At 68.7% G+C, this 115,343-nt stretch carries 99 protein-coding genes and 1 pseudogene (1 of these 100 running past the window's edge); 51 read left to right on the top strand and 49 right to left on the bottom strand.

Translation table 11 applies throughout. From position 1 onward, the window contains the following. The 3 genes from ACSVDM_RS12775 to ACSVDM_RS12765 form a co-directional block, all read right to left on the bottom strand. On the bottom strand, positions 1–156 hold the beginning of the coding sequence (locus ACSVDM_RS12775) for a cytochrome P450 (protein ID WP_439264940.1). 1,170 nt of this gene lie to the left of the window's left edge; the window shows 156 of its 1,326 coding nt (coding positions 1–156); it begins with the start codon at positions 154–156; its stop codon lies off the left edge, out of view. Between the two features lie 115 nt (positions 157–271). Beyond that, entirely contained in the window at positions 272–985 is a 714-nt protein-coding gene (locus tag ACSVDM_RS12770) for a TIGR03089 family protein (protein WP_439264938.1), read from the bottom strand. Between the two features lie 3 nt (positions 986–988). Continuing rightward, positions 989–2,404: an LCP family protein gene (locus ACSVDM_RS12765; protein WP_439265105.1), complete on the bottom strand. Its 1,416-nt coding sequence runs from the start codon at positions 2,402–2,404 to the stop codon at positions 989–991. A 192-nt stretch (positions 2,405–2,596) separates the two neighbouring features. Here ACSVDM_RS12765 and rfbD point away from each other — a divergent pair, with 192 nt between their 5' ends. The 3 genes from rfbD to ACSVDM_RS12750 are packed head-to-tail and all read left to right on the top strand — an operon-like array spanning position 2,597 to position 5,477. Further along, positions 2,597–3,454 (top strand): dTDP-4-dehydrorhamnose reductase, encoded by an 858-nt coding sequence (rfbD, locus tag ACSVDM_RS12760; protein ID WP_439264936.1) that lies wholly within the window; start codon positions 2,597–2,599, stop codon positions 3,452–3,454. 11 nt (positions 3,455–3,465) lie between these two features. Then, entirely contained in the window at positions 3,466–4,362 is an 897-nt protein-coding gene (locus ACSVDM_RS12755) for a glycosyltransferase family 2 protein (protein ID WP_067491354.1), read from the top strand. 35 nt (positions 4,363–4,397) lie between these two features. Next, positions 4,398–5,477 carry a sugar phosphate nucleotidyltransferase gene (locus ACSVDM_RS12750; protein WP_067491352.1) on the top strand — a complete coding sequence of 360 codons (1,080 nt, stop codon included), beginning with the start codon at positions 4,398–4,400 and terminating at the stop codon, positions 5,475–5,477. Positions 5,478–5,483: 6 nt separating this feature from the next. Here ACSVDM_RS12750 and ACSVDM_RS12745 read toward each other — a convergent pair whose 3' ends face one another. Further along, a complete protein-coding gene (locus ACSVDM_RS12745; RefSeq protein WP_439264933.1) occupies positions 5,484–7,061 on the bottom strand; it encodes a carboxylesterase/lipase family protein in 1,578 nt (525 codons plus the stop codon). Between the two features lie 334 nt (positions 7,062–7,395). Between ACSVDM_RS12745 and ACSVDM_RS12740 the strand changes: the two genes are divergently transcribed. Then, the gene (locus tag ACSVDM_RS12740) at positions 7,396–7,611 is read left to right on the top strand and encodes an FmdB family zinc ribbon protein (protein ID WP_067491348.1); all 216 of its coding nucleotides are present in this window, start codon (positions 7,396–7,398) and stop codon (positions 7,609–7,611) included. Here the strand turns inward: ACSVDM_RS12740 and ACSVDM_RS12735 are convergent, their stop codons facing one another. From ACSVDM_RS12735 to ACSVDM_RS12720, 4 genes are all read right to left on the bottom strand, one after another. After that, a complete protein-coding gene (locus ACSVDM_RS12735; RefSeq protein ID WP_067637493.1) occupies positions 7,612–7,887 on the bottom strand; it encodes a SelT/SelW/SelH family protein in 276 nt (91 codons plus the stop codon). 18 nt (positions 7,888–7,905) lie between these two features. Beyond that, a complete protein-coding gene (locus ACSVDM_RS12730; RefSeq protein WP_439264930.1) occupies positions 7,906–8,295 on the bottom strand; it encodes a YchJ family protein in 390 nt (129 codons plus the stop codon). 47 nt (positions 8,296–8,342) lie between these two features. After that, positions 8,343–8,771, bottom strand: coding sequence for a hypothetical protein (locus tag ACSVDM_RS12725; RefSeq protein ID WP_439264929.1), 429 nt, complete (start codon positions 8,769–8,771; stop codon positions 8,343–8,345). A gap of 184 nt (positions 8,772–8,955) precedes the next feature. After that, positions 8,956–11,433 carry an AAA family ATPase gene (locus tag ACSVDM_RS12720; RefSeq protein ID WP_439265104.1) on the bottom strand — a complete coding sequence of 826 codons (2,478 nt, stop codon included), beginning with the start codon at positions 11,431–11,433 and terminating at the stop codon, positions 8,956–8,958. A gap of 393 nt (positions 11,434–11,826) precedes the next feature. On the opposite strand from ACSVDM_RS12720, the gene ACSVDM_RS12715 reads away from it, so the two are divergent. The 5 genes from ACSVDM_RS12715 (at position 11,827) to ACSVDM_RS12695 (ending at position 22,069) form a co-directional block, all read left to right on the top strand. Then, positions 11,827–14,781, top strand: coding sequence for a DUF5691 domain-containing protein (locus ACSVDM_RS12715; RefSeq protein WP_439264927.1), 2,955 nt, complete (start codon positions 11,827–11,829; stop codon positions 14,779–14,781). Further along, the gene (locus ACSVDM_RS12710) at positions 14,778–15,878 is read left to right on the top strand and encodes an ATP-binding protein (RefSeq protein ID WP_439264925.1); all 1,101 of its coding nucleotides are present in this window, start codon (positions 14,778–14,780) and stop codon (positions 15,876–15,878) included. Before ACSVDM_RS12715 ends, ACSVDM_RS12710 begins: the two co-directional genes overlap by 4 nt. Before the next feature lie 49 nt (positions 15,879–15,927). Then, positions 15,928–18,474 (top strand): DUF5682 family protein, encoded by a 2,547-nt coding sequence (locus ACSVDM_RS12705; protein ID WP_439264923.1) that lies wholly within the window; start codon positions 15,928–15,930, stop codon positions 18,472–18,474. 83 nt (positions 18,475–18,557) lie between these two features. After that, positions 18,558–19,721 carry a VWA domain-containing protein gene (locus ACSVDM_RS12700; protein WP_067491339.1) on the top strand — a complete coding sequence of 388 codons (1,164 nt, stop codon included), beginning with the start codon at positions 18,558–18,560 and terminating at the stop codon, positions 19,719–19,721. A 68-nt stretch (positions 19,722–19,789) separates the two neighbouring features. After that, complete coding sequence (locus ACSVDM_RS12695; protein ID WP_439264921.1) at positions 19,790–22,069, top strand: ADP-ribosylglycohydrolase family protein; 2,280 nt, start codon at positions 19,790–19,792, stop codon at positions 22,067–22,069. 182 nt (positions 22,070–22,251) lie between these two features. Here ACSVDM_RS12695 and ACSVDM_RS12690 read toward each other — a convergent pair whose 3' ends face one another. From ACSVDM_RS12690 to ACSVDM_RS12660, 7 genes are all read right to left on the bottom strand, one after another. Beyond that, positions 22,252–24,783 carry an ABC transporter permease gene (locus tag ACSVDM_RS12690; RefSeq protein WP_439264919.1) on the bottom strand — a complete coding sequence of 844 codons (2,532 nt, stop codon included), beginning with the start codon at positions 24,781–24,783 and terminating at the stop codon, positions 22,252–22,254. Next, positions 24,780–25,556 carry an ABC transporter ATP-binding protein gene (locus ACSVDM_RS12685; RefSeq protein ID WP_243749737.1) on the bottom strand — a complete coding sequence of 259 codons (777 nt, stop codon included), beginning with the start codon at positions 25,554–25,556 and terminating at the stop codon, positions 24,780–24,782. The genes ACSVDM_RS12690 and ACSVDM_RS12685 overlap by 4 nt, the downstream gene beginning before the upstream one ends. Positions 25,557–25,611: 55 nt before the next feature. Then, positions 25,612–26,523 carry a hydroxymethylglutaryl-CoA lyase gene (locus ACSVDM_RS12680; protein WP_439264916.1) on the bottom strand — a complete coding sequence of 304 codons (912 nt, stop codon included), beginning with the start codon at positions 26,521–26,523 and terminating at the stop codon, positions 25,612–25,614. Continuing rightward, positions 26,520–26,690 carry a hypothetical protein gene (locus ACSVDM_RS12675; protein ID WP_439264915.1) on the bottom strand — a complete coding sequence of 57 codons (171 nt, stop codon included), beginning with the start codon at positions 26,688–26,690 and terminating at the stop codon, positions 26,520–26,522. The genes ACSVDM_RS12680 and ACSVDM_RS12675 overlap by 4 nt, the downstream gene beginning before the upstream one ends. After that, the gene (locus ACSVDM_RS12670; RefSeq protein ID WP_356985811.1) at positions 26,687–27,889 is read right to left on the bottom strand and encodes a CaiB/BaiF CoA transferase family protein; all 1,203 of its coding nucleotides are present in this window, start codon (positions 27,887–27,889) and stop codon (positions 26,687–26,689) included. The genes ACSVDM_RS12675 and ACSVDM_RS12670 overlap by 4 nt, the downstream gene beginning before the upstream one ends. A 162-nt stretch (positions 27,890–28,051) precedes the next feature. Continuing rightward, positions 28,052–28,984 (bottom strand): TauD/TfdA dioxygenase family protein, encoded by a 933-nt coding sequence (locus tag ACSVDM_RS12665; RefSeq protein ID WP_439264914.1) that lies wholly within the window; start codon positions 28,982–28,984, stop codon positions 28,052–28,054. 100 nt (positions 28,985–29,084) lie between these two features. Beyond that, positions 29,085–29,855, bottom strand: a complete 771-nt coding sequence (locus ACSVDM_RS12660; protein ID WP_439264912.1) for a deoxyribonuclease IV — start codon at positions 29,853–29,855, stop codon at positions 29,085–29,087. A 117-nt stretch (positions 29,856–29,972) separates the two neighbouring features. Between ACSVDM_RS12660 and ACSVDM_RS12655 the strand changes: the two genes are divergently transcribed. The 3 genes from ACSVDM_RS12655 (at position 29,973) to ACSVDM_RS12645 (ending at position 34,058) form a co-directional block, all read left to right on the top strand. Next, positions 29,973–31,076: a protein kinase domain-containing protein gene (locus ACSVDM_RS12655; RefSeq protein ID WP_439264910.1), complete on the top strand. Its 1,104-nt coding sequence runs from the start codon at positions 29,973–29,975 to the stop codon at positions 31,074–31,076. 118 nt (positions 31,077–31,194) lie between these two features. Then, entirely contained in the window at positions 31,195–32,979 is a 1,785-nt protein-coding gene (locus ACSVDM_RS12650; RefSeq protein ID WP_439264908.1) for a protein kinase domain-containing protein, read from the top strand. Continuing rightward, positions 32,979–34,058: a serine/threonine-protein kinase gene (locus ACSVDM_RS12645; protein WP_439264907.1), complete on the top strand. Its 1,080-nt coding sequence runs from the start codon at positions 32,979–32,981 to the stop codon at positions 34,056–34,058. Before ACSVDM_RS12650 ends, ACSVDM_RS12645 begins: the two co-directional genes overlap by 1 nt. Here the strand turns inward: ACSVDM_RS12645 and ACSVDM_RS12640 are convergent. Together ACSVDM_RS12640 and ACSVDM_RS12635 are read right to left on the bottom strand one after the other, a co-directional pair. Further along, entirely contained in the window at positions 34,048–34,866 is an 819-nt protein-coding gene (locus tag ACSVDM_RS12640; protein WP_439264905.1) for a GNAT family N-acetyltransferase, read from the bottom strand. The genes ACSVDM_RS12645 and ACSVDM_RS12640 overlap by 11 nt on opposite strands. A 53-nt stretch (positions 34,867–34,919) precedes the next feature. Next, entirely contained in the window at positions 34,920–35,207 is a 288-nt protein-coding gene (locus ACSVDM_RS12635; RefSeq protein ID WP_067637588.1) for a hypothetical protein, read from the bottom strand. 255 nt (positions 35,208–35,462) lie between these two features. Here ACSVDM_RS12635 and ACSVDM_RS12630 point away from each other — a divergent pair, with 255 nt between their 5' ends. After that, positions 35,463–36,047, top strand: coding sequence for a hypothetical protein (locus ACSVDM_RS12630; protein ID WP_439264904.1), 585 nt, complete (start codon positions 35,463–35,465; stop codon positions 36,045–36,047). 20 nt (positions 36,048–36,067) lie between these two features. On the opposite strand, the gene ACSVDM_RS12625 is transcribed toward ACSVDM_RS12630, so the two are convergent. Both ACSVDM_RS12625 and ACSVDM_RS12620 read right to left on the bottom strand, forming a co-directional pair. Beyond that, entirely contained in the window at positions 36,068–36,520 is a 453-nt protein-coding gene (locus ACSVDM_RS12625) for a macro domain-containing protein (RefSeq protein ID WP_181701379.1), read from the bottom strand. Next, positions 36,517–37,002 carry a barstar family protein gene (locus tag ACSVDM_RS12620; protein ID WP_439264901.1) on the bottom strand — a complete coding sequence of 162 codons (486 nt, stop codon included), beginning with the start codon at positions 37,000–37,002 and terminating at the stop codon, positions 36,517–36,519. Before ACSVDM_RS12620 ends, ACSVDM_RS12625 begins: the two co-directional genes overlap by 4 nt. A gap of 566 nt (positions 37,003–37,568) precedes the next feature. Here ACSVDM_RS12620 and ACSVDM_RS12615 point away from each other — a divergent pair. From ACSVDM_RS12615 to ACSVDM_RS12605, 3 genes are read left to right on the top strand one after another with little or no spacing between them, the layout of a single operon-like run. Then, complete coding sequence (locus ACSVDM_RS12615) at positions 37,569–38,168, top strand: hypothetical protein (protein ID WP_356985658.1); 600 nt, start codon at positions 37,569–37,571, stop codon at positions 38,166–38,168. Between the two features lie 3 nt (positions 38,169–38,171). Continuing rightward, on the top strand, positions 38,172–44,150 hold the full coding sequence (locus tag ACSVDM_RS12610) for a putative T7SS-secreted protein (protein ID WP_439264900.1): 5,979 nt from the start codon (positions 38,172–38,174) through the stop codon (positions 44,148–44,150). Further along, complete coding sequence (locus ACSVDM_RS12605; RefSeq protein ID WP_439264898.1) at positions 44,147–44,635, top strand: hypothetical protein; 489 nt, start codon at positions 44,147–44,149, stop codon at positions 44,633–44,635. Before ACSVDM_RS12610 ends, ACSVDM_RS12605 begins: the two co-directional genes overlap by 4 nt. 285 nt (positions 44,636–44,920) lie before the next feature. On the opposite strand, the gene ACSVDM_RS12600 is transcribed toward ACSVDM_RS12605, so the two are convergent. From ACSVDM_RS12600 to ACSVDM_RS12590, 3 genes are read right to left on the bottom strand one after another with little or no spacing between them, the layout of a single operon-like run. Then, positions 44,921–45,598, bottom strand: coding sequence for a DUF4291 domain-containing protein (locus ACSVDM_RS12600; protein ID WP_439264897.1), 678 nt, complete (start codon positions 45,596–45,598; stop codon positions 44,921–44,923). 31 nt (positions 45,599–45,629) lie between these two features. Then, the gene (locus ACSVDM_RS12595; protein ID WP_439264895.1) at positions 45,630–46,757 is read right to left on the bottom strand and encodes an acyl-CoA dehydrogenase family protein; all 1,128 of its coding nucleotides are present in this window, start codon (positions 46,755–46,757) and stop codon (positions 45,630–45,632) included. Between the two features lie 9 nt (positions 46,758–46,766). Further along, a complete protein-coding gene (locus ACSVDM_RS12590; protein WP_439264893.1) occupies positions 46,767–47,939 on the bottom strand; it encodes an acyl-CoA dehydrogenase family protein in 1,173 nt (390 codons plus the stop codon). Between the two features lie 149 nt (positions 47,940–48,088). Here ACSVDM_RS12590 and ACSVDM_RS12585 point away from each other — a divergent pair, with 149 nt between their 5' ends. Further along, positions 48,089–48,913 (top strand): hypothetical protein, encoded by an 825-nt coding sequence (locus tag ACSVDM_RS12585; protein ID WP_439264892.1) that lies wholly within the window; start codon positions 48,089–48,091, stop codon positions 48,911–48,913. Between the two features lie 82 nt (positions 48,914–48,995). Here ACSVDM_RS12585 and ACSVDM_RS12580 read toward each other — a convergent pair whose 3' ends face one another. After that, the gene (locus ACSVDM_RS12580; RefSeq protein ID WP_439264891.1) at positions 48,996–49,883 is read right to left on the bottom strand and encodes an SMP-30/gluconolactonase/LRE family protein; all 888 of its coding nucleotides are present in this window, start codon (positions 49,881–49,883) and stop codon (positions 48,996–48,998) included. Positions 49,884–49,986: 103 nt separating this feature from the next. On the opposite strand from ACSVDM_RS12580, the gene ACSVDM_RS12575 reads away from it, so the two are divergent. From ACSVDM_RS12575 to ACSVDM_RS12560, 4 genes are read left to right on the top strand one after another with little or no spacing between them, the layout of a single operon-like run. Beyond that, positions 49,987–50,592 (top strand): alpha/beta hydrolase, encoded by a 606-nt coding sequence (locus ACSVDM_RS12575; protein WP_439264889.1) that lies wholly within the window; start codon positions 49,987–49,989, stop codon positions 50,590–50,592. Between the two features lie 18 nt (positions 50,593–50,610). Beyond that, positions 50,611–51,006, top strand: coding sequence for a hypothetical protein (locus tag ACSVDM_RS12570; RefSeq protein ID WP_067491310.1), 396 nt, complete (start codon positions 50,611–50,613; stop codon positions 51,004–51,006). Next, positions 50,999–52,309, top strand: a complete 1,311-nt coding sequence (locus ACSVDM_RS12565) for a hypothetical protein (RefSeq protein WP_439264887.1) — start codon at positions 50,999–51,001, stop codon at positions 52,307–52,309. Before ACSVDM_RS12570 ends, ACSVDM_RS12565 begins: the two co-directional genes overlap by 8 nt. Next, positions 52,306–53,010 (top strand): ESX secretion-associated protein EspG, encoded by a 705-nt coding sequence (locus ACSVDM_RS12560; protein ID WP_181700990.1) that lies wholly within the window; start codon positions 52,306–52,308, stop codon positions 53,008–53,010. Before ACSVDM_RS12565 ends, ACSVDM_RS12560 begins: the two co-directional genes overlap by 4 nt. 214 nt (positions 53,011–53,224) lie before the next feature. Here the strand turns inward: ACSVDM_RS12560 and ACSVDM_RS12555 are convergent, their stop codons facing one another. Both ACSVDM_RS12555 and ACSVDM_RS12550 read right to left on the bottom strand, forming a co-directional pair. Next, positions 53,225–56,953: an AAA domain-containing protein gene (locus tag ACSVDM_RS12555; RefSeq protein ID WP_439264885.1), complete on the bottom strand. Its 3,729-nt coding sequence runs from the start codon at positions 56,951–56,953 to the stop codon at positions 53,225–53,227. A gap of 81 nt (positions 56,954–57,034) precedes the next feature. Then, positions 57,035–58,837 carry a DEAD/DEAH box helicase gene (locus ACSVDM_RS12550; protein ID WP_067491302.1) on the bottom strand — a complete coding sequence of 601 codons (1,803 nt, stop codon included), beginning with the start codon at positions 58,835–58,837 and terminating at the stop codon, positions 57,035–57,037. A 62-nt stretch (positions 58,838–58,899) separates the two neighbouring features. Between ACSVDM_RS12550 and ACSVDM_RS12545 the strand changes: the two genes are divergently transcribed. Next, positions 58,900–59,757: a carbon-nitrogen hydrolase family protein gene (locus ACSVDM_RS12545; RefSeq protein WP_439264882.1), complete on the top strand. Its 858-nt coding sequence runs from the start codon at positions 58,900–58,902 to the stop codon at positions 59,755–59,757. An 11-nt stretch (positions 59,758–59,768) separates the two neighbouring features. After that, complete coding sequence (locus tag ACSVDM_RS12540; protein WP_067491297.1) at positions 59,769–60,389, top strand: phosphoribosyltransferase; 621 nt, start codon at positions 59,769–59,771, stop codon at positions 60,387–60,389. Here ACSVDM_RS12540 and ACSVDM_RS12535 read toward each other — a convergent pair whose 3' ends face one another. Further along, positions 60,390–61,568: an amino acid deaminase/aldolase gene (locus ACSVDM_RS12535; RefSeq protein WP_439264880.1), complete on the bottom strand. Its 1,179-nt coding sequence runs from the start codon at positions 61,566–61,568 to the stop codon at positions 60,390–60,392. It abuts the gene before it with no gap. Between the two features lie 42 nt (positions 61,569–61,610). Further along, positions 61,611–62,090: a TetR family transcriptional regulator gene (locus tag ACSVDM_RS12530; RefSeq protein WP_225278834.1), complete on the bottom strand. Its 480-nt coding sequence runs from the start codon at positions 62,088–62,090 to the stop codon at positions 61,611–61,613. A gap of 394 nt (positions 62,091–62,484) precedes the next feature. Here ACSVDM_RS12530 and ACSVDM_RS12525 point away from each other — a divergent pair, with 394 nt between their 5' ends. Then, positions 62,485–63,228 (top strand): tyrosine-protein phosphatase, encoded by a 744-nt coding sequence (locus tag ACSVDM_RS12525; RefSeq protein ID WP_439264878.1) that lies wholly within the window; start codon positions 62,485–62,487, stop codon positions 63,226–63,228. Between the two features lies 1 nt (position 63,229). On the opposite strand, the gene ACSVDM_RS12520 is transcribed toward ACSVDM_RS12525, so the two are convergent. After that, the gene (locus tag ACSVDM_RS12520) at positions 63,230–64,468 is read right to left on the bottom strand and encodes a class I adenylate-forming enzyme family protein (RefSeq protein ID WP_439264877.1); all 1,239 of its coding nucleotides are present in this window, start codon (positions 64,466–64,468) and stop codon (positions 63,230–63,232) included. A 155-nt stretch (positions 64,469–64,623) separates the two neighbouring features. Continuing rightward, positions 64,624–65,418, bottom strand: coding sequence for an enoyl-CoA hydratase/isomerase family protein (locus tag ACSVDM_RS12515; RefSeq protein WP_067637613.1), 795 nt, complete (start codon positions 65,416–65,418; stop codon positions 64,624–64,626). Positions 65,419–65,572: 154 nt separating this feature from the next. Here ACSVDM_RS12515 and ACSVDM_RS12510 point away from each other — a divergent pair, with 154 nt between their 5' ends. From ACSVDM_RS12510 to ACSVDM_RS12490, 5 genes are all read left to right on the top strand, one after another. Further along, positions 65,573–66,292, top strand: coding sequence for a hypothetical protein (locus ACSVDM_RS12510; protein ID WP_439264875.1), 720 nt, complete (start codon positions 65,573–65,575; stop codon positions 66,290–66,292). After that, positions 66,289–67,251 (top strand): ATP-binding cassette domain-containing protein, encoded by a 963-nt coding sequence (locus ACSVDM_RS12505; RefSeq protein ID WP_439264873.1) that lies wholly within the window; start codon positions 66,289–66,291, stop codon positions 67,249–67,251. The genes ACSVDM_RS12510 and ACSVDM_RS12505 overlap by 4 nt, the downstream gene beginning before the upstream one ends. A 175-nt stretch (positions 67,252–67,426) precedes the next feature. Continuing rightward, positions 67,427–68,209 (top strand): ABC transporter permease, encoded by a 783-nt coding sequence (locus ACSVDM_RS12500; RefSeq protein WP_439264872.1) that lies wholly within the window; start codon positions 67,427–67,429, stop codon positions 68,207–68,209. 17 nt (positions 68,210–68,226) lie between these two features. Continuing rightward, positions 68,227–71,859 (top strand): ABC transporter ATP-binding protein, encoded by a 3,633-nt coding sequence (locus tag ACSVDM_RS12495; RefSeq protein WP_439264870.1) that lies wholly within the window; start codon positions 68,227–68,229, stop codon positions 71,857–71,859. 105 nt (positions 71,860–71,964) lie between these two features. Continuing rightward, positions 71,965–75,729, top strand: a complete 3,765-nt coding sequence (locus ACSVDM_RS12490; RefSeq protein ID WP_167353254.1) for a multifunctional oxoglutarate decarboxylase/oxoglutarate dehydrogenase thiamine pyrophosphate-binding subunit/dihydrolipoyllysine-residue succinyltransferase subunit — start codon at positions 71,965–71,967, stop codon at positions 75,727–75,729. Between the two features lie 63 nt (positions 75,730–75,792). Here ACSVDM_RS12490 and ACSVDM_RS12485 read toward each other — a convergent pair whose 3' ends face one another. The 3 genes from ACSVDM_RS12485 to ACSVDM_RS12475 all read right to left on the bottom strand — a co-directional run bounded on the left by ACSVDM_RS12485 (position 75,793) and on the right by ACSVDM_RS12475 (position 78,607). Beyond that, complete coding sequence (locus ACSVDM_RS12485) at positions 75,793–76,431, bottom strand: hypothetical protein (protein WP_439264868.1); 639 nt, start codon at positions 76,429–76,431, stop codon at positions 75,793–75,795. Further along, entirely contained in the window at positions 76,428–77,942 is a 1,515-nt protein-coding gene (locus ACSVDM_RS12480) for a protein kinase domain-containing protein (RefSeq protein ID WP_439264866.1), read from the bottom strand. Before ACSVDM_RS12480 ends, ACSVDM_RS12485 begins: the two co-directional genes overlap by 4 nt. A 167-nt stretch (positions 77,943–78,109) precedes the next feature. Further along, complete coding sequence (locus ACSVDM_RS12475; RefSeq protein ID WP_439264864.1) at positions 78,110–78,607, bottom strand: hypothetical protein; 498 nt, start codon at positions 78,605–78,607, stop codon at positions 78,110–78,112. A gap of 165 nt (positions 78,608–78,772) precedes the next feature. Between ACSVDM_RS12475 and ACSVDM_RS12470 the strand changes: the two genes are divergently transcribed. Next, on the top strand, positions 78,773–79,918 hold the full coding sequence (locus ACSVDM_RS12470; RefSeq protein ID WP_439264862.1) for a hypothetical protein: 1,146 nt from the start codon (positions 78,773–78,775) through the stop codon (positions 79,916–79,918). 39 nt (positions 79,919–79,957) lie between these two features. Here the strand turns inward: ACSVDM_RS12470 and ACSVDM_RS12465 are convergent, their stop codons facing one another. Both ACSVDM_RS12465 and ACSVDM_RS12460 read right to left on the bottom strand, forming a co-directional pair. Further along, positions 79,958–80,425, bottom strand: coding sequence for a hypothetical protein (locus tag ACSVDM_RS12465; protein WP_439264860.1), 468 nt, complete (start codon positions 80,423–80,425; stop codon positions 79,958–79,960). Beyond that, on the bottom strand, positions 80,419–81,135 hold the full coding sequence (locus ACSVDM_RS12460; RefSeq protein ID WP_439264858.1) for an SDR family oxidoreductase: 717 nt from the start codon (positions 81,133–81,135) through the stop codon (positions 80,419–80,421). Before ACSVDM_RS12460 ends, ACSVDM_RS12465 begins: the two co-directional genes overlap by 7 nt. A gap of 213 nt (positions 81,136–81,348) precedes the next feature. On the opposite strand from ACSVDM_RS12460, the gene ACSVDM_RS12455 reads away from it, so the two are divergent. Beyond that, the gene (locus ACSVDM_RS12455; protein ID WP_439264856.1) at positions 81,349–82,194 is read left to right on the top strand and encodes a helix-turn-helix transcriptional regulator; all 846 of its coding nucleotides are present in this window, start codon (positions 81,349–81,351) and stop codon (positions 82,192–82,194) included. Positions 82,195–82,331: 137 nt separating this feature from the next. On the opposite strand, the gene ACSVDM_RS12450 is transcribed toward ACSVDM_RS12455, so the two are convergent. Then, entirely contained in the window at positions 82,332–82,943 is a 612-nt protein-coding gene (locus tag ACSVDM_RS12450; RefSeq protein WP_439264854.1) for a hypothetical protein, read from the bottom strand. A 79-nt stretch (positions 82,944–83,022) separates the two neighbouring features. Here ACSVDM_RS12450 and ACSVDM_RS12445 point away from each other — a divergent pair, with 79 nt between their 5' ends. Further along, positions 83,023–83,586: a TetR/AcrR family transcriptional regulator gene (locus tag ACSVDM_RS12445; RefSeq protein WP_439264852.1), complete on the top strand. Its 564-nt coding sequence runs from the start codon at positions 83,023–83,025 to the stop codon at positions 83,584–83,586. A 91-nt stretch (positions 83,587–83,677) separates the two neighbouring features. Here the strand turns inward: ACSVDM_RS12445 and ACSVDM_RS12440 are convergent, their stop codons facing one another. Beyond that, the gene (locus ACSVDM_RS12440) at positions 83,678–84,706 is read right to left on the bottom strand and encodes an NAD(P)/FAD-dependent oxidoreductase (RefSeq protein ID WP_439264850.1); all 1,029 of its coding nucleotides are present in this window, start codon (positions 84,704–84,706) and stop codon (positions 83,678–83,680) included. Between the two features lie 82 nt (positions 84,707–84,788). On the opposite strand from ACSVDM_RS12440, the gene ACSVDM_RS12435 reads away from it, so the two are divergent. Further along, a complete protein-coding gene (locus ACSVDM_RS12435; RefSeq protein ID WP_067491263.1) occupies positions 84,789–85,373 on the top strand; it encodes a helix-turn-helix domain-containing protein in 585 nt (194 codons plus the stop codon). Between the two features lie 3 nt (positions 85,374–85,376). On the opposite strand, the gene ACSVDM_RS12430 is transcribed toward ACSVDM_RS12435, so the two are convergent. Continuing rightward, entirely contained in the window at positions 85,377–86,012 is a 636-nt protein-coding gene (locus ACSVDM_RS12430; protein ID WP_067491261.1) for a TetR/AcrR family transcriptional regulator, read from the bottom strand. 68 nt (positions 86,013–86,080) lie between these two features. On the opposite strand from ACSVDM_RS12430, the gene ACSVDM_RS12425 reads away from it, so the two are divergent. The 4 genes from ACSVDM_RS12425 to ACSVDM_RS12410 all read left to right on the top strand — a co-directional run bounded on the left by ACSVDM_RS12425 (position 86,081) and on the right by ACSVDM_RS12410 (position 91,329). Continuing rightward, positions 86,081–87,634, top strand: a complete 1,554-nt coding sequence (locus ACSVDM_RS12425; RefSeq protein ID WP_439264849.1) for a flavin-containing monooxygenase — start codon at positions 86,081–86,083, stop codon at positions 87,632–87,634. Then, the gene (locus ACSVDM_RS12420) at positions 87,631–88,464 is read left to right on the top strand and encodes an SDR family NAD(P)-dependent oxidoreductase (RefSeq protein ID WP_181696511.1); all 834 of its coding nucleotides are present in this window, start codon (positions 87,631–87,633) and stop codon (positions 88,462–88,464) included. Before ACSVDM_RS12425 ends, ACSVDM_RS12420 begins: the two co-directional genes overlap by 4 nt. Positions 88,465–88,489: 25 nt before the next feature. After that, the gene (locus ACSVDM_RS12415; RefSeq protein WP_067491255.1) at positions 88,490–89,443 is read left to right on the top strand and encodes an alpha/beta hydrolase; all 954 of its coding nucleotides are present in this window, start codon (positions 88,490–88,492) and stop codon (positions 89,441–89,443) included. Positions 89,444–89,535: 92 nt separating this feature from the next. Continuing rightward, positions 89,536–91,329 (top strand): AMP-dependent synthetase/ligase, encoded by a 1,794-nt coding sequence (locus ACSVDM_RS12410; RefSeq protein ID WP_067637644.1) that lies wholly within the window; start codon positions 89,536–89,538, stop codon positions 91,327–91,329. Positions 91,330–91,395: 66 nt separating this feature from the next. Here ACSVDM_RS12410 and ACSVDM_RS12405 read toward each other — a convergent pair whose 3' ends face one another. Further along, entirely contained in the window at positions 91,396–92,106 is a 711-nt protein-coding gene (locus tag ACSVDM_RS12405; RefSeq protein WP_067637646.1) for a cutinase family protein, read from the bottom strand. Between the two features lie 171 nt (positions 92,107–92,277). On the opposite strand from ACSVDM_RS12405, the gene ACSVDM_RS12400 reads away from it, so the two are divergent. Continuing rightward, positions 92,278–92,901 (top strand): Uma2 family endonuclease, encoded by a 624-nt coding sequence (locus ACSVDM_RS12400; RefSeq protein ID WP_181696513.1) that lies wholly within the window; start codon positions 92,278–92,280, stop codon positions 92,899–92,901. On the opposite strand, the gene ACSVDM_RS12395 is transcribed toward ACSVDM_RS12400, so the two are convergent. After that, complete coding sequence (locus ACSVDM_RS12395; RefSeq protein ID WP_439264845.1) at positions 92,840–94,351, bottom strand: DHA2 family efflux MFS transporter permease subunit; 1,512 nt, start codon at positions 94,349–94,351, stop codon at positions 92,840–92,842. The genes ACSVDM_RS12400 and ACSVDM_RS12395 overlap by 62 nt on opposite strands. 182 nt (positions 94,352–94,533) lie before the next feature. Between ACSVDM_RS12395 and ACSVDM_RS12390 the strand changes: the two genes are divergently transcribed. Next, a complete protein-coding gene (locus ACSVDM_RS12390) occupies positions 94,534–95,220 on the top strand; it encodes a DUF4328 domain-containing protein (protein WP_439264843.1) in 687 nt (228 codons plus the stop codon). 11 nt (positions 95,221–95,231) lie between these two features. Here the strand turns inward: ACSVDM_RS12390 and ACSVDM_RS12385 are convergent, their stop codons facing one another. The 3 genes from ACSVDM_RS12385 to ACSVDM_RS12375 form a co-directional block, all read right to left on the bottom strand. Continuing rightward, positions 95,232–95,819 carry a hypothetical protein gene (locus ACSVDM_RS12385; RefSeq protein ID WP_439264841.1) on the bottom strand — a complete coding sequence of 196 codons (588 nt, stop codon included), beginning with the start codon at positions 95,817–95,819 and terminating at the stop codon, positions 95,232–95,234. A gap of 123 nt (positions 95,820–95,942) precedes the next feature. Beyond that, positions 95,943–97,505, bottom strand: coding sequence for an acyl-CoA carboxylase subunit beta (locus ACSVDM_RS12380; RefSeq protein ID WP_439264839.1), 1,563 nt, complete (start codon positions 97,503–97,505; stop codon positions 95,943–95,945). A gap of 89 nt (positions 97,506–97,594) precedes the next feature. Further along, positions 97,595–98,452 carry a glycine betaine ABC transporter substrate-binding protein gene (locus ACSVDM_RS12375; RefSeq protein ID WP_439264837.1) on the bottom strand — a complete coding sequence of 286 codons (858 nt, stop codon included), beginning with the start codon at positions 98,450–98,452 and terminating at the stop codon, positions 97,595–97,597. Positions 98,453–98,645: 193 nt separating this feature from the next. Between ACSVDM_RS12375 and ACSVDM_RS12370 the strand changes: the two genes are divergently transcribed. Then, positions 98,646–99,566, top strand: a complete 921-nt coding sequence (locus ACSVDM_RS12370; protein WP_439264835.1) for an ABC transporter substrate-binding protein — start codon at positions 98,646–98,648, stop codon at positions 99,564–99,566. A gap of 94 nt (positions 99,567–99,660) precedes the next feature. Here the strand turns inward: ACSVDM_RS12370 and ACSVDM_RS12365 are convergent, their stop codons facing one another. The 4 genes from ACSVDM_RS12365 to ACSVDM_RS12350 form a co-directional block, all read right to left on the bottom strand. Continuing rightward, on the bottom strand, positions 99,661–100,881 hold the full coding sequence (locus tag ACSVDM_RS12365) for an NAD(P)-dependent malic enzyme (protein WP_067637664.1): 1,221 nt from the start codon (positions 100,879–100,881) through the stop codon (positions 99,661–99,663). A 427-nt stretch (positions 100,882–101,308) separates the two neighbouring features. After that, complete coding sequence (locus ACSVDM_RS12360) at positions 101,309–102,847, bottom strand: FAD-binding protein (protein ID WP_439264834.1); 1,539 nt, start codon at positions 102,845–102,847, stop codon at positions 101,309–101,311. Between the two features lie 51 nt (positions 102,848–102,898). After that, complete coding sequence (locus tag ACSVDM_RS12355; RefSeq protein ID WP_439264832.1) at positions 102,899–103,165, bottom strand: hypothetical protein; 267 nt, start codon at positions 103,163–103,165, stop codon at positions 102,899–102,901. Then, positions 103,162–104,016 (bottom strand): PHP domain-containing protein, encoded by an 855-nt coding sequence (locus ACSVDM_RS12350; RefSeq protein ID WP_439264830.1) that lies wholly within the window; start codon positions 104,014–104,016, stop codon positions 103,162–103,164. Before ACSVDM_RS12350 ends, ACSVDM_RS12355 begins: the two co-directional genes overlap by 4 nt. A gap of 65 nt (positions 104,017–104,081) precedes the next feature. Between ACSVDM_RS12350 and ACSVDM_RS12345 the strand changes: the two genes are divergently transcribed. After that, on the top strand, positions 104,082–105,161 hold the full coding sequence (locus tag ACSVDM_RS12345) for a magnesium and cobalt transport protein CorA (protein ID WP_439264828.1): 1,080 nt from the start codon (positions 104,082–104,084) through the stop codon (positions 105,159–105,161). On the opposite strand, the gene ACSVDM_RS12340 is transcribed toward ACSVDM_RS12345, so the two are convergent. Genes ACSVDM_RS12340 through ACSVDM_RS12330 form a run of 3 tightly spaced genes read right to left on the bottom strand, consistent with a single transcriptional unit; the run spans position 105,158 to position 107,207 of the window. Next, the gene (locus ACSVDM_RS12340) at positions 105,158–105,739 is read right to left on the bottom strand and encodes a suppressor of fused domain protein (RefSeq protein ID WP_439264826.1); all 582 of its coding nucleotides are present in this window, start codon (positions 105,737–105,739) and stop codon (positions 105,158–105,160) included. The genes ACSVDM_RS12345 and ACSVDM_RS12340 overlap by 4 nt on opposite strands. Before the next feature lie 4 nt (positions 105,740–105,743). Further along, positions 105,744–106,238 carry a general stress protein gene (locus tag ACSVDM_RS12335; RefSeq protein ID WP_067486041.1) on the bottom strand — a complete coding sequence of 165 codons (495 nt, stop codon included), beginning with the start codon at positions 106,236–106,238 and terminating at the stop codon, positions 105,744–105,746. A 12-nt stretch (positions 106,239–106,250) separates the two neighbouring features. Beyond that, on the bottom strand, positions 106,251–107,207 hold the full coding sequence (locus ACSVDM_RS12330) for an HpcH/HpaI aldolase/citrate lyase family protein (protein ID WP_067637676.1): 957 nt from the start codon (positions 107,205–107,207) through the stop codon (positions 106,251–106,253). A 32-nt stretch (positions 107,208–107,239) separates the two neighbouring features. On the opposite strand from ACSVDM_RS12330, the gene ACSVDM_RS12325 reads away from it, so the two are divergent. The 10 genes and pseudogenes from ACSVDM_RS12325 (at position 107,240) to ACSVDM_RS12280 (ending at position 115,144) form a co-directional block, all read left to right on the top strand. After that, positions 107,240–108,553, top strand: coding sequence for a magnesium transporter MgtE N-terminal domain-containing protein (locus ACSVDM_RS12325; RefSeq protein WP_067486039.1), 1,314 nt, complete (start codon positions 107,240–107,242; stop codon positions 108,551–108,553). 46 nt (positions 108,554–108,599) lie between these two features. Next, complete coding sequence (locus ACSVDM_RS12320; RefSeq protein WP_439264823.1) at positions 108,600–109,163, top strand: DUF1003 domain-containing protein; 564 nt, start codon at positions 108,600–108,602, stop codon at positions 109,161–109,163. A gap of 118 nt (positions 109,164–109,281) precedes the next feature. Next, the gene (locus ACSVDM_RS12315; RefSeq protein WP_067486034.1) at positions 109,282–110,667 is read left to right on the top strand and encodes a lytic transglycosylase domain-containing protein; all 1,386 of its coding nucleotides are present in this window, start codon (positions 109,282–109,284) and stop codon (positions 110,665–110,667) included. A gap of 66 nt (positions 110,668–110,733) precedes the next feature. Beyond that, positions 110,734–111,594, top strand: coding sequence for a lytic transglycosylase domain-containing protein (locus ACSVDM_RS12310; RefSeq protein WP_378669321.1), 861 nt, complete (start codon positions 110,734–110,736; stop codon positions 111,592–111,594). A 51-nt stretch (positions 111,595–111,645) separates the two neighbouring features. Beyond that, positions 111,646–112,782: an Mrp/NBP35 family ATP-binding protein gene (locus ACSVDM_RS12305; RefSeq protein WP_439264822.1), complete on the top strand. Its 1,137-nt coding sequence runs from the start codon at positions 111,646–111,648 to the stop codon at positions 112,780–112,782. 50 nt (positions 112,783–112,832) lie between these two features. Then, a complete protein-coding gene (locus ACSVDM_RS12300) occupies positions 112,833–113,153 on the top strand; it encodes a DivIVA domain-containing protein (RefSeq protein WP_067637686.1) in 321 nt (106 codons plus the stop codon). Then, positions 113,150–113,782, top strand: a complete 633-nt coding sequence (locus ACSVDM_RS12295) for a DNA-3-methyladenine glycosylase I (RefSeq protein ID WP_439264821.1) — start codon at positions 113,150–113,152, stop codon at positions 113,780–113,782. The genes ACSVDM_RS12300 and ACSVDM_RS12295 overlap by 4 nt, the downstream gene beginning before the upstream one ends. 82 nt (positions 113,783–113,864) lie before the next feature. Beyond that, entirely contained in the window at positions 113,865–114,032 is a 168-nt protein-coding gene (locus ACSVDM_RS12290; protein ID WP_011211259.1) for a DUF3117 domain-containing protein, read from the top strand. Next, positions 114,029–114,154 (top strand): annotated as a pseudogene (locus ACSVDM_RS12285) (putative RNA methyltransferase); the annotation flags it as partial. The gene ACSVDM_RS12290 and the pseudogene ACSVDM_RS12285, both read left to right, overlap by 4 nt. Before the next feature lie 30 nt (positions 114,155–114,184). After that, a complete protein-coding gene (locus ACSVDM_RS12280) occupies positions 114,185–115,144 on the top strand; it encodes a hypothetical protein (RefSeq protein ID WP_439264819.1) in 960 nt (319 codons plus the stop codon). Positions 115,145–115,343 lie beyond the last annotated feature (199 nt).

Below are 115,343 nucleotides of genomic sequence, written 5' to 3'. Positions count from 1 at the left end.
GCCGCGCAGTTCCTCGATGAGCGGGTAGGGATCGCGCAGCCCCCGCTCGCCGGCGAGCAGGGTGGCGAAGGTGTCGCCGCGCCGCGCACGCCAGCGCAGGAAGGCACGGGGAATCCCGTGCTGCGCCGACCAGCGGATCCAGTACCCGACGTTCATAGCCGCCCCTTTGCGCCGTACTGCCGAAGATGTCTTCCACAGTACGGACGGGGTGTGACAGAAACCACGTTCCTCGGGCGGAGGCCGACCTATACCCAGGTAGGAGACGAGCGGCTCAGCGCCGCACGGTCACCCGCTCGGTCTCGGCGCGGTGCTCGGTGGCGGTCGCGTCGGGATTGACCACCTGCACCAGCGACGCACCGGCGCCGAGAACGGCGAGGTACCCGTCGATCAGCTCGGCCGCGGTGTCCCACGATGCGCTCGACAGCACCCGGTCACCGGCGGAAATACCCTGCAGCGCCGCCGATTTCTTCGCCGCGTCGAGGACCTCCCCCACCGACATACCGTCGAGGGCGGCCCGGAAACCACCGGGCAGGAACTGGTCGCCGTGCACGCGCACCGCGGTGGCGAAATCGGTGACACCGACCGGCAGGTCGCGCACGGGTGTGCCCATGGCGTCCAGCGACAGCACCGCGACCTCGTCGACGCCGTCGGCGTCGTCGAGCCGGTCGGGCGTCACCAGGGCGAGGTCGGCGTCCGGATCGGGGCTGAGCACCACTTCGGTTCCGGCCCACCAGCAGCCGAGCAGCACCGCGGCCGTCTGCCAGTGCGCGGGCAGCAGCACCGCGACCCGCGCGCCGGGGGTGAGCGCGAACTCGTCGCGGATCAGGTTGGCGGTCTTGGCCGCCCAGTTGGCCAACGTCAGCCCGGACAGTTCGATGCGGGCGCCGGTGGCGTCGTCGTACCAGGTGACGCGCGGTCCGGCGGGATCGCGTTCGAGGATCGGGTCGAGGAGGGCGTCGGTCAGTGTCGAATTGGGCTCACGCATTGGTCAATTCACGCATTTCGGTCCGTTCTGGCCTGCGTCGATCGGCGGGGCGGGCGGTACTGGCGTGGCGGTCGCCGAGGATGTTCCGTCGAAATCGAACATGCCTGCCGCGGCCGAGCCGGGACCAGAGTAGTCGCTCGCCAGCACCACGCTCACCGAATCCGCCGACAGCGACGGATCCGCGACCACGGTCAGGCCGCCGAGTTCCTCGGCCACCGCGACGGCCTTGGGATCGGCGCTGTCGGCGGCGAGCACCCGGCTCGAGCTCACACTCCCCCCGGAATAGTTCCCGACCAGACCCTCGCGGAAACCCTTACCCGTCAACGCGGCGGCGACCTTGGCCGCGAGACCCGTCGCACCACCGGCGTTGAACACGCTCACCGTCACCGTCGACGGGTCGACCTTCTGCTTCTCCTCGGCCGGCTTCTCCTCGCCGACCAGCGCGCCCACATAGTCCTGCACGGCCTTCGGTTCCACCCGCACCACGGATTCGCCCTCGGCCGTCATGCTGTTGAGGTCGGCGACAGGAATGGTGTCGAACTCGACCTGGCCACCGGACAGGTCCTTGAGCTGCTGCAGGAAGGCAAGCACGTCCCAGTCGTCGTCGAGGACGACCGTGCGCCCGACGGCTTCGCTGATCTCGCTGAGCTTGCCGGGATCGGCCAGCGTCCTGGCATTGAGCAGCTGACCCACCAGCTGGGCCATGAAGACCTGCTGACGCACGATCCGGTCGATGTCGCCACGCGGCAGATCGTGGCGCTGCCGCACGAAACTCAATGCCTGCGCACCGTCGAGACGCTGATTGCCCGCCGGGAACTGCGCGCCGGACATGTATTCGTCGACAGCATTGTTCAGGCACACCTCCACCCCGCCGACGGCATCGGTGAGCAGCACGAACCCGAGCAGGCTCACCTCGGCGTAGTGGTCGACGGTGACACCGGTGAGATTGGCCACCGACTTGATCAGCGCCTGTCTGCCCGCCTTGGTCGAGTCGCGTTCGGCGTCGGCCTCGGCGTCGCCGTCGGCGAGCATCTTGGCGCGTTCGGTCTCTTTCGTCGCGCCGTAGGCGGAGTTGATCTTGGCCTTGCCCTGACCTGGGATATCGACGTAGGAGTCGCGGGGGATGGAGATGGCGGTGGCGGAGCGGCCGTCGTTGGGGACGCGGACCAGCACGATGGTGTCGGTGTTGGTGCCCACTTCGTCGCCGGCGTGCAGCATGGCGCGTTCGGCGCTGGTGAGCGGGTTGCCGTGGGCATCGGTGCGGCTGTCGACACCCACGAGCAGGATGTCGACGGCGCCGTCGCGGCCGCCGCCGAGACCGAGGCCACCGATGCGTTCGATATTGGCGATCAGATTGTCGACGCTGCGCCAGGCGAACCCGGTGATCGCGAGCACCAGGACCGCCGCGATCGCCACCATCACCTTCGCCGGTCCCGCAGGCGTGGTGGCCGACGGTGATCCTGTCGACTCTCGCACTCGTGCTTCCTCTCGACCTCGCGGCGCCCCGCCCTGCACGCCTCCCCGCAAACCCCACTGTCGTGAACACAGGCTAACCAACAGTTACCACAGTCGGGCCGACCCGCAGGTGTTGCGGCGTGCCAGACTGGCCGCGTGAATGCCGATTTCCCCCCTCGAGCTTCCCTGATCGTAACCGGCGCCGGTGGGCTGCTGGGGCGGGAAATCCTGCGTCTGGCCCCGCACGCGCGCGGCCTCGGCCGGTCGCAGGTCGACATCACCGACCGCGCGGCGGTGGAGGCGATACTCACACCCGGCGCGGTGGTGCTCAACTGCGCGGCCTACACCGCCGTCGACGCCGCCGAAACCGACCGCGACGCCGCGTTCGCCGCCAATGCCACCGGTCCGGCCGTACTCGCCGCCGCCTGTACCGCCACCGGCGCACGGCTGATCCACGTGTCGACCGACTATGTGTTCCCCGGCACCGCGAGCACACCCTACGAACCGGACGACCCCACCGGACCGGCGACGGTCTACGGCCAGTCGAAACTGGCGGGTGAGCGGGCCGTGCTAGACGGCTGCCCCGACGCGCAGGTCGTGCGAACGGCCTGGGTGTACGCCGGTGTCGAGGGGGATTTCGTCGCGACCATGCGCAGGCTAGAGCGCGAACGCGACACCGTCACCGTGGTGAACGACCAGCTCGGGTCGCCGACCAGCGCGATCGACTTGGCCGCCGCCCTGCTCGAGCTCGCCGACCGCCCCGACGCACCCCGGGTGCTGCACGCGACCAACTCCGGCACCGCCACCTGGTTCGACCTGGCCGTCGCCGTTTTCACCGAGCTCGGCGCCGACCCGGCCCGGGTGCTGCCGTGCGATTCGAGCGCGTTCCCCAGACCCGCGCCGCGCCCGCCCTATTCGGTGCTCTCACCCCGCGTTTGGAACGACGCGGGCCTGACCCCGATGCGGCCCTGGCGTTCCGCACTCACCGACACACTTCGCCGGTTGTCCGACTAGGCTGCGCACTCGTGAACGCAGCCGAATCCCCCGCCCCCGCCGGTCTGGCCGTCGTCACGGTGACCTATTCACCGGGCGAGCATCTCGAGCACTTCATCACCACCCTCGCCGACGCGACCAGCGAGAAGCCGCAGGTGATCCTGGCCGACAACGGGTCGACCGACGGCGTGCCCGAGCTGGTGGCCGAGGCCAACGCCCACGTGCGGCTGCTGCGTACCGGCGGCAATATCGGCTACGGCGGCGCCATCAACCGGGCCGTCGCCGAGATCGATCCGTCGATCGAATTCGTGATCCTGGCCAACCCGGACATCCGCTGGGGTGTCGACTCCATCGACAAGCTGCTCGAGGCCGCGCAGCGCTGGCCGCGCGCGGGCGCCTTCGGGCCGATGGTGCGCGAACCCGACGGCAGCGTCTACCCCTCGGCACGGCGGGTGCCGGGCCTGGCGGACGGCGCCGGGCACGCGATCCTCGGCGCGATCTGGCCGAAGAACCCCTGGTCGGTGCGCTACCGGCAGGAGAACGAGGAGCTGTCGGAGCGGGTGGTCGGCTGGCTGTCGGGCTCGTGCCTGCTGGTGCGTCGCGCCGCGTTCGACACCATCGACGGCTTCGACTCGCGCTACTTCATGTACATGGAGGACGTCGACTTCGGTGACCGCATGGGCAAGGCGGGCTGGCACAATGTGTTCGTCCCGGACGCCGAGGTGACCCACGCCAAGGGTCACGCCGCGGGCAAGCACCCGGAACTGATGCTGCCCGCCCACCACGCCAGCGCCTACCGCTTCCAGGCCGACCGGCATCCGCACTGGTGGCAGGCGCCGCTGCGGCTCGCGTTGCGGGCCGGACTTGCGGTTCGCTCCCGGATTGCGGTTCGATCGGCGCTGCGTGAGAAAGCGCGAACCGGCGCCTGAGTAGGGGCCGGTCCACTGTGAACAGGGGAAACTCGATGGCAGGCAATGCAGGCACCGACGCGGTCATCCTCGTCGGCGGACAGGGCACGCGGCTGCGTCCGCTCACCCTCTCGGCGCCCAAGCCGATGCTGCCGACGGCCGGGCTGCCGTTCCTGACCCACCTGCTGGCCCGCATCGCCGAGGCCGGGATCACCCACGTCGTTCTCGGCACCTCCTTCAAGGCGGAGGTGTTCGAGGAGCACTTCGGTGACGGTTCGGAGCTGGGACTCGACCTGGAGTACGTCACCGAGACCGAACCGCTCGGCACCGGCGGCGGCATTCGCAACGTGCTCCCCAAGCTGCGTGCCGACAATGTGATGGTCTTCAACGGCGACGTGCTCGGCGGCACCGACCTCGGCGCGATCCTCGACACCCACGAGTCGACCAACGCCGATGTGACCCTGCACCTGGTCCGGGTGAGCGATCCACGCGCCTTCGGCTGTGTGCCGACCGACGAGGAAGGCCGGGTCACGGCGTTCCTCGAGAAGACCCAGGATCCGCCGACCGACCAGATCAACGCCGGTTGCTACGTGTTCCGCCGTGAGTACATCGAGAAGATCCCGACCGGTCGCCCGGTGTCGGTGGAGCGCGAGGTGTTCCCCGCGCTACTGGCCGAGGGTGCCCGCGTGCAGGGTCACGTCGATGCCTCCTACTGGCGCGATATGGGCACCCCGGAGGACTTCGTTCGCGGTTCGGCCGACCTGGTTCGCGGCATCGCTCCCTCCCCAGCCCTGCCCGGTCAGCGCGGTGAGTCGCTGGTGCACCCGAGTGCGGGGGTGGCGCCGGGCGCACTGCTCATCGGCGGCACCGTGGTCGGGCGTGGCGCCGAGATCGGCGCGGGTGCGCGACTCGACGGCGCGGTGATCTTCGACGGCGCGGTCGTCGAGGCGGGTGCGACCGTGGAGCGGTCGATCGTCGGTTTCGGCGCCCGGATCGGTCCGCGCGCGCTGGTGCGCGACGGCGTGATCGGTGACGGCGCCCAGGTCGGTGCCCGCTGCGAACTGCTGCGCGGGGCGAGGGTGTGGCCGGGCGTGGAGATCCCCGACGGCGGCATCCGCTTCTCCACCGACGTGTGACACTGCTCAGCTGAAGCCGACGGCGTGGTCGCCCCAGGCGGTGTGCAGTTCGGCGTCGGGATTGTCGACGACCCGGTCGATGGTGTCGATGAGCAAAGTGGTCCGGTCGGTGGGCAGATAGCGCGGCCAGTGCTTGGAACCGTCCAGTGCCGCCGGCACGCCGTGTTCGGCGAAGGCCAGCCAGCGGCGCTGCATCCGGCCCGAGACCGCGAGCGAGGCCTTGCGCCCGCCGAGCCAGAAGGTCGGGTCGTGGTTGAGCGTGCCGAAATTGCCGAATACATAGGGCAATTCGGTGGCATGGCCGGCACCGACCCGGGCCGCCTTCAACATCGGTGTCGCGTAGTCGAATCGGTACTTCCAGGTCGGTGAGTGCTGGGCGTGCCCTTCGGCGACCCACGCGGCGGGCATACGGAACGCGGCATCGGTCGACATGGCGAGCGCGCCACGGATCTTGGTGAGATCCGGGTAGGCGGAGGTGATCTCGGCGATCCGTTCCGGCGACATCTCCGGGTGCGAGGCGGCGACGTCCTGCAGCATGGCGTTCACGGCGTCGGGCGTCACCGGCATGATCGGGGATTTGAGCACCCGGAACAGGGAGGCCTCGTCCTTGTTGCTGCCGATCAGCAACGGCACCCGATGGGAAAGGCCCTGCTGGAAACGGTCGATCGGATAGGCGGGCAACAGGTCCCCGTCGACCACCGGGGCGGCGGCCAGCCTGCCCGGTTCCTTGGTCGGCACCTCGTCGAGCAGTACCGCGCCGACCTCCACGAGCTGCTCGATCGGCAGCTCGAGCAACCGATCCGTCTCGCCCGCACCGAGTTCCAGCAGTTCCAGGTACCGCTGGGCGACGACGGCGGCGCGTTCCTGCCCGAAAACCGTGGTGGCGGGCGGGCTCTGGGCGATCGCCTTGTGGAACAACCCGTCGGCGGCCGGTGCGGTGAGCAGCGCGGTGACGCAGCCCGCGCCGGAGGATTCGCCGAAGACCGTCACATTGCCGGGGTCACCGCCGAACGCGGCGATATTGTCGCGGACCCAGGCGAGGGTGGCCAGCTGATCGTGCAGGCCGAGGTTCGGAGTGAACTGGTCGCCGAAGGACGACAGGTCGAGGAAACCGAGGACTCCGAGCCGGTAGTTCACGGTCACGACCACCACGTCGCCCGCTTCGGCCAGTCTGCGCCCGTTGTAGATGGTCTGCGCGGCGGTGCCGAGGCAGTAGGCGCCGCCGTGCAGCCACACCATCACGGGGCGCGGTTCGTCGTCGCTCGGCTGTGGCCGGGGCGACCACACGTTCACCCACAGACAGTCCTCGCCCATCCGCAGATCCGAGTCGACGGGCACCATCGCGCCCATCGCCTGCGGTGCGATCTCACCGAAGACCGCGCAGTCGCGCACGCCCTCCCAGGGCTTCGGCGGCTCGGGCAGGCGGAATCGAGCCGGGCCGGCGGGTGCCTTCGCGTAGGGCACGCTGCGCCACACGGCGACCGGCCCCTCCCAGATTCCGCTGACCGTGCCGTACTCGGTGTGCGCCAGTGGTTCGGCTTCGTGGGTCCACGTGCCTTGGTCGAGATCGGGCTGAATGCTCATCGCACACCTCCTAGCCGGCGCGATCCACGAGTGCCTGTGCATTTGCTCCCGCGGGCCGCAGCACCTGGTGACTCCTTACGAGAGTACGTCGGCAGGCCACTGGCACGCCGCCAACGCACCATTTCCGCAGGTAACGGTTACTCGCCGGTACAGCTTCGGCCTCCTCACGATGTCGTCGGCGGGCGATCTGGGCTGCCGGAGCCGCGTTCGGGCAGCAGGCCTTCGATCGACGTCAGCGCGGTGCGCGGCGAACCGCACCGCACCGGAATTCGATAGCCGAGAGTGTGCTGGCCGACCAGGTGTCGGTGCGGCCGTGGCGACTTACACTTGCCGCATGCCGAACTACAGCTTCCGGTGCCGCTCCTGCGGCGACACGTTCGAGGTGAACCGGCCGATGGCGCAGTCCTCGGATCCGGCGTCCTGCCCGGCGGGCCACGACGACACCGTCAAACTGCTGACGACCTTCGCCACCGTGGGTCGCGGCGCCGCGCCGATGCCTGCGGCACAGCCCGCGGGTGGCGGATGCTGTGGTGGGGGCGGCTGCTGCTGATCAGTCGCGCCGGTCGACGTGCCCGAGGTCGCGCCCGGGTGCGATCCGGTCGCGAACCCGCTGCTTGAGCACCGCGATCTCGGGAAAGCCACCGTCGGCCTTGCGTTCCCACAGCTGATCGCCGTCGAGGGTGATCCGGAAGACGCCGCCCTCCCCCGGCACGAGCGCCACCTCGGCGAGGTCGGTGCCGAAGGTGCTCAGCAGTTCCTGTGCCATCCAGCTCGCGCGCAGCAGCCAGCGGCATTGGGTGCAGTATTCGATCGCGATGCGGGCCACCGGTGCAGTATCCCCGGTTCAGGCGGCGAACACACCGTCGAGGTACACCCAGGCGCCGTCGAGGCGGACGAAGGTGCTCACCTCGTGCATGCTGTCGCGCGTGCCGTCGAACCGGTAGTGGGCGATGAACTCGACGGTGCCGTTGTCGTCGAACGGTCCGCCGCGTTCGGTGCGCACGATCTCGAGGAACAACCAGCGCTGGTCGGGATCGAGTTCGAGGTCCTGCGGGCGGGTGTCCGGGTGCCAGGAGCGCAGCAGGTAGTCGGTGTCGCCGACGACGTAGGCGGTGTAGCGCGAGCGCATGAGGGTTTCGGCGGTCGCCGCCGCGCGCGCACCGGCCAGGATCGGGCCGCAGCAGGCATCGAACGGTTCGCCGCGCCGGCACGGACATGGTTTCGCTTCACCCATGGGGTCATCCTGCCGGGTGCGTGCGGGCGGCCGATCGCCGACCGTGCTCAGCCGAAGGTCTGGTGCGTCAACGGGACAAGTTCCAGGGCCCGCCACAGTTCGGTCGTCTGGTCGCGCCAGCGGCGCAGGTCGGTGACGCTCGGCGCCATCTCGTAGTCGAGGTGGTGGGCCGCGCGCGAGAGCGCCGCCCAGAGCGCACCCACCTGACCCGCGGTTTCGGGACCGGCATAGACCCGAAGGGCGAGCAGTTGGGCGCGCATGGGGCAGCGCATGAGTTCCGGGGCCATCTGGGCCCACAGTTCGTCCACGGCTTGCTCCAAGGCCAACCGCAGGATCCAGGCGACGGCCCGCGACCACACTCCCCCGGCGTCCGAGACCGACCCGTTCAGCAGGTCGTCGGCGGCCGCCAACCGTTCGGCGACGGAAGGGCGCGGGGTGAACTCGGCCCGCCGCGGTCTGCCACGACGGTTCACCACGGCCCGACCCACCTTGCCGCACAACGTCTCCCGGCCGGCCTTGCCGCCCGACTCTCGGCCACCCGGTGCCCGGGGGCGACGCCGCGACCGAGCTGGGGTCGTCCCCGGCGGCGCGCACGATTCAGGTGCATCGCTACACCGACGAGGTGGTCGACTGCGCGGCCGGACCGGACCGGATGCCCGTTCACGACCGCACCATCGCCGGTTCGTGGGCACGCAGCCAGGCGATGAATCGTTCGGTATCGCTGATCAATTCGCGCATCGGACGGTCGATCGGCACGTGGGCGCCCGCGGTCGCGTCACGCAACACCCCGACGAGCCAGCGGCCACCGACGGCGCTGAGGTGCTTGTTCAGGTCGTCCACGCGGGCACGGGGACCCATGATGGCCAAGGTGATCATGGCGCGCGTGGTGTGCGCGTTGCGAACCCGGCGCTCCACTTCGCCGTGCGCGAGCCCGGCGGCGAGCAGCTCGTGGCGTGCTTTCGCCAGCCCGGCGGCCTCGATGGCCGAACGGCAGCAGGTGGCGACGAGTTCGTCGGCGATCGCGGGCGGTAGTTGCGGTGTGCGCAGCAGGGATCGGGCGTCGTCGAGGTAGCGGCGCACCGGGTCGCCGGTCACCCGGACCTCGACGACGGAGCGTTCGCGGCGCTGCACTTCGAGCACGGTGGCGTCGAGCTGCATGCGGCGCACGGCTTCGGCTAGGCGCTCGTCATGGGTGAAGACGACGACCTGCCTGGTGAGGGCGACCTCGGCGAGTACCCGGGCCAGTCCGTCGACCTTGGCCGGGTCCATCGCCTGCACCGGGTCGTCGATCATCACGAACCGGAAAGGACTGTGCGCCACCGTGGCTCGCGGCAGGAACAGCGACAGCCCGAGCGCGTGCAGCTCGCCCTGGCTCATCACGCCGAGCGCGGCGCCGTCCACCTCGTCGACGGTGACATCGAGAAGCACCCGCCGCGCCGTACCCGCGCTGCCCTGCAACCGGATCGCCCCGAGCTCCACATTGCTCTGCTGACGCAGGGTGCTCCACACCCACCGCGCCGTCGCCTCCAGCGGCCGCATCCGTTCGCCACGGATGGTCGTCGTCGCCGACTTGAGCCAGTCCGCGGCTTTGCGCACGATCCGCAACTCGCCCGCATCGGCCGCGACGGCCCTGGCCGGTTCGAGCCAGGCCAGGATACGCGGGACCAGCGGCGACCACACCGCATCCAGGCGTTCGAGTTCGATGCGTGCATCGCGTCGCAGGGCAGCGAGTTCGGTGGCGAGGTCCTGGTAGGTCGTGCGGAGGCGGTGGGCCGACTGCTCGTCGTAGTCGGCGGTCGCGAGCGCGGCCCACTCGTCCCAGCATCGCCGGACCGCGTCGCGGCGCTTGCCGAGTACTTCCGATCGGATCGGCGCTTCGGGCGGCGGCGTGCCGGGTTTCACGGCCCGGTCCGTGAGCTGGATCGCCGGAGCCAATTCCTCGGGCACCGGCGTCGGAAGGGCGCGAGCTGCCGCGAGAGCCGACTCGAATTCCGTTCGGGCGGAGCGTAGAGCGTCGAGATCGGCACTACGCCTGGCTATCTCGGCGTCGGCGGCGATCAGCCAGTCGTCGTCCAGGTCGCCGCGGCCGCAGACCGGGCAGGGGCAGGCGCCCGCGGTGGCGGCGTGTTCGCGTGCGCGGGTGAGCAGTTCGAGGACGCGGAGGTCGGATTCGGCGTCGATCGTCGCGTGGGCGGACAGGTCGGCGGCGGCGCGGGTGAGCCGGTCGGCGACGGCGGTCACCTCCACCGGATCGGGCAGCGACAGGCGCAGGACGGCGCGCAGGCCCTCGGGTCCTTCGGCGCCGAGGACCGAGCCCGCCACCTCTGCCGCGATGGCGTCGAGGTCGGGGTCCGGGTCGCGGAGCAGGTCGGCGACGCGATCGGCGCGATCGTCGGCGACCTGGGCGAGTTCGTCGAGCAGGTCGGCGCGGTCCTGCCGCGAATTCTTCACGGCGCGTTCGAGTTCCAGCTTGCGCAGCCGGATGCTCTCGGCCGCCGCGGCGAGTTGGTCGAGGCCGAGGAGGCGGTGCAGCGCGTCGAACAGGTCGCTCGGTTTGCCGTCGACGAGGGCGCCGAGCTCGCTGTAGGACAGGAACGGGCGATACAGGTCGAGGCGTTGGCGCCTGCTCGCCGGGTCGACGAAGGCGGGCGGCGAATCACCGCGCCGTTCGGTCCACTGCGCCTCGGGTAGCTCGGCGCCGGGCGCCCAGTGCGTCGCGACGGTGACCGCACCGCCACCGGTGAGCAGCTCGACCTCGATCCGGGCGAGATCGGGTTCGTGCAGGTTGCGCCAGCCTTCGCGCCAGGCGCTGGTGCGCCCGTCCCAGCGGCGATTGCCACCGGTCAACGCGAATTCGGCGGCCTCGGCGAAGCTGGATTTCCCGCTGCCGTTGCGGCCGACCACCAGGGTGAGACCGGGTCCGGGATTCAGCCGGAGGGTGGCGGTGGGGCCGATGCCGCGGAAGCCGTGCACGGTGACGGCGCGAAGGAAGACTCCCGTGTCACCGGCATCGGCGGTGTCGGCGGCATCGTCGACCTCGGTGAGCGCCGCGAGCACGCAATCGGCGACCCGGTCCTCCACAGCCGGGTCGGCGGCGAGCTCGCGCGCGACCACCTCGGTGATGCGGTCCGAGCACACTGGCGACACCCCCCCTTCACGCCCCGAGCGCAACTGTGCCCGAAACGCTACCCGATCGCCGGGCGTTCGCCCAGGGGATGCGCTGCGCCCCAGCGAATCTGCCCGCGGGAGTGGAATGGCCATCGTGGCGCCGCGACCGGCCCTCGATGTCCACCCCTCGCCCACCCCGGCGGGCAGCTCGATGAGGTGCTCTCACCCGCGCTACGCTGCGTTGAGCGGCCCGGGCGGTCCGGTCGAGCCGAACAGGTCAGAATGCCAGAGTTCGCCCCACACAGCAAGAGGTGAGGCGCGAATTTTCCACGGCACCAGGGTTTTCCAGGTCCTTCACCGTGAACCGGCGAAGTTGTCGGTGGGCTCGGGTAGATATTTCGGCGACAGAGAACGGGGGAACCGATGACCGACACATCCGCGCTGTGGACCGAGGACCAGGTCCGTGCGCTCGCACCCGATGCGAGCTCGGTGGCTGCCGCGCGCAAGCTGGCGAGTCGCTGGCGCGACACCGGCGCCGGGGAGAACGCGGTGTGGGGGCTGTGCCAGGGCAGCGGGGCCAAGCCCTACCAGACGATCGTCGATCTCTCCGGTCCCGCGTACAAGTGTTCGTGCCCGAGCCGGAAGTTTCCCTGCAAGCACGCCCTGTCGTTGCTGCTGGCGTGGTCGAGCGGCGCGGTGCCGACGCGGGACGCGCCCGCCGACTTCGCTGCCGAGTGGCTCGCGAGCCGGGCCGCCAAGGCCACCGCAGCGCCGAAGGCCAAGTCGGCGCCGTCGGCCGCGGCGGTCGAGCAGCGGCACGGCCGGGTGTCGGCGGGGCTGGCGGAGCTGCAGGTGTGGCTCAACGACCAGGTTCGCACCGGCCTCGCCCAGACCGACCGCTCCTATGCCGCCTACGAGGCCGTGGCGGCGCGCATGGTCGATGCCCAGGCACCCCGGATCGCGGAGGCACTGCGCAGGCTGCCCACAGCGGTGGCCACCACCGAACACTGGCCCGAGCTGCTGCTGCGCGAATACGCCCGGCTGCATCTGCTCGTCCTCGCCCACCGCACCCTCGACGCGTTGCCGGAACCGTTGCAGGCCGGCATCCGCTCCCACATCGGCTACCCGGTGCAGGCCGAGACCGTGCTCGCCGAACCGGCGGTGCGTGACCGTTGGCAGGTGCTCGGCATGCGGGTGAGCGAGGAGGAACGGCTCTACGCGCGACGCACCTGGTTGCGTGGCCGTGCCGGCGGCCGCTGGGCGCTGCTGATCGAACACTCCTTCGGCACACCGAATTTCACCGGCGAGGTGCCCGCACCGGGCAACGAGGTCGACGCGGAACTGCACTACTACCCCGGCCCTGTACCGCTGCGGGTGCAATGGGGTGCCCGCCATGGTGTGCCCGAACCGTTCACCACCGTCCCGGCCGCCGGTACCACGATCGGCGATGTACTCGACGCCTACGCCACCGCGCTGAGCGAGGACCCGCTGGTGCGTTCTGTTCCCGCGCTGCTCACCGATGTGGTTCCTGCGATCGATGAGCACGGTTGGCATCTGGTCGATGCCGAGGGCACCGCGCTGCCCCTGCCCACCGGGGTCCGGCCGTGGCGGTTGGCCGCGGTGTCGGGTGGTCATCCGGTGACGGTGACCGGTCAGTGGTCGGCCGAGGGCTTCGACCCGGTGTCGGTGTTCAGCGCCGGCGAGGTGTACGACCTGGAAACCGAGTTCCCCACCGGTTCCGCCGCGAGTCCCGAACTGGCCGAACTGGTTTCGATCGCCTTGCTCGGCACCGCTCGCCGTGGACTCGACGGCGTGCATCTCGATCCGGCGGTCGCGGGCGCGGTGCCGCAACGTGGTGGGGATACCGCGACCAAACTCCTCGAGACTGCCGCCTTGCAGGATCTGTACCTGCGAGGTGGGCGCCTACCCGGTACGGCGCCGAAACCGGACCCCGCGCTGGATGATCCGCGTCCGCTGCTGCCGCGCCGGTCGGCCGATCGGCTCGGCCGTCTGCTCCGGGAGAAGTCGGCGTTCCTTCCCGAATGGTTCGCCGCCGCCGAGCCGTTCGACTTCCGATTGCCCGATGTGTTGTGTGTGCAGGCCTTGTCGGCGGCCTCGGATCCCGCGCTGCGTGCTCCGCTGCTGCGGTTGGCCGGGCGGCGGGGGCGGTGGCTGGCGGCGCGTAATCCGGCCTGGTCGAAGCTGGTCGACGAGTTTCCCGTCGACCGGGTCTTTTCCGGGGAGAGCGCGGCGGCGCGCCACGAATCGTCGGCCGGGACCGATGATCCAACCGCTGCGGATTCGCCTGTGGTCGACGGCGATTCCGTCGAGGTCGCTGCCTCGCACGATGTGTGGCTGTTCGGCACTCCGGGTGAGCGCAAGGACTGGTTCGCCAACCTGCGCCGGGTCGACCCGGCGCGCGGGCTCGAGGTGCTGACCAGCGCGTGGCCCAAGGAATCGGGGGCGATCAAAGCCGAACTCCTCGGCCTGCTTGGCATCGGTTCGAACGCCGCCGACGAAGACCTCCTGGAACGGGCGCTCGACGACCGGCGCGGCGACGTACGTCGCACGGCCGCCGGTCTGCTCGCCCGGCTCCCCGATTCCGCGTACGGCGCCAGGATGACCGCGCTGCTCACGGCGTGGGTCCGGGTCGGCTCCGACGGCGGGCTCGAAGTGGAGGTCCCCGCCGATGTGGGCGCGCAAGCCCGCCGCGACGGCATCACCGACGGCACCGAACAGCCGAAGCTGCGCTGGGACACCTCCGACGCATCGGTGCAGACCCTGCACCAGGTGATCGCCGCGGCACCGCTGTCGGCATGGACGCGGATTCTTGGCACCACCCCCGAGAACACCGCCGCGACAGCACTCGCACTCACACTGCCTGTGCGCTATGCCAAGGCGATCGTCGACGGCTGGGTCGACGCCACCCTCGCCGCCCGCGACACCGTCTGGGCACGTGAGCTTTTCGCCGGGGCGACCCCGACCGAACAGGCGGTGCTGCGCCGCCGGGAACTGTTCACCCTGCTCGATCCCGCCGACCGTGTCGAGCACGTGCTCGATCTGGACGCGCATCAGCTCACCGAACTGCACGCGATCCTGCCCGGACTCGACCATCCCTGGCCGGACCGGGTCGCCACCCACGTACTGCGACTGCTCGGTGAACGCGCCCGCACCACGGCACGTCACCCGCATTCCGGTGCGGGTGTCTACACCGACCGCGCCCTGCTCACCGCGGCAGGCGTCCACCTCCCCGTCGGCCTCGCCGCCCGCGTCACCGCGCTGGCCGAGGCCACCGACGATCCCGCCTGGCATCAGGCCTTCCGCACCCTCGCCACCGATCTCACCGAACGCGCCACCATGCTCGAGGAGCTGTCATGACGACGACCGAATCCGCAACTACCCTGCTGCGCCCGCACGCCGAGCAGGCCTTCGCCGACGAGCTCACCGCGCTGGCGCGCGTCGACGACCGGCCACGTCCGCCGTCGTGGAAGTTGTCGCCGTGGGCGGTGGTCACCTATGTGCTCGGCGGCACGCTGGCCGACGGCACGGTCATCACACCCAAGTACGTCGGTCCCCGCAGGCTGATGGAGGTGGCCGTGGCGACGCTGGCCACCGATCGCGCGCTGCTGTTGCTCGGTGTGCCCGGTACCGCGAAAACCTGGGTGTCGGAGCATCTTTCGGCGGCCGTCAGTGGTGAGTCGACCCTACTGGTGCAGGGCACCTCGGGGACGGCGGAGGAAGCCATCCGATACGGCTGGAACTACGCGCGGCTGCTCGCCGAGGGGCCGAGCGATGCGGCGCTGGTGGCGTCGCCGGTGATGACGGCCATGCGCACCGGCGCGATCGCCCGGATCGAGGAACTGACCCGCATCCCCTCGGATGTGCAGGACGCGCTCATCACCATCCTGTCCGAGAAGACGCTGCCCGTCCCCGAGCTCGGTGCGGAGGTGCAGGCGGCCAAGGGTTTCAATGTGATCGCCACCGCCAACGACCGCGACCGGGGTGTCAACGATCTGTCCTCGGCGCTGCGCCGCCGCTTCAACACCGTCGTGCTTCCGCTGCCCGCCGACGAGGATTCCGAGGTGGCGATCGTCAGCCGCCGGGTCGAACAGCTCGGTGCGGCACTCGAGTTGCCGACGGTCCCGGCTGCCGCCGAGGAGGTGCGGCGGGTGGTCCGGGTGTTCCGTGAGCTGCGGTCGGGCATCACCGCCGACGGGCGAACCAAGCTGAAGTCGCCGTCGGGCACGCTGTCCACCGCCGAGGCGATCTCGGTGATCACCAACGGTCTCGCCCTCTCCGCCCACTTCGGTGACGGTGTACTTCGCGCCTCCGACATCGCGGGCGCCGTACTCGGTTCGGTCATCAAGGACCCGGTCGCCGATGCGGTGATCTGGACCGAATACCTCGAGGCCGTCGTCCGTGAACGCCCCGACTGGGCCGATTTCTACCGCGCCTGCCGCGACATCGCCGGCTGACACCCGCGCGACGGGGAGGACGGATCACACAGCACACATGGGGTTTTCGATGAGCGAACAAACAGGCGGTACCCGGCCGGATCAGGCGCGGGACGAGCCGGCGGCCGGTGAACCCGTGACGCGGGTGTTCGGTATCCGTCATCACGGGCCGGGGTCGGCGCGGTCGCTGGCGCAGGCACTCGAGGAGTTCCGGCCGGACACGATTCTCATCGAGGGGCCCGCCGACGCCGATCCGCTCGTCGGTTTCGTCGCCGCCGACACGATGAGCCCACCGGTCGCCCTGCTGGCCTACGTCCCGGATTCGCCCGCCCGAGCGGCATTCTGGCCCTTCGCGGTGTTCTCCCCGGAGTGGCAGGCCATGCGCTACGGCGTCGACAACGGTGTCCCGGTCCGCTTCTGCGACCTGCCCGCCACCAATGTCCTCGCCATCGAGGACGACACCCGCGTCGACCGCACCGACCCCCTGGCGGCCCTCGCTTCGGCCGCGGGTTTCGACGACGCCGAACGCTGGTGGGACGCGGTCGTCGAATCCGTGCCCGACACCGCTGCTTTCGACGCCATCACCGAAGCCATGGCGGCCCTGCGCGAAGACGCCCCGACCAGCACGAACTCGGCCGCACCCCAGGCACCGACCCGCTCGGCAGACCCGGATGCACCGGCCGGCACAGCCGAACCAACACCTCCGATCGACTGCGCAGCGGGGACCGATTCGGACGATCACGAGACGCCGACCGGCCGAGATGAACCTGCCACGCCGATCAGCTCGGACCAGCCCGCGACCCGCACCGAAGCGGACGACCTGGCGACATCGACCGATCCGCTGACGTCGTCGGACAGGGAGTCGGTGGAGAGTGCGGGGCTCGAGCACCTGCTGCCCGAAGCGGTGGGGGCCGGGCCGCTGGTGGTCGACGAGCACACCTTGCGGCGCGAGGCGTACATGCGCCAGACGATGCGGCAGGTGCTCAAGGGCGGGGCTCGTCGGGTGGCGGTGGTGTGCGGGGCGTGGCACGCACCCGCACTGGTGGGGCCGCTGGGTCCGGCGGCGCCGGATATGCGTCTGCTGAAGGGGCTTCCGAAGACGAAAGCCGCTCTGACGTGGGTGCCGTGGACGCACTCCCGGTTGGCATCGGGCTCGGGGTACGGGGCCGGGGTCACCTCACCCGGCTGGTATCACCACCTGTTCACCGAGACCGAGCGGCCGGTGGCGCGGTGGTTGACGAAGGTGGCGGGGGTGCTGCGCGCACACGATCTGCCGGTGTCGAGCGCGCACATCATCGAGTCGGTTCGCCTGGCCGACACGCTCGCCGCGTTGCGCGGCAGGCCGCTGGCCGGATTGTCGGAGGTCACCGAGGCCGTGCGGTCGGTGATGTGCGGCGGGGACGAGACCATGCTGCGGCTGGTCGTCGACGAGCTCGTCGTCGGCGAAACGCTCGGTGCGGTGCCGGAGAACACGCCGACCGTCCCGCTGGCCGCCGATCTGCGGGCGCGCATCAAAACCCTTCGGCTCAAGCAGGAAGCCCTCATCCGTACGGTCGACCTCGATCTGCGTAAGGAACGCGATGTCGAACGCTCGCACCTGCTGCACCGGCTGCGGCTGCTCGGCATCGAGTGGGGCACCCCGACCGTCGGTGAGGTGCGCAGCACCGGCACTTTCCGCGAAACTTGGTCGCTGCGTTGGGAACCCGAGTTCGAGGTACGCATCGTGGAAGCCGCCGTGTGGGGCACCACCCTGCGCACGGCGGCGGAAGCCAAGATCCTCGACACCGCGAGCCGCGACGGTGTGTCGGTCACCGAACTCGCCGACGCGCTCGAGACGGCGCTGCTCGCCGACCTCGGCGGCGCCACCGACGGCCTGATCGCCCGCCTGGAGGCGGCAGCCGCCCTCGACCACGACGTCACCCACCTGCTCGGCGCCCTGCCCGGCCTGACCCGCACCCTGCGCTACGGCGACGTGCGCGGCACCGACACCAAGGCGCTCGAGCACGTGGCCGACGGCCTGCTCGTGCGCATCTGCGCCGGTCTTCCGGGTGCGGTGACCGGCTTGGACACCGACGCCGCCGAGGCGCTGCGCCGTCAGATCGATGCCGCCCACACCGCCGTCAGCACCCGCGACGACACCCGCTCGACCACCGAGTGGCTGGCCACCCTGCACCGCATCGCCGATCGCGACGACGTGCACGGCGCCATCGGCGGGCGCGCCGTTCGGCTGCTGTGCGATGCCGAACGCATCGACGACGCCGATTCGGCGCGCCGGCTCTCGGCGGCCTTGTCGGTGGGCAACACCCCCGCGGCCAAGGCCGCCTGGATCGACGGGTTTCTCGGCGGCCGTGGACTCCTGCTCGTCCACGACCGAGACCTGTTGCGCCGCATCGACGACTGGCTGCGCGAGCTCCCCGAAGACCAGTTCGTCGCCACCCTGCCCCTGCTGCGCCGCACCTTCGGTTCCTTCGAATCGGGCGAACGCCGCGCCATCGGCCAGGCCCTGCGCGACACCGGCCCCGCACCGGCCACAACCGCGAACGCCACGGCTGTCGACCCGGCGCGCGGACAGCTGGCTCTGCGCGCCGCCGCGAGCATTCTCGGCGCCGCCGGATGAGCGCCGTCTTCGCCCATCGCGTCTCGAGGCGCGAGTCCTCACCCCGCCCGACGAACTCGGCTCGATCATCAGGAGCGTCAACCATGACCGGTAACGACGAAACTCATGCGCGCCGTTGGCGTCTCGTGCTCGGCTCGGCCGCCGAGGAACAACTCGGCGGACTGGGGTCGGGGGCGGATCAGGCCATGGACCAGGCGCTGAGCGCTTTGTACAACACCGGTGAGGCCGGTACGTCGGCGAAAAGGTCCGGCGGGCTGGGCGGTTCGGCGCCCCGGGTGGCGCGCTGGCTCGGTGACATCCGCACCTACTTTCCCGCCACCGTGGTCGAGGTGATGCAACGCGACGCGGTGCAGCGGCTCAACCTCACCCAGCTGCTGCTGGAACCGGAACTGCTGGAATCGGTCGAACCCGATGTGCACCTGGTCGGTACCTTGCTCGGTCTCAACCGGGTGATGCCCGAGACCACCAAGGCGACCGCCCGCATGGTGGTGGAGAAGGTCGTGCGCGAGATCGAGCGACGCATCGCGGCCAAGACGGTGGCGGCCGTGTCGGGCGCGGTCAACCGGGCCGCGCGCACCCACCGCCCGAAACTGCGCGATATCGACTTCGATCGGACCATCCGCAAGAACCTGGCGAACTACCTGCCCGAACACCGAACCATCGTGCCCGAGCGACTGGTCGGGTACGGCCGCAAGTCGCAGGCGATCCAGCGTGACGTGGTGCTCGCGATCGACCAATCGGGGTCGATGGCGGCCAGCGTGGTCTACGCCTCGGTGTTCGGCGCGGTGCTGGCCTCGATGCGGTCGCTGAAGACCTCGTTGGTGGTGTTCGACACCGAGGTCGTGGATCTCACCGAGCAACTCAGCGACCCGGTCGACGTGCTGTTCGGCACCCAGCTCGGCGGTGGCACCGACATCAATCGCGCCATCGCCTACTCCCAATCGCTCATCACCCGGCCCACCGACAGCCTGTTCGTGCTCATCTCCGACCTCTACGAGGGCGGGGTGCGCGAGGAGATGCTGCGCCGGTGCAATGCGATGAAGGAATCGGGCGTGCAGGTGGTGGTGCTGCTCGCGCTCTCCGACGAAGGCGCGCCTGCCTACGATCACGACAACGCGGCGGCGCTCGCGGCGCTCGGTATCCCGGCTTTCGCCTGTACACCGGACAAATTCCCCGACCTGCTCGCCACCGCGCTCGACCGCGGCGACATCACCCGGTGGGCGCACACCCACGCACCGGCGGTGTGACAACGACTCGGCGAAGGCACGCGACCGATTAGGCTGCCAACGATCGGATTCGGTGAACGGGGTGAGCGATGGTGCGGCGCGGGGCGGTTTTCGCCGGTTTCGTCATCGAACGAGAGCTGGGGCGCGGCGGGATGGGCGCGGTGTACGCGGCGAAGGACCGCAGGCTGCCACGCCTCACCGCGCTCAAGCTCATGCATCGGGAGTTGTTCGCCGACACCGAGATCCGGGCCAGGTTCGAGCGTGAAGCCGATGTGATCGCCCAGCTCGATCACCCGAACATCATCACCGTCTACGACCGTGGCGTCGAGGACGAACGGTGCTGGATCGCCATGCAGTTCGTCGATGGAACGGACGCGGCGGCGGTACCGGCGGCGGAGTTCGGGACCGACCGCATCGCCCAGATCGTCACCCAGACGGCGGGCGCGCTGGACTACGCGCACCGCCGGGGTGTGCTGCACCGTGACGTGAAGCCGGCCAACATCCTGCTCTCACGCACGGCGGGCGTCGGCGCGGGTTTCGACGAACGGGTGGTACTCACCGATTTCGGCATCGCCAAGCTCCTCGACGACACCGGCGGCCTGACCCGCACCGGCCAGTTCACCGCCACCATCGCCTACGCCTCCCCGGAGCAGCTCAGCAGCGAACCACTCGACGGACGCGGCGACCAATACTCCCTGGCCTGCACCGTTTTCCGGCTGCTCACCGGCGCCGGCCCCTATGACGCGCCCAACCCCGCCACCGTCATGCTCGGCCACCTCAACGCCCCACCCCCATCGGCGAGCTCGCGGCGCACCAGCCTCCCCGCCGCTGTCGACGCGGTCCTGGCCAAAGCCCTCGCGAAGAACCCGGCCCACCGCTTCCCCACCTGCACCGCCTTCGCGACCGCGCTCACCGAAGCACTCCGCCGACCTCCGCACACGGGTCAGCAACCGGCAGTGCGGCCGCACACCGGTGACCACCCGCAGACACACCGCCGCAGCGACCCGACCGCCGTCAGCAGGCCCGTTCACCACAGCACCGCCGCTCACCCCGCCACCGGAACGGCCACACCCACCGCAAACCCGACCGCGTCGGCAGGTATCCCGGTGATCCACACCGGCACCGCCGATGGTTCGCCATCGCGATCGCACGTATCCCCTGCCCAGCAAAAACCGCACTCGGACAGCGGCAACGCGCAGCGCACCGGTACCGCTCGGTCGCAGGGCCCGGCGGAATGGCTGAACGCCGTCCACGGCTGCCTGATCGGTGGCGCGATCGGGGACGCACTCGGTGCGCCGATCGAGACCATGTCCCTGCGCAAGATCCGCGACGAGTACGGCTACCTCGGGGTGACCGACGAGGCCGACCAGCTCCGGATCTCCGAGGAGACGCAGCTGACCGCCTTCACCGTGGAGGCCCTCATCCGGGGTTCGGTGCGCGCGCGGGCCAAGGGCATCGGGGGTGCGACGCTCGGTCTGCTGCAGCAGGGGATGCTCGTGTGGTTACGCGGGCAGGTGGGTGAGTTGCCCGAGCAACCGACCGCCCTGCACAGCTCCCTGGCCGGTCATCGCGAGCTGGTCGAACAGCGCGGCGTCGCGAACTCGGTGTACACCTCGCTGCGCGCGGTGGCCGAGCGGCGGGAGCCGACGAACCCGCTGGGCACCCGCGACCGGCCGATCAACAATTCCAAGGGCAGCGGCGCGCTGATGCGGTCGGCTCCGTGCGGATTCGGTTACGCCGCCGACCGTTCCGGTGCCGCCCTCACCGCCATCTTCGAATTGGGCTGCGACACAGCCGCCCTCACCCACGGACACCCCAGTGGCTGGCTGCCCGCAGGCGTGCTGGCTGCGCTGGTCTACCAGATGAGCCGGGGAATCGGCACCAAGACCGCACTCGAGCGGGCACTGGCCGAACTCGCGACCTACCCACACCACGAGGAGACCGCGGCCGCCCTCGACGCGGCGATCACCCTGGCCGCCCGCACCGCACGGCCCGCGCGCGTGCCGAGGCCCGAAGACCTCGAGATTCTGGGCGAGGGCTGGATCGGCCCGGAGGCGCTCGCGATCGCCGTGTACGCGATGCTGGCGGCGGAGACGGTCGGCGGACCCGGACACGTGATCGTCCGCACCGGGCTGCTGCTGTCGGTGAACCACTCCGGCGACAGCGACGCCACCGGCTCGATCGCGGGCAGTCTGCTCGGCGCGCGCTTCGGCCGCGGCGCCCTGCCGCACCGCTGGTCGCGCACGGTCGACGCCCGCCCGGTCCTCGAACGCCTGGCCACCGACTACTGCACCGAGTTCGGCCTCACCCCACCACGAGACGAACACGGCCAGCCCACCCGCGACTGGTCCACCACCTACCCGGCCTGATCGCGGACGACGCGGCACCGGCGTCGGCTCGGTCTGAACGCGCGTCGGGCACAGCAGCTGCAGACCAGCATGCGTCGCCGACCTGCCTGCCACTGAGCCGGTACCCCGCGGCCGGGCGCGCACAGCCACAGCATTCGGGCCTCCGGAAAGTGTCTCCGAAGGCCCGAAAATGCTTGCTGCTCCTACAGATCCGCGATAGCCGCCAGCGGTGGCGTCCGCGCGGCCCGCACACCCGGCCACACCGCCGCCAGCACACCGACCACACCCGAGGCGATCAGCATCGCCACCAGCTGGGACCACGGGATGTCGATCTGATCGATGCCCATATCGCGCAAGGTGCGCAGGAATCCGACGCCGAGGGCAACGCCGAGAAGCAGTCCGACGATGGCGCCGAAGATCGCGATCAACATGGATTCCAGGTAGATCGTGCGGCGTATCTGCGAACGCTGGGTGCCGACGGCGCGGAGCATGCCGATCTCCCGGCGACGTTCCACCACCGACAGCGCGAGGGTGTTGATGATGCCGAGCACGGCGATCACCACCGCCAAGGCGAGCAGTCCGTAGAGGATGGCGAGCAGCGTATTGATCTGCTGCCCCTGTGCGCCCTTGAACTGTTCGTGGTCCTGTACCTGCACCACGGCGAACGGCTCGGTGGCCTTCTCGAGGTTGGCCCGCATGGCGGTGAGATCGGCGCCGGGCACCGCCTTCACCAGCACGATCACGTTGGTGCGCAACTTCTGCGGCATCAACTGCTCGTAGAGGCGTGGGTCGACGACCATCGAACCGAGCAGGGGTGAGTCGACGTAGATGCCGCCGACGGTCAACTCGAGCTTGGCATTGTCGAGGCTGGTGATGGTCACCTTCTCGCCGAGCTCCCAACCACGGTCGGCTGCTTCGGTTTCGCCGACCAGCATGCCCTTCTCCGCGATGGTGCTAGAGCCTTCGCGCATCTCGATGTCCATCACCGGGTCGATCGGCCCGTCGAGCGTGGTCGCCCCGACCCGTTCGTCACCGAGCCGGAACCCGACCGCCCGGATACCGGTGACATCACTGACCTGCGGAACCTGCTGGCGCACCGCGTCGACCGCGCCGATCGCCGCACCGATCATCGGCGGACCGGCCAGCACGTATTCGGCCTTCACACCCTTGTCGATCAGCACGTCCACGCTGGTTTTCGCCGACGCACCGAGGATGCCGATGGCCGAGACCAGCATCAGCCCCAGCGTCAGTGCGAAGGCGGTGGCGGCGGTGCGGCGCGGGTTGCGCACCGCGTTGTTGCGCGCCATCCGGCCCATCGGCCCGAACGGCCGGGTCAGCACACCGAGCACCACCACCACCGGACGCGACAGCGCGGGCGCGGCGAGCAGTACGGCCAGGATCAAGCCGAGCGCACCCACTCCGACGGTGATCGCCGCGCTCTTGCCCGTGCCCTGCGCACCGAGATACACCAGCACACCGCCCGCCACGGCGAGCACCGCACCGATGACGGTACGCACCCGCAACGACTCACCCGCGCTGGCGAATTCGGATCGCATGGCCTCCACCGGCGGCACCTTCGCGGCACGGCGGGCGGGCGCGTAGGCACTGGCCACGGTCACCACCAACCCGACGAGCAGGGCGACGATCGCGGTGCGTGGCAACACCGTCAGCGAACCGGTCGGCAGACCGAGATCGAAGGCATTGAGCAAAGCCGACAACCCGAACGCCAGCGCGATACCCGCCGCCAAGCCGATCGCACTGCCGATCAGCCCGATCACCACGGCCTCGGCGACCACGGACCGGCCCACCTGCTGACGGCTCGCCCCGATCGCGCGCAGCAACGCGAGCTCACGCAACCGCTGCGCGACGATCATCGAGAAGGTGTTGTAGATGATGAACGTGCCGACGATCAGCGCGATCGCACCGAACGCGAGCAGGAAGTAGTTGATGAAGGTGAGCGCCTCGGAGATCTCCTTCTTCATGTCCTCGCGGACCTCGTCGGAGTTCTGCACCTTCAGGTTCGGCAGGCCGGCGGCGAGCCGATCGCGCAGATCGTCGGCCGAAACACCCGGTGCGGCACGGATATCGGCGTAGGCCACGTAGTTGCCGTCGGTGAACAGCTTGCGGCCCTGCGGTTCGGTGAACATCACCGCGACCACCCCGCCGCCCTCGGCGCCCGGCATCTCGTAGATGCCGGTGAGCGTCACCTCGAACGGGTCGCCCTTGGACGGGACGAGCACCTTGGTCTTGTCGCCGACCTTCAACCCGGCCTTCTCGGCACCGCCGGTGTTGAGCGCGATCTCGCCGGTCTGCGACGGCGGCGCACCCGCGACGAACTTCTCCGGTTCCTCGACGGCCTGCTCCGGCGGCAGGTACGACAGACCGAAACTCGGTGCGCCACCGGTCTGGACGGCCTTCTTGCCGTCGGGTTGCAGCAGCACGACCGGGCCGTTCACCGCCGGGGCGACGCGATCGACACCGTCGGCCTTGGCCAGCGCGGCGACGATATTGTTCGGCACGCCGAGCGACTGCTGGTCCTTCGGGCCCACGCGCACGTCGACGCCCTGGGCCTGGCCCGCGAAGATTCCGTCGAAGGTGCGCTGCAGGGTGTCGGTGAACACGAACGACCCGGAGATGAACGCGGTGCCGAGCACCACCGACAACACCGTCAAGGCCAATCGCACCTTGTGCGCGGCGAGATTACGCAAGGCGACCTTGCGCATGGGGCTAGTCATTTGGTCTCCAGCGCCTTCATCCGGTCGAGGATCGAGTCCTGCGTCGGATCGCGCAGCTCGTCGACGATGCGGCCGTCGGCGAGGAACACCACCCGGTCGGCGTAGGCGGCCGCGCGCGGGTCGTGGGTGACGATCACGACGGTCTGGCCGAACTCGTCGACCGAGGCGCGCAGGATCGAGAGCACCTCACCGGAGGAGTGCGAGTCGAGGTTGCCGGTCGGTTCGTCACCGAAGATGATCTCCGGTTTGCCGACCAGGGCGCGGGCACACGCCACGCGCTGCTGCTGACCACCGGACAGTTCACTCGGCCGATGGGTGAGCCGGTCGGCGAGCCCGAGCCGCTTCACCACGGTGTCGAGCCAGTCCTGGTCGGCCTTGCGGCCCGCGATGTCGAGCGGGAGGGTGATGTTCTCCAGCGCGGTGAGCGTGGGAACCAGGTTGAACGCCTGGAAGACGAATCCGATGCGGTCGCGGCGCAGCGCGGTCATCTGTTTGTCGGACAGACCGGTGAGCGCGGTGTCACCGATGCGGACCTCGCCCGCGCTGGCGCTGTCGAGGCCGGCCAGGCAGTGCATGAGGGTCGATTTGCCCGAACCGGACGGTCCCATGATGGCCGTGAACTCACCGCGCGCGAAGTCGGCCGACACCCCGTCGAGGGCCTTGACCTGGGTATCTCCCGAGCCGTACAGCTTCACCAGGTCCTGCGCTGCGGCGGCGATCTCGGTAGCGGCCGCCGACTCGACGGCCTCGGTCCCCATGGGGTGTGAAGTCATGGTGTCCAGTCTGGCGGCCGACCGTCACCGGCGCCATCCGGGATCCCCCCGATACCTACCGGATGACCCACTCGAAAGCGTCGGCTTTCGACCGTGCGCCCTCGGCGGTGCGCGAGCGGTTGGGTTCGCCCAGTTCGCCGAGCAACTCCTCGGTCAGCCCGACCAGCCGCGCCAGCTTCTCGGGGCCGAACCAGGACGGGCGGGTGGCGAACAGGATGTCCTCGGTCGCGGTGTTGCCGCTGGCACCCGGTGCGAACGGGCACCCGCCGAGGCCGCCGAGGGCACCGTCGACCATCCCCGCGCCCGCCTCGATCGCGGCGAGGGTGTTGGCCACACCCATGCCCCAGGTGTCGTGCCCGTGGAAGACGATGCGGCGCGGCGGGGTGGTGTCGCGTACGGCTCCGACCAGCGCGCTCACTTCGCCGGGCGCGGCCTGGCCGAGGGTGTCGGCGAGGACGATGTCGGTGGCGCCTTCGGTGCGTGGGTCGCGGGCGATGGCCAGCACCCGTTCGGGATCGACCGGTCCGTCGAACGGGCAGGTGAAACTGGTGGCCAGGCACAGCTGGATCGAGCCGTTCGCCTGGTGCGCCAGCCAGATGGCGTCGGGCATGGCGGCCACCGAGGTCTCGGTGTCGCGCCCGATATTGGCCTTGTTGTGGGCGTCCGACACCGAGAAGCAGTACTGGAAGTTGCGTGCCCCCGCCTCGGCGGCCTTCTCCACATGCCGTGGTGTGGCCACCCACACCCAGCATTTCGCCAGCTCTTCAGGGGTGAGGGCGGCGATCAGCTCGAGCGAGTTGGCCATCGGCGCGACCAGATCGGGGCGGGCCATCGAACCGATCTCGAGCGCGGGCACACCGGCGGCCAGCAACCGGCGCACCACGTCGATCTTGTACTCCACCGGCAACACCTTGCCGGTGAGCTGCAACCCGTCACGCAGGGTGACATCGCGCAGCAGCGCGGTCATCGCCGGTGCTCCGGTTCCTGCGCGGGCACACACATCACCCCGCCGCACGGCTTGTCACCGACACTGGCCGGAGTCGGGTGCACCGTCGGACGCACATGGCCCGGGCCGCGCGGTTCCCACTTGCTGCGCACCGGCGGGCGGCGCCGACCGTGTACTCGTCTGGTCACGATGCCTCCAGCGCGTCGATCTGATCGTCGGTCATCCCCAGCAGCCCACCGAGCACCTCCCTGGTGTGCTCGCCGAGGTCGGGGCCGACATTGCGGATCGGCAGCGACTCACCCCCGATCACGGGGACGATGCCGGTGAAACCCACCTGTTTGGGTTCGGGCTCGCCCACCTCGACCGGGAACGACTGGATCATGTTTCTTGCTCGATACTGCTCGTCGGCCACGATATCGGCCGCGGTGTAGATGGGACCGCACGGTATGGCCGCGGCGTCGAGCAATTTCAGCGCCTCGTCCCTGGTGTGGCGCACCGTCCATTCGGCGATGGCCGCGTCGAGGCGCTCGCGGTTGCGCCAGCGGCCCGCGTTGTCGGCCAGTTCCGGGTCGACGGCCAGGTCGGGTCGGTCGATGACCTGCATGTATCGCTGGAAGATGGCGTCGCCGTTGCCACCGATGATGATGCTGAAGCCGTCGCTGGTCGGGTAGGCGTTGCTCGGGGCGATGCCTTCCATGCGGCCGCCGACCCGTTCCCGGTTGATGCCGTAGGCCAGATGGTCGGGCACCAGCGACTCCATCACCGACAGGATCGACTCGTTGAGCGCCACGTCGATGATGCGTTCGGCCTGGGGCACCCGGCCGATGCGTTCGCGCTGGAACAGGGCCATGACAGTGCCGAACGCGGCATAGATGCCCGCGATGGAGTCACCGATGGACACCCCGACACGCACCGGCGGCCGATCGGGATCGCCGACGAGTTCACGCAGCCCACCCACGGCCTCGGCCACGGCGGCGAAACCCGGCCGCGACGCCATCGGACCGGTCTGCCCGTAAGCCGAGATCCGGGTGATGACCAGGTTCGGATTCACCTGCTCGAGCACATCGGGCCCGAGTCCCCACTTCTCCAGCATTCCGGGACGGAAGTTCTCGAGCAGCACATCGCAGTGCGCGAGCAGGTCGAGCACGACGTCACGACCCGCCTGGGTGCGCAGGTCGAGCACGATCGACTTCTTGTTGCGGTTCACCGTGCGGTACAGCATGGAGGTGTCGCCGCCGTAGAGCCGCCAATTCCGCAGTTCGTCGCCGGTGCCGGGCCGTTCGACCTTGATGACCTCGGCACCGAAATCACCGAGGATACGACCGGCGGTGGGAGCGGCCACGTAGTTGCCGAGTTCCAGGACACGAACACCGTCCAACGGCCGAATACACTTATCCGCCACCCCGCGACTCTAGCCCATCCGCCTCGCTCATCCGCCTCCCCGCGACTCTGGCCAGACTCAGGTGCGTGGAGACTGGGGGACGCGGCAAGCTTTGGGGCGTGTGGTGAGTTGGCCCGTGCCCGGTGAGTTACCCATGTGCTTGCGTGATCAGGCGAGACTTTCGCTCAGGTTGCTTGGGGTGTCGATGATGGAGTAGTCCTCGGCGTTGCCCTGTAGCGATTTGCTGGTTTGCCCGTCGACACCGACCGGAATGTCGCCGGCCAGGGTGATTCGGGTGAGGCGGCGCGGCTGGTCGTCGTAGTCGTCGATCGCGTAGTGCTGGGTGGCGCGGTTGTCCCAGATGGCGACATCGCCGTCGGCCCAGTTCCAGCGGGTGGTGTTCTCGAGCCGGGTCACCCGGTCCTGGAACAGGCGGAACAGTGCCTGGGATTCGCTGGTCGACAAACCGACGAAGTTCTTCACGAAATGCCCGAGCAGCAGGGCACGCTCCCCGGTCTCCGGGTGCACTCGTACCACCGGATGCTCGGTCTCGAAGTAGGTCGACTGGAACTCGGCCCGGTACTGCTCGGACTTCGGCCGGAGCGGCTCCACATTCTTCGCCGCGTAGTCGTACACATTGGTGTGCACCGCGCGCAGGTTGTCGGCGAGCAGCTTCAGCGACTCGGGCAGCGAGTTGTAGGCGGCCACCGTCGACGCCCAGGTCGTCGAACCGCCGTAGGTGGGCAGATACTCCGCCCGCAGGATCGACGCCTTCGGGATCCGGTCGACGAACGTCACGTCGGTATGCCACGAATTGGCGCGCCCGTTCTCGGAGTCGATGGCCAGGCTCTTCACACCCTGCGACTTCACCGTGGGATGCGGAGTGGTCGGGCTGCCGAGCAGCTGCGCGAACTCGTGCTGACCGTCTTCGGTGAGGTGGTCCTGGCCACGGAAGAAGATCACCTTGTGCTCGTTGAGTGCGCGCCGGATCGTGGCGACGGTCGCCGCGTCCAGCGCACCACCGAGGCGGACACCGTCGACCTGGGCGCCGATGTGGGCGCCGAGCTTGGTCACGGTCAGGGTGGCCTGGTCGACCGTCATGGGGATCACCTCTGTCTGTTGTGAATTCCGGGTAGGCGTCAAGCACACCGCGAACCCACTCGAACAGACAGGTTTTCCCTCCGGCTGATCCGAAACGTCCTCAGCCCAGGGTTTCCCGCAGGTAGGCCAGGTCGTCGGCGACACCGTCGACGGGGGTTTCGAGGATGACGGGGGCGCCCGCGGTGCGGCAGACCTCGGCGAGCAGCTGCGGGTCGATGGTGCCGTCGGCGAAGTTGGCGTGCCGGTCGGCGCCGGAGTCGAATTCGTCGCGCGAGGAGTTCAGGTGCACCAGGTCGATCCGGCCGGTGATGGCCTTGATCCGCTCGACCACGCCGACGAGTTCCTCGCCACCGGCCCAGGCGTGACAGGTGTCGAGACAGAATCCGGCACCGTAGTCGCCGACGGCGTCCCACAGCCGGGCGATCGAGTCGAAGTGCCGTGCCATCGCGTGGTTGCCGCCCGCGGTGTTCTCGATCAGGATCGGCACGGCGAAGCCGCCCTTGTCCTGCTGGCGTTCGAACAGCTTGCGCCAGTTGTCGATTCCGGTCTCGATCTCGGCGTCGGAGCGCACGTGCCCGCCGTGCACGACCAGGCCGAACGCGCCGAGTTCGGCGGCTGCCTTCGCCTGCTGGGCGACCGCGTTGCGCGAGGGCATCCGCAGCCGGTTGTTCAGGCTGGCCACATTGATCTGATAGGACGAGTGCACCACGACGTCGATCGGGCTGGCCAGGATCTCGGCCGCCTTCGGATGCGGCTGCGGTTTGTCCCAGCTCTGCGGATCGACTACGAACATCTGGATGACCTCGGCGCCGAGCTTCTCGCCGAATCCGATCGGATCGCCCTCGTCGCGAACGTGTGCTCCAATGCGCATAGCTGACACCCTAATCCGCGGCACCGACAAGGTCGGAAGATGTTGCGTGTGGGAGGCGGCAGGAGATACATCGGTAGAATTTCGACGGGTGCTCTGCCCTGGAGGGGGTGACTTCGCGTGTTGGTCAAAGGCGACGTGTTCGCCGGCTACACGATCCGGCGTGTGCTCGGCCACGGTGGCATGGGCGTGGTGTATCTGGCCCGGCATCCGCGTTTGCCACGCCTCACCGCGTTGAAGCTGCTCAGCCGCGATCTGTCCGCCGACGAGGAGATCCGCCGCCGGTTCGAACGCGAGGCCGACCTGGTCGCCCAGCTCGAGCACCCGAATATCGTCAACGTCTACGACCGCGGCACCGACGACGACCAGCTGTGGATCTCCATGCAGTTCGTCGCGGGTACCGATGTGGCGACCGCCGATGTGAACGTGCTGACTCCCGGCCGCGCCGTGCAGATCGCCGCCGAGACCGCCACCGCGCTCGACTTCGCGCACGCGAGCGGGGTCCTGCACCGCGACGTGAAACCGGCGAACATCCTGCTCGCCAAACCGCCCATCGGCCGCCCGGAGCGAGTGGTTCTCACCGACTTCGGCATCGCGGCGGTGCGCGACAGCGAGACCACCCTGTCCTCGGCCGGCTCCATCACCGCCACCCTCGCCTACGCCGCGCCCGAACATCTGGCCGGTGGCCCGATGGACCATCGCGCCGACCAGTACTCGCTGGCCTGCACCCTGTTCTGGATGCTCACCGGCTCGGTGCCGTTCCCTGGGCCGAGCCCGGCGGCAGTGATCCAGGCGCACATGAGCACCCCGGTCCCGCCGCTGCGCAGCCGGCGCCCCGACCTGCCGTCGACGTTGGACGCGGTGCTGGCCAGGGCGACCGCCAAGCACCCGGCGGCCAGGTACGCCAGTTGCACCGAGTTCGCCGACGCGGCCAGGGCGGCGCTGTTCGCCGTGCCGGGACCGTGGCATCACCAGCCGCAGTACACCTCGAGCGGTGTGGTGCTGCGCGCGCGGGAAAACCCGCGGCCCTATCCGGCGCCGCGACCGTCGACGCCCGCGCAGCCGTATCCGCACGTCGCGCAGCCGCATACCCAGCGCCCGTCGACGGGTGGGAATCCGATCCCGCCGCGGCGCCCGGCCACCCGGCCGGGAACCATCGACTTCCCCGGTGGCCGTAACCATCCCGGCTACATCGTGCCGCCGCAGCACCGGCGCCCACCGTGATCGTGTGCCCGCTGTTCGCGGGCCCCGTCGGTGTGGTCACCGACTGCTATGGTTTCGATGATTTTCGGTACGCGCGTGCGCTGGTGGGTCCCGGCGCACGGCGGGAAGTGGAGCAGACATGCTGGCCAACGGAGATGTCTTCGCCGGTTATGTCATCGAACGGCAGCTCGGCCGCGGTGGCATGGGTTCGGTCTATCTCGCCAAGCACCCGCGCCTACCGAGGCTCACCGCGCTGAAGCTGCTCAACCGCGAGATGTTCTTCGACCAGGAAGTGCGTGCGCGTTTCGAACGTGAGGCCGACCTGGTCGCGCGCCTGGATCACCCGAACATCGTCACCGTGTACGACCGGGGCCTCGACGACGAGCAGCTCTGGATCTCCATGCAGTACATCGACGGTATCGATGCCGCCTCGGTGGAACCGCAGTCGCTGCCCCCGGCGCGCGCGCTGCAGATCGTGAAGGAGACCGCCGACGCGCTGGACTACGCGCACGGCATGGGGGTGCTGCACCGCGACGTGAAGCCCGCCAACATCCTGCTCGCCCGCTCGGGCGCGGGCCGTGGCGAACGCGTGTATCTCACCGACTTCGGTATCGCCCGACTGCGTGACGACACCGGTCATCTCACCCAGACCGGCACCTTCACCGCCACCCTCGCCTACGCCTCCCCCGAGCAGCTCACCGGCGCCTCCCTCGATCACCGTTCCGACCAGTATTCGCTGGCCTGCACCCTGTTCTGGCTGTTCACCGGTTCCGGCCCGTTCGCGGCGACCAACCCGGCCGCGGTGATCCAGGGTCATCTGCAGCAACCGCCGCCGCCGCTGAGCAGTGTGCGTCCTGGTCTGCCGCCCGCACTCGACGGCGTGCTGGCCAAGGCGATGTCCAAGCGGCCCGACGACCGGTTCGCCACATGTTCGGATTTCGCCGCCGCCGCGATCGCCGCGCTGAACAATCCGAGCTCACCCGCCCTGCCGCTGGCCCGACCGAGCACGGGACCGGGGATGCCGATCACCGGCGGCCCCCGACCCACCACGGGTGGCGCGATCCCGCAGACCGGTTCGCCGTACCCCCTTGCGGCACAGGGCCCGATGACGGGCGCCGGGATGACGGGCAATGCGATGACGGCCGGTCCGATGGGTACCGCGCACACGCAGGGCCCGATGACCGCGCCGCCGATGCGCAACCAGACACCCGCGCCACACACCGGCGGCGCCTACAGCCAGCAGTCGCACCCGCAGTTCGCGGCGCCGCGTCAGCCCACGGGTGGCAACTACACCCAGTACCCGCAGCGGCCGCCGTCGAAGTCCAATACCGGGCTGATCGTCGGCATCGTGATCGCCGTCGTGCTGGTGCTGGCCCTGCTGATCGGCATCGGTGTCGCGGCGAGCGGCGGCGATTCGAGCACCACGGCGACCACGTCGACGACCTCGACCACCGCGGCCAAGCACGTCACCCCCGACGCCGCCGCGATCAGCGCCGAGTTCAGCCGGATGGTTCCGCCCGATGCCGACAGCGAGACCGGTTACAACGGCGCCACCTGCTGGGAGACCGATCCCAGCTACACCCCGACGGACAACGACGGCGATCCCCAGTTCGGTTCGTGGGCGTGGCAGTGGCGCTGCTACGGCGGCGGTGACGAGCAGGACAACGACCCGTTCTACCGCTTCTACGTGTACAACTCGGCCGCCGACGTGCAGGCGGTGATCGACGGCCTGCCCGCCAACACCAAGTCGACCGACACCAACGGCGGCAAGCAGTACACCAACTACAAGTACTCCGACAACGGGAACAAGATCATCACCGTGTTCACCGGCGACCCGTATCGTGCCCAGTTCCTGATGTTCACCGACAGTTACGGCGAGCCCGAGGACGTGCTGCGCTGGTGGCGTTCGGCCCCGCTGAACTGATGCAGGAGACGACGGGCGTCTTCGCCGGGTACACCATCGAGCGGCTGCTCGGCCGTGGTGGCATGGGTTCGGTGTATCTGGCCAGGCATCCGCGCCTGCCCCGGCGCACCGCGATGAAGTTGCTGAACCGGGAACTGTTCTTCGACAACGAGATCCGGGCCAGGTTCGAACGTGAGGCCGACCTGGTCGCCCAGCTCGAGCACCCGAATATCGTCACCGTGTACGACCGGGGTGTCGAGGACGACCAGCTGTGGATCTCGATGCGCTACATCGACGGTGCCGACGCCGCATCGCTGCCCGATCCGGTCGACCCGGCGCGGGCGGTGCACATCGTCACCGAGACCGCTGCGGCGCTGGACTTCGCGCACAGCCGTGGCGTGCTGCACCGCGACGTGAAACCGGCCAACATCCTGATCGAATCGGTGCACGGCGCCGAGCGGGTGTATCTCACCGATTTCGGCATCGCCCGCCTGCACGACGACAACGCCGCGAAGCTCACCCAGACCGGAAGCTTCACCGCCACCCTGGCTTTCGCCTCGCCCGAGCAGCTCACCGGCGTCGCGCTCGACGGTCGCGCCGATCAGTATTCGCTGGCCTGCACCCTGTTCCGGCTGCTCACCGGGGCTACCCCCTTCGACGCGCCGAATCCGGTGTCGGTGATCCAGGGTCATCTGCAACAGCCGCCGCCGCGTGCGAGCGCCTTGCGTCCCGATCTGTCACCGGCGATGGACGCAGTGCTCGCGCGCGCGATGGCCAAGCGCCGCGAACACCGGTACGCCACCTGCGCGGAGTTCGCCGCTGCCGCCGCCCAAGCGCTCACCGCTCCCGTTGCCGCACCGCGTTTTCCGGTGCACCAGGCGTCCGCGCCGGCCGCGTATCGGCCCGGCTATCCCCCACCACAGCAGTGGCAAGCCCCGCCTCGGCAGGTGCCGAGGAAGAAGGCGGAGAAGTCCGTCGCGGAGGCCTATCTCGGCCCGAAGCGGACCTCACGCTGGCAGGGCTCGGTTATGGGTTGGCTGTCGCTGATCGCGCTCTTCGTCGCCGTCGGCTGGGTGATCGTCGCCGCGCTCAGCGGCTGAGCTCGTAGTTCAGGAAGTCGCGCACGGGCCGGAATCCGATTCCCTCGTAGATCTTGTTCGAGGTGGGGTTGTCCAGATCGGTGAACAGGCACACGTCGGCGCCTTCGGCCCGGATCGCCGCCGACACCGCCGCGGTGAGCGCGCTGGCGTACCCGTTGCCGCGCCATGCGGCCGGGGTGTAGACCGGCCCGACCCGCGCCCAGCCGAACACCCCCGTCTGCCGGGCGACGAAGCAGCGTGGGGCGCCGTCGACCTCCCACAGCCACCACCACCCGCGCCCGATCAGCCGCAGCGCCCGTTCTTCGTCGAGCGCACGCACGGCACCGATCTCGCGGTCGAAGTCGGCGAACCATGCCAGGCACAGCTCCACGTCGTTCGCGGTGGCCTGCCGGGCGACGCCGGGAACCTCGGGCGCGTGCAGGGTTTCGAGCCGGTAGAGCCGCGCGGTGTAGTCCAGGCGGTGCGTGCCGCGGTGTGCCGCCGACCAGTGGTCGAGGAATGCGTCGACTTCGGCGCTGGAACCCTCGACGCTGCGCAGGTTCTCGATGTGCTCGACGAGGGTGTCGACCACGGACGGGATGCTCGCGGCGGGCAGGTCGCCCAGGTAGGCGCGGCCGTCGTCGGTGCACTGGGCGAGCCCGACGACGTCCTCGTCGCGCACCGCCAGGAATCGGGTGCCCGAGAAGTTGCCGTTGATCTGGTTGACGACGCTGCTCGCGATCACCGTGTTGCGCAGGGCATCACGGCGCAGGAAGGTTTCGGCCTCGGGCAGGAACCGGGCGGCGTCACCGGTGATATCGATTCGCACCACATCGACGGTAGCGCCTACCCGTCGGTGGTGGAATCGGATTATGCAGTGGCTCAGGCGGTTTCGCGCGGCTCCTGATCGGCGCGCAGCTTGAGCAGGATCAGGCCCGCGGTGCAGGCCAGGATCAGGCCCGCCACGGTGATCTCCACGTGCAGCCCGGCGATGCCGAGGCCGGCGCCGACGAGTCCGCCGACGAAGAACAACCAGCCGAGTACCCGGGCCACGACAGCGAACGCGCCGTTGCCCGGCGGGGTTGCGGTGTCGGGGGTCTCGGGGGCCTCGGTGGCCGGATCGGGGTTCGCCTCGGCCGTTTCCAGCCGGGGTGTCGAATAAGCTCCCATCAGACTCTCCTCGATGACGCCGATCTGATTCTTGCGTCGCGCAAACCTCGCGCGTCAGGGGTTTCGGTCCGGGCGTCTCATGCGTAACTTTGCTCACACACGCTACGACCCTCTCGCTACGAAAGCCCGCGACACGTCACCACGACACGCTTACGAGACCAATCCGATATCTGAATCATTCATGTTTACAATGAGCCGATTTTCCCGGGCTGCACTACTGTGAGGCGACCCGAAGCCGACGAGGAGTACAAGGCGATGGAAGACAGCAGGGCCAAGCTCGTAGGTCCGGCAATCGCTGTTGGCGCGGTGTCGCTCGGACTGATCGTGATCGGTGCGTGCGGCATCGGACAGCAGGACGTCTACGTGACGCCGCCACCGCTGCAGGCCGGGCTGGCCGCGGCGCCGAGCCAGGTCGCCGACGACCCGACCTCCACCACGGTCCGCGTCTCGATCCCGCCGTCACCGACCTGGCGTATCGCCCCGTACATGTCGCCGCGCAAGCCTTTCAGCCTCAGCTCCACCGAGACCTCGCCCTCGGAGACCCCCGCACCGGACGATCCGTCCAGCGCCCCCCACCCGACCGAGGCGACCTCCGAATCCCGCCCGCCGGAGCCCACCACCGAGTCCCCCGAGACCACCACCGAGGACTCCACCCCCACCACCACCCGCCCACCCCGCACCACACCCCCCACCCGCACGGTGAACCCCCCACGCACCCGCCCCACCTACGAGGGCGAGTTCGAAGACCCCGACCTCCCCACCACCAACGCCCACGACAACACCACCCGCACCCCCACCCCCACCACGGCCCCACCGACAACCACCCAGGCCGACGGCTGATCCCGAAGCCGCCATCACCCTCACTCGAGACCGAACACAACGACCTCCACGTCGTGAGACTCGATCACAGGCATGATCGCACCTTCGACATCCGACCACTCGAGCCCGCCGAGCCCCGCACCGATACGCGGAACCCCGATTCGCCGCAGGTCGGCTTCATCCGCATGAGCAAGCATCGCTCCGACCGATGAAACGATGGCGGGAAGAGTCGCCTTTCCGCGCCAATGGGCCTGCGTACCCAGGTTGTAGACGGTCACATCGTCACACTGCCAAACGAACACAGATCCAGGCGTCAATCGGCCATCGCGGCACCGGACTCGATACTCCTCATACATTTCCGGCCACCGACGTTTGAATTCCGTCGCAATACCTCGCCCCATTGCACCAGCACAATTACAACCGTGCCCGACCGCATCGAGGTCGGTGGCAGCGAACAGGTTACCGACGCGATGGTGCAGCTTTCCGGTGGTCATACGTGATCCCCTTTGATTAAGAGTGACAATTCTGTTGCCGAATATTTTTCCGACAGAAATAGCGTATTGAACGCGACCGGCTCATTTCCCCATTCACGCCCTATACCCGGAGCGTTAGCCCAGTAGCACCCCGCACTGTTCAACACCCTCAGATATGTTTTCAGGTCTCGGCGATCGCCCGCAAGCACATTCTGCGCATGGTGAATAATGGTCAAGTATCTTCTGGACGGCAGATTGTCCAGCGTAGTCAAGCATTCTTCGAAAGCCGGCCAGTTCGAGCCGAAGTACGGCGGAAACTCGAACTCTGAATAGTAGCAACCGAAGAGCCCGTCGACGCTATCCATCTCGGCGCCATCCAGGGAAAATACGCGTATTCCAGAGAAGGCAGGGGTCAACTCAGCCAGGCTCTCGATATCCTCCTTCCCACGAAAATGAACCCAAGGCCGGTCGGCGTCGAAAGCGGATCCTTTTGTTGAAGACACGATAAGAAGCTCCTACCACCGTTCCGGACTTGCCATTTACCAACCGGATCCTTGGGATTGCATCTCTATACATCTCACGATCCCTTGATTCACGCACGATCCTTCACCCAACGAAATATCGGGTTGAACATATTTATCGATCGGACTCGATATATCACGATAGAGGCCTGAATTTGAAGCGAAACGAATGGGAAGTCCCTCCTGTAACAACAGATAGTCGCGATCAACCATAGGGTCCTTGGTTTGTTCGGCAGGGGTACGGCTGGAGCGGCCGACGCCGTAGCCGTATGCGATAGGTTCTGCCACCACTGGCAGAGTAGCTCCCACCTCGCTATGCTGCTGATTGATCGCCCAAGGGGGGCGCGATCGCCAGAAGCATTGGGGGAGGCTGGCTTTCATGATCGACTCGTTCTACACCGGATTCGGCAACCCACCTGCTCTGCGTGAGTCGTTCACGGTGGACACCGCACCGGAAGCGTGCCGACGACCGTATTCGATGACGGGCCCGGAACGTCGAACGACGAAGCGGGGCACTCGTGGCGGCTGAGCTGAAAGTCTCGCCGGAAGTGCTGATTCAAGCGGCACAGGGGATCACCGGGATCATCAGCGAGCTGTCGGAGATCGGGGTCAAGGAGACCGCGTCCTCGGGGCGTGGCTTCGCGCTGCTCACCATGTCCGGGCTGGAGGCCGGGAAAGCCGTGGTGCAGAAGGGGTTCGAGGAATTCACCGAGCGGTGGTCCTGGGGCGTGCGATATCTGGTGCAGTCCGGCAACTCGATCGCCGAAGCGGTGGGATTGGCGGCAGGCCGCTATTACATGATGGAGCAGCAGGGCTCCGACACGTTCAAGCAGATGTATACCCACCTGCTCGGCAATCCCCACCTGTCCAGCGCGGAGATCAAGGAGCGGACGTGGGGCGAAACCCTTGCGGACAATCCGATCAATATGGCGCTCAACGCCGACTACAGCGCCAAATCCTTCGAAGACGCGGCCGCACACGCTGACAAGAACTGGCAGGTGGTGCAGGCCGTCGGCCCGCAAGCCATGGCCAACCTCTCCACGCTCGACCCGTACTCCTACGCCGCCCCCGACAATGGCCTACCCGATGCGGGCTGGAACACCGGGGCCGCCGAGCAAGCCGCCGCGATTCTGGATCCCCCGGGCTGATCGGTGGGGGTGTTCGACAACTTCGGCGACCTGTTCGGCCGAGGAGTGGAAAGTGCTGTCGAGAAAGCCGGGGCACTCGCCGACGACGTCCTCGACGTCGCCTCCACCGGTGCGCAGAAGCTCGGCATGGACAGTTTGGCGGAGTCTCTCGACGATCTCGGAGACCAACTCGTCTCGGCCGCCGGTGGTGAAGTCGAAGAGCGTGCGCTCGGGGAGACGAAGGACCCGAAGGAACTGATCCGCGGCGAGCCGACAGTCATCACCGATGCCGCGACCACGTTGCGTGAGATGGCGACCCAGATCGCCAAAACCGGCGACGCACTGAAAACGATCGATGCCGCGGACTGGACCGGGGCTGGCGCGGACGCGTTCAATGCCGTCTACGACCAGCAGCCGAAGCTGTGGTGGGATGCCGCGGAATCGTTCACCGCGACCGCCGGTGTCCTCGACAGCTGGTCCGCGGCGGTCACCACCGCGCAAGCACGTGCCGCGGATGCGATCGCCGAGTGGGAACGGGCCCTGGCCGAGGAACGCACCAAGAAGGACTGGTGGAACTCGCTCACCGGCGATCAGCAAAAGCAGGTCGGCCCGCTGCCCGATACCTGGACCGCGCTGCGGGACAATGCCCGGCAGATCTTGAGTTTCGCTCGCACCCAACGCGATAACGCCGCAACCGAGTCGAGCGCCAAGATCGCCGAAGCCACCGGCAAGGCGCCGACCACACCGCCGTTCACGTCCCGAATGGCGGCGAACCTGTCGGATCTGGCCGATATCGGTGAGCACGCCAAGTTGAGCTTCGAGTCCGGCGTACTGACCGGCCTGACGGGGCTCGTGCAGTTCGTCCGGCAGGTGAATCCGACCGATGCCTATAACATCACCCATCCGGCCGACTACCTGTCGAAGATGTCGGATTTGGGGACCGGGCTGGTGGTCGCGGCCGCCGATCCCGGTGCGGCTGTCGACGCGATCCTCTCGGAAGCGCGCGCGAACCCGTTCGAGTTCGCCGGCTCGATCACGAGCGATCTTCTCGTCACGGTCGCCACCGGCGGCGGAGGCGCGGCGAAGCCGGTGTTGTCGGCGATCGACAAGCTCAGCGACGTCGGTCGTCGCATTCCCGGGGGCAATCGCGACAGTCCCGATGGGGCTACACCGGAGCAGTCCGGCACTCCCGAACCTGTCGATCACGATGGCGAGAACTCATCGCACGCCCCAGCGCCCCAGGCCGGGGTGCCGGACGGGTCCAACGCCGGGCCGCAATCGGGCGTCGACGCCGGCGCTCGGCCCGACGCCGGGCCGGAATCGCCGACACAGCGCCCCGACACTCGACAACTCCAGGAAGCGCCGGAAGAAAACGCCTCCGGCACTCCGCTACACAACACCCCGGAACCGCGTGCGGAGCCTCCGACCGCACGCCCTGATACCGAAACGCCCGCGCCACGACCGGGTTCCGAGAACTCGACCCCCGCTCGAACCGACGCCGACGATCGGCCGAGCACTCCGGTTCACACCAACGGCCCGGAACCCGATCCCGACGACAACGCCAAAACTGTCGAGGCACCCCGCCAACCCGGCACCGATCCGAATCCCACGCGCCCGGTCCAGGATTCGAACTCTCCGGTCGGCAACCCCGGCACCGACGCGCCGACCACCCAAGCCCCGTCACAGACCACTGCCGAGACACCCAGGGGAGAGCCGCCGACCCGGGTCGGCGAGCCAGATCCTGCCACTACCCGGCCCGACCCTGGGTCGACCAATTCCGCCCCCGACCCGGACTCGACTCGACAACCGCCCGCCCGGGCCGACGCGGACGGCGACGGTGGGTCGACGTCGAATCCGCACCAATCCAGTCCCGAGTCCGACTCGACTCGGCAGCCACCTGCCCGGGCCGACACAGGCGGTGACGCGGGCTCGACATCGAATCACGACCGATCCGATCCGGCTACCCCCGCCCGCTCGGATGCCGCTGAGCCTCAACGCGATTCGTTCACCCCGGCGGCGACCATGTCTCCGACGCCGAATACCCGCGCGCCAGAATCCCCCGCGAGCACCCGGACACCGGACCCGCGCCCCACCGCCACACCTGACAACCGCCAGGCCGGCGATACCGAAACCGACCGGAACCAGCAGAAGCCGGACGAGCACGCCAACACACCGGACCAAGACAGAGCCACGCCCAGCCCTTCACCACGTGCAACGCCGGATTCGAACACGCCTCAGTGGCACGGTGATTCACGATCGGCGCCTGACCACGACACCACCGCCGCTCCATCTCCCGCGCGCGGCGATGGTGATTCCTCCTCCGATCCGGACTCCGGAGAGCGCGGTACCGATAACTCGAACGGCGACCACGACAAGAGCGACAAAGAAGTCGACAAGTCCGAAGCTGACGAGTCGGATTCCTCCGAACATGTCGACGACCCCGACAAGATCCGCGAATCCACCATCGAGGACCCGGTCGAGCACAACCGAACCGACGATGACATCGAAGAATGCAACGACCCTGTCGACGCGGCCACCGGTGAATTCCTCCTCCCCGAACTCGATCTGAACCTGCCCGGCGTCCTGCCACTGATCCTGAAGCGTCGTCACCGGTCGAACTACCGCTTCGGCCGCTGGTTCGGCCCGTCCTGGTCGGCGACCCTGGACATGCGGGTGGTCGTCGACGACCACGGTGTCATCTTGATCGGCGAGGACGGCGTAACGCTGCTCTATCCCCACCCGCAACCTGATGCTCCAGTACTGCCGCTATCGGGTGCGTCGCGCTGGACGCTGAGCCGCGCCGACTCCGGCGGCTACCGGGTCTGGGATCCCGAACGCGAACTGATCTGGCATTTCGCCCCCGAACCCGTCCGGGCCGGCATCGATGTCGCCCTCGGCAACTACGCGATCTCGGCCATCACCGACCGCCACCACAACCGCATCCGATTCCACTACGACAGCGACGGTGTGCCGACCGAGATCACCCACACCGGCGGCTACCGCGTGGCCGTCACCACCGCCGGTGGGCGCGTCACCGGACTCGACATCCTCGGTCCGTCCGGCGGTCACCTCACCACGATCCGCGAATTCGGATACACCGCAGGTCAGTTGGTCGCCGTCACCAATGGTGTAGGCGCGACCACCCGGTACACCTACGACCACGCCGACCGTGTGACGTCGTGGACCGATTCCAACGACAACTACATGGTCAATACCTACGACGAGGCCGGCCGAGTCACTCGTCAGCGCGGTATCGCAGGAGTCCTCGACGCCGATTTCAACTACTCCGCATTCCCCGACGGGACCGGTCGAGTCACCACGCACATCAATTCCCTCGGCGCTCCGACCACCTACGGTTTCGACACCGATCTGCGCACCCGTGACGTCCGCGATCCCAACGGCGCCCGCACACACACCGACTACAACGCCGACCGCAACCCGCTGACGTTCACCGCCCCCGACGGCGCGGTCACCCGCTACACCTACACCGACGACGGCGACGTCGCCTCCATCACCCGCCCCGACGGCAACACCACCTACCTCGAATACCTGTTCCGCAACCGCCCCACCCGCATCACCGACGTCGACGGCACCGAACTCCGCCGCGAATACGACACCAACGGCAATCTCACTGCCGTAATCGCCCCCACCGGCGCCCGCACCACCTTCACTCATCACCGCTGCGGTGCCGTCGCGACGATCACCGAACCGAGCGGAGCGACAACCAGCATCGATGTCGACGCGGCGGGTCTACCGATCCGAATCACCGATCCGCTCGAGTCGGTAACCACCATCGAGCGCGACGGCCTCGGCCGTCCCCACCGCATCACAGACCCGCTCGGTGCGACAACGACCCATCGGTTCTCACCTACCGGTCAGCTTCTCGAACGCGCCCTCCCGGACGGACACCGCGAAACCTGGACCTACGACGGTGAAGACAACCTCCTCACCCACACCGACCCAGCAGGCGGGGTCACCCGATTCACCTACACAGCGTTCGACCTTCTCGCGGCCCGCACGGACCCGGCCGGTGCGACCACCACCTACACCTGGGACACCGAACGCCGCCTCACCGCAGTCACCAATCCCAACGGTGAAACCTGGCACTACGTCTACGATCCCGCGGGCCATCTGATCGCCCAGACGGACTACACGGGCGCGACCACCCACTACACGCACGACCCGGCCGGGCGCACCGTCACGATCACTCCCGCCACCGGCATCACCCGGCATCACGCGTATGACATCCTCGGCCGCCTCACCGCGATCACCACCGATTCCCGCGACTGGATCCACTACACCCACGACTTGTCCGGCCGTCTACTCTCCGCGACCAACGGCAACGACAAAACCCCTTCCCACACTCTTCAATTCAGCTACACCGACACCGGCCAGCTCGCGTCCCAGCAAGTAGACGACCAACCGCCGATGCGGTTCGACCACGACGAGTTCGGACGCCGCACCCGCCGCACAACCCCCACCGGCGCCCAAACCCACTGGTCCTTCGATTACGCAGGCCGCCACGGCGGGATGACCGCCGACGGCCACAACATCGACTTCACCTACGACCCGGCAGGCCGTCTCACCCGATGGCAACTCGACGAACTCGCCATCGACACCACCTACAACCCTGCAGGCCTGCCTAACAGCCAAACCGTCACAGCCCACCCACACCGCCTGTTCAACATCGGCCTCGACTCCGCCCCACGCACCCCGCCCCGAAACCTGCGCACCGACGAGTACGCCTGGCGCCCAGACGGTTACATCACCAACCACACGACCCATCACCACAACAATGCGTCGGTCAGCCGCGACTACGAACTCGACCCGATCGGACGCGTCACCACCCTCACCCGCGACAACCAGGTCACCGAGCGCTACACCTACGACCCCCTCAGCAACATCACCAGCAGCGACACCCCGGACTCGCCGGCTGCCCCCGCCCATGCCACCAACTCCCGCCGCCGCGAATACCGCAACAACCTCCTGATCCGAAACGGCCGCACCACTTACCACTACGACAACGCCGGCCGCCTGATCCGCAAAACCACCACCCGCCTATCCCGAAAGCCCGCCACCTGGCACTACCGCTACAACAGCTTCGACCAACTCACCGACGTCTGGACCCCTGACCACCAATGGTGGCACTACACCTACGATCCCCTCGGCCGCCGCACATCGAAGCAACACCGCACCGCCGACGGCACCATCCTCGACCGCACCGACTACACCTGGGACGCAACCAACCTCACCGAACAAACCACCGCCGACTCCACCACCCGCTGGCACTACCAACCCGGCACCCACACACCCCTCACCCAAACCACCGATCAAACAACCGTCGATCGCGAATTCGTAGCGATCATCACCAACCTAGTCGGGTCGCCGACTGAACTGATCGACCCCAAGTTTGCTGAACAGACCGCGCATGCCTCCAGCGATCTATGGGGGAAAACCATTTGGCACGGGGATACGCAAACACCTCTTCGATTCGCTGGGCAGATCCACGACCCCGAAACCGGACTGCACTACAATTACCACCGGTTCTATGATCCGGCCTTGGGTCGCTATCTAACGTCGGATCCACTCGGCCTTGAACCTGCGCCTAATCCTATTGCTTATCCGCATAACCCGCTCACATGGTTCGACCCGCTCGGTTTGATATCCGACGAATGTCGAAAGAGCAAGGAAATTACCCTCGACGCGTTTGATTCCTTCGAACAGGCGAGAAACAAGGCACTGGAATTGATCGGCGATATCGACCCCGCAGTTCGGGAGCCGTATGTCGGACGACTCGAGGTTGCGACGAGCACTTATGGCAAGAATATTGGGTTCCACACGCCGCGTGCCGAATTGTACAAACGATTTAGGATCGACTTCGATCCGATGAAGGGGCCCCATATCAACGTCGAAGTCGGTAAGGGGTCGTCAGCTAGAAAATGGGCTGTACCCTGGATCGGTACTGAATCGGATATCGCCAGATTGCTTAGGAGAAACGCATGACGATTGACGGAGTGTACGGCACGAGGCCTGACTACCTGCCGAAGTCGATGATCCGTGCTGTGCGGGTTGATGTCGCCGGTCGCCCGCGTATCGGCTGGGTTGGCCAACCAGGCGTGAAGTTCCTCGATCTGCATCAGCATGACGAGTATGAAGAGGCAAGCATCCGCCGATTTTCAAGGAGATCGGATGGTACGGTCAATTGGGGTGAAGTCTCCAAAAGCCTTGTTCTGAAGGCTGGTGATTGCGATTCGCTCGATATCGTGGAAACGATTCAAGAATTTATGTCGGATTCAAATATTTTGATATTCTTCTGGGATAGCTTGCTGATGCCGAGTGTCGAGATGAAGAATCAGTATTTGAAGGCTTATATCAGCGGCATAATCGCGCAGGTTGCCGAGTTCTGGGTATACTCCCCCAGTGGTCGAGTGTTGATCGAAAACACGTTGCGCGGAGAGATAACCGCCGCAAAGGTGCCTTCCGCATAGAGCGTCGACTCCTACCCGACTACACCTGGACTCCGGATCTGCAAGAATGATCAGATGCCATTCCTACCACAGACTGCGTCAGTGCGTAGAAATTGGAGTCAATGCCTCACTTTAAGGCAACTTCGATGTCGACTCTAATTCAGGAGCCGATGTCCAACCGTGGATGCGGGAATTCTGGAAATCGGCAGCCCTACGTTACGCAGCGCACCGAGGGAAAGAAAGTGGTCAGTGCAGGATGTGCTGATCTCCTTCGATCCGCGCCAGCGGGGTGCGGGAATTCTCGGGTCAGATTGATTCAGCGCGAGGCAACTGCGCCATTCCCAGAGTCCGCGAAATATCGTCCGGTATCGGATATGGCCGCTCGGAAGGAATCAACTCGCGCGCACCGCTTTCATCTTCAGCGGTGATGCGACTACGCGTTTCATGCGCAAGTTCAGTGACATCTTCGATGCCGACGATCCATTCGTCGCAGTAGCGGCGAACGGCTTCCCCGGAGAGACCGACCTGCAATGAACGGTATGGGAGAGGCGACATTCTGATGTCGCGCTCGGGATCCCACTGGATCCGAACAGGGGCGGTGAGGCTGCCTCGCCACTGGGCGCGATCGGTGTGTGCGGTGCGGTCGAAGCTGGCGAGCGCGGAGTGCCGCAATGCCCACTCGAAACCCTCACGGGTGATGGTTACCGCCAGCACATGCTCCTGGCCCGGCTTGGATGCCCATCCAGAGCGGTACATCATCCAGAGAAAGGATGGTTTGATCCACGTCATCCGCTCCCGGTTGAAGGCGTCGGGGAACCTCCCTGTCGCGGCGGCTGGTACAGCGATATCGGCTCGATACGCCTGGTACACCGTGACGGTCGATGCATCGAAGCGTGCACGAACCTGACGAGTGGGTACGTTCATTCCGATCATCGTGCCTGCGACTCGGCCGCGCCGCCAACGATTTTCGGCAATGGTGCGCACCCATGCCGAGTACGCACCATTCCCGGGCTGTCTACAACTCCGGCAAGTCGTAACTGCCGACGCAATCGGCGAGCACCCGCCGGTGTTCCAGTTCTCCGCCGAGGGTCTGGCCGATTGCGGTGAGGCGGGCGACGTAGTGGCTCACCGGGTATTCGGCGGTGACGCCGATTCCGCCGTGCATCTGGATGGCCTCGCGGCCGATGTGGGCGGCGGATTTTCCGATCTGCAGGCGGGCGCGTGAGGCGACGATCGGGTCGTTGGAGCCGTCGGCGAGGGCGGCGGTGATGTAGAGGTTCATGCTGCGGGCCAGTTCCAGGGAGACGTAGCAGTCGGCGGCGCGCTGGGTGAGGGTCTGGAACTTCGACAGGGTTACGCCGAACTGCTTGCGCGACTTCAGGTAGTCGGTGGTCGAGGTGAGTGCTACCTGCATGGCGCCCACCGATTCCGCGCACAGTGCCGCGTGGGCGTAGCCCTGGGCGAGCGCGATCTGTTCGGCCGCGTCGACCGTGTCACCGAGCAATTCGCCCGGCGCCGAGGCGAAATCGAATTGGGCGCCACGGCGGCCGTCGAAGGTGCGGTAGGTGCGGCGCTGCACGCCGGAGCCGGTGGGGTCGACGAGGAACAGGCCGACACCGCCGCCGGGAAGTACCGCGCTGACGATCAGCTGATCGGCACAATCACCGCGCGGGACCGGGTTCTTCACACCGGTCAGGGTGTACGAATCACCCTGCTGTTCGGCGGTTGTGGTGACCTCGGTGGACGGCCAGCGCTGTCCCGGTTCGGCATGGGCGAAGGCGAGCAGGAGGGTGCCCTCGGCGAGTGCGGGCAGCAGCCGGTGGCGCTGATCGGCGCTGCCGGTGAGCCGGATCAGCTCGGCCGGAACGACCACGGCGTCGAGCACCGGTTCGGGGGCAAGCGCACGGCCCAGTTCCTCCTGCACGAGCATCGCCTCGACGGGGCCCGCGCCGACGCCGCCGTCCTCCTCGGGGATGGTCAGGCCGAGGACGCCCAGGTCGGCGAGTTGCTTCCAGACCGTGCGGCTCCAGCCGGGATCGGTGTCACCCGCCTTGGTGAGGGCCTCGCTGTCGTAGAACCGGTGCAGCAGTTCGCGCACGGTGTCACGCAGCATCGTCTGTTCTTCGGTCAGTGCCAGATCCATGTCAGCGCCTCACAATCCGAGGATCGTGGAGGAAATGATCGAGCGCTGGACCTCGCTCGAGCCTCCGTAGATGGTCACCTTGCGGTAGTTCAGGTAGCCGGGGCCGGTGTGCTGGGCCCAGGCGGGTGAGGCGATGTCGTCGGCGTCGACGGGAAGGGCGTCGGCGCCCGCGATGTCGAGCAGCAGTTCGGTGGCTGCCTGCTGCAGTTCGGTGCCGCGCAGTTTCAGCACCGAGGAGGCCGGGTTGGGTTTGCCGTCGGCCGAATTGGACACCACCCGCAGCTGGGTGAGTTCCAGGGCGAGCAGTTCGTTCTCGAGTTCGGCGATACGCACGGCGAAGACCGGGTCCTCGATCAGGGTGCCGTGGCCGGTGCGGATCGAGCGCGCGTGGTCCTTGGCCAGCCCGATCTTGACCTTGGTCTTGCCGACGCCGGTGATGGAGGTGCGCTCGTTGCCGAGCAGGAACTTGGCGTAGGTCCAGCCCTGGTTCTCCTCGCCGACCAGCTGATCGGCGGGCACCCGGACGTCCTCGAAGAACACCTCGTTCACCTCGTAGCTGCCGTCGATCAGTTTGATCGGGCGCATGGTGACACCGGGCGACTTCACGTCGAAGAGCAGGAAGGAGATGCCCGCCTGTTTCTTGGGCGCCGACGGGTCGGTGCGCACGAGGCAGAAGATCCAGTCGGCGTACTGGCCGAGCGTGGTCCAGATCTTCTGCCCGTTGACGATGTAGGAGTCACCGTCGCGCACGGCGGTGGTGCGCAGCGAGGCCAGGTCGGAACCGGCGTCGGGCTCGGAAAAGCCCTGGCACCACCAGATGTCGAGGGCGGCGGTGGGCGGCAGGAAACGCTGCTTGAGCTCCTGGGAACCGAACTGGGCGATCACCGGGCCGACCATGGAGGCGTTGAAGGTGAGCGGTTCGGGCACCGAGGCCAGCTGCATCTCGTCGAGCCACAGGTGACGCTGCATCGGCGTCCAGTCCTTGCCGCCCCACTCGACCGGCCAGTTCGGCACGGCGAGCCCGTGATCGTTGAGGATCTTGTTGGCGGTGACGATGTCTTCGCGGGAAAGCTCGTGTCCGTATTTCACACGGTCACGGATCTCGACGGGGATCTCGGTGTGATAGAAGTGCCGGAGCTCATCGCGGAAGGCGACCTCTTCCGGGGACAGGGCTAGCTTCATACGGGTCTCCCAGCGTCTCTAGTAGCCGTCCTGGAGAAACCTACCCCGCACGGCGACGCCGCGACACCACCACGCTGCCACCGGCCCGTCGAACTGGTACGTTGCCACACGGACCGGGGAACCGGTGGGCGAGCAGCAGGGAGTTACGGGTGAACGGCAGATCCATCGCAGGTAGGGCGGCGGCGGTGACCGCGGCGAGCATCGGTGCTGTGGTCGTGCTCGCCTCGACCGCGAGTGCGTCTCCTCTCGACGACGCCATCACCCACTTGCGCGATCTCGCCGGCGAGGACGTGAGCACCAAGGCCGGTGTCGACGCGATCGCCAACTTCACCGGCATGGTCGGCGCCGACCGCCTGCGTGACATCTCGGCCCAGTTCATCCCGCTGGGTTATGCCGCCCCCACCTTCGGCTGCGGCAGCAACGGACCCATCACCACCATCATCGCCGCCGCGACCGTCGAGGGCCCCGGCCCGCGCACCGGAACCAGCCTGACCCCGGGCGATGTCCGGTTCAGTGCCAGTCCGGCCCACACCGGTGTGCCGCTGGCCTCCGGCCTGAGTGTGGCCTGGGTGAATGTGAACAACGGGCAGAGCGGTATCGCCGCCCTCGACGACCTCACCGAATACCAGCTGCCGTCGCTGTCGAAGACGATCACCAGCGGCGCGGGCACCGTGGTCGCCTCCATGTGGGGCACCATCGACTACCCCGGCGCGCGCTGCGTGATGACGCCGACCGTCGGCACGTTCGTCGTTCCCGATCTGCCGGTGGCGGCTCCCGAAGCACCGGCCGCCCCGCCCGCGCCGGAACCGCAGGCCCCCGCCCCCGGTTCGGGTGCGCCCGGTGCCGGTGCGGCACAGTCGCAGGCGCCCGCCCCCGAAACGCCCGCTCCGGCCCCGGCCCCGGCAGAGGCGCCGCAGCCGGCTCCCGCGCCCGCTCCCCCGACTCCGCCGTCGGCGCTGAGCGTCGGCGGCTGATCATTCGGCGCCCGAGGCGCCAGGATTCGAAAACGGCCGTCGACTGATGTCGGCGGCCGTTTGTCGTGCGAAAGGGTTCGGGTCAGCCGCGCGGGCGGATGCGCAGGACGGTTCCCTCTTCGGTGCCCGCGAGCAGCGCCGTCGAGTCGGCCGGGTCGGCGACGACGGCGGTGAGCGGCTGGGTGGCGACGATCGTGCAGGCACCGCCCGTGGCCAGGTCGACGCGCACCAGCTGTCCGGTCAGGGTCGTCACGTACAGGGCGCCGTCGCGCAGGACCAGGTCGTCGACGAAATCGGGCAGCGAACCGAATGAGGTCAAATCGGCGATGGTTGTGCTCACCGCCGGATTCGTGCGCGACAAGCGAAGCACCCGGCCGACCGGACCGGCTGTGCTGTCGACGTAGTTCGCCGTGACGTAGACCGAATCACCGGAGACCACAACACCATTGGGCCCCTCGACGGTGGCGTTCGACCACCAGGTCATGTCCTCGGTGCCGTCGGGAAAGAGGCGGTGCACGCCGTCGCGGGCGGTGACGTACAGGTTGCCCTGGGCGTCGAAGGCGGCGCCGTTGGGGTGGATGAAACCGGTGGCGAAGGGTTCTGGCCCCGGGTCGGCGGCGGTGGGGTCGAATCGGACGACACCGCCGGAATCCGACAGCGGCGAATTGCCGGTGACCACGTAGAGCAGGCCGTCGGGACCGAGTCGGACGGCGCCGGGCGCCGCGATATCCACCGTGGCGGTGAGCTTTCCGGCGCTGTCGTAGCGCTGCACTTCACCGCGCAGCACGCGCGACACCCACACGTCACCGCGCTCGTCGATGCCGAAGTTCTCCGACCAGTCCAGTAGTGGGACCGTCGAGTGGATCGCGATCTCCTGACCGGCCCGCCCACAGGCGGCGACCGGGTCGGCACCGGCGACGCCGGTGACCGCGGTGCTCACGCCTGCCGCACCGACGACAATGCTTGCCACACAACGACGCAACGACAACATGGACGACCTCGACTCTGAACCGGGTGGACTGGCGAAGTGTAACGGCTGGCGCGATGCTTTGGCAGGTGCGGATAATCGGCCGGTGCCCTACTTCGACAGCGCGCGTGGCCGTCTGCACTACCGGCGCAGGTCAACCGGCCTGGTCGCCGCGACCGTCGTGTTGCTGCCCGGCACCGGTCAGCACAGCGGGCACTATCACCGATTCGGTACCGCGCTGGCCGCCCTCGGCATCGAGTTGTGGACCCTCGACACCTCGGGACAGGGCCTGAGCGAGGGCGATCCGCACGCGCCGGGCACCCTCGGCGAACTGGTCGCCGATGCCAGGGGCCTGCTCGAGTTGGTGCGGGCCGAAACCACCTCCGCGCCGGTGCTCATGGGCCACTCTCTCGGCGCCGTCACCGCGCTCGCCGTCGCCGTCGATCAGCCCGCCGGCCTGCGCGGACTGGTCCTGTGCGGCACACCGCGCCGGGCCACCGAGACCGCGCCCGATCCGCGCCTGCCGACGCTCGCGGTGCACGGAATCGACGACCGCCGGGCACCGATCGATGCGATGCGGCTATGGACACAGCGGTTCGGATCGGTAGATTTGCGCGAGTACGCCGACGCCGGTCACGACCTGTTGCACGAGCCGGTGCGGGACCGCGTGGCCGACGATATCGCGCGGTGGGTACTCGCCACGGCGGACTGAACGACGAAGGGGGAAGCGGTGCAATCGAATCGCACGGGGCTGCCGAATACGGCGGCGCTCGGTCAGGCCGTCGAGGAGGGCGGACTGTGGGTCGACGGGGTGCTCGTCGCCGACGGCGCGACCGAACGGTGCGCGCTGCGCTACGAACGTCTCGCCGCCGCCGTCGACGCGCAGGTGCAGGCCTTGACGCAGGCCGCTACGCTGCCCGGCTTCGGCGGGCTGCCCTCGGGTGCCGCGCTGCGCACCGGCTTCGAGACCAAGACCGGCAATGCCCTCGACCAGTTGCGTGCCTACGCCGCGACGGCTCGTCAGCTGGCCGCCGTGCTGCGGGCCGCCGGGGCCGCCTACCAGGAGAGCGATCAGGCGATGGCGAGCGCGGTCCGGGCGATCGAGACGGGTGATGGGCATGCGTAGCATTTCCGGTGCACCGGGGACCGACCCGGACTATGTGGCCGTCGTCGAGGTGTTCGACAGCCTGTCGCATTCCGAAATCCACACGGCGGTACAGCAACTCGACCCGGCCGCCTTGAGCAGTGGCGGGCAGTTGTATCTCACCGCGGCCACCGCAGTCGGTGACGAGGTCGACAACGCGCATGCCGAGATCCGGGCCGCGATCGCCGACGGGTGGCGTGGGTCGGGGGCGCAGTCCGCCGTCGATGCCCTTCGCACGTTCGAGCAGGTGGGTCGGCAGATCGCGGATGTGCTGACGGCGGTCGGTGTCCGGCTGTGCCAGGCGGGTGACGCCGCGGAGTCGATTCGCGCCGCTGTCGCCGAACCCGCGGCGGCGCAGCCTGATCCGGACGGCGCGCTGCTCGATCCGCAGCAGGCCACGGACAATGCCACGATTTCGCGGGAAGCCGAGAACGCCCGGCTGGATGCGGTGCAGGCGATGGAGACGATCTACGCGGGGGCTTTCGTGCCCACCGGGTCGGGGGTGCCAGCCTTCGGCGAGATCGCTTCGGGCACAACGGATGTAGCGGTCGTCGGTGCGCTCGGTGCGGTGCCTTCGCCGGTGGTCATGGCGGTTACCGGCGAGGGGTCCGATGTCGCGGTTACCGGTGCGGCAGCAGGGAACGCCGTTTCCGATGCGGTGGGAGGGTCGACGGCAGACGGCTCGGGTGCTGCGGTTTCACCGGCGAGTGTGAGTAGCTCGACGGCGAGCACTTCCCTGTTCGCAGGCGGTTCCGCAGCGGTCGCCCCGGCAGCGGCCGCGGCCGGAGCCGGCACGCCGAGTGCCGTGTCCGGTGCCCCAGTGGGGTCCGGCGCCGCGAGTGGAGTGCCCATCGTGGGCCCTGTTCCCGCCGGCGCGCTCGGGCGGGCCGGGAAACGCGCGAACGCCTCGCGGAAGGAATCCGGTTCACCGGCGACACAGGCGGCTTCGCTCGGCGAATCCGGTTCTCCAGCCACGCGATCGGCGTCGTCCGAGGACGTCCGCCAAGATCCCACCGTGGCCGGTGGCGAAGCGGCTGCCGGAATGAGTGCGGGCGCGATCGGTGGGCTCATGGGTGGGGCGATGGTCGCGGCGGACCACACCCGCGCACCCGGCGGCCCGCGCCCGCCCGCCCAGCCCGACATCGAGGACGACGACGACGAATTCCTGCGCTTTCTCGAGGAAGAACCCACCTTCCTCGAACCCGCCGACGAGGTGAACCCCCTGATCGGGAAGCTGGAACCGACCAGTCCCGCCGTGCTCGGAGAGTGGACCGAGCAGGAGTGAACTGGCACCTCACGCCCGATCAGTTCGCGCTGGCCTGGGCGCGTACCGACGGCGACCGGATCCCGTATCCGCTCGCCGTTCGCGCGTCCGCCCGCGACACCGCCGAGCGGGCGGCCGCCCGACCGGCACTCGACGCCTGGTGCGCCCGCACCCTCGACCCCGACCTCTCGGCGGCGCTGCGCGTGCTGGCCAAACCGGAGATCCGGGTGGAGGTGTGCGGACACGCGCCCGCGCCGGTGCGCATGCTCGGCGCCGTCGCGGGGGACGTGGCGGTGCTCGCCGTGCAGTCGCCCGGCATCGCGGCCGACCGAGGTGGCGACCTGCACGTTCAAGTCGGTGCGACGAAACGTTTCGCGCCCCAAGTCTTTTCCCGGATGCCGCGCCAACCCGTGGGGACCGGTCCGCGCATCGCCGCACCGGCGGCACGCGTGCGCGAGGACAGCCGCGACCTGGTCACCGTCCCCGTCGCAGGCCCCTCTGACGCCGCCCGCATCCGCAAACTCCTCCAACGCCCGCGCACCGGCATCGGCCAGATCCTCGTCGCCCCGGGGGCCGACGAGCCGGCCACCGGTGTCCTGTCCTGGATCGACGTCACCGGCGACGGCCGGTACCTGATCCACTCCGGGCACCAGGTGTCGGTCGCCCCGGCGACACCGGACACCGCCGCCGACTGGCTGCGGCGGCTGTTGCGCGCCGCTTGACCCGCAGCCGCTCGGGTCCGGGCCCTCGCTGGCCACGTGTGACGACGAGGTCGCCGGTGCGGTCCATGCGTTGGGCGTAGGGGCAGACGGTGAATCGGTCGGAGTTGGTGGGCAGCGTCGGATCGAGGCGTAGCACCATCACAGCTCGCGGGGCGAGTCGTCGATCGAGTGCGGGCGGCTGCGCCGCGCGACGGGTGTTGTGCCGCCGAGTGTTTCAACCGAGCTGGAGAAAGCCGCGCAGGGCGGCGAGTTCTTCCGGAGTGTCCGGGAGGTACTCGGTGAGCAGCGGCGAGCGGATGATGATCGCTTTCCACATGGCGCGGCACAGGGTGGCGTGGATGACGGTGCGCGAGAGGAGGGCTCGCATACCGAAGGGGGCATCGTCGGGTGTGGAGGTGGTCATCGACAGCACGACAACGGCGGCTTCACGGCCCCGGAAACGATCAGGGGTGCCGACGAGGACGTCCTCGATCTTGGCGCGCGCCAGCAAGGTTCGGATGCGCGCCACCTGCGCTGCGTAAGGAGCCACGACGAAGACGTCGTGCGGGTGCAGTTTGCGGGTGCGCGCACCGGAGGTCCAGGTTTCGCCGAGCAGGGCGCGCACGCGGCGCACCACCTCGCGGGCCTCGGCGTCGGATTCGGTCGCGCTGCCACGATGTTCGACGAAAACCGTACTCACCCCGGGCGCGATCCCGGCGAGATCGCGGGCGCGGGTGACGGCCTCGACCGCCGTGAGCTTGCCGTCGTAGCAGCTCACCGACACCGGCACGCACACCGCCGGGTGCATCCGCCAGGTGCGGTCGAGGAAGTAGCCGTACTCCGGCGGCAGGGTGGCCGCGCCGTCGCACAGCCACTCCAGGGCCGAAACATGAATCGGCTCAGGGTGTTCGGCCTGGGCGAGCGCGGGCTCGGGATCACCGACGAGCAGCAGGTTGCGCGCGCTCACCGCGACGGCGACGGTGTCGGCCAGCGAGCATTCGCCCGCGTCGGCGATCACCAGCAGGTCGAGCGAGCCGGGGGCGATAAGGGTCTCGTCGACGAAATCGGCGGTGGTGCCGCCGATCACGCACCCGTTCACCGCGTTGTCCAGGAATCGTGGATACCGGCTGCCCTCGATCGCCGACCATTCGCGGCCCACCGACGCCACGTCCTTCTTCGCGACCAGTTCGGGCAGCAACCCGGCCTCCACGACCGCGTCGAAGATCCGCTCGATCACCTCGTGCGAGCGTGCGACCACTCCGATCCGCCACCGCTTGCGGGTGACGAGGCGCTCGATGGCGCGGGCCGTCGTCCCGGTCTTGCCGGTGCCGGGCGGTCCGTGCACAGCCAGGTAGGAGGCGTCGAGTGCGGCCGTCGCCTGGGCCATGGCGTGTGCGATATCGCCGTCGACTTGCGGTAACGGTGCACCCTCGTGCAGGCGGGGCGGGCGCCGCAGCAGCAGGTCGTAGACCGCGTTCGCGGGCACGGACGGCAACGTCACCAGCAGGTCCTGGGCGGTGGCTTCCAGGGCCGCCTCGAGGTCGGCCTCACCGTCGGGTGGGCCGGGGGCGATGGCGGCGGGTAGGTCGTCGTAGGGCGGGCAGCCCGCCGGGAGCAGCTCTTCCAGGCGCACGGTGTCGTCGAAATCGGCGTCCACCGCGCAGCCGAGGACGGTGGCCGTGGCGGTGGCGCGTCTGCCGAGCGTCTGCGTCATGCCCGCTGCTGCCGCACCGTCGTAGATGGTGATCATCTGGGTGCCGGGGGTCAGCGTGGCACCGGTGCCGAGGCGGCCGGTGAGGGTGAGGTAGCGGCGCATCGTCGGAAGCTGGGGTGTGCGATGCCATTTGGTGTCGACGGTGCCCCACTCGGCGACCAGGACGCCCGGTGCGTCGGCCCACTCGCCCACCGGGTGCCCGAGCCGGTCGATGTGCGCCCACCATCTGGGCTGCCGTTCACGCCGGTGATACCCGAGCACCGCGGCCGTGAGCGCGGCCGCCCGGGCCGCGTCGCCGTGTGCGTCGGCGGCGAATTCGGCCAGTGCGGCCTCCAGTGAACCTGTGCGCAACGACGGCGGAATGTCGGTCTCGACCACCGCGAACCGTGGGCCGGGTACCTCGATCCCCGCCTCGGCCGCCCGCTCGAGCAACCAGTCCCTGATCCCCAGCACGGTGGCCGCACGACCGTGTGCGCCCGGCACCAGGGCGGCCAATCCGGCGACATCGTAGGACTGCTCACCGATCAGCAATGCGGTCCGCACTACGGGTGCCAGGTCGACCAGCGCTCCGTCGGCGAGCAATTCGTCGAGCTGATCGGCTCCTACTCCGAAGCGCCCCGACCAATCGAGCAGCGCCGTCCGGACCGCCGACCCGTAGTGATAGACCCGCACATCCGGATCCAGCGCCCGATACTCACCGATGATGTCGAGCAGTTCCTCGAGCACGTCCGGGCCGTACCCGTCCTGTGTCGACGGCCCGAGCTCGCCCCCACCCGTCGCTGAAGTTCCGAGCCCTCCGGCGCCCCTCGCGAAAGCTCCGAGAGCGCCACCGTTCCCCTCGTCGGACCCGAGCCCGCCGTTCCTGGCGAATGATCCGTAGTCGCTCGCCTGCGCGTAGCGCGGATCGGTCGGCGAGGGGTCCGGGCGGAAGACAGTGGTAGTCGCGTCGGCGAGTTCTACCGAGGTGATGGTTCCCCGGCGGTCCAGGTCGATGAGCAGTGCCAGGTCGCCGGGGCGCGGGGTGGGGAGTGCGCCGAGGGCGGTGGCGTCGCGCAGGGCGTAGGTGGGGGTCGCGGTGCGTTCGCGGGTGAGTTGGATGTCGGCTTGGCGGCGCAGTTCGGTGACCGTGCGCGGGGCGAGGCCGGGGACGGGAACGGTGGTGGCGGCGAGGCGGTCGATGGTGAGCACGCCGGCTTCGCGCAGCCGGGCGCGCTGGGTGGGCCGAATCCCCGCTACCAGCAGCAAGTCCCGTGCGGTCGCGGCCGCCGCACGGCACGTCGGGCACTGTCCACACGCCAGATAGCGTGGGTCACCCCACTGCACGGGCAACAATTCGGTGAGCTTCTCCTCGACGACGTGTTCCACCCGCGCCCGTCGCGCCCGGTAGATCGGCTCGAGTTCCGCTGCGATCACGCCCTGTTCACCGGTCGGCGTCGAAATTCGCGCCACAGGGTCGACATCCACCCCGGCCGCCGCCAATGCCTCGACGCACGCGGCCACTTCGACCCGAGCACACAGCTCCAGCCGAACCGGATCGACCCCCACCGACCGCACCGACGCCGAAACCCGCTCGAACGGCGTCCGCCCCGCCGCGAGTTCACGCCGCAACACCCTGTGGTCGTCGGCATCAACGAACCCCGCGGCACCAGAACGGGACTCAGCGAGCACGGGCGACACGCCACTGTCCGCGTCACGGTCGGCCTCGGCGCCCCGGTCCCCGAGCGACTCGCCATCCACGTCGCGGTCCTGCGCGTCGTCATTTCCACGTGAACGCCTGGGCAAGCCGATATCCGAAGGCCCGCCGTCGTCATGCCGAGGCTCATCGCCCAGGGCCCCCACTCGCGCAGGTGCGACGGCACTGTGCACCACGTACCGCGCACCGTCGCGCACGAGAAGGTCTGCCTGGCAGACGAATCGACCGTCGAAGAAGACCGCACCGGCGATCGCCTCGGCACCGGCACGCAGGGCGTCGGTGGTGCGTGCGGCGGCTTCGGTGAGGGTGGTGGCGTCGACGGGATCGGGGGTGGGGATGTGGATCGACCCGTCCCCGAAGTGCCGCAGCAACTCCGGGGAAACGTCGACGGCGCGCACGAGATTCGCGGCGGCGTCGCGGGTGCCGGGGAGGTTGCCGAGGGCGGCGTCGACCGCGCGCAGCAGCGCGAACTCGCAGTCCGCCGCGCGCACGAGATCGCCGACAGCACCGATCACCCGATCACCGGAGACGAACAAACGCGGCCCTCCTGTGTTCACGCACACCCGACGGCAACACCTTAGCCAGCGCCGAGACAGCCCATGGAGCGACCCATGGACTTGTCTACGTGCGGTGGTGCGCTACGTGCGCGGCTTACGCCGTTCGGTACGCGGACGAGCCTCACGGTCACGCCGGGGACCACGGGAATTGAGCCGCTGCGACGGCGGGCCCTGATCCGGCTGCAGCTGGATGAGCACACCGCTGATCCTGGTGCGCCGCAACGCTTCCAGCGTTTCGTTCGGCAGGTTCGCGGGCAGCTCGACGAGGCTGTAGTCGGGCCGGATGCTGATGTGCCCGAAGTCGCTGCGCCGCAGCCCACCCTCGTTGGCGATGGCGCCGACGATCGCACCGGGCACCACGCGGTGCCGCTTGCCGACGCTGATCCGGTAGGTCGCCAGCTCCGCACCGCTCTCACGGGAGAACGACGGCGGACGCGGTCCACGGTCCTCGTCGTCGAACTGGCGCGGTGCACGCTCGCGATCACGGTCCCGGTCGCGTTCGCGACGCGGCGCGGGCTCCGGCTCGGGCGCCATGAAGAAGTTGTCCCCGTCGTACCCACCGACCGCCAGCGCGGCGGCGATATCGACCAGCGGGGTGTTGTGCTCGGCCTCGTAGTCCTCGATCAGCTTGCGGAACAACTCGATCTTGTCCGAGGCAAGGTTCTCGGTGATGGAGTCACCGAACTTCGCGGCGCGGGTCGCGTTCACGTCGTCGACGCTCGGCAGCTGCATCTCGGTGAGCGGATGCCGGGTGGCGCGCTCGATCGCCTTGAGCAGATGACGTTCACGCGGCGCGACGAACAGCAGCGCCTGACCCGAGCGGCCGGCGCGACCGGTGCGGCCGATGCGGTGCACATACGACTCGGTGTCGTGCGGGATGTCGTAGTTCACGACATGCGAAATGCGGTCCACGTCGAGACCACGCGCGGCCACATCGGTGGCGACGAGGATGTCGAGCGCACCCGACTTCAGCTGACCGATGGTGCGTTCACGCTGGTTCTGCGCGATGTCACCGTTGATCGCGGCGGCGGAGAAACCACGCGAGCGCAGCTTCTCGGCCAGCTCCTCGGTGGCCTGCTTGGTGCGCACGAAGATGATCATCGCCTCGAAGTCCTCGACCTCGAGGACACGGGTGAGCGCGTCGAGCTTGCGCTGGTGCGACACCTGCACATAGCGCTGGGTGATGTTGGTGTTGGTCGTGGTCTTGGACTTGACCGTGATCTCGACCGGGTCGTTGAGGTACTGCTTGGAGATCTTGCGGATCGCGCCCGGCATGGTGGCCGAGAACAGGGCGACCTGCTTGTCGCGCGGGGTGTCGCGCAGGATGCGCTCGACGTCTTCCTGGAAGCCCATCTTGAGCATCTCGTCGGCCTCGTCGAGCACCAGGTAGCGCAGCTCGGTGAGATCGAGCGTGCCCTTCTCCAGGTGGTCGATGACGCGGCCGGGCGTACCGACGACCACATGCGCGCCGCGGCGCAGACCCGACAGCTGCACGCCGTAGCTCTGGCCGCCGTAGATCGGCAGCACGTGGAGACCGGGGATGTGCGAGGAGTACTTGCCGAACGCCTCGGCGACCTGGATCGCGAGTTCGCGGGTCGGCGCGAGCACCAAGGCGCTCGGCTTCTTCTGCGCGGTGTCCAGATTCATCAGGATCGGGATCGCGAATGCGGCGGTTTTGCCGGTGCCCGTCTGGGCCAGGCCGACGACGTCAGCGCCGGAGAGCAGTGGGGGAATCGTGGCCGCCTGGATCGGCGACGGCGACTCGTAGCCCACGTCGGCGATGGCCGCGAGGACACGGTCATCGATCCCGAGATCGGCGAAGGTCGGGCCGTTGTCGTGCCTGTCGTCGTCGGCAGGAACGCTGTCGACCTCATTTGTGTTCATTGACCACGAGTTTACTGCCTGGCGGTAGCTGATCGGGCCACCGGGTGAATACGGTGTGACCTATGCAGCTGCACAACGGGTCATCGCATCAGGAACACGCCGCGACGACGGTGCCGATCGCGGTCGTCCAATTCGCCCCGCAGACCGACACGTCGGCCAACCTGGCCGCCTTGCGCGAACACGTGCGAACCGCTGCCGAATCGGGTGCGCGCGTCGTGGTCGCACCCGAATACTCGATGTTTGCGGTGACCCGTCTCGACGAGCGGGTGGTGGCCGCCGCCGAGCCGCTCGACGGCCCGTTCACCACCGGACTCGCCGCGCTCGCCGCTGAATTCGGGGTGCATCTGGTGGCCGGTGTCGTCGAATTGCCGACACCGGACGCGGACCGGATCAGCAATACCCTCGTGGCGCACGGACCCGACGGATCGCGGCTCGCGCTCTACCGCAAAGTGCATCTCTACGACGCTTTCGGGCACCTGGAATCCGATGTCGTCGCGGCCGGTCCGCTGGTGGCGCCCGCCACATTCACCGTCGACAGTGTGATGTTCGGCATGCAGACCTGCTTCGATCTGCGTTTTCCGGAGGGATGTCGGCGTGTCGCGGCGGCGGGGGCGCACGTGCTGCTGCTGCCCGCGCAGTGGATTCCCGGCCCGGCGAAGGTCGACCAGTGGACCACGCTGCTGCGCGCGCGGGCCATCGAGAACACCGTGTACGTGGCGGCGGCCGATCAGTGCGCGCCGCTCGGGGCGGGCGCGTCGATGATCGTCGACCCGGCGGGCACCGTGCTCGCCGAACTCGGCGACGAGCCGGGTGTGCTCACCGCGTCGATCGACCCGGCCCACCTCGCCAGGGTGCGCACCGCCAACCCGAGCCTGTCGCTGCGCCGCTTCACAGTGTCGGCCGACGCCGCCGCGGAGTAGCGTTCGAAGCGATGGTGTACCCGGATCGCGCTGCGGCGGGCCGCGCTCTCGGCACGGCCCTGGAACATCTGCGTGGCACGCACCCGCTGGTGCTCGGGTTGCCGCGCGGCGGTGTGCCGGTGGCGGCCGCCGTCGCCGACGCGATCGACGGGGAACTCGATGTGCTGCTGGTGCGCAAGCTGGGGCTGCCGCAGCATCCGGAGCTGGCGATGGGTGCGCTCGGCGAGAACGACGTGCTGGTGCTCAACGAAGACGTGGTGGCACGCGGCCGGGTGAGCGAGGCGGCGTTCGCGGAGGTCGAGCGCGCGGAACGCGCCGAACTGGCCCGCAGGCGAACCCTGCTCCGCGACGGCGAACCGGTCTCCATGACCGACCGGACGGTGGTGATCGTCGACGACGGCATGGCCACCGGCGCCACCGTGGCCGCCGCCTGCCGCGTCGCCCGCGCACAGCGACCCGCCCGCTTGATCGTGGCGATGCCCGTCTCGGCCCCCGAGGCGGCCCACCGGGTCCGCCCCGAATGCGACGAGCTGGTCTGCCTCTGGACCCCCGACGACCTGGGCGGCGTCGGCGGCGCCTACCACGACTTCCACCAGCTCACCGACGACGAGGTCACCGAACTGCTGCGCTGATCAGCCGAAGCACTGGCCTTCGCCGCGGTAGGTGGGAACGGTTGTGCGGGTTCCCGAATCGTCGACGAGGTGGATCTCGGCGAAGCGTTCGCACAGCTCGCCCGCCTTGGCGTGGCGGAACCAGACACGGTCGCCGATCTCGAGCTCGGACCCACCGGCGAGGGGGGTCTGCACCTCGCCCGCGCCCTCGGCGCCGAGCAGCTTCAGGCCCGCGGGCCAGACCGGCAGCGGTACCCGGCTGGGGCCGGTCGGTCCGGAGGCGATGTAGCCGCCCGCGAAGACGGTGGCGATGCTCGGGGTGGGTTTGCGCAGCACCGGCGTGGCGAAGAACAGGGCCGGACGAGGGGTGAAGGACCGGTAGTGGTCGAAGAGAGTCGGCACGTAGAGGCCGGAACCGGCGGTCACCTCGGTGACATCGGGATCGCTGATCGAGACCTCGATCGAGCCGGTGCCGCCGCTGTTGACGATCTCGAGCGGCCCGGTCACCATGCGCACCGCGTCGAGCACCTGGGTGCGGCGGCGGGCGATCTCGGCGGCCGAGAGTCGCTTGACCAGACGCACGGCCGGATTGTTGTCGGGTAGGCCCGCGATCTGCGCCTCGTAGGTCATCACGCCGACCACCTCGAAGCCGCGGGCGCGCGCCTGCGTCGCCAGGACGGCGGCCTCGCCGGGGGTGCGGATCGGGGACCGGCGAACGCCCAGGTGCAGCGGGCCGATGCGCAGCGAGGCGTCGACGTCGAGGCAGACGCGTGGGTGGACGGTGTCGGTGCCGAGGGCGGCGCGGGCCAGGTCGAGCTGGGCGACGTCGTCGACCATCAGGGTGATCGAGCGCAGCAGCGTCGGCGCGCCCGCCAGTTCGGCCAGCGCGGCACGGTCGAGGGTCGGATAGCCGAGCAGGATGTCGCGGGCGCCGAGGCGGGCCAGCCAGATGGCTTCGCGCAGGGAGTAGGCCATGATGCCCGCGAAGCCGTCGGCCGCGGTGAGGTCGGTGCCGAGGACCCGCTCGAGCACGGCTCGGCAGCGCACCGATTTGCTCGCAACCCGGATGGCGACGCCGTTCGCGCGGCGGCGCAGATCGGCGGCGTTGGCGTCGAGCCGGGACAGGTCGAGTGCCGCCAGCGGCGGGTCGAGGTCAGCGGTGGCGTCGTGCAGGTGGTGCAGCGCTGTTGTCTCGGTCACCCGTCTACTGAACCACCTATCTGGTCACTCGTCCAGTAAATCTCAGGCTTCGACGGCCTTGAGGGTGAGACAGCCGACGAGATCGTCGGTGACGACAAGGATGGTCTCGTCGTTGCCGTCGGCGAGCCAGCGCAGCACCGCGCCGTGGAAGACGGAGACGAGGTAGCTGGCGATGGAGTCGACCGGCTCGAGCCACTGGGTACCCGAGAGCTCGGCACACAACTCGAGGAACTCGGTCGCCTCGGCGTCCATCTCACGGAACATCACGATCGCGGACGGATCGCCCACGTTGTCACCGGGCTCGATCCACCGCTCCCGCAGGGTCCGCAGCGCGGTCTCGTAGGACCTGATGCTTTTCGCCGGCGCGGCCTTCACCACCGGCCAATACGCACTGAGCCCCGCATGGAGGCAGATTCGCAGTGCCCGCAGCCCGGCGGTATCCGAACTCGCGGCGGCTGCTTCCACGGCCCGGCGAACGACGGGTCGCAAGGATGTTTCGGTTAGTTCACGACTGGCGCTCAACGACAACTCCTCGGCAACAAATTTCGCTGCCCGCGGCGATGCGAGCTGGTCGGGAAGGGTCCTCATCGAGGTTAACCACATCCCGCAAGCACGATCTTAGAAGGTTTTCTGGATTCACGAACTGGTTCAGCCATCCTTTTCAGACTGAAAGATTGTTTTGTTACCCGAATGCGACCTTGATAAAAACCGACCATACGGCTCGATTTTGTTTTCGCCCTCGAATAGCTGCCCCCGCTGTAATCGCTTACTGGTCGATGGTACAAGTCGTGGTAGCCGCACTCACGTTCCTGTGGGTGAGCCCACACGTGTCGCGCGGGGAAACGCGCGTCACACACTTCGTGACCGATCGGCCGACTCCGTCAACGCCGGGTCGAACCGCCGATAACCTGGACGGGTGACTCTCTCGCCTCGCGCCGACCAGTTCGCCCTCAGCGGCACCTTCAATTTCCGCGATGTGGGCGGGCTGCGCACCGTCGACGGCGGCACCGTCCGCCCCGGCGTGCTCCTGCGCTCGGCGCAGCTCAGCGGCCTCGACGACCAGGGTCTCGCCACACTCGGCGAACTGCGGGTCACCGATGTGCACGATCTGCGCGGCCCGGTCGAGATCGACCACATCGGCCACGACACCCTGCCCGAGGACGTGCGCCTGCACGTCACCCCGTTCGACTCGCGGATGGAGGAGGCCCCGCCACACGAGGCGGCGACCGTCAGCGCGTACGCGCACATGGTCGAGGTGTACCGGCAGTTCCCACTGCTGCCCGAGGCGGGCGCGGCCATCACCCGGCTGGCCGGCTCGATCGTCGACGGCGACGGCGCCGTGCTCGTGCACTGCGCGGCGGGCAAGGACCGCACCGGCTGGGCGGTGGCCACCGTGCTGCGCGCGGTCGGCGTGCACGAGGACGACATCTACACCGACTTCCTGGCCAGCAATGCGGCGGTGGAACCCCTGCGCGTGCTGCTGGAACCGAAGATCGGCGGCGGCGAGGCACTGTCGGTCGACATCCTCGGCGTGCGCGAGGAGTACCTGCGCACCGCCGACGCCACCGTGCGCGAACGCTACGGCGACACCGAGGGCTACCTGACCGAGATCGGCCTCACGGGCGACCTGCGCGCGGCGTTGCGCGCCAAGCTGGTGTGAGTCAGCCGGTCGGCTCGGCGTAGACCAGGCCGTCGGTGTCGATGCGGACGAAATCGCCCGTGTGGAACCAGGTTCCGCTGAACCGGGCGACGGTCGCGTCGGGGTTGTTCCAGTAGCGTCGGCTGACATTCGGTCCGCGACAGAGCAGTTCGCCGCGACCCTGGCGAGCCTGCGGGCCCGACAGCGCCAATTCCGTTCCACCGAAGGCGAACCCGAGCGCCGCCTCGGTGCGATCGGTGTCGTCGACGAGCAGGCCGATGCCGCTGGTCTCGGTGGCGCCCCACACCGACCACTGCCGCGCCTCGGGGAACAGCGCGCGCAAGGCGGCGGTCAGCGGGGCCGAGGCCGGGGCGGCGGCGCGTTCGGAGCGGTGACAGGCCTTGCTCACGCGCCGCACACCCGCGCCCGAGCGTCGCTCGGCGAAGGCCGGCAGCAGGTCGGCGAAGATGCGCGGGGTGGCCGAGACGGTGTCGATCCGCTCGTTGACCAGCACGTCGGCCAGGCTGCGGGCACCCGGTGCGAGGACGACGGTTCCGCCGACGGCGAAGGTCGGCAGCAACTGGTCGACGCATCCGCTGGCGTGGGCCAGCGGCAGCAGCACCAGATTGCGCACGCCGTCGGCGGGCAGGCCGAGCGCGCCGACCATCGACGACACCGCCGACAAGAGGTTCTCGTTGGTGAGTTCGACCCCGGCGGGCACCGGACCGCGTGCGGCGGCGCCGGTGTAGCAGAGCAGGGCCGGATCTCCCAGTGCCGCACCGTCATCGATGTAGGCGGTGCTGTCGGGCAGTGGCCCGTCGGCGCCGAGCACGAAGTCGGCGCGGCTGTCGGCGATCACGCGGGCGGTCAGGTCGGCGCCGAGCCCGTCGGGGATCAGGACCGGTACCGCACCGGAGAGCAGTGCGCCGAGGAACGCCTGCACCCAGCGCGCGCCCGTCGGCATGTGCACCGCGACCCGGTCGCCGTAGCCGATGCCGTGCCCCTGCAGGCCGCCCGCGATGCGGGAAGCGCTGTGCCACAACTCGCGGTAGGTCAGGCGTGGGCCGCCGACCTCGACCACGGCCTCCCGATTCGTGAAGGAGTGCACGCGCAGGTCGAGCAGTTCGGTGAGCGCGGGGTGCAGGTCGCCGTAGCGGAGCACGCCGTCGGGGCCGCGCCGCAGCTGTCCGCAGCCCAGCACACCGGAGCCGACCGGGGACGACCGGAACGCCCGGAACTCGGGGCCACTCGTGATCGGCACCCGAGCCTCGTGGCCGGGTCCTCGCTCCGGCGCGCCACCCTCCGAGCGTGCGGTCGTGTCCGGTTCCGGCTGACCCATCAAGACCTCCACGTACTCGCCCGGCATGCATCTCCGACTATATGACGTGGATCACATTTCTGTCAGCCGCTCGGGGTTCACTCGCCCTTGTAGGTCGCCTTACCTGGGCCGACATCGAGGAAACTGCGAACGGCACCGCGCAGGTCGGCGGTCTCGAACAGGGCGCCCGACACCTCCGGCGTCACCGAATCCGCGTGTGCCACACCGCCGGAACGCCATGCCTCGATGATCTGCTTGGTCGCGGCGTGCGCGCGGGTCGGTCCGTCGGCGAGGCGGGTGACCAGCGCGCGGGCGGCGGTGTCGACGTCGTCGTGGACGGCGTTGACCACGCCCCAGTCGGCCATGGTCGCGGCGTCGTAGAGATCGCCGGTCATCACGAACTCGCGGGCCCGGCCCGACCCCGCCCGCTCGGCCAGCCGCTGCGGGCCACCCATCGACGGGGTCAGGCCGACCACCGTTTCCACCAGCCCGAACTTCGCCTTCGGCGCGGCCAGGATGATGTCGCAGGCCAGCGACATCTCGAAGGCGGCGGTGAGGGTGAGCCCGTGCGCGGCGAACACCACCGGGCACGGCAGCGCCTCGAGCGGATGGATGATCCGGTCGAAGAGCTCGCGCCACAGTTGCGCGCCCTGCTCGGCGCTTCGCCCCTCGAAGACGTGCACGTCGACACCGCCGGAAACCACTTTGCCCTCGGCGCGGATGAGCACGGCGCGCGGCGGCTGTGCGGTGAGCGCGGCGAGATCGGCGATCAGCGCGTCGATCAGGGGCCGGTCGAAGAGGTTGAGCGGCGGATGATCGATGGTGATCGTGGCGATCTCGGCACCGGCTTCGGTGAACTCGCGCGTCAGTCGGGTCGGGTTCGTTTCACTCATCCGGTCAGCGTAGAACCCGGGCACCGGTCGTGGGAGTGGAGAGCGTGCCCACATCGCGGAACCACCGGGGTGTCGGTAGTCGTTGGCATGATGGGCTGTCGGGACCACAGGTGCCCTACAGTTCGACTCGTCGGTCGAAGAGGAGGACGACGCCGTGTTCAAGAGTGCGATCGAGAAGGCCGTAGTCGATGTTCTCGACACCGGTTCCAAGCTGCAGGCCCCTGCCGTGCGGCGCTATGTCCAGTACCTGCGGGAACGTCATCCCGGGGAGAGCCCGGCCCAGATCGCCGAACGGCTGGAGAAGCAGTACCTGCTCGCGGTGACCGGCAGCGGTGCCGCCGTCGGCGCGACCGCGGCCGTGCCGGGCATCGGCACGGTGGCCGCCCTCGGCGCGGTCGGGGCGGAGACGGCGTTCTTCATGGAGGCCTCGGCGCTGTTCACGCTGGCACGGGCCGCCGTCCAGGGCATCGAGCCCCATGACCAGGAGGCCCGGCGCGCACTGGTGCTCGCGGTCGTCCTCGGTGACGCGGGCATCGCCATCGTGCAGAAGGGTCTGCGCACCCAGTCCAAGAACTGGGCGAACACGCTGGCGGGCAAGGCGACCGGCATGGGCGCGATCAACAGCAAACTGCTGCAGCAGTTCATCAAGCGCTTCATCACCAAGCGGGCCGCGCTGATGGCGGGCAAGGTGCTGCCCGCCGGTATCGGTGCCGCCATCGGTGGCGCGGGTAACCGGGCGCTCGGCAAGGCCACGATCGAGAACTCGCACAAGGCTTTCGGGCCCGCGCCCGCGCTGTGGCCGACGCCGCTGCACAACGTGATCGACGCCGATCCGCTGCCCGCGATCGGTACCGACCCGGCACGTAAGCAGTGAGGAAAGCCGGGGGCGACGCCGTGCTGGTGCGCGGCGTCGGAAAAGTCTTCGACCAGGTCAGCGCCGTCGACGGCATCGACTTCGCGGTGCCGTCCGGTGCGGTGACCGCGCTGGTCGGGCCCACCGGGGCGGGCAAGACCACCCTGCTGCGAATGGTGCTCGGGCTGCAGCGGCCGAGCACCGGCCGGGTGGAGGTGACGGTGGGGCACGGACCGGCCGCGGTCGGCGCGGTGCTGCATCCGCGCGGTCTGCATCCGGCGCGCACGGTGCGCGATCAGCTGTCGTGCTACGCCCCGGTCGCGGGCGTCGGCGGTCGGCGGGTCGAGGCGGTGCTCGAGACGACGGGTCTCGGCGCTCTCGCCGATACCGTTGTGGCCCAGCTGAATCCGGGTCAGCAGACCCGCCTCGCGCTGGCCACGGCGCTGCTCGCCGATCCCCCGCTGCTCGTCCTGGACGACCTGTTCGCCGACGCCGACGGCATGGAACGCGGCTGGTTGCAGGAGGTGCTGCGCGGGCATGTCGGGCGGGGCGGCACGGTGCTGGTGAGTGCGGCCAGCCTGGCCGACGTGGTGTCGGCGGCCGACCACCTGGTGGTGCTGAGCGAGGGCGCCGTCGTCTGGCAGGGCACTCCCGCCAAGCTGCGGCGCGGTCATCCCGACCGGCTCGTCGTCGCCTCCTCCCCGTCGATCGCCCTGGCCACGGCCCTGGCGACCCGGGGCTTCACCGATGCGGTGATGCGCCCGGACGGACGCCTGGCCGTCGCCGAGGCCGACGAGGCGACAATCCGTTCGATCGCCGAGGCGGCCTCGGTGCGGATCGGCAGCATCGTCGCCGACCCCATCCACCCCGACCGGGTCCTGGCCTCCCTGACCAAACCCCGCAGGCATCAGCACCGCCTGCCCACGCCGTCGAACACCACCTTCGCGCCGGCCCCGCCGTCGTTCGGGGTGTCCCGATGACGCCGTCGGCCACAGATCGACCGGTGCGCCCCGCGTGCCGAAGCCGTCGCCCGTTGTCGCCGGCTCGGCTCGCCGCCTGCGGCTCCGGCCTGTGCGGGAATGTCCGGGCCTCCGGACTCCGACCGGGGCTGGCGCGCGAATCCATTTCGGTCATGACTTCGGAGGGGATCACCCGATGACCACTGTGCTGCCCGAGGATCTGCTTCCCGGTCTCGACGCCGAAACGCGCAAGGTGTTCACGCTGCGGCCCAATCGGTTGCTGCTCGTCGGCCCGATCACGGTGGCACTGGTCGCGACGCTGATCACGGCGCTGATGTCGGGCCGCTACGACCCGACCGGACAACCCGTGACGGGGGCGGCCACCATCGGCCTGTACCTGGCGCTCGTCGCGGTGTTCGTGGCCGCGGCACTGCTCGGCATCGGCGTGACCGGTGGCGAGTACAAGCGCAAGACCATGGCCCTCACGGCCCTGTTCGCCCCGGATCGCGACCGGCTGGTCATCGCGAAATACGCCGCGGTGGCAGGTATCGCCCTGGTGGTCGCCGTCGCCGCCGAGGTGGTCGCGATGCTCGTGCTCGCCGCCGCGGGCCGTGGCAAGTTCGAGTTCGGCTGGCCGCTGCTGGAAGTGCTCGGCGCCGGGTTGCTCGTCGCGATGTGCTGGGCGGTGCTCGGTGCGGGCATCGGGTTGTTGCTGCGCACGACCGGTGCGGCGGTGTGGCTGGTGCTCGGCTGGGCATTCGTGCTCGAGCCGCTGATCTGGTTGGTGGCCAAGGGTTTCGGGGCCGGTGGTCTCACCGCCGTGCTGCCGGTGTCCTCGACCGTGGCCGGGGTCAGCGCCGGTTCCTTCGACGAGGCCGAGGTGTTCGCGCCGACCCCGGCCGCGCTCGTCGTCCTGCTCCTGTGGACCATCGCCGTGGGCGCCGCCGGGTGGTGGGACCTGCGCAACCGCGACCTGTAGTGCCCGAGCCCGTTGCGATGACACGGCCCGCTGTGCTGACGCGGCGCGCTGACCGGCCCGGCTGGATCCGCAGGCTGTGGCGCCTGTGCCTGCGGCATCCGCGGCTGCTCGCCGTCATCGCGGGGGCGGTGCTGGCCGGCGCGGCCGTCTCGATCGCGGCACCGCTGGCCACCAAGCGCGCCGTCGACGCCGCCGAAGCGGGCGACACCTCGGTCATCGGCAGTGCCGCCGCCCTGCTCGCGGTCCTCGCGGTCTGCCGATTCGCGGTCACCTTCGCCCGCCGGTTGTGGGCTGGTCAACTGTCACTGGAAGTGCAACACGACCTGCGTGTCTCACTGCTCGCCGCGCTGCAGCGCCTCGACGGAGCGGGCCAGGACGCCATCCGCACCGGGCAGGTGGTGTCGCGTTCCATCACCGACCTGCAACTGGTGCAGGGCTTGCTGGCGATGGTGCCGTGGTCGGGCCTCGCGGTACTGCAGTTCGTCGCCTCGGCGGTGGTGATGGTGTGGCTCAGTCCGCCGCTCGCACTCGCCGCCCTGCTCGTCGCGCCGGTGATGGCGGTGGTTGTGCTGCGGATGCGGCCCCGGCTGTACGCGGCGACCTGGTCGGCGCAGCAGCGGGCCGCCGAGCTGGCCGAACACGTCGAGCAGACGGTCACCGGGGTGCGGGTGGTGAAGGGCTTCGGGCAGGAGGCCCGGATGGTCGACCAACTCGAGGACCACGGCCGCGCCCTCTACGCCGAACGGCTGCGCGCCGCGCGGATCAACGCCCGCTTCGCACCGGTCGTGTCGGCGCTGCCGCAGGCCGGGCTGGTCGCCGTCATCATCGTCGGCGGATTGCTCGCCTCGCGCGGCGCGATCGGGATCGGCACCTTCCTCGCCTTCACCGCCTACCTGGCCACGATGACGTCCTCGGCGCGCACGATCACCTCGGTGGTCATCATGAGTCAGCTCACCAAATCCGCCGCCGACCGGGTGTTCCAGGTGATCGACGCGGCGCCGGTCCTCGTCGACCCCGACAAGCCGACCGAGCTGCCACCCGGCCCGCTCGGCATCGAATTCCAGGGTGTCGGCTTCGGTTTCACCCCCGGCGAGCCGGTGCTCTCGGAACTCGACCTCACGATTCGGCCGGGTGAGACCGTCGCGATCATCGGCCCGGCCGGGTCCGGCAAGTCGACGCTGTCACTGCTGCTCCCCCGCTTCTACGCGCCCGACGCGGGCACCATCAGCCTCGTCGGCACCGACGGCACCCGGGTGGACCTGGCCGACCTGCGCGCCGAGGATCTGCGTGGCGCGCTCGGCGTGGTCTTCGACGACCCGTTCCTGTTCTCCGACACCATCGCGGCCAATATCGCCCTCGGCCGCCCGGAGGCCACCGACGCCGAGATCCGGGCGGCCGCCACCGCGGCCGTCGCCGACGAGTTCATCGCCGAACTGCCCGACGGGTACGACACCGTCATCGGTGAACGCGGCCTCACCCTCTCGGGTGGGCAACGGCAGCGGATCGCGCTGGCCCGCGCGCTGCTCACCCGGCCGCGCGTGCTCGTCCTCGACGACGCCACCTCCGCCGTCGATGCGGTGACCGAGGCGGAGATCTTCCGGCGGCTGCCCGACCCGGGCGGGCGCACCACGCTGATCCTTGCCCACCGCGAGTCGACCCTGGCCCAGGCCGACCGGGTGATCCGGTTGCCTGCCCCGACCGGTTCGGTCGTCCCGGCCGACGCGACCGCCCCGGCCACCGTGCGCCTCGGCAAGCGACCGACCGGCGACCGGCCGCGCTCCATGGCGTCGGCCTCCGCCGACCTCAGCGAAACACCCGAGCTGCGCGCCGCCGTCAACGCCCTCCCTCCGGCGACCGAGACACCCGACCTGCCCGGCGACCCGCGCGCCCCCCAACCCGACTTCGGTCTGCGCGCCCTGCTTCGACCGGTCCGCAAGCTGGTCGGGCTGGTGGTACTGCTGCTGATCGCCGACGCCATGATCGGCATCGCCTTCCCGCCGCTGGTCCGCTACGCCATCGACACCGGTGTCACCGGCGGGCAGAGTTCGGCGCTCGCGGTGTCGGCGGTGATCGGGATCGGACTGGTGCTGGCGAGCCTGATCGTCGGCGCTGCCGTCACGGTGCTCACCGCACGCACCGGCGAACGCGTGCTGTTCGGGCTCCGGGTGCGCAGCTACGCCCAGTTGCAGCGGCTCGGCCTCGACTTCTACGAGCGCGAACTGTCCGGCCGGATCATGACGCGGATGACCACCGATGTCGACGCGCTGTCGACCTTCCTGCAGACCGGTGTCGCCACCGGCCTGGTCGCGGTCATCACCTTGATCGGCGTGGCTGTCGGCCTGGTCGTCATCGATGCGGGGCTCGCGCTGGTCGTGCTCGCCACCGTGCCGCCGATGCTCATCGCGACCCTGCTGTTCCGGCGCGTCTCGACCGCCGCCTACACCGTCTCGCGCGAACGGGTCTCCGCCGTGAACGCCGACTTCCAGGAGAACATCGCGGGCCTGCGCGCCGTGCAGGCCGCCCGCAACGAACCGGTGGCCGCGCGCCGCTTCGCCGAGTACTCGCACCGCTACCGCGAGGCCCGCATCCGCGCCCAGCGCGCGATCGCCTGCTATTTCTCCTTCGGCCTGGCCTGGGCAGACCTCGCCCTGGCCGTCGTCGTCTATCTCGGCGCCAACGCGGTGGCCGACGGCCGCACCACCACCGGCACGCTCGTCGCCTTCGTCCTCTACCTCGGACTGTTGTTCAGCCCGATCCAGGAACTGTCGCAGGTGTTCGACGGCTACCAGCAGGCCAGGGTCGGGCTGCGCCGCATCGGTGACCTGCTGCGCACCCAGTCGTCGATCGCGGCCGACCCACCCGACGCGGTGCACATCGACCGTTTGCGCGGTGAGGTCGTCTTCGACGATGTCCACTTCCGCTATCCGGGAGCGAACTTCCCGGCGCTGGACGGCGTGTCCTTCACCCTCCCGGCCGGGCGCACCCTCGCGCTCGTCGGGCCGACCGGCGCAGGCAAATCGACGATCGTGAAACTGCTCGCCCGGCTCTACGATCTGCCCGGCGAGCCGTCGGCGGGTGAGATTCGGGTCGACGGTGTCGATTTACGTAAATTTGTGCTCACCGAGTACCGCTCGCGGCTGGGAATTGTGCCCCAGGAAGCTCACCTGTTCAGCGGCGATGTCGCCAGCAACATTGCATTCGGACAACCATTCGCCACATCGGTGGACATCGCACAGGCGGCGAGCAACGTCGGTGCGGCCGAAATGATCGCCGGATTACCCCGAAAAATGAACCAACCGGTCGGTGAAAGAGGGCGCGGGTTATCCGCCGGACAACGTCAGCTCGTCGCCCTCGCCCGCGCCGACCTCGTCGACCCCGACCTGCTGCTTCTCGACGAGGCGACCTCGACCCTCGACCCGGAGACCGAGGCATCGGTGCTGGTAGCGAGCCGTTCGCTGGCCCGGGGCCGCACGACCGTCGTGGTCGCCCACCGGCTGGCCACCGCGGCCCGCGCCGACCTCGTCGGCGTGGTCGAGCAAGGACGTATCGTCGAATTCGGTAGCCACCGGGAACTGCTCGCCCGAGGCGGGAGTTACGCGCGACTCTGGTCGGCGGGACTGCACGAGGAGCGAATAGTCTCGGGCCACTAGCTACGCCGACATGCCACGGGGCATATGCTCGGTGAGGGCGCATCGGCAGCCATCCGCTGATACCCCTGCCGGGCACGTCACAAACGTCGCAGCGCGAAGAACGAAATGAGGCGAACACCAGCTGTGAGCAGCTCAACTTCCCAGTTCGGACAGAACCAGTGGCTAGTCGACGAGATGTATCAGAAGTTCAAACAGGACCCGTCCTCGGTCGACGCGAGTTGGCACGAGTTCCTCGCCGACTACACCCCCGAGGCCACCGACTCCGCTAACGAGCAGGCTCCCGCCGCCACCGCGCAAGCGGCGCCGCAGCAGGCTCCGAAGGCCGCACCGCAGGCCCCCAAGACCGCCGTCGCGACGGCGCCCAAGCCGGCACCCGCGCCGGCTCCGGCACCCGCTCCGGCTCCGAAGCGGGAGAACGTGCGCGCACCGCAGACCACGCCCGCACCGGTGTCGAACGCCCCGGCCACCGCGCCCGCCAAGACGAGCACAGGCACCGACGAGTCCAAGGTGCTGCGCGGTCCCGCCGCGGCCATCGCCAAGAACATGTCGGCCTCGCTGACCATCCCCACCGCCACGTCGGTGCGCGCGATCCCGGCCAAGCTGATGATCGACAACCGCCTCGTGATCAACAACCACCTGGCGCGCACCCGCGGCGGCAAGATCTCCTTCACCCACCTGCTCGGTTACGCGATCGTGCAGGCCGTGAAGTCGTTCCCGAACCTGAACCGGCACTTCGCCGAGATCGACGGCAAGCCGAACGCGGTCACCCCCGCCCACACCAACCTCGGCCTGGCCATCGACCTCGTGGGCAAGGACGGCAACCGCACGCTGGTCGTCGCCGCCATCAAGGGCACCGAGGAGATGAGCTTCGGCCAGTTTCACGCCGCCTACGAGGACATCGTCCGGCGCGCCCGTGAAGGCAAGCTCGGCGCCGAGGACTTCTCCGGTGTCACCATCTCGCTGACCAACCCCGGCACCATCGGCACCGTCCACTCGGTGCCGCGCCTCATGCCGGGCCAGGGCGCGATCATCGGTGCCGGCGCCATGGAGTACCCGGCCGAGTTCCAGGGCATGAGCGACGAGCGCCTGGCCGAGATCGGCGTCGGCAAGCTGATGACGCTGACCTCCACCTACGATCACCGCATCATCCAGGGCGCCGAGTCCGGCGACTTCCTGCGCACCATCCACAACCTGCTGATCTCCGACGAGTTCTACGACGAGATCTTCCACGGCCTCGGCGTGCCGTACGAGCCGATCCGCTGGCGCAAGGACATCAGCGAGCGCGGCGTCGACAAGAGCGCCCGCGTGCTCGAGCTGATCGCGGCCTACCGCAACCGCGGCCACCTGATGGCCGACACCGACCCGCTGCGCCTGGTCAAGGACAAGTTCCGCAGCCACCCCGACCTCGACGTCACCTCGCACGGCCTCACCCTGTGGGACCTGGACCGCACCTTCGACGTGGGCGGTTTCCACGGCCAGGAGCGGATGAAGCTGCGCGACGTGCTGTCGATCCTGCGCGACGCCTACTGCCGCCACGTCGGTGTGGAGTACACCCACATCCTCGAGACCGACCAGCTGAAGTGGATCCAGGACCGGGTCGAGCAGAAGCACGTCAAGCCGACGGTCGCCCAGCAGAAATACATCCTGAACCGGCTCAACGCCGCCGAGGCGTTCGAGACCTTCCTGCAGACCAAGTACGTCGGTCAGAAGCGGTTCTCGCTCGAGGGCGCCGAAGCCGTCATCCCGATGATGGACGCCACCATCGACCAGTGCGCCGAGCACGGGCTCGACGAGGTCGTCATCGGTATGCCGCACCGCGGTCGCCTCAACGTGCTGGCCAACATCGTCGGCAAGCCGTACTCGAAGATCTTCACCGAGTTCGAGGGCAACATGAACCCGGCCGCCACCCACGGCTCGGGCGACGTGAAGTACCACCTCGGTGCGCACGGCCAGTACCTGCAGATGTTCGGCGACAACGAGATCGAGGTGTCGCTCACCGCGAACCCCTCGCACCTGGAGGCGGTCGACCCCGTGCTCGAGGGCCTCGTGCGCGCCAAGCAGGACCTGCTGAACAAGGGCGACGGCCCCGAGGGCTTCTCGGTGATGCCGTTGATGCTGCACGGTGACGCCGCGTTCGCCGGTCAGGGCGTGGTCGCCGAGACGCTGAACCTGTCGGGTCTGCGTGGTTACCGCGTGGGCGGCACCATCCACATCGTGGTGAACAACCAGATCGGCTTCACCACCGCGCCGGAGAACAGCCGCTCCACCGAGTACTCCACCGACATCGCCAAGTTCATCGGCGCGCCGATCTTCCACGTCAACGGTGACGACCCCGAGGCCTGCGACTGGGTCGCGCGCCTGGCGGTCGACTTCCGGCAGAAGTTCCGCAAGGACGTCGTCATCGACCTCGTCTGCTACCGCCGCCGCGGGCACAACGAGGGCGACGACCCCTCGATGACCCAGCCGGAGATGTACGACGTCATCGACACCAAGCGTTCGGTCCGCAAGGCCTACACCGAATCGCTGATCGGCCGTGGCGACATCTCCATGAAGGAGGCCGAGGACGCGCTGCGCGACTACCAGGGTCAGCTCGAGCGCGTGTTCAACGAGGTCCGTGAGCTGGAGAAATACGTTCCGGAGCCGTCGGAGTCCGTCGAGGACGACCAGAAGGTGCCCGCGACAGTGCAGACCGCGGTCGACAAGTCGGTGCTGCAGCGCATCGGCGACGCGTTCCTCAACACTCCCGACGGTTTCAACGTGCACCCGCGCGTGAAGCCGGTGCTGGAGAAGCGGCGCGAGATGGCCTACGAGGGCAAGGTCGACTGGGCCTTCGCCGAGTTGCTCGCGTTCGGTTCGCTGATCGACCAGGGTCACGATGTGCGCCTGACCGGTCAGGACTCGCGTCGCGGCACGTTCACCCAGCGCCACTCGGTCATCATCGACCGGATCAACGCGCAGGAGTACACCCCGCTGCACAACATCGGTTCGGAGAACCCGGGTTGGTTCGCGGTGCACGACTCGGCGCTGAGCGAATTCGCCGCTGTCGGTTTCGAATACGGTTACTCGCTGGGCAACCCCAACGCACTGGTGTTGTGGGAGGCGCAGTTCGGTGACTTCGTCAACGGCGCGCAGTCGATCATCGACGAGTTCATCTCCTCCGGTGAGGCCAAGTGGGGCCAGCTCTCCGATGTGGTGCTGCTGCTGCCGCACGGCCACGAGGGTCAGGGTCCCGACCACACCTCGGGCCGTATCGAGCGGTTCCTGCAGTTGTGCGCCGAGGGTTCGATGACCGTCGCGGTGCCGTCCACCCCGGCGAACTACTTCCACCTGCTGCGCCGCCACGCCCTCGACGGCATCCGCCGTCCGCTGATCGTCTTCACCCCGAAGTCGATGCTGCGCAACAAGGCCGTGGTGTCCGACATCAAGGACTTCACCGAGTCGAAGTTCCGTTCGGTGTTCGACGAGCCAACCTACGAATCGGGCGTCGGCGACACCGCCAAGGTCAAGCGCATCCTGCTGACCTCGGGCAAGCTCTACTACGAGCTCGCCGCGGAGAAGGCCAAGCACAAGCGTGAAGACGTGGCCATCGTCCGGATCGAACAGCTCTACCCGATCCCGACGTACCGCCTCAACGAGGCCCTGGCCAAGTACCCCAACGCGACCGACATCGCCTGGGTCCAGGAGGAACCGGCCAACCAGGGCGCCTGGCCCTTCTTCGGCCTCAACCTCCCCGAGGTCCTCCCCGACCGCCTGGGCAAACTGCGCCGCATCTCCCGCCGCGCCATGTCGGCCCCGTCCTCGGGTTCCTCGAAGGTCCACGCCGTGGAGCAGGCCGAGATCATCGCCGAGGCCTTCGAGCCGACCGCGTAATTTCTTCCCGCACAACGGCGAACGCCGGGTGGATCATCACGATCCGCCCGGCGTTCGCCGTTGTCAGGCCCGCAGGTTGCGCATCACCACGCGAACGTGGTGTTCGGTCAGCTGTCGCAGCTCGGCGCGGCTGATCCGGTTGCCATCGATCGTCAGTGTGGTGTCCACGCGCAGGTTCTCGTCGAGCACGCCGATCCGCACTGTTGTCACCGGACGCCCGGCCCGGTTGGCCTCCTCCTGGACGAAGGCGTCCTCGCCGAGCCCGGCCAGGTATTCGAAGCTCGTATCCGGATCCGAGACACGGTCCCCGACAAGATGTTTGAACCTGTCGTGCTCCCCTCGCCGGTCGTCTCCCGCCCGCGTGACATCGAAGCTCAGCGACACAGTGAGGTCACCGAAAGCGCCGGAGCAGTAGCCGGTCGACCCGAGGGGCTCCTCATCCTCCTGCTGCCACCCGGCGCTGCCGCGACGCGTGAGTTCGGCCAGATCCATCAGCTCGCAATAATTCCCTTGCTCCGGCTCGCGGTACTTGCGCGAGGTCGGGGTGTCTATCGGTGTGCCCGGCGTCCACCGCGCGTTCGCCGCCGCTTGGTCCTCGCGCCCCAGCCACATCGCGGCGGCGATCACGGTGACCACCACGAGCGAGCAGGCCGACACGGCCGCAGCCGTCCATGGCAGCGAGAACCGTCGTCGTGGCGTCATCCGAGGCGCTCCCAGAGTATTCGGCCCTGATGCTCACAGGCCGTCACCATCTCCGAATCGTCCACCTTCGACTCCGCGGGCGTGCTCAACGTCACCGCGACGACCACATTGTCGTCGAAGAGGCCGAGCTCGCAGGTCGGGCCGTACATGTACGGCAGTCGGCGCACGTAGAGGTAGGAGTCGTCAGCGAGCTCGAGCCGGTGGTCCGCCCGGATCGTGCTGGCGCCCAGACGAACCAACTCCAAGTCGTCGCGGAAGAAGGCCTCGGCGCCGTGTCCATCGTTCACGACCTTGGCAAGCACAGTGGCTGCCGAACCCCGGTAGGAGACCGAGCAGTGGTGGGACGAATATGGCTCGGAGTCAACGGATTCGGAATGGATGGGCGAATCGGGCGGCGCCCCACCGAGCTGTTCGAGCGCGGGCAGATCGAGCAGGTCACAGGCGTTCGCGACACTCTGGGTGGTGTAGACCCGGGTCGGCTCGCCACGGATCAGGTCGGTAGTCGTCATCACGACGAGCAACGCGACCGTGGCCGTCGTCAGCACGGCGGTGAGCGCCGAGGGCAGCAGCGTTCGCGCGATCCGGGTCCGCCGTCGACCTGGCGAGGCGCCAGGAGCACCGGCCGCGACCGGATCAGTCGGCAACCGGCCCGGGAACGGCGCGCGGACCCGCGGACCGCTGTCGAACGCTCTGATCGCCGCTGCGGCGAGGTCGGCGCAGCGGGCGAATCGGTCCTCCGGCCGTTTCGCCATCGCCGTCGCGATGACCGCGTCGATCGCACGCGGCAGCTCGGGTCGTAACTCGGTGGGCCGGGGCGGTGCCGCGCCCAGATGCGCGGCGATCACCGCCGCCTGATCGCCACGCGGAAACGGCGTCCGACCGGTGAGCAACTGGAACAGCGTGCAGCCGAGGGAGTAGATGTCGGCGCGATGGTCCACCGTGTGGCCGGCGAACCGTTCGGGTGCCGCGTAGGCGAAGGTGGCGGCCATTGCCGACAGCGTGACGGTGTCATCGAGACTGCGGGCGATCCCGAAGTCGGTGAGCAGCGCGGTTTCCTGTCCTGCGTGGTCGCGTTCGATCAGCAGGTTGGCCGGTTTCACGTCGCGGTGCAGCACCCCGTGCGCGTGCGCGAAATCCAGTCCGGCGGCGGCACCCTGGATCAGCCGCAGAGCACGGTCCGGGGCGAGACCGGCGGGATCGGTCTGGAGCAATCCGATCGCGTCGCCACCGTCGACGTATTTCATCGACAGCCACAACACCGGATCCGTGGGACCGCTGCGGTCGTATACCGGCACGATATTGGGGTGTTCGAGTCGAGCCGCCAGCGTCGCCTCTCGTTCGAAGGCGTTGCGAGCCTTGGCGTCGGTGGATATCCCGTCACCGAGCACCTTCAGCGCGACCCGCCGCCGCAGGCGAGGGTGCTCCGCGAGGTACACCGACCCCATGCCACCCGCGCCGAGCAGTCGTTCGATCACATATCCGGCGAACGCCGTCCCGGGCTCCACCGCCACCCCGACCCCACCTCCGCTTCGCCCGCCGCACCCTGAGCGGAACTGAGGGCCCACCCGATCACGGATGAATCTAAGGGCAGTCGGGCGGTCGGGCAACCGTCTCACTGCGGCGGAACACGCCCCAGCAGGGGCGGATCCGGTCGGCTCCGCCCCTGCTGCTGTCCGTTCTATCCGTTGAGGGTGATCCAGGCCTGACCCGAAAGCTGTTCCAGGTCATAGTGTTGCGGGTAGGTGTCGGTGGTGGCGACGATCTTCGCCTCGACCCGGCCGGGGCCGGGGCCCATGCCGAAGCCGGTGATCACGCCGTCGGGCGCCTGTTCGATGACACCGTTGGCATCGACCCGATGGGACTGACTGTTCTCACGGCCGGTGTCGAGATTCTTCCATCGCACCGAGATCCGGTACGGCTGGCAATTCTGTCCGTCCTGAATGATTTTCACGCGAACACCGAGGTGCCCGGCCTGAGGCTGGGGCACGGTTTCCGCGTTGACGATGGCCGAGCATCCGCCCGGCACCCGGACGAGTGTCGGTACGAATCGGACGACCTGATCCGACGGCAATGCCGCCGCCGGACCACTGAACCCGACGAGCGCGGTAACGGCCGCTGCGGCGGCCACCCCGACCTGAACCGAAACCCGTTGACCTTGCTTGCTTTTCAGACTCATGCTCCGAAATTCGCGACTCGCGCGGAGATCGTTAACCACCGTAACGGTCTCGATGTGACAACGGCGTCGGAGACCTGGGTCACAGAGTTCTCTCAGGCATGCGGCACTCCGCACTCACTGTTGCCCAGTAATGTCCGCGGCGAACTATCGGATTGGAGACAACAGGTGAGCGGACGCAACGGATTTCTGCTGCTCGGCGGGATCTCGTCGGTCGGGGCGGGGGCGGTGCACTTCCTGGCCGCCGGAATGCACAGCGACCACGCCACACTGGCGCGGCTGATGGTCGTGCTCGCCGCGATGCAATGCGCCGTCGGACTGGCGGTGCTGCTGAGTGATCGCAAGATCGTCGTGTCCGCGCTGGCCGCGGTGAACGCGTTCGCGGTTGCGGTGTGGGCGTTCACCCGTTTCGCCGATATCCCGTGGGTCACCGGGCTGACCGCGGAATCACCGGGTGTCGCCGATACCGTCTGCGCCGCGCTCGGTGCGCTCGCTGTTCTCGGCGCGGCCGTCGCACTGCTGCGGCCGGGTGCGACGCTGCCGCCCATGCGGTCCGGGTTCGCGGCCGCCGCCGTCGGTGTGCTGGCACTGGCGGCCATGCTCAACGGCGTCGGGCATGTGCACAGTCACGGCGACGGCGACGATCACGCACACGCGGCGGGCGAGGACCACGGTGACACCGGCGACTCCTGGCCCCGGGCGTTCGACCCGGGCAAGCCGATCGATATCTCCGGCGTCCCCGGCGTCACCGCCGAACAGGAGCAACGCGCGACAGCCCTGATCCAGAACACCCTCGACAAGCTGCCTGCCTTCGCCGATGTCACCACCATCGGCGCACTCGGCTTCCGCTCGATCGGCGATGCCGCCACCGGCTACGAGCACTGGATCAACACCGGCTACATCCGCGACGACAGCTTCCTCGACCCCACCCGACCGGAGTCGCTGGTCTACCGGGTCGACGGCCAGAACCGCACCCTGGTGTCGGCCATGTACATGGCCAAGGGCAAGAAGATCGACGACCCGGCTCTCACCGAGTACGCGGGCCCGCTGATGCAGTGGCACGTGCACGACAACCTGTGCTGGAAGGCAGGCGACAACGGCCCCCAGGTCGCGGGCGTGACCGACGAACAGGGCAACTGCCCGCCGAACTCGATCAACCCCGGCGCGGGCAATCCGATGGTGCACGTGTGGATCGCCCCGCACGAATGCGGCCCGTTCGCGGCGCTGGAAGGTCACGGCGCCGGTCAGGCGGCCACGGACGGTCGGCGCACCGACACCTGCGGCGGCCACGACCACGGCGGCGGCCACAAGTAGGACGGCTTCCCGGCGGGCGCGCGTCTCGACTGCCGATAGTCAGCGGGCTCGCAACCCGCGGCGCAGCGCGTCGATGGTCGTCTCCGGAGAAGTGTTGAAGCAGAACCGGATTCCCGGCGTGATCTCGGTGACGACATTGATCAGACGTTCGAACAGCAGGGTGTGCTCGGGCGCCATCCGCACCCCGGCGCCGATCATCGCGACCCCGAACCGCCCGCCGGTCGCGCAGTCGCGCAGCGTCGCCTCGGCGGCGTCGGGGTCGGCCGGGACCTGGCAGGTGACGATGTCGAAGCCTGCCTCGCGCAGGGCCGTCTCGCCCGCCGCGATACGCGCGGTGAGTGTGGCTTCGTCGATCTGCGGATAGCGGCTGTAGTCGACGGCGCTGGGGTGCAGGCCGATCGAGAGCACGGTGTCGGATTTCTGTTCTGCCACTGCGTCCTCCGTTGTCATCAGATAGGCGGCGACCGCCAGCAGCCCGGCCGCGAGCACCGCGCCGAGTTTCACCACGGCGCGGCGCCGGTGCGGTCGACGAATGTGCCGGTGGGTCCGTCCGGGCCGATCGTCGCCATGGCCACGATCGCGTCGGTGCCTTCGGTGACGGTCTGGAAACCACTGTGCCCGTTGAGGTCGGTCGCCGTATAGCCGGGATCGACGGCATTGACCTTCATGGTGTCGAGTTCGCTCGCGTACATCACGGTGAGCATGTTCAGCGCGGCCTTGGTGCTCGGATAGCCGAGGGCCGGTGGCAGCAGGCCCGCCCACTTCGGGTCGGTGATGGTGGCGATCGAGCCGATGCCGCTGGAGACCATCACGATGCGTGGATGCCCGGACAGGCGCAGCAGCGGCAGGAACGCGTTGGTCACCCGAATGGGGCCGAAGACATTGGTCTCGAACACCTCGCGCAGGTCTTCGGGGCTGGTCTCGCTCGGCGCGATGCGCGGGCCGCCGATGCCCGCGTTGTTGATCAGGACATCGAGGCGGCCCGCTTCGGATTTCACGGTGTCCGCGGCGGTCATGACGGAGTCGTCGGAGGTCACGTCCAGCGCGACGAACCTGACGTCGACACCGGCCGCGGCGAGTTCGGCGGCCGCCGCCGCACCGCGCCCGGTGTCGCGGGCGGCGAGGAACACCTGCCAGCCCCGGCCCGCCAGCCGGCGAACCGTTTCGCGGCCGAGTCCCTTGTTTGCCCCGGTCACCAGGGCGATCGTCTGTGTCATGCCTCCAGATTCACGCCACAGCGAGCCACGCTCCAGTGCCGGAGAGGCATAGGACGCGCGGTACCACGGTCCATCCACACGATGAGCGAACCGACGAGCAGCAGCGGCCAGCCGAAGCCGGCTGGGTTGGCCCAGAAGCTTATGCCGTGCCGCACAGGGGGATGGGATTCGCGGTACCACCCCGGCGCCAGCGACCTGCGGCACCATGGAAACGTGGACAGAGCGGAATTGGCGACGGTACTGCGCGGTGCGCGCTCCCGGCTCTCGCCCGTCGACGTCGGCCTGCCCGCCGGAGCCCGCCGACAGGTACCCGGGCTGCGGCGCGAGGAGGTGGCGGACCTGGCCGGCGTGAGTGTCGATTACATCGCGCGCCTCGAGCAAGGGCGCGGGCCCAAACCGTCCGATCAGGTACTCGGCGCCCTCACCAGGGCGCTGCGGCTCACCGATGTCGATCGGGATCTGGTCTACCGGCTCGCCGGTTCCGAACCGCCGCAGGCCGGGCGGATTCCGATGGTCATCCGGCCGAGCGTCCAGCGACTGCTGGACCGGCTCACCGATCTGCCGGTGCTGGTCCTGTCCGCGAAATCCGATGTCCTCGCCTGGAATCCGCTGTCGGCCGCGCTGCTGGGCGACTTCTCCGCCATCCCACCCGAGCAGCGGAACATCATGTGGCAACGCTTCCTCGGCACCGGCATGGGCCGCGTCGTCATGACCCCCGAGGAGGCCGACAGCAACGCCGCCGCCTGCGTCGGCTGCCTGCGCGCCGTCAAGGCCACCTACCCCGACGACCCAGACCTCACCCGCCTGCTCACCGAACTACGCACGCGCAGCCAGGAATTCGAGTCCCACTGGCAAGCAGGCCGTTCCAGCACCATGCACAGCCTCACCAAAACCATCGCCCACCCCGACCTGGGCACCCTCACCCTCGACTGCGACGCCATGCACGTCCCCCACACCGACCAAACCATCGTCATCTACTCCGCACCCCCGAACACCCCCACCGCCACAGCCCTCGACCTCCTCCGAGTAACCGGCCTCGAAACCTTCGGCCCCAGATAGCTGAGACCAGGCCGGTGGACGCGAGATCCTCGAATACTGGATCCCGGCAGAGGATGTCGCGGAGTTCAACCGCAATATCGTCGGCACGATCGAGGTGGTGCGGCAGTTTCCCGAGGATGCGCCGATACCGGGGGTGATCAGGCTTCAGAATGCTGCTTCACGATCGCTGCCTTGATCGCGCCGATGGCGGTTTGTGGGTCGTCGGCCCAGAAGGCGATGGTCGACGACGTCAGGTCGCCCTGTGGTGTGGAGAAGGTTTGGGGCGCGGCCAGTTGCACGCGGATGTTGGTGGAACTGCCGACCGGGAGGGCGATGGTTCCATTTGCTGTGCGGTGCAACGTCTTCGATTCGTCGTAGCCACGCATGTCGGGGCGCACAGCACGCAGGGCGGAGAGGGGGATCGCGAGTTCTGTGCGGCGCAGGTAGCGCACGCGTAGGTAGTCGGGGGTGAGGACGTGCGGGTACACGTGGTGAGCGGCTAGCAGGCCGAGCATCCACAACAGTCCCCAGATGCCGAGCGCCAACGCGGCCAGGCGGACCGGTGCCCACGGAATGATCAGGTGCACAGCGGGAATCTCCACCGCGCTGACCACGACGAATGCCCAGAGGATGGCCGACATGGCGCCCGCGTAGCGAATCGGGGTGCCGCCCGCGATGTCGGGCTTGCGGGTGATCGCGCGGGCAAGGCTCACCCACAGATCGACTTCGAACCGGAAGAAACGGCGTACGAGCCGCAGGACAGGACGCATGGCGACCTCCTTTGCAATACAACTGCATTGTAAAGAGTCGCACCATGGCAATACAAGTGCATCGTGAAAGAATGGCCGCATGCCGAAACGGGTGGATCACAGTGCGCGCCGGGCCGAGATCAGCGACGCCGTGATGCGGCTGCTCGCCCGCGACGGACTCGAGTCGATCAGCCTGCGCCACGTCGCCGCCGAAGCAGGCGTCTCCGCAGGCCAGGTGCAGCACTACTTCCCCACCAAGGACGCGATGATGGAATTCGCCGCGACCACCATCGCGGGCAGAATCGGCGAGCGCATCACCGCCGCGGGCCCCGACCCCGACCTCCACCAGATCCTCACCGCCCTCCTCCCCACCGACGCCGAATCCACCGCCGACACCCGCACCCTGATCGGCTACCTGGCCTTCGCCTCCGTCCGCCCCCAGATCGCCGAAACCCTGGCAACCAACGGCCGAGGCTTCCGCGACCACATCGCAGGCCTGCTCCCCCACCACCCCGAGCCGATCGCGGCGGCCAGCACCCTGTTGGCCCTCCTCGACGGCCTGGCCTTACACGTGACCGTCGGCCAGATCCCCGCCGACGACGCACGCGCACTGTTGACCAGCGCCATAGATGAAGCTCTCGCGCGACCCTCGCGTGGGCGATGAGCAGAGGCGACGAGCCCGCTCCCGCTGCACGTTCGGCAATGGCCGATGACCAGCAGTCCCGGCGCACCGTTCGATGCGCCGGGGCCGGAACTCATCCAGTGACAGCGGCACCTTCCGAAGCCCGGAGCCGCGCGACAGCGTCGGCGGTGTCAACCATCACCAGCTCCGCGTTGATCTGCGCACCCGCCATCGCACCGGCCGCCGCGGCCGCGCCGACCTGTGCCATCGGGTCGGTGGCGTTGCCCGCGATCCACACGCCGGGGACCGAGGTGCGGCCCATGGGGTCGGCGGGGATGTGGTCGCCGACCCCGCTCGGGTGGGGTTCGGGGGTGAGGCCGAGGTCGGTGAGGAAGGTGGCGCGAGTGCTGAAGCGGGGGCCGACGACCAGGGCGTCCCGGTCGATGACCGTGCCGTCGGCGAGGCGGACGCCGCTCAGCTTTCCGCCGTCGGCGAGCACCTCGGCCACCTCACCGTCGACCACGCGAACACCCCGTGCCGCAAGCTTTTCCGCGTCTTCGTCAGTTGCGGGAGCCGTGTGCGACAGGAACACGATGTCGTCGGTCAACTGGGTGAACAGCAGCGCCTGATGGACCGCCATCGGCCCGGTCGCCAGGATCGCGATCCGCTGATCGCGCACCTCCCAGCCGTGGCAGTACGGGCAGTGCAGCACGTCGTGCCCCCAGCGTTCGCGGAGCCCGGCGATGGGCGGCAATTCGTCGGCGAGCCCGGTGGTGACGAGGATGCGCCGTGCGAAGACGGACCGGCCGTCCGCCAACTCCACCCGGAATTCGCGGGAGGCGTCATCGTTTCCGGGCGTATCGGAGGAATGACCCGCCCCGGCGGCGGAGTCGCCGACACGGTCGACAGCGACCACCTCGCCGGTCACCACGTGGCCCCCGTACCCGCGCACCTCCTCGCGCCCGAGCGCGACCAGCTCCAGCGGCGGCATCCCTTCCCGCCCCAGCAGCCCGTGCACCCCGTCGGCGGGCGCGTTGCGCGGCGCACCGGCATCGATCACCAGCACCGATCGCCGCTGCCGCACCAGCATCAGCGCACCGTTCAGCCCGGCGGCACCCCCGCCGATCACCACCACGTCGTAGGACTCGTTCAGCTCTGTCATGTCGACCTCCTTCGGGAATTCACAGTGCACCAACAGACGAAAAACTGGCAAGCATGTTTGCCGCTATGGCAAACTGGCTGACATGGACGACCTCGAACAGACCCTCGACTCGGTCGGCCCCCGTCTGCGCGCCCTGCGCAAACAGCGCCAGACCACCCTCGCCGACCTGTCCACCGAGACCGGGATCTCGGTGAGCACCCTGTCGCGCCTGGAATCGGGCGACCGCAAACCCACCCTGGAACTACTGCTTCCCCTGGCCAAGGCACACGGCGTCACTCTCGACGAACTCGTCGACGCCCCACCCACCGGCGACCCACGCATCCACCTGCGCCCGGTGACCAGGCACGGCATGACGATGCTCCCGCTCACCAAACGCGCGGGCGGTATCCAGGCCTACAAGATCGTCATCCCCCCGGGCGCGCGCGACCGGCCCGACACACCCCAAACGCACGAGGGCTACGAATGGCTCTACGTTCTCAACGGCCGTCTACGCCTGATCCTCGGCGACCACGATATCGTCCTCACCCCCGGTGAGGCAGCCGAATTCGACACCCATGTCCCGCACTGGTTCGGCGCGGCCGACAACCAGCCCGTCGAATTCCTCAGCCTGTTCGGCAAACAGGGCGAACGCGCCCACTTCCGCGCCAAACCGCGCGAGAACGGTTGACGCTCAACCCCGCAGCGCGGAGATCAACGCGGGACTGAGCGCGAGCGCGGGCAGCGACTCGACCAGCAGATCGACCAAAGACTCACGGCTGATGGGCTTTTCGACCATCCAGGTCAGAATCGTCTCCTCCACGAACGCGATCCAGCCGCGGATCGCGAGGGTGAGCCGCGCCAGATCCGGATCGTCGGGCGGCAGCGGCAGTTCGCTGACGATGAGATCGGCGATGGCGCCGCGGGTCTCGTTGACGTAGTCGGTCATGTCGGGGGTGCGGCTGGCGGGTCCGCGCAACACCGAGTGGTAGGCCGCGGAATGGCCGATGGCGTAGTCGACGAAGCGTTCGATCGAATCGCGCAGCATGTCGAACAGCGACAACTCGCGGTCGGGCATCACGGCGGCATAGAACTCGGTGCTCACATGCCGCGCGATCGCCTCGTGGAACTCCTGCTTGGAGGCGAAGTAGTGGAACAGCAGACCCCGCGAGATGCCCGCCTGCTTGGCGATGTCGTCGACCGAGATGTCCTCGAGCGGTCGATCGGCCAGCATCTCGGCGCCGAGGTGGATCAGCTGCAGTCGCCGCTCCTCCGGGCCGAGCCGGACACGCTTGGTCGCTCCCGAACTTCTGCTACTCACATCGACCATCCTAGCCACTACTGAACTATGCTCAATAGCTGTTGACTCCGGCTCAATAGCGACGTAGTCTGCATTACATGAGTCGCAAGGTTACAGACAACGTTGTCGAACCCCGAACCGTGGACAACCGCGCCCGCCACGTGAAGACGATCATCATCGGCAGCGGTTTCGCCGGTCTCGGCCTGGCCATCCGCCTGTCCCAGCAGGGTCGCGAGGACTTCCTCGTGCTCGAGCGGGGCAGCGAGGTCGGCGGCACCTGGCGTGACAACACCTATCCGGGCGCCGCCTGCGACGTGCCATCGCACCTGTACTCGTACTCCTTCGCGCTGAACCCGGACTGGACCCGCTCGTTCTCGCGCCAGGGCGAGATCCAGGCCTACATCAAGAGCGTCGCGGAGCGCTACGACGTGCTCGACCGGCACGTCTTCGACTGCGACGTGCGCCGCGTGCACTGGAACAACGAGACCAGCCGCTGGGAGATCAGCTCCACCCAGGGCGAATTCACCGCCGACACCGTCGTCAGCGCGGTCGGCGCCCTCTGCGAGCCCGCGCTGCCCGACATCAAGGGCATCAACGAGTTCGAGGGCGAGATCTTCCACTCCGCGCAGTGGAACCACGACGCCGACCTCACCGGCAAGCGCGTCGCCGTGATCGGCACCGGCGCCTCGGCGATCCAGATCGTGCCCGCCATCGCCGACAAGGTCGCCACCCTCGACGTCTACCAGCGCACCGCCCCCTGGCTGCTGCCGCGCATGGACCGCCCCTACCTGCTGCCCGAACGCCTGGCGTTCAAGCACATTCCGGGCGTGCAGCGCCTCAGCCGGGCCGCCATCTACGCCGCGCGCGAGACCCAGGTCGTCGGCCTGGCCAAGTTCCCGGTGCTGATGAAGGGCTTCGAAGCCCTCTCGCGCGCCAAGCTGCAGCTCGAGATCCGCGACCCCGAACTGCGCAAGAAGGTCACCCCGAACTACCGGATCGGCTGCAAGCGCATGCTGATCTCCAACGAGTACTACCCGGCGCTGGATCGCGACAACGTCGACGTGATCACCGACGGCATCGCCGAGGTGAAGCCGGGCTCGATCGTCACCAAGGACGGCACCGAGCGCGAGATCGACGCGCTGATCGTGGCCACCGGCTTCCACGTCACCGATTCGCCGACCTACAACAACATCGTCGGCCGCGACGGGCGCACCCTGTCGGAGGTGTTCGACGAGATCGGTCAGCAGGCCTACAAGGGTTCGGCGATCGCGAACTTCCCGAATATGTTCTTCCTGGTCGGCCCGAATGTGGGCCTGGGGCACACCTCGATGGTGTACATGATCGAATCGCAGATCAATTACGTCAGCGATGCCCTGGCTACCATCGACAAACTCGGCCTGAAAACTGTCGAGGTGCGCGAGGACATTCTGCGCGAGTACAACACCGGCTTGCAGAACAAGCTCGCCAAGTCGGTCTGGAATACCGGCGGCTGCGCCAGCTGGTACCTCGACAAGCACGGCAACAACACCACCCTGTGGCCGGACTTCACGTTCGAATTCCGCAGGATCACAAAGCATTTCGACGTTTCCGCCTACAATACGACAACCGCAGACGCCCCCGGCGCCGATCTGAAAGTGGTGGCAGCACAGTGAGCAAAGATGCTTACTTCACGAACAAGGTATGTGTGATCACCGGTGCCGGCTCCGGCATCGGGCGCGCGCTGGCGGAGAACCTGGCCAAGCGCGGCGCCAAGCTGGCACTGAGCGATATCGACACCGAGGGCCTGGCCGAGACCGTCCGGCTGTGCGAGGCACTGGGCGCGCAGGTGAAGTCCGACCGGCTCAACGTCGCCGAGCGCGAGGCCTTCCTGGTCTACGCCGACTCGGTGAAGCAGCACTTCGGCGTGGTGCACCAGGTGTACAACAACGCGGGCATCGCCTACCACGGCGACGTGGTGAAGACCGAGTTCAAAGACATCGAACGCATCATGGACGTGGACTTCTGGGGTGTCGTCAACGGCACCAAGGCGTTCCTGCCGATGCTGATCGAGTCCGGTGACGGCCACGTGGTCAACGTGTCGAGCCTGTTCGGTCTGGTCACCGTGCCGGGCCAGGCGGCCTACAACTCGGCCAAGTTCGCGGTGCGCGGCTTCACCGAGGCGCTGTACCAGGAGATGAAGGTCTCGAAGACGCCCGTGCAGGTCACCTGTGTGCACCCCGGCGGCATCAAGACCGCCGTGGCCCGCAACGCCACCTACGCCGAGGGCATCGACAAGGCCAACACCGCCTCGCTGTTCGACAAGTACCTGGCGATCCACAGCCCGGAGATGGCCGCGCAGACCATCACCGAGGGTGTGCGCAAGGGTCACGCGCGCGTGCTGATCGGCTGGGAGGCCAAGCTGCTCGACGTGAGCGTGCGCTTCCTGGCTTCGGGCTACAACCGGATCTCGGCCGCTGTCAACGGCCGCTTCATGCCGCACTGACCCTCTCGAGATCCAGGAAAACGCCATGCGCGAGTTCAAGATTCCGCTGCCGGTGGTTCGCGCGCTGCTCGATCCGGTCTTCCGGGTGACGCTGCACGCGCGACTGCCCGTCGCCGTGCAGCGCACCCTGCTCGACGTGTCCTCCCGGCTGCAGTTCATGCCCGACGGCGCCGTCGTGCAGCAATTGCAGCTGGGAGGGCGGCCCGCCGAGCGGGTGATCGCCGAGATCGCGATCCCGGGTTCGCGTACCCGGGCCGTCCCGCCGGAGCGCGCGGCGGGCGCGATCCTGTACCTGCACGGCGGCGGTTACGTGGTCGGTTCGCTGGCCACCCACCGCTCCCTGGTCGCCAGACTGGCGCTCGAGAGTTGCTGTGCGGTGTACTCGCTGGACTACCGGCTGGCGCCCGAGCACCCCTTCCCGGCCGGCCTCGACGACGCCGAGGCCGCGTTCCTGGATCTGGTGAACAATGTCGGCTACCAGCCGGACCAGATCTGCCTGGCAGGCGATTCGGCGGGCGGTGGGCTCGCGCTCGCGCTGGCCCAGCGGCTGATCGAACGCCACAAGATGACCCCGGCCGCGCTCGGGCTCATCGCACCGTGGGTCGACCCGACCGACCCACCGAGCCGCGACCGTGACCTGGTGATCAACCGGGCGTGGTCGCGCCTGTGCGCCGCGCACTACCTGGGCGACGGCGACGCCACCACAGCGGGTTACGCCCCGCTGTCGGGCAATCTGATCGGCCTGCCACCCACCTATGTGCAGGTCGATGTGAGCGAACTTCTGCACGACCAGTGCCGCACGCTCGTCTCGGCCCTGCGTGGAGCGGGCGTGCACGTCCGTTTCACCGAAACCCGCGGCCTTTGGCACGTCGCGCAACTGCAGGCCGCGCTGGTCGCCGAGGCCGCGCTCGCGCTGCGCGAACTCGCGGACTTCCTGCGGGAAGCAATCCAGCCCGTATCGATAGACGACTTACGATAAAGCCAGGTGACGGGCATTTCGGGCGGCGATATCGCAAGCGGGCCGAACGTGTCGTAGATTACTGGCGAGTAGAACCCACTGGAAGGGCACTGATGCGAGAGTTCGAAGTTCCGGCTTCCTACACCATCCCGGACGATGCGAACAATTCCGACAACGTCTTCCGCTTCGGCGAGGAGACGCCGAACGCGGTGTTGTTCAACGTTCCGAACGGCAGCGGCGGCTGGAATGACGTCACGGCGGCACAATTCGCGAAAGCCGTCACCGGCGTCGCCAAGGGCCTGATCGCCTCCGGCGTCGAACTGGGCGACCGGGTCGCGATCATGGCGGCCACGCGATACGAGTGGACGCTGCTCGACTTCGCGATCTGGGCCGCCGGTGGCGTGACCGTCGCGATCTACGACAGCTCGGCCGCCGAGCAGGCCAAGTGGATCCTGCAGGATTCCGAGACCAAGCTGCTGGTCGTCGAGAACGACAAGCACAAGGCGACCATCGACGAGATCGACGCCGCGTCGCTGCCCGCTCTCGCCGAGACCCTGCAGATCGACAAGGGCGCCGTCGACACCCTCACCGAGCGTGGTGCCGACCTCGACGACGCCGTGGTGCACGAGCGCCGCAAGCAGGTCGGCGCGGCCTCGCCCGCCACCCTGATCTACACCTCGGGCACCACCGGCAAGCCCAAGGGCGTGCAGCTCACCCACGCCAACCTGTGGGCCGAGTCGCGCTCGGGTGGCATCGAGCTCAGCGCGTTCGTCGCCGAGGGCCAGAAGACCCTGCTGTTCCTGCCGCTGGCGCACGTGTTCGCCCGCGCGGTCGCGCTGATCGCCTTCGATTCCAAGGTGACCATCCGCCACTCCTCGGACTGGACGACCCTGGTCGAGCAGTTCGGTGAGTTCAAGCCGGACTTCATCCTCTCGGTGCCGCGCGTGTTCGAGAAGGTCTACAACTCGGCCAAGCAGAAGGCGCACGACGGCGGCAAGGGCAAGATCTTCGACGCCGCCGCCGAGACGGCCATCGCCTACAGCGAGGCGCTCGAGAAGGGCAGCCCCGACCTGCTGCTCAAGCTCAAGCACTTCGTCTTCGACAAGCTGGTCTACAGCAAGCTGCGCGCCGCCCTCGGTGGGCAGTGCCTGGCCGCCGTGTCCGGTGGTGGCCCCCTGGGCGCGCGCCTCGGCCACTTCTTCCGTGGCGTCGGCGTCACCATCTACGAGGGCTACGGCCTGACCGAGACCACCGCCGCGTTCAGCGTGAACACCCCCACCCACATCCGGGTCGGTTCGGTGGGTCGCCCGATCCAGGGCCACGCCGCCAAGATCGCCGAGGACGGCGAGCTGCTGCTCAAGGGTTCGGTCGTGTTCGGCGGCTACTGGAAGAACGACGAAGCCACCGCCGAAGCGTTCGAGGACGGCTGGTTCAAGACCGGCGACCTGGGTGCCATCGACGCCGACGGCTTCATCACCATCACGGGCCGCAAGAAGGAAATCCTGGTCACCGCGGGCGGCAAGAACGTCTCCCCCGCCGTGCTCGAGGACTCCCTGCGGGCGCACCCGCTGATCAGCCAGGTGATGGTCGTCGGTGACGGTCAGCCGTTCATCGGTGCCCTGATCACCCTCGATCCCGAGGCCCTGCCCGGCTGGAAGGACCGCAACGGTGTCGCCGCCGATACCGCGATCGAGAAGCTGATCGAGAACGAGGCGCTGGTCGCCGAGATCCAGGCCGCCGTCGACGAGACCAACAAGAAGGTCTCCAAGGCCGAGGCCATCAAGAAGATCCGTATCCTCCCGGTCGACTGGACCCAGGAGACGGGTGAGCTCACGCCGAAGATGTCGCTCAAGCGCGCCGTCGTCATGAAGCAGTACGCCGGTGAGGTCGACAAGATCTACAGCTGACGTCAGCTGCTCAGAAAAGGCCGGTTGCTTTGCGCAACCGGCCTTTTCGTTGTTCTCGATACGTTTTCAGAACCGCTGGGCAGCGAATTGCGCTGCGGTGACGGTCATTCCGTTGACGCTGTAGAGGGTGTGCAGGGCATTGGGGTAGGCGAGCGGGGAACCGTCGCAGATGTTGTCGCCGTCGATGCACAGGTCGATGGTCTTGTTCCGGTAGGACGCGCCGATCGACAGCGCGGGGGCCGCCGCGTCACGCAGGAACCGTTCGGAGGGTTTGCCGAACAGCACGACGGCGGCGACGTGCTCGGCCACCTCGCCCCGCATCGGCTCGGGCAGGTACTGCTCGTATTCCGGCGGAACCCCCTCGGGCACACCGGCACCCGTCGCGAACCCGGCCAGCGCCGCCCCCTGCGAATACCCGCCGAGCACGATCCGCGTGCCGGGACAATTCGCCGCGACGAACTCCACCCGCCGCTGCGCGTCGTCGATCCCGCGCACCACCGACTGCGCGAACCCGAGCCGATCCGCGAAATCACTACTGGCCGGATAGTCGACCCCATAAACCCCCACCGACCGCCCACCGGCATTCGCCCGTAGCGCCTCGACAAAGGACATCCCGGTCACCCCGACCACCCCACCCGGCTCCGCGGTCCCCCGCGCGAACACCACCTCCACATCGGAACACGGCGCCGCGTAAGCGGACTGGATGGGCGATACCACTGGAATCGCGGCTGCCAGGAACACTGCAGACACGAATCGACGAAGAGAACGTGCTGTCATGCCGCGCAGACTACCTACCGGCGGCGCTGACCAGCCCCTTTCCACACCGACTCGCCGACCGACGATCGATAACGCGCGGGCCCCGAGCCCTCGAGAAGCTGCAACACCTGTTGAACTTGCTGGCAAGATAGTGGATGTTCGTGCACGAAGCAGCACAACCTAGGAGCGCGTGTGTCCGCCATCTTCGACTGGGCGACCAGCGACAACTTGCAGCCGGAGCCGGTCACCCTGGAGATCTGGCGCAAGCTGTCCGAGGACTACTGCCGTCAGGTCGAGGTGGTCAACGGTGACATCGTGCGCGCGGAATCGCCGAATCGCGCTCATCAGAAGGCCGCGCGACGCTTGGCCGACCTGGTGGAAGCCGCCGCGCTCGCACATGTCAACCAATGGGGTGGGTGCCTGGATGTAGACACCGACTTCGATGTGGTGCTGTGGGAGTTTCCCCGAGTCACCATCCGCCGTCCTGATGTCGCATTGTTCGACTGCGCACCGAACGATCTGCGCCCGCTGCCCGCGTCACTGGTGAAGATCGCGATCGAGGTGATCTCCCCCGGCACCGAAATGGTGGACAGCGCCGACAAGAAGACCGAATACGCCCTGGCCGGAATCCCCTGGTACTGGCTGGTGTGGGTGTCGGACAACAGCGTCAGCATGATCAAGATCTTTGTCCTGGACCATGTACAGGGGCAGTACGTCCCGCACCTGGAGTTGCAGCCTGCCGACGGTGATTCCGTTATCGAGGCGCCGGTCCGCTGCCAGATCGATTGGAAGCGGTTGAGCGACCTGGTGCTGTGACGGCGACTTCCGGTTTCGCCGCCGATTTCGCGTGGCCCACGAACAGAGCCGAGGCGAACACGCCCACGAGCAGGATCGCGGCGGGCAGCAGCATGGACTGGGCCAGCGACGTACTGAATTCGTCGATGACGTGGGGTGGGAGGGGGCCGGTGCTCGCGCCCTCACCGATCGGGGCATCGCCGCTGAGTCCGTTGGCGCTGAGCCGGGCGGCGATGAGGGCGCCGATGGCGGCACTGCCGAGGACCGAGCCGACCTGGCGGGTGGTGTTGTAGACACCGGCGCCCGCACCGGCCTGGGTGACCGGCAGGTTGTGGGTGGCGGTCGAGGCGAGCGGAGCCCAGATGCAGGCGTTGGCCAGACCGGCGAGCCCGCCGACGATCAGGAACGCCACGATCGACGAATCCGGCTTCATCAGCACGGCGAAACCGACGATGGAGGCGGCGAAGAGGGAGAAGCCCGCGGTCGGGATCAGGCGGGGCGGTAATCGGTCGGCGAATTTGCCGATGAACGGCGCCGCGATACCGGTGATGATCGCCATCGGCGCGAACATCAGCGCCGACGTGGTCGGCGACATCTCGCGCACGCCCTGCAGATAAAAATAGGCGGGCACCATCATGGAGGTGACCGCGGCGCCCATCGCGGCGATCGCCAGATTCGACAAGGCGAAATTGCGGTCGGCGAACAAACTCAACGGCACGAGCGGTTCGCCGGTATTACGCGCCTGATTCACGACGAACAGCACGAGCATCACCACACCGAACGCGATCAACGCCCAGATCCACGGCGCCCAATCCTGCGCGTTGCCCTCCTGGATACCGAAAACCAGGGCGAGCATGCCGATACCGCTGAGCAGCACGCCGACGAAGTCGAACTTGTGCTTGCTGGTCGGCAAGGCAGGTACCAGCCACATCGCCAGACCGAACGCGATGACACCCACCGGCAGGTTCACGAAGAAGATCCATTCCCAGCCGAGCCCGTCGACCAGGACACCGCCGAGAATCGGGCCGATCAGCGTCGCCAGACCGGCCACCGCACCCCACAGGCCCATGGCCGCACCGCGCCGGTCCGGTGGGAAGGTCCGGGTGATCACCGCCATCGTCTGCGGTGTCATCAGCGCGGCACCGATCCCCTGGGCGGCGCGCGCCGCGATCAGCATCCCGATGCTGCCCGACAACCCGCACCACAGCGACGCACCGGTGAACACCGCCAACCCGATCAGGTAGATGTTCTTCGGCCCGAATCTGTCCCCTAATCGCCCGGTGACCAGCAGTGGCACCGCGTAGGTGAGCAGGTAGGCGCTGGTCACCCAGATGACATCGGTGATGTCGGTGTGGAACGCGCTCATGATCGCCGGATTGGCGACGGCGACGATCGTCATGTCCAGCAGGATCATGAAGAAGCCGACCACCAGCGCGAACAGCGCCAGCCATGGATTGCGTTCGGTGGTCATCGATACGTCCTATCGAGGGATTGATCGGGTGACGATCCGGCCGTTCATGATCGTCGCACTGCCGAGCCTAGGCCCGGGCACCGACACGAAGCCCGACGAGCACCGGCTGCGCCCCTGGATAAGTCCTTCTGGCTGGTCGAGGCTGCGGTAACGTTGGGAAATCTCGACAGGGGGAGTGGAAAATGAGTCGTCCCATAGCTTTTCGTGCCGTGCGTGGGCTCGCCTCAACCCTGGTCACGCTGATCGCCATGGTCCTGGTGCTCGAATCGGCGGTGGTCGCGGTGCGATGGCTCGGCTACCTCTCGGTCTCCGGCCGCTACGCGGGCACTGTGAGCAGCGCCGAATACAACGCGAGCCGCGACATCATGATGCCGCTGGAGGTCGGCCTGTGGCTGCTGTCGTTGCTCCTGATGTTCGTCGCGTGGATCGTCCTGGTCGTCTGGATGCTGCGGGCACGCGGCAACGCCCAGATGGTCTCCCCGTCACCGCATCACCTGTCCACACCATGGGCGTTCTGGGGGTGGGTCGTCCCCGTCGTCTCCCTGTGGCTCCCTCCCCTTTTCCTGCACGACATCGCGAAAGCATCGAGCCCCCAGCAACGCGGCACCCCACTCGTACCCCTCTGGTGGATCACCTGGATCGCCGCCTGGCTCATCTTCTGGGCCGGAACCATCCTCACCGCGTCCGGCATCTCCGACGACCACGACACCATCCAAACCCTGCGCGACGCCGAGGTCGACTCCCTGTTCACCTTCAGCCTCCTCCGCACCCTCGCCGCCCTCCTCTTCATCTCCGCAGGCATCCTCCTGTCGACCACCGTCCTGAAAATCACCCGCACCCAATCCCACTGGACTCCGACACGCCATTAGGTGGCCGAGGGTCATCTGTGCCAATGCAGTGTGGCTTCGGTGACGGTGGGGTGGTGGCCGGCGAATGGTGTGCCGGATTCCAGGCTGTCGGCGAGGGTGGTGAACAGGTGGGTGAGGGACGGCCATAGTTCGCCCTCCGAGGCGCCGGTGGCGCTGTATTCGGCGATGCAGCCGGAGCGGGCGCCGGGGCGGGTGTCGAGGAAGAGGGTGGAGCCGTCGAGGTCGGCGAAGGGGATGAATTCGGGGAGGAACAGTTCGCTGGGTGAACCTGCGGGTTCGGCGCTGAGGGTTGCCGGGTCGTAAGCGGCGGCGTACTCGGGGATCCGGTTTCGCTGGTCGTCGATGATCTCCAGCCACAAAGTCCAGATGCGGTGGGCGCCGGACAGGGTGAGCAGGTCGTGGTCGGGGAGGAGGCGGGGCGGGAAGTGGTCGACGTGGTTGAACAGGACGGCGAGGTCGGCCGGGATCCGCTCCCACCAGCCGTGCGAGACGTCGGCGGGATCGTCGTCGCCGGTCGCCACGGGGGCCAGTGTCGACTCCACCCAGTTCTGGACGCGGGTCAGCGGGGCGGTCAGGGCGCGGGCGGGCGAGTCGGTCATAGTCGCCGGTCCCGCCGGGAGGGGGTCGAGGTCGATGCGGCGGCTCTGATCGGCATCTTTCGAGTATGGCGTCCGAGGCGGGCCGAATCGTGTTACGCGCCGCGCGAACCGGCCCGCTGTGATCTAGATCGGCGAGATCGTCCGCCGCTTGCCCGGCACCCGGTCGGGGCGCCGGGGCTGGACGCGGCCAAGCGCCTCGAGCAGTAGTTCGCGCGTGCGCGACGGCAGGACGACGTCGTCGATGCCGAACCCGTCGGCGGCCAGCAGCGGGTCGATATTGGCCTGGAAGAGCTTGATGAGCTGGGTGCGGCGCTCGGCGGGGGCGGGCGCGGATTCGTAGTCAGCGCGGAAGGCCACGTCGACGGCGCTGTCGATGGGGATGGCGCAGATCTCGGCGGTCGGCCAGGCCAGCGACAGATCCGCGTCGACACTTCGCCCGCCGCCCATCACGATATAGGCGGCGCCGTAGGCCTTGCGGGTGACGATGACGAAGCGGGGCACCGTCGCGTTGGCGAGTTCGTAGCCAAGGCGCGCGCTGCGCCGGACCAGGCCGGTTTCCTCGGCGGCGGTACCGACCAGGAAGCCGGGCAGGTCGATGAGGATCAGCAGCGGCAGGCCGAACGCGTCGCAGACGGCGACGAAATGGGCGGCCTTCTCACACGCCGCGCTGTCGAGCGCGCCCGCCAGGTGCAGCGGCTGATTGGCCACCACACCGACCGGTCGCCCGCCGAGGCGCACGAACGCGGTGACCACATTCGGCGCGTTGGTGCGTTTGAGTTCGAAGAGCGTGTCGCGGTCGGCCAGTGCCTCGATCACCTCGCGCACGTCGTAGCCGGCACGCAAGGAGGCGGGCACGAGTGCGTCGATCTCGCCTGCTCGGTCGCCCGGTTCGAAGGGAGCCGTGCCGAGCACGGGAGCGCCGTCGGCTGACGGCGGGAGATAGGACAGGTAGAGCCGGATGGCGTCGATGGCTTCGTGCTCGTCGTCGGTGACCACGTCGACGACGCCACGTTCGGCCTGGATGTCGGCGCCGCCGATCTCGTCGTTGGTCAGGGTTTCCCCCGTCGCGGCCTGCACGAGCGGCGCCGACGACATCCCGATGGTGCCGATCCCCCGCACGATGGTGACGAAGTCGCAGCAGGCGGCGAGGTTGGCGGGCGCGCCGAAACCGGGCCCCATCATGGCCGCCACGATCGGGACGTACCCCGACAGATCGGCCAGCCGCATCAGCAGCCGCGAGCCCGGCGCGGCCAGTCGCGAGTCGAGCGCCTCCTGCATGCGGTGCCCGCCGCCGTCCATCAGCATGACGAGCGGAATCTTGTCCAGCAGTGCGCGTTCCACGCAGCGGTCGAGTTTGGCCATGCCGGTGGCGCCGTTGCTGCCGCCGAGCACGGTGAAGTCGAACGCGGCCAGGGCGAGCGGGCGGCCGTCGACGTAGGCGATGCCGGTGACCACGCCGTCACCGGGCGCGACCAACGGCGCGGCACCGGCCTGGGCGGGCCCGGGCCCGGCGAGCGCGCCGAATTCGTAGAAGCCGCCATTGGCGAGCAGCGCGACCCGTTCGCGCGCGGTCAACTTGCCGCGGGCGTGCTGTTTGGCGACCTTGTCGGCGCGCGCCTCGTCGGTGACCGCGGCATAGGCCTCGCGCACCCGTTCGATCAGCGGGTCCACCTGGGGATCTGTCACGGCACACCTTTCACCCACGACGGCATCGCTCGTTGCCGCGTCGGTGACGACCCTAGCGTTTTTGGCTCAGTGCCAATAGTCGATCCGGCTCAGAGACCGTGCGCGTTCAACCATTCACGCGCGGCGTCGGCGGGCGCTTTTCCACCCTCGATCTGTCCGAGCAACTCGACCAGCCCCTCGGTGGTCAGCTCGCCCGCCACGTAATTGAGCTTCTTCAGCCGCGCACGGTCGAAGATGCCCGAGCGGAACAGCGCGAGGACGTTCTGCGCGCGCAGGTCGTAATTCTTGTCGTCGAGGACCACGAAATCCTCGGTCGCCGCGACCGGACCCGACAGCACGGCGACCTGGACGTCCCCGTGGCGCAAGGCTTCGAACAGTTGCGCCGAGGACGGATAACGCACCGTCGCGGCGAAGGAACAGCCCTCGATGCGTGGGGGTTCGGTGGGCGCGAACCCGCGCACCTCGACGAAGCCTGCCGTGGCGTTCGCGCACGTCAGCGCGTCGATGGTGCGCACGTTGTCGCGGGCGGCGGTCTCCTGGGTGACCAGCAGTCGCGCGCGCAGGTCGGTGCCGTCGGCGGCGTCCGACAGCGACAGTCCCTGCGGCAGTGCCGCATTCACGGCCGCGCCGACGTCGTCGGGCTTGCGGGCCGACGACGACGGATTCCATCGATCGAGCAGGGCGCCGTTGCGCGCGGGCAGGACGGCGATCCGCCCGGCGTCCAGATCCGCCACGGGCGCGGCGGACTCGTCGGCGACGGCTGTTTCCATGCCCGTGCGAGCCAGGGCCTGGGCGTAGATCTCGGCGAGCACCCTCGCTTCGGCCGAACCGTCGGCGCCGACCCCCACCACCGGGCCCGGCTCGTCACCGGCACAGGACGCGAGGGCGAAAACGCAGGTGGCGGCCACCAACACGGCCGCGCTCCGCCGCAAGGCGCCCGAGATCATCCGCCGACACCAACTTCCTGTCTTTGCCGTCAACCCCCGCAATTCGCCGCGACGCGGGGCAATATGAACACCCAGAATGTACCTGCGGCGTCCGCGCCGCACGCACAGCGCACTGCCCGCCTTTGCCGGAAGGACTCCAGTGAGAACCTCTGCACACCGACAATGTCGACCGGCACACCGCATGGTGGTGCGGATGGGCCGGATTCTGGCCGCCGCGGTGGCACTGGCCGCCGCCATGGTGGTGGCCTCGTGCGCCGACTCCGAGCAGCAGCTGGCCCACGGCGATTGCGCCAGCGACGAATTGATCATCGGCTCGGCCGATTTCCCCGAGTCCGAGACCGTGGCGACCATCTACACCGAGGTGCTGCGGATCAACGGTTTCAAGGTGGCGACGAAATTCGATTTCGGAAATCGCGAGGCGTATCTGCCCGCCGTCCGCCGATGCGTCATCTCCTTGGTCCCCGAATACACCGGAAACCTGCTGCGGTACTTGAACAAAGACGCGACCGCGACCACTCCGGCCGAGGTGGATACCGCGCTGAGCAGCGCGCTCGGCGAAGACCTCGCCATCGCCACCCCCGCCCCCGGCCAGAATTCCGACGCGGTCGTCGTCACCCGGGCCACCGCGCAGCGCTGGAACCTCACCACCATCGCCGACCTCGCACCCCATTCGGCCGAGACGACCTTTGCCGCCAAACCCGAATTCGCCGACCGCCCCGGCGGCCTACCCGGCTTACGCAAGAACTACGGCCTCGATATCAGCACCCAGAATTTCGTCGCCGTCGCCGACGAACCGGAGACCGTACGTGCCCTGACCGACGGCCGGGTCACCGCCGCCGATATCTACACGACCTCACCGGCGATCATCCAGAACGACCTCGTGGTCCTCACCGATCCCAAGAACAATTTCGCCGCCCAGAATGTGGTGCCGCTCTTCCACGCCGCCAAGAAGACCGACAAAGCCGTCGCGGTCCTCGACGCCGTGTCGGCCGAACTCACCACCGCGGAACTGATTTCCCTCAACACCGCCGTCTCCGGCGCCGCCAAGATCGAACCCAAGGCCGCCGCTCTCGCCTGGCTCACCGCCCGCGGCCTCGACACCCCGATCGCCTAGGCGATTCAGTCGTCGCCGAGCAGCGCACGCACCGGAAGACGACGGCGGCCCCGCTCCTAGGGGAGCGGGGCCGCTGTCGGTTGTGCGTTGCCGATCAGGCGACGCCCTCGCGGCGCGCGGCCTCGGCCACGGCTTCGGCGACGGCGGGAGCCACGCGCGGGTCGAGCGGGCTCGGGATGATGCGGTCGACGGCCAGTTCGTCGGCGACGACGTTGAAGATGGCGTCGGCGGCGGCGACCTTCATGCCCTCGGTGATGCGGCGAGCGCCCGCGTCCAGTGCGCCCTTGAAGACGCCGGGGAAGGCGAGGACGTTGTTGATCTGGTTCGGGAAGTCGCTGCGGCCGGTGGCCACGATGGCGGCGTACTTGGCGGCCACCTCGGGGTGGATCTCCGGGTCGGGGTTCGACATGGCGAACACGATCGACTCGGGGGCCATGGAGGCGATGAGCTCCTCCGGGATGGTGCCCGCGGACAGGCCGAGGAACACATCCGCGCCGGCCAGCGCGTCGGCGGCGCCACCGGTCAGGCCGCGGGGGTTGCTGCGGGCGGCCAGGTCGGCCTTCACGCCGTTGAGGCCGTCACGACCGATGCTCACGATGCCCTTGGAGTCGAGCACGACCACATCGGGAACGCCCGCGGCCAGCAGGATGTTGGCGCACGCCACACCCGCGGCACCGGCACCGGAGACGACGACCTTGAGCGCCGACATGTCGCGGCCCTGCTGCGCGGCGGCACCCTTGAGCGCGGCGAGCACCACGATGGCGGTGCCGTGCTGGTCGTCGTGCATGACGGGGCAGTCAAGCGCCTCGATGACGCGGCGCTCGATCTCGAAGCAGCGCGGCGCCGAGATGTCTTCCAGGTTCACCGCACCGAAGCTGGGGCGCAGGCGGATCAGGGTCTCGACGATCTCGTCGGGATCGGTGGTGTCGAGCACCAGCGGGATCGAGTTGAGGCCCGCGAACTTCTTGAACAGCGCGGCCTTGCCCTCCATCACGGGCAGCGAGGCGCGCGGGCCGATGTCGCCGAGGCCGAGCACGGCGGTGCCGTCGCTGACGACAACGACGAGGCGATCGGTCCAGGTGTAGGTCTTGGTGAGGGCGGGGTCCTCGGCGATCGCGCGGCTCACCTGGGCGACGCCGGGGGTGTAGGCGATCGACAGGTCGCGCTGGGTTTCGAGCGGCGCGCTGAGCTCGACCGACAGTTTGCCGCCGAGGTGACCGGCGAAGATCTCCTCGTTGGTGATAGCAGCGAGGCTGGCTGCGTCATCGGCCTGGGGCGCCGCGGTGGCATTCGGTGCGTCAGTCACAGGTGACACGATTTCACTCCTGCTCGAGTCGGGCTCAACCGGGGGACGGTTACCGCCGGGTTTTTCTGAAAGCCGGGTTTATCTGGAATACGGGATACATGACGCTCATCGGGTGCGCGGCCGCCCGCGTTTCCGGACGGAACCGGATGCGGGGCGCGACACTGAACCGCGGAGCGGAGCCGGACGGGTGGTCCGGGCGAGCAAACGGGTCGACCTTCGGCCACGACGGTGCGTCGCGAGGCGGACGGTCTCCAAAATCCCCGAACCCGGCGGTGGCAAGGGAAGGGAATTCGCACCATTCTGCCAGCCCGGTCGACCGGTTGCCAAACCGGTGCGGCGTGTCAACGAGCTGGGCGTCATCCGTCGAGCGTAGCCGTGTCGAATTGCCGTGGGGTTAGCGAAAACTCGCAGCACCGGTGCGGTGGCCGGTGAACAGTCACACCGTGACGGTGGTGTTCGCGGTGAGCTCACCGCCGCGCGGGTCGGGCCGCTGCTCCGGTCGCACCCAGACCTCGTCGAGCCCACCACAGCGCAATCTGAGCCGCCACTCGGCCAGCACATCGGGGTGGTCGATGCGCCGGTGGATGCCACGGCTCTCGGTGCGGGCGAGAGCGCTGTGCCCGGCCCACCGGGCGACGGCGAGCAGGGCGGCGGCCTCGCGGGCGCGCAACCGCTCGGCACCGGTGCCGCCGAGCTCGAACCGGGCGCCGGGCCACATGGCGTCGAGTTCGGCGATGCTGTCGGTGAGGCTGTCGGCGCTGCGCCGGAAGCTGCGGCGCAGCGGCAGGGTGTGTTCCTGGACGAGTCCGATCACCGAGCGCGGATCGATGTGGGCGTGTGGACCGAGTCCGGCCCCGGGCGCGGGCGGCAGGGCGACATCGTCGCGGAAGGCGGTGGCCGCGCGGGCGGCTCCCTCCCCCGCCCAGCTCCCCGAGGCGAGCGCCCAGGCGCCACGCAACCCGCCCGAGCACCCGGCTGCCCCGGCGACGACCTCACGACCGGCGACACCACCCGCGGCGAAGAGGCCGGGCACGGTGGTCGCGCAGTCGACGCCGGTGAGGGCCAGCCCGCCGGAGCCGCGCACGGTGCCGTCGAGCACCGCGCGCACCGGCACCCGGCCCGCCGCGTCGACCGCGCCTTGCCTGCGCAGCCAGTGCCCGACCACCTCGGGCACGTCGTCGAGCGCGGCGAAGACCCGCCTGCCGTCGGCGATGGCGGCCAGCGCCGCGGACGTGCGTCCCGGGAGCTCGGCCCCGGATTCGTCGTAGAACGTGGCGAAACGCACCGCGAGCCCACTGGCGATCGTGCGATGCGGGTGCACCCGGGCGAGCACCGGGGCCAGGACGTAGGCGCTGGAGAATTCCATGCCCGACAGCTCGGCACCGGCCTCCGCCGCCATCAGCAGGCCGTCGCCGGTGTTCACCTCGGTGCCCGCGCCGCCGGACCCGAACGCACAGCCGCCGGTGGCGACGACCACGGCGCCCGCGCGAATCGTCCAGCGCTGAAAGTTGTTGTGCCGCCGCACCCCTGCGGCGCCGACCACCCGTCCCGAGCGATCGACGAACAGGTGCAGGGCGGGGTGGTGATCGAGGATGCGCACACCGGCCTCGAGCGCGCCGCGACGCAGTCGGCGCAGGTAACTCGCACCGTCGAACCGGATCCGTCGCGGGTCGGCGACCTGCCTGCCCGACCAGTTCCGCAGCCGCTCGTGCGCCTCGTCGATGACGCGGTGCAGCCAGGCCGGGTCACCGAGCCCGCCGCCGCGCACCAGCGCGCGCTCCACGGCTTCGGCCCGCGCCTGACCCGGTGGAATGTCCCACACTGTCGTCGCGCCGTAGACGCCCGGCCCGCTCGAACCGCAGCGGCCCTTGTCGACCAGCACCACCCGCGCCCCGTGCGCGGCCGCGGAGACGGCGGCCCAGAGCCCGGCGGGTCCGCCGCCGAGAATCAGAACATCCGTCTCCAGGTTGCTCATACAGAGAGATATTCGGGCACAGTTCACCCTTCCGCAACCATTAGCGGACTGTCATCCCCACCACTGTGTCCACAGCAGGGCTCCGGTCATCACGAACACGACCGCCGACCCGGCCAGAGCCGCCGCCCCGCGCCGCCGATCCGCGACGATCTGCGCCGCGACGACGACCACCGTCACCAGTACATGCCACGTCAGGGATTCGCCTCCCGGTCCGGGAAAGTCGCGGCGCGCACCGATCAGCGCGGCACCGACGACCACACACAGCAACGCGACCACACCGCCCGCCACCACACCGCTCAGCGCCCGGACCGCCGTCACGAGGAGATCACCGGAACCCCGCTGGCCTTGCCGATCAGCGCCTCGAACTGTTCCGGATCGGTGCGGCAGGCGCCGATCTCGATGGTCTTGTTGCTGCCGTGGTAGTCCGACGATCCGGTGCGCACCAGGCCGAGCTCGCCGGACAGCTCGGTGAGTACCGCGCGATCGGCGGCGCTGTGATCGGGATGGTCGATCTCGAGGCCGGTGAGACCGAGCCCGGCCAGGTTCCTGATCTCGTCGAGCGCGAGCAGCCTGCCGCGTTTGCGGGCCCGCACGTGGGCGAGCACGCTCACCCCGCCCGCGTCGGCGATCAGCTGCACCGCGCGCGGCAACGGCGTGTCCACCTTCTCCGCGTAGTACGGCCCGTGCGGGGCGAGCAGGTCGACGAACGCGGCGTCGACACTGGCCACCACACCCGCCGCGACCAGGGCCCGCGCCAGATGCGGACGCCCCGCGGCCGGTCCGGCGCCGGCCAGCACGGCCTCGGGATCGATCGGCAGACCGTCGGCCACCATCAACTCCGCCATGGCACGCACCCGCGCGATGCGCTCGGCCCGCAATCGTTCACGTTCCTCGGCGAAACCGCGGTCGGCCGGGTCGAACAGGTAGGCCAGCAGGTGCACCGGAACGGGAAAACCGTCCTCCCCCATGCCCGTACACGACATCTCCATCCCGCGTACCAGGGTGAGTCCAGGCGGACGCGCCGCTTCGGCCTCGGCCCACCCGCCGGTGGTGTCGTGGTCGGTGATCGCGACGACGTCGAGCCCGGACGCGGCGGCGTGGCGAACCAGTTCGGCCGGGGTGTCGGTGCCGTCGGAGGCGGTGGAATGGGTATGCAGGTCGATGCGCACACACTCAGTCTTACAGTGCGGTGTCGGCCGGTGTGCGGCCGTCGACCTGCCCGTAACATCCGGATGTGCCTTCCTTCCCGTCACTGCCGAACTTTCACAAGACGGGTCGTGCCGCGGCGACCGCGCGGCCACGGGTACCGGTGCCGACCGCACGCGCCATCGTCGACTGCGGTGTCTACGTCGACGGCAAGCGGTTACCCGGCCGCTTCACCCCGCAGCAGGCGCTGGCGGAGGCGCGCGGCACCGACTCGGGTTTCGTCTGGGTCGGCCTGCACGATCCCGACGAGACGCAGATGAACGACATCGCCGAGATCTTCGGACTGCATCCGCTGGCGGTCGAGGATGCCGTGGTCGGGCGTCAGCGTCCCAAGCTGGAACGCTACGACGACACGCTGTTCCTGGTGATGCGCACGGTCAGCTACGTGGAACACGATATGCACGCCATCAGCGAGATCGTGGAGACCGGCGACATCATGGTCTTCACCGGCCCGCATTTCGCGATCACCGTGCGCCACGGGGAGCACACCGGCCTGTCGGGCGTGCGAAGGGCACTCGAGGGGCATCCCGATCAGCTGCGGATGGGGCCGCCCTCGGTGTTGCACGCCGTGGCCGATCACGTGGTCGATTCCTATGTGGAGACAACCGAATCCATCGAGGAGGACGTCAACGAGATGGAGGAGGCGGTGTTCACGCCGAACTCAAAGGTGGGCATCGAATCGATCTACCAGCTCAAGCGCGAGGTCGTCGAGCTGCGCCGGGCGGTGTCGCCGCTGGGCGTTCCGCTGGAGCGGTTGGTGAACAACCAGGACCTGCCGGTACCGACCGAATTCCGGCGCTACATGCGCGACGTGGCCGATCACCATGTCAGTGTCAACGAACAGATCGCCTACTTCGACGAGGCGCTGAGCAGCCTGGTCAACGCGGCGCTGGCCAAGATCAGCGTTCAGCAGAACACCGATATGCGCAAGATCTCGGCGTATGCGGCCATGGCGGCGGTGCCGACCATGATCGCCGGTGTGTACGGCATGAACTTCGACTACATGTGGGAACTGCACCAGCGGTGGGCTTATCCGGCGGTGGTCGCGTTGATGGCGGTGCTGTGCGCGTTGCTGTTCCGCAGTTTCCGCCGCAACAAGTGGCTCTAGAGGTTCACCGCACCGCGTCCGGGATCGCGCACGTCGATACCCGCCTCCGTCCACGCGTCGCGCAACGCCTGCGCGCCGCGCACCCGCACCCAGGCGGCCTCGGTGGCGGTCACCGGGGTGACGCTGAGGTAGCGCACCGGTTCGGCCGGTTCGGGCAGCACGATCTCGGGCACCTCGCTCTCGCCGAGCAGCACCGCGGTGAAAGGCCCGTTGTGCCACAACGGTTCACCGAGATCGAGCAGCGCGTCGGCTTGCAGCACAACGCCTTCCACCGACGGTGTGGCGACGAGCACGCCGAGTGAACGAACCAGGCCCGCCTGCGGCCCGGCGGCGGCCAGCAGCGTGAGCACAAGTTCGGCGCGGGGGCCACGGACCGGATCGGCGAGCAGGTCGGCCGGATCGCCCATCGGATGACGCGAGCCGCCGAGCGTCGCGTAGTGCACCACACCGTCACCGGGGATGCGCAGGATCTCGATCGGTTCCAGCCCGAGGAACGTCACCGACGCGGAGTCCACACCGGCGCGCTCGACCTCGTAGTGGTCCAGCACCGCGGTGCGGACCGAATTCACCACATCCATTGCGTCACAGCGCCAATCGGGCCAGCATGTCGCGGGCGCGTTCGGCGGTCTTCGGGTCGCACAGCACGTCGTAACGGCCGGCGACCAACTGCATGGTCGACGCGAAGTCGCGCTGCCCCTTGGTCGCCGCGTAGGGAATGGACGTGGTGATGACACCGAACACGATGCCGCCGAGCAGACCGACGACCAGCGGACCGAGCGCCCCACCGGTGGTGGTGAACAGGCTCAGCAGCAGGCCGAGGAACAGGCCGAGCCAAGCGCCCGACACCACCCCACCGCCGATGACCTTGCCCCAGGTGAGCCGGTACAGCACCCGCTCCACCTGCATCAGGTCGACACCGACGATGGTCACGTCCTGCACCGGGAACTGGTTGTCGGCCAGGTAATCGACCGCGCGCTGCGCCTCGGCGTAGGTCGGATACGACCCGACCGGCCAGCCCGACGGCGGCGTCGGCAACGCCTGCCGCCCGCGGTTCGAGTTGCCCAAGGGATTCGTCATAGTCCCATTCTGCTATTCCTGGCCGGGTTGTGGCGGAGTGAAACGGGTGGTCCTGCTCATTCCGGCGGCGCGGCCCTTCTCGGCGATGACCTGTGCCATCTTGGCGGAGGCCTCGTCGATCATCTCATTGCCGAGCATCACCGCGCCACGAGCACCACCGGCGGCCGAGGTGTGGAAGGCATAGGCCTCCAGGATCAACTCGGCGCGGTCGTAGTCCTCCTGGCGCGGGCTGAAGATCTCGTTGGCCGCGTCGATCTGGTCCGGGTGCAGCACCCATTTGCCGTCGAAGCCGAGCGCGGCGGTGCGCGCGGCGGCCCGGCGGAAGCCGTCCACATCGCGAACCTGCAGGTAGGGGCCATCGATGGCCTGCAGGCCGTGGGCGCGGGCGGTGAGCAGGATGGTCATCAGGATGTGGTGGTAGGCATCGCCGGTGTCGTAGCCGGGCGGCTGTTCGCCGACGACCAGGGTGCGCATATTCAGGCTCGCCATGAAATCGGCGGGACCGAAGACCAGGGCCTGCACACGGGGGCTTGCGGTGGCGATCTCATCGATATTGCGCAACCCCATGGCGTTTTCGAGCTGCGGTTCGATGCCGATGCGCCCGACCTCGAGCCCGCACACCTTCTCCAGCTGGGTCAGCAGCAGATCCAGCGCGCGCACCTGGCCCGCGTCGGTGACCTTGGGCAGCAGGATCGCGTCGAGCTCGCGGCCCGCGCCCTCCACCACCGTGATGACGTCGGCGTAGGTCCATTCGGTCGTCCAGTCGTTGACCCGGACCACCCGTAGCTGCTCGCCCCAGCCCGGTTCGTGCAGGGCGGCCACGATATTGGCGCGCGCCGACACCTTCGCCTCGGGCGCGACCGCGTCCTCCAGATCGAGGAAGACCTCGTCGACCGGCAGTCCCATCGCCTTGTGGATCATCTTCTGGCTACTGCCTGGCACGGCGAGCACCGAACGGCGGGGCTTCATGGGAGCACGCTCCTTACTACTAGCCTGAGGTCATGGCAACCACCAGGGTGTACGTCGCCCGGCTCGCCGGCCTGACAGTGCTGGGTCCGGACGGGGAGTCTATCGGCCGGGTCCGGGACGTGGTCGTCGCCGTCCGGTTCGGGCGGCAACCGCCGCGCGTGCACGGCCTGGTCGTCGAGTTGCCGACGCGCCGAAGGATTTTCGTGCCGATGCTGCGGGTCACCGCGATCGAGCCGGGCGTGGTGACGCTCAATACCGGAACCGTGAGCCTGCGCCGGTTCGCCCAGCGCGCGGGCGAATTGCTCGCGCTGGCCCAGATCGTCGACACCCGGGTGCACGTGCACGACCCGGACCTGCCCGATCTCGAGGACGTCGACGTGTTCGTCGCCGATCTGGGCATCGAGCAGACCCGCACCAGGGACTGGGTGGTCGGCCGGGTCGCGGTGCGCGGGCACCGGCGGATCGGGCGCAGGCGGACGGTGCACGTGGTCGACTGGTCGTCGGTGAGCGGCCTGACACCGGCCGCCGTCGGCAGGCCGGGCCAAGACGTCACCGCGCTGCTCGCCCAATTCGAGGGACTGCGCGCCGCCGACGTCGCCAACCGGTTGCGCGAGCTGCCCGAGAAGCGCCGGGTGGAGGTGGCGATCGCCCTCGACGACGAACGCCTCGCCGATGTGGTGCAGGAACTGCCCGACGACGACCAGGTCGACCTGCTCGGCCACCTCGAGGTCCGCCGGGCCGCCGACGTGCTCGAGGCCATGGACCCCGACGACGCGGCCGACCTGCTCGGCGAACTACCCGAGAGCGAAGCCGAATCGCTGCTGGCCCTGATGGACCCGGAGGAGTCCGAACCGGTGCGCCGGTTGCTCGCCCACTCCCCCGACACCGCGGGTGGCCTGATGACCACCAAACCGGTCGTGCTCAGTCCGTCGACCACGGTCGCCGAGGCGCTGGCCCGCGTCCGCGATCCCGATCTCACCCCGGCCCTTGCCTCGATGGTCTTCGTCGTCCGCCCGCCGACGGCCACCCCGACCGGCAGCTACCTGGGCTGCGTGCACATCCAGCACCTGTTGCGCGAGCCGCCTGCGCATCTGGTGGGCGGCATGGTCGACACCGACCTGGCCGCCCTGACCCCCGAGCTGCCGCTCTCGGCCGTCACCCGCTACTTCGCCACCTACAACCTGGTCTGCGGGCCGGTGATCGACGACGAGAACCACCTGCTCGGCGCGGTCACCGTCGACGACGTGCTCGACCATCTGCTGCCCGAGGACTGGCGCGAGGAGGAGACCCCGCCGCTCGAACAGACCGAGCCGACACCGATCGACACCGACGGGAGACCGGCATGAGGGGTCAGCGCCGCGAGGCATCAGCGGAGCAGCCGAAAGGACACGCGTGAGCGAGAAGAACCTGGCCAGGCAGCGGCTGGAGACACCCGGCGGTACCCGGCTGCGTTTCGACTGGGACTCCGAGGCGTTCGCGCGCAGCAGCGAGCGGGTCGCCCGGTTCCTGGGCACCGGGCGTTATCTGGCGATCCAGACCATCATCGTCATCGTCTGGATCCTGCTCAATGTCTTCGTGGTGGCGCTGCGCTGGGACCCGTACCCGTTCATCCTGCTCAACCTGGCCTTCTCCACCCAGGCGGCCTACGCGGCGCCGCTGATCCTGCTCGCCCAGAACCGCCAGGACAACCGCGACAAGGTCTCGCTCGAGGAGGACCGCACCCGGGCCGCGCAGACCAAGGCCGACACCGAGTTCCTCGCCCGTGAGCTGGCGGCCCTTCGCCTGGCCGTCGGCGATGTCGCCACCCGCGACTACCTCCGGCGCGAACTGGAAGAGATCAAGGAAATGCTCGACGGCGCGCCGAAGACGGAGGCGAAGCGAAAAGGCTCCCGCAAGAAAACCTCCGGTCAAACGCCGTCTCCGCCCCCGGTTTCGCCTGGTGCTCCAGATGAGTAACCGGAAATGCTCTGTAAGTACCTGACCGATGGGTAACCTGGATCACGTTGTTCCGGGCGGGCCGGAGGGGGGACTCTGCGGCGCCGCTGCTTCGACGTAAAGGGTTGGTGTGGCCGCAATGCGAATCTCTGCTCCGATAACTATGTCGGCCCTTGTCGTCGCGGGACTCGTCGCGTCGGGGTCGGCCGCGCACTCGTCGAACCCGAGCACCGCGCCGAGCGCGCCCGAGGCCTTGCTCGCCGCGAACAAGAGCACCACCGACCACAAACCCGAGAGCGATCCGTCCGAAATCGTCGGCCTGCTGCCGGTGACCCAGGAGGCGCCGCGCAAACTGCGCGCGCTGAGCCCCTCGGCCAACAGCCTGGCCCCCTTCGCCGGAACCGTGCCACTGCAATCGATTTCACTACCACCCGGCAGCGGCACGCTCGGCATTCCCGAGATCGTGCTCGCCGCCTACCGCAATGCCGAACTGGCCATGCAGACCGCACAGCCCGGCTGCGGGCTCACCTGGAATCTGCTGGCGGGCATCGGCCGCATCGAATCCGGGCACGCCAGCAGCGGGCGAACCGACGCCGCGGGCACCACGACCACACCCATCTTCGGACCCGCGCTCGACGGCACCCTGCCGGGTAACGAGATCATCAAGGAGGCCGACGGCGGCTTCGTCCGCGCCGTCGGGCCCATGCAGTTCCTGCCGAGCACCTGGGCGCACTACTCGGCCGACGGCAACGGCGACGGCACAGCCGACCCGCACAATGTCTTCGACGCCGCCCTCGGCGCGGCCAAGTACCTCTGCTCCGGCGGGCTGAACCTGCGCGACGCGGCCCAGGAACTGCGGGCCGTCCTGCGCTACAACAACTCGATGTCGTACGCGGCCAATGTGCTCAGCTGGTCGGCGGCCTACCGCACCGGCGGTGCGCCCAGCCAGGTGTCGATCTCGCCCGACATCGTCCCGCCGGGCAGCGCGCCGACCGTCGCGCCGAACGTCCTCGCGGCCGACACACCCGTCACGGCGGCGCCGCCGTCGACGACGAACCAATTGCCGCCCAACACACCGAAGGTCACCACGCCGACCCAGGTGATGATCACGCTGCCCGGCTTGCCACCGATTCCCTGCGGCATCTTCTGCCCCGCGCCCGTCGCACCCGCCCCCGAGGTGTGTGTGAACGAGCCGCTGCCCGCGCAGATGCCCAACCCCATCGCGCCCGCGCCGCAGACGTTCGGTGCCGAGGTGCAACAGAATCCGGCACCGCAGGATCCGGCCGCCGCTCCCCCGCAGCCCGGTGAGCGCACCGAGCAGGCCGCGTGCACCCCCGCCGAACAACCCGCGCCCGCCGAGGCACCGGCGCCCGCACCGGCCGAACCGCAGAAGACGCCGGAGCCGGGCATCGCACCCACCGAGGAGCCCGCGCCGCCCGCCGCTCCGGCACCGGCGCCGCAGCCCGCAATCACGTTGCCGTTCAACATCGTTATCCCGCTGCCGCCCGCCCCGCCGGCCCCCTAGAAATCAAACCGAAATTCAGATCACGGAGGGGTAACAAAAAGGTCTCGGGTGCGGTAATCTCGGCTCATGGGTCGTCATCGTAAACAGCCTGCAACGACGGTTCGACGTAGTTCGATCATCGCGCTCACCGGCTTGGTTCCGGCCGGACTCGTGGCCGTCACCGCCGCCGCCACCGACACGACCACCGCCGAAATGGCGGCCGTGGAGCACGATCTGCCCGAACTCGACACCGAGACCGGCCCCGAGTTCGCCGCCGCACCGCAGGCCGAGGTCGCCGAGGTCGTCCACGCCGAGGCCAAGCAGTCGCGGTCGGCCACCCCCGAGGTGAAAACCGTTGCGCTCTCCGGCGATCGGGTCGCCTCCGACCTGCCCGCCGGCCCGCTCGGCATCCCCGGCATCGCGGTGGCCGCCTACCAGAACGCCGAACAGCAACTGGCCGTGGAGAATCCGCACTGCGGCATGTCCTGGTCGCTGCTGGCGGGCATCGGTCGCGTCGAATCCACCCACGCCTTCGGCAAAGCCGACGCCGACGGCAACCCGATCAAGGCCGTCTACGGTCCCGTTCTCGACGGCAGCCTGTCGGGCAACAACGTCATCCACGACAGCGACGGCGGAGCCCTCGACGGCATCGGCGGCTACGACCGCGCCATCGGCCCCATGCAGTTCCTGCCCGAAACCTGGGAGCGCTACGCCGCCGACGGCAACGCCGACGGCATCGCCGACCCGCAGAACCTCTACGACGCCGCCCTCACCGCAGGCAAGTACCTCTGCGACGGCGGCCTGAACATGCGCGACCTGTCCCAGCAGTCCAAGGCGATCCTGCGCTACAACAACTCCATGGCCTACGTCGCCAATGTGATGGCATGGTCGGGCTCCTACTCCAGCGGCCTCGCCCCCAAGCCGCAAGACCTCCCGCGCATCCACTGAGCACGCGCCCCACACCCGGCCGGGAAACCGGTGCAGCCTAATATCGGACATATGGCAGTGATTACGGAAGCGGATGTGCGGGCGGCGCTCGCGAAGGTCGACGATCCGGAGATCCGCAAGCCGATCACCGAGCTCGGCATGGTCAAGAGCATCGCCATCGCCGACAGCGGCGACGTGCATGTGGAGGTGTACCTCACCACCTCGGGCTGCCCGCTGCGCACCGAGATCATCCAGCGCGTCACCAAGGCCGTCGCCGACGTGCCGGGTGCCGGTGCGGTGACCGTCGATCTCGACGTGATGAGCGACGAACAGCGCACCGAGCTGCGCAAATCGCTGCGCGGCGACTCCGCCGAACCGGTGATCCCGTTCGCCCAGCCCGGTTCGCTCACCCGCGTGTACGCGGTGGCCTCGGGCAAGGGTGGCGTCGGCAAGTCCAGCGTCACCGCCAACCTGGCCGTCGCCCTCGCCGAGCGCGGGCTGTCGGTGGGCGTGCTCGACGCCGACATCTACGGTCACTCCATCCCGCGCATGCTCGGCACCGACGCCAAGCCCACCCAGGTGGAGCGGATGATCATGCCGCCCGTCGCCCACGACGTGAAGATGATCTCGATCGCGCAGTTCACCCAGGGCAACACGCCCGTGGTGTGGCGCGGTCCGATGCTGCACCGCGCGCTGCAGCAGTTCCTCGCCGACGTGTTCTGGGGCGACCTGGACGTGCTGCTGCTCGACCTGCCGCCCGGCACCGGCGACGTGGCGATCTCCATCGCCCAGCTGATCCCGAGCGCCGAGATCCTGGTCGTCACCACCCCGCAGATCGCCGCCGCCGAGGTGGCCGAACGCGCGGGTGCCATCGCCCTGCAGACCCGTCAGCGGATCGCGGGCGTCGTCGAGAACATGTCCTGGCTGGACCTGCCCGACGGTTCGCGCATGGAGCTCTACGGTTCCGGCGGCGGCCAGGTGGTCGCCGACCGCCTCACCCGTGCCGTCGGCTCGACCGTCCCGCTGCTCGGCCAGATCCCCATCGAGCAAGCCCTGCGCGAAGGTGGCGACGCGGGCACGCCGATCGTGCTCTCCGATCCGGAGAATCCGGCCGCCGTCGCCCTGCGCGGCGTCGCCGACAAGCTCGCGATCCGCAAGCGCGGCCTGGCGGGGATGTCGCTCGGCATCGACACCACCCGCCACCTCTGACCGCTCCCGCTGATGCGGGACTTGTCGGTGGGTTTGCCTAGTCTTGGAGCATGCTGACGCTGCTTCTGTATGTGCTCATCGTCGGGTTGGTCGCGGCGATGTTGTTTCTCGTCGCCAGTGCGGTGTTCGGCCGGTCGGAGGAGCTCGGGCCGTTGCCGCAGGGCACCACCGCGACCGTGCTGCCCGCCGAGGGTGTCACGGGGGCGGATGTGCGGGCGTTACGGTTTCAGCAGGTCGTGCGCGGCTACAAGGCCGGTGAGGTCGACTGGGCGTTGGGGCGGTTGGCCGAGCGCATCGACGAACTCGAGTTCGAGTTGGCGCAGATGCGGCAGTGGCAGGCGCAGATGGCAGCGGGCCAGGAGCACCGGTGAGCGAGTTCGTCGACGACGGGCTGGTCCGCTGCGACTGGGCGACCGGCTCCCAGCTCTACCGCGATTACCACGACCACGAATGGGGCAAGACCCTCCACGGCGACGATGCCATGTTCGAGCGGCTGTGCCTCGAGGCGTTCCAATCGGGCCTGTCCTGGATCACCATCCTCCGCAAGCGCCCGGCCTTCCGCGCCGCCTTCGCGGGCTTCGAGATCGCCAAGGTCGCCGAATTCGACGACACCGACCGGGCCCGGCTGCTCGCCGACGCCGGGATCGTCCGCAACCGCGCGAAAATCGACGCGGCCATCGCGAACGCCCGGGTTGCTCGCGACCTGCCGATCGGCCTCGACGAGCTGGTGTGGTCGTTCGCACCCGAGCCACGCCCGAGGCCCGCGACCATCGCGGATGTGCCCGCCACCACACCCGAATCCATTGCTCTGGCAAAGGAATTGAAGCGCCGCGGCTTCGCTTTCGTCGGCCCGACCACGGCCTACGCACTGATGCAGGCGAGCGGCATGGTGGACGATCACCTGGCCGTTTGCTGGGTGCAAGCCGTACCGAAAGGAACCGACTCCGGAGTCAGATTTGCTACTCAGGTGTCCGCCCGAGTCGGCAATAGGGAAGAATAGGACCGGTGTGGCCCGCCGAACACCCGGCGGACCAGAGAACAGTAGTGCGCACTCCACCGCGCAGATCTGGAGGGAGCAGAGGATGGCGGCCATGAAGCCCCGTACCGGGGACGGTCCCCTCGAGGCAACCAAGGAAGGTCGTGGAATCGTCATGCGGGTTCCACTCGAGGGTGGCGGGCGTTTGGTCGTCGAACTCACACCGGACGAGGCAGCGGCCCTCGGTGACGAACTGAAGAGCGTCACCAGCTGACAGCCCTGACCGAGGTCGCCGCACTCCTGGCCTGCCCGGAGTGCGGCGACACCCTGCAGCCCGGCGCAGGCACACTGCGGTGCGCCAACCGGCACAGCTTCGACATCGCCCGCCAGGGTTACGTCGGCCTGCTCACCGGCGCCTCGACGAAAATGACCGGCGACACCGCCGCCATGCTCGACGCCCGCGCGGCATTCCAGAGTGCGGGCCACTTCGCGCCCATCGCGAATGCCGTCGCCCAAGCTTTCCGCTCCGCGCACCCGGCTGGACACACGCCGTCCGCGGCTCGTCACTTCGACACGCTGGGCAATGCGCGGCCGGAAGGCGCGCCCACGGTGCTGAGCAGCCCCGCATCGCCCAGCAGCGCCGCATTGTCGAACGGCGCCGCATCGTCGAACGGCCCCGCATCGCCGGACCGCCACGCATCGTCGGCCGGCCCCGCATCGTTGGACCGCCACGCATCGTCGGCCGACGCCGCATCGCCGGACCGCCACGCATCGTCGGCCGACGCCGCATCGCCGGCCGACGCCGGATCGCTGGGGGGTGCGGTGCTGGAGATCGGAGCCGGTACCGGGTACTACCTGGGCGAGGTCCTCGACGCGCATCCCGGTCTCCTCGGCATCGCGCTCGATGTCGCGAAGCCTGCTGCTCGTCGCGCGGCTCGCGCGCATCCCCGGCTCGCGTCGATCCTCGCCGACGCCTGGCGTGGGCTCCCGATCCGCGATGACGCGCTCACCGGGGTCTTGTCCGTCTTCGCACCGCGCAACCCCGGCGAAGTCGCGCGTGTGCTCGCACCCGGCGGACGGTTCGTCGTCGTCACGCCCACCCCACGGCATCTGGGCGAGTTGATCGAGCCGCTGGGTATGGTCCGCGTCGACCCCGACAAGGAGCGTCGGCTCGATGACGCGCTGTCGGGGACTTTCACCCGCATCGATCACGCCGTGGTCGAATTTCCTATGAAGCTGTCGCGTGGCGACGTCACCAATGTGGTCGCCATGGGACCGTCCGCCTTCCACACCACCGCTGCCGACGACCCGCGCATCGCCGGCCTCGCCGACATCACCGAGGTCACCGCTTCGGTCACCGTTGCGCGGTACGCACCTGTCGGCTGAGCGCGGACAACACCTCGGTGTTTTGTGCACCACGGAGGTATTGGGCTGTATTTTTGGAGCGCTGGCGCGCTCGAGCGCGGCCCCTGAGGGGCCACGCGAACAGCGCTCGAGACTCGCGCTTCGCGCATGCGCTTCGAGCGCTGTTCGCGCGGCCGGGCCGCTACGCCGCTTCGCGGCGGACCCTCCTCGAGGTCGGGTC

Origin of the sequence: Nocardia sp. JW2 (assembly GCF_051843015.1) — a bacterium.
Taxonomy (GTDB): Bacteria; Actinomycetota; Actinomycetes; order Mycobacteriales; family Mycobacteriaceae; genus Nocardia; species Nocardia coubleae.
The sequence above is the reverse complement of the archived record's forward strand: the minus strand, read 5'-3'. Positions and strand labels throughout refer to the sequence as shown.

What these genes read in the sequence shown, in the direction of transcription:
- ACSVDM_RS12325 (WP_067486039.1), top strand. Translation starts at nt 107,240, where the DNA reads ATGGCAACCACCAGGGTGTACGTCGCCCGGCTCGCCGGCCTGACAGTG.
- ACSVDM_RS12595 (WP_439264895.1), bottom strand. Translation starts at nt 46,757, where the DNA reads ATGGATCTGGCACTGACCGAAGAACAGACGATGCTGCGTGACACCGTG.
- ACSVDM_RS12405 (WP_067637646.1), bottom strand. Translation starts at nt 92,106, where the DNA reads ATGACAGCACGTTCTCTTCGTCGATTCGTGTCTGCAGTGTTCCTGGCA.
- ACSVDM_RS12635 (WP_067637588.1), bottom strand. Translation starts at nt 35,207, where the DNA reads ATGGGAGCTTATTCGACACCCCGGCTGGAAACGGCCGAGGCGAACCCC.
- ACSVDM_RS12430 (WP_067491261.1), bottom strand. Translation starts at nt 86,012, where the DNA reads ATGGTCGATGTGAGTAGCAGAAGTTCGGGAGCGACCAAGCGTGTCCGG.
- ACSVDM_RS12440 (WP_439264850.1), bottom strand. Translation starts at nt 84,706, where the DNA reads ATGACAGAGCTGAACGAGTCCTACGACGTGGTGGTGATCGGCGGGGGT.
- ACSVDM_RS12360 (WP_439264834.1), bottom strand. Translation starts at nt 102,847, where the DNA reads ATGAGCAACCTGGAGACGGATGTTCTGATTCTCGGCGGCGGACCCGCC.
- ACSVDM_RS12495 (WP_439264870.1), top strand. Translation starts at nt 68,227, where the DNA reads ATGACACGGCCCGCTGTGCTGACGCGGCGCGCTGACCGGCCCGGCTGG.
- ACSVDM_RS12415 (WP_067491255.1), top strand. Translation starts at nt 88,490, where the DNA reads ATGCGCGAGTTCAAGATTCCGCTGCCGGTGGTTCGCGCGCTGCTCGAT.
- ACSVDM_RS12770 (WP_439264938.1), bottom strand. Translation starts at nt 985, where the DNA reads ATGCGTGAGCCCAATTCGACACTGACCGACGCCCTCCTCGACCCGATC.
- ACSVDM_RS12565 (WP_439264887.1), top strand. Translation starts at nt 50,999, where the DNA reads ATGCGTAGCATTTCCGGTGCACCGGGGACCGACCCGGACTATGTGGCC.
- ACSVDM_RS12695 (WP_439264921.1), top strand. Translation starts at nt 19,790, where the DNA reads ATGGTGCGGCGCGGGGCGGTTTTCGCCGGTTTCGTCATCGAACGAGAG.
- ACSVDM_RS12730 (WP_439264930.1), bottom strand. Translation starts at nt 8,295, where the DNA reads ATGGGTGAAGCGAAACCATGTCCGTGCCGGCGCGGCGAACCGTTCGAT.
- ACSVDM_RS12340 (WP_439264826.1), bottom strand. Translation starts at nt 105,739, where the DNA reads ATGGATGTGGTGAATTCGGTCCGCACCGCGGTGCTGGACCACTACGAG.
- ACSVDM_RS12450 (WP_439264854.1), bottom strand. Translation starts at nt 82,943, where the DNA reads ATGCGTCCTGTCCTGCGGCTCGTACGCCGTTTCTTCCGGTTCGAAGTC.
- ACSVDM_RS12700 (WP_067491339.1), top strand. Translation starts at nt 18,558, where the DNA reads ATGACCGGTAACGACGAAACTCATGCGCGCCGTTGGCGTCTCGTGCTC.
- ACSVDM_RS12370 (WP_439264835.1), top strand. Translation starts at nt 98,646, where the DNA reads ATGGGCCGGATTCTGGCCGCCGCGGTGGCACTGGCCGCCGCCATGGTG.
- ACSVDM_RS12300 (WP_067637686.1), top strand. Translation starts at nt 112,833, where the DNA reads ATGCTGACGCTGCTTCTGTATGTGCTCATCGTCGGGTTGGTCGCGGCG.
- ACSVDM_RS12650 (WP_439264908.1), top strand. Translation starts at nt 31,195, where the DNA reads ATGCTGGCCAACGGAGATGTCTTCGCCGGTTATGTCATCGAACGGCAG.
- ACSVDM_RS12690 (WP_439264919.1), bottom strand. Translation starts at nt 24,783, where the DNA reads ATGACTAGCCCCATGCGCAAGGTCGCCTTGCGTAATCTCGCCGCGCAC.
- ACSVDM_RS12385 (WP_439264841.1), bottom strand. Translation starts at nt 95,819, where the DNA reads ATGACCGACTCGCCCGCCCGCGCCCTGACCGCCCCGCTGACCCGCGTC.
- ACSVDM_RS12445 (WP_439264852.1), top strand. Translation starts at nt 83,023, where the DNA reads ATGCCGAAACGGGTGGATCACAGTGCGCGCCGGGCCGAGATCAGCGAC.
- ACSVDM_RS12435 (WP_067491263.1), top strand. Translation starts at nt 84,789, where the DNA reads ATGGACGACCTCGAACAGACCCTCGACTCGGTCGGCCCCCGTCTGCGC.
- ACSVDM_RS12750 (WP_067491352.1), top strand. Translation starts at nt 4,398, where the DNA reads ATGGCAGGCAATGCAGGCACCGACGCGGTCATCCTCGTCGGCGGACAG.
- ACSVDM_RS12660 (WP_439264912.1), bottom strand. Translation starts at nt 29,855, where the DNA reads ATGCGCATTGGAGCACACGTTCGCGACGAGGGCGATCCGATCGGATTC.
- ACSVDM_RS12710 (WP_439264925.1), top strand. Translation starts at nt 14,778, where the DNA reads ATGACGACGACCGAATCCGCAACTACCCTGCTGCGCCCGCACGCCGAG.
- ACSVDM_RS12740 (WP_067491348.1), top strand. Translation starts at nt 7,396, where the DNA reads ATGCCGAACTACAGCTTCCGGTGCCGCTCCTGCGGCGACACGTTCGAG.
- ACSVDM_RS12390 (WP_439264843.1), top strand. Translation starts at nt 94,534, where the DNA reads ATGAGTCGTCCCATAGCTTTTCGTGCCGTGCGTGGGCTCGCCTCAACC.
- ACSVDM_RS12330 (WP_067637676.1), bottom strand. Translation starts at nt 107,207, where the DNA reads ATGAAGCCCCGCCGTTCGGTGCTCGCCGTGCCAGGCAGTAGCCAGAAG.
- ACSVDM_RS12685 (WP_243749737.1), bottom strand. Translation starts at nt 25,556, where the DNA reads ATGACTTCACACCCCATGGGGACCGAGGCCGTCGAGTCGGCGGCCGCT.
- ACSVDM_RS12605 (WP_439264898.1), top strand. Translation starts at nt 44,147, where the DNA reads ATGACGATTGACGGAGTGTACGGCACGAGGCCTGACTACCTGCCGAAG.
- ACSVDM_RS12715 (WP_439264927.1), top strand. Translation starts at nt 11,827, where the DNA reads ATGACCGACACATCCGCGCTGTGGACCGAGGACCAGGTCCGTGCGCTC.
- ACSVDM_RS12485 (WP_439264868.1), bottom strand. Translation starts at nt 76,431, where the DNA reads ATGACGCCACGACGACGGTTCTCGCTGCCATGGACGGCTGCGGCCGTG.
- ACSVDM_RS12540 (WP_067491297.1), top strand. Translation starts at nt 59,769, where the DNA reads ATGGTGTACCCGGATCGCGCTGCGGCGGGCCGCGCTCTCGGCACGGCC.
- ACSVDM_RS12515 (WP_067637613.1), bottom strand. Translation starts at nt 65,418, where the DNA reads ATGAGTGAAACGAACCCGACCCGACTGACGCGCGAGTTCACCGAAGCC.
- ACSVDM_RS12460 (WP_439264858.1), bottom strand. Translation starts at nt 81,135, where the DNA reads ATGACACAGACGATCGCCCTGGTGACCGGGGCAAACAAGGGACTCGGC.
- ACSVDM_RS12305 (WP_439264822.1), top strand. Translation starts at nt 111,646, where the DNA reads ATGGCAGTGATTACGGAAGCGGATGTGCGGGCGGCGCTCGCGAAGGTC.
- ACSVDM_RS12545 (WP_439264882.1), top strand. Translation starts at nt 58,900, where the DNA reads ATGCAGCTGCACAACGGGTCATCGCATCAGGAACACGCCGCGACGACG.
- ACSVDM_RS12410 (WP_067637644.1), top strand. Translation starts at nt 89,536, where the DNA reads ATGCGAGAGTTCGAAGTTCCGGCTTCCTACACCATCCCGGACGATGCG.
- ACSVDM_RS12705 (WP_439264923.1), top strand. Translation starts at nt 15,928, where the DNA reads ATGAGCGAACAAACAGGCGGTACCCGGCCGGATCAGGCGCGGGACGAG.
- ACSVDM_RS12625 (WP_181701379.1), bottom strand. Translation starts at nt 36,520, where the DNA reads ATGACCACCGGAAAGCTGCACCATCGCGTCGGTAACCTGTTCGCTGCC.
- ACSVDM_RS12645 (WP_439264907.1), top strand. Translation starts at nt 32,979, where the DNA reads ATGCAGGAGACGACGGGCGTCTTCGCCGGGTACACCATCGAGCGGCTG.
- ACSVDM_RS12315 (WP_067486034.1), top strand. Translation starts at nt 109,282, where the DNA reads ATGCGAATCTCTGCTCCGATAACTATGTCGGCCCTTGTCGTCGCGGGA.
- ACSVDM_RS12425 (WP_439264849.1), top strand. Translation starts at nt 86,081, where the DNA reads ATGAGTCGCAAGGTTACAGACAACGTTGTCGAACCCCGAACCGTGGAC.
- ACSVDM_RS12745 (WP_439264933.1), bottom strand. Translation starts at nt 7,061, where the DNA reads ATGAGCATTCAGCCCGATCTCGACCAAGGCACGTGGACCCACGAAGCC.
- ACSVDM_RS12550 (WP_067491302.1), bottom strand. Translation starts at nt 58,837, where the DNA reads ATGAACACAAATGAGGTCGACAGCGTTCCTGCCGACGACGACAGGCAC.
- ACSVDM_RS12765 (WP_439265105.1), bottom strand. Translation starts at nt 2,404, where the DNA reads ATGGTGGCGATCGCGGCGGTCCTGGTGCTCGCGATCACCGGGTTCGCC.
- ACSVDM_RS12395 (WP_439264845.1), bottom strand. Translation starts at nt 94,351, where the DNA reads ATGACCACCGAACGCAATCCATGGCTGGCGCTGTTCGCGCTGGTGGTC.
- ACSVDM_RS12500 (WP_439264872.1), top strand. Translation starts at nt 67,427, where the DNA reads ATGACCACTGTGCTGCCCGAGGATCTGCTTCCCGGTCTCGACGCCGAA.
- ACSVDM_RS12290 (WP_011211259.1), top strand. Translation starts at nt 113,865, where the DNA reads ATGGCGGCCATGAAGCCCCGTACCGGGGACGGTCCCCTCGAGGCAACC.
- ACSVDM_RS12280 (WP_439264819.1), top strand. Translation starts at nt 114,185, where the DNA reads ATGACCGGCGACACCGCCGCCATGCTCGACGCCCGCGCGGCATTCCAG.
- ACSVDM_RS12665 (WP_439264914.1), bottom strand. Translation starts at nt 28,984, where the DNA reads ATGACGGTCGACCAGGCCACCCTGACCGTGACCAAGCTCGGCGCCCAC.
- ACSVDM_RS12590 (WP_439264893.1), bottom strand. Translation starts at nt 47,939, where the DNA reads ATGAAGCTAGCCCTGTCCCCGGAAGAGGTCGCCTTCCGCGATGAGCTC.
- ACSVDM_RS12475 (WP_439264864.1), bottom strand. Translation starts at nt 78,607, where the DNA reads ATGAGTCTGAAAAGCAAGCAAGGTCAACGGGTTTCGGTTCAGGTCGGG.
- ACSVDM_RS12335 (WP_067486041.1), bottom strand. Translation starts at nt 106,238, where the DNA reads ATGACGAATCCCTTGGGCAACTCGAACCGCGGGCGGCAGGCGTTGCCG.
- ACSVDM_RS12310 (WP_378669321.1), top strand. Translation starts at nt 110,734, where the DNA reads ATGGGTCGTCATCGTAAACAGCCTGCAACGACGGTTCGACGTAGTTCG.
- ACSVDM_RS12630 (WP_439264904.1), top strand. Translation starts at nt 35,463, where the DNA reads ATGGAAGACAGCAGGGCCAAGCTCGTAGGTCCGGCAATCGCTGTTGGC.
- ACSVDM_RS12490 (WP_167353254.1), top strand. Translation starts at nt 71,965, where the DNA reads ATGAGGCGAACACCAGCTGTGAGCAGCTCAACTTCCCAGTTCGGACAG.
- ACSVDM_RS12375 (WP_439264837.1), bottom strand. Translation starts at nt 98,452, where the DNA reads ATGATCTCGGGCGCCTTGCGGCGGAGCGCGGCCGTGTTGGTGGCCGCC.
- ACSVDM_RS12680 (WP_439264916.1), bottom strand. Translation starts at nt 26,523, where the DNA reads ATGACCGCGCTGCTGCGCGATGTCACCCTGCGTGACGGGTTGCAGCTC.